General features: G+C 70.2%; 101 protein-coding genes and 2 pseudogenes (2 of these 103 running past the window's edge). 50 read left to right on the top strand and 53 right to left on the bottom strand.

Annotation, left to right across the window (positions count from 1 at the left end; all coding sequences use genetic code 11):
• The 4 genes from ACQP0P_RS31125 to ACQP0P_RS31110 all read right to left on the bottom strand — a co-directional run.
• A protein-coding gene (locus tag ACQP0P_RS31125; RefSeq protein ID WP_433361337.1) for a macrolide family glycosyltransferase crosses the window boundary here: on the bottom strand, nucleotides 1–672 show its 5' portion. It extends 504 nt beyond the left edge of the window; the window shows 672 of its 1176 coding nt (coding positions 1–672); its start codon is at nucleotides 670–672; the stop codon falls past the left edge of the window.
• 276 nt (nucleotides 673–948) lie between these two features.
• Nucleotides 949–1170 carry a hypothetical protein gene (locus ACQP0P_RS31120; RefSeq protein WP_433361334.1) on the bottom strand — a complete coding sequence of 74 codons (222 nt, stop codon included), beginning with the start codon at nucleotides 1168–1170 and terminating at the stop codon, nucleotides 949–951.
• A gap of 76 nt (nucleotides 1171–1246) precedes the next feature.
• The gene (locus tag ACQP0P_RS31115; protein WP_433361331.1) at nucleotides 1247–1804 is read right to left on the bottom strand and encodes a Panacea domain-containing protein; all 558 of its coding nucleotides are present in this window, start codon (nucleotides 1802–1804) and stop codon (nucleotides 1247–1249) included.
• A gap of 104 nt (nucleotides 1805–1908) precedes the next feature.
• The gene (locus tag ACQP0P_RS31110) at nucleotides 1909–3159 is read right to left on the bottom strand and encodes a helix-turn-helix domain-containing protein (RefSeq protein WP_433361328.1); all 1251 of its coding nucleotides are present in this window, start codon (nucleotides 3157–3159) and stop codon (nucleotides 1909–1911) included.
• 112 nt (nucleotides 3160–3271) lie between these two features.
• Between ACQP0P_RS31110 and ACQP0P_RS31105 the strand changes: the two genes are divergently transcribed.
• From ACQP0P_RS31105 to ACQP0P_RS31085, 5 genes and pseudogenes are all read left to right on the top strand, one after another.
• Nucleotides 3272–3823, top strand: a complete 552-nt coding sequence (locus tag ACQP0P_RS31105; RefSeq protein ID WP_433361325.1) for a flavoprotein — start codon at nucleotides 3272–3274, stop codon at nucleotides 3821–3823.
• 178 nt (nucleotides 3824–4001) lie between these two features.
• Entirely contained in the window at nucleotides 4002–5237 is a 1236-nt protein-coding gene (locus ACQP0P_RS31100) for an AAA family ATPase (protein WP_433361323.1), read from the top strand.
• A complete protein-coding gene (locus tag ACQP0P_RS31095) occupies nucleotides 5237–5905 on the top strand; it encodes an RloB family protein (protein ID WP_433361320.1) in 669 nt (222 codons plus the stop codon). The genes ACQP0P_RS31100 and ACQP0P_RS31095 overlap by 1 nt, the downstream gene beginning before the upstream one ends.
• A 121-nt stretch (nucleotides 5906–6026) precedes the next feature.
• Nucleotides 6027–7061 (top strand): annotated as a pseudogene (locus ACQP0P_RS31090) (IS1634 family transposase); the annotation flags it as partial.
• A 326-nt stretch (nucleotides 7062–7387) separates the two neighbouring features.
• Nucleotides 7388–8707 (top strand): IS256 family transposase, encoded by a 1320-nt coding sequence (locus ACQP0P_RS31085; protein WP_433381647.1) that lies wholly within the window; start codon nucleotides 7388–7390, stop codon nucleotides 8705–8707.
• Here ACQP0P_RS31085 and ACQP0P_RS31080 read toward each other — a convergent pair.
• Together ACQP0P_RS31080 and ACQP0P_RS31075 are read right to left on the bottom strand one after the other, a co-directional pair.
• Entirely contained in the window at nucleotides 8700–9002 is a 303-nt protein-coding gene (locus ACQP0P_RS31080) for an SDR family NAD(P)-dependent oxidoreductase (protein WP_433361317.1), read from the bottom strand. The genes ACQP0P_RS31085 and ACQP0P_RS31080 overlap by 8 nt on opposite strands.
• A gap of 52 nt (nucleotides 9003–9054) precedes the next feature.
• Entirely contained in the window at nucleotides 9055–10104 is a 1050-nt protein-coding gene (locus ACQP0P_RS31075) for an aldo/keto reductase (RefSeq protein WP_433361314.1), read from the bottom strand.
• 95 nt (nucleotides 10105–10199) lie between these two features.
• Here ACQP0P_RS31075 and ACQP0P_RS31070 point away from each other — a divergent pair, with 95 nt between their 5' ends.
• From ACQP0P_RS31070 to ACQP0P_RS31050, 5 genes are all read left to right on the top strand, one after another.
• Nucleotides 10200–10637 (top strand): MerR family transcriptional regulator, encoded by a 438-nt coding sequence (locus tag ACQP0P_RS31070; RefSeq protein WP_433361311.1) that lies wholly within the window; start codon nucleotides 10200–10202, stop codon nucleotides 10635–10637.
• Nucleotides 10638–10759: 122 nt separating this feature from the next.
• Nucleotides 10760–11134 (top strand): ADP-ribosylation/crystallin J1, encoded by a 375-nt coding sequence (locus ACQP0P_RS31065; protein WP_433361308.1) that lies wholly within the window; start codon nucleotides 10760–10762, stop codon nucleotides 11132–11134.
• Nucleotides 11135–11181: 47 nt separating this feature from the next.
• Nucleotides 11182–11364 (top strand): hypothetical protein, encoded by a 183-nt coding sequence (locus ACQP0P_RS31060; RefSeq protein WP_433361305.1) that lies wholly within the window; start codon nucleotides 11182–11184, stop codon nucleotides 11362–11364.
• Nucleotides 11365–11637: 273 nt separating this feature from the next.
• Nucleotides 11638–11922, top strand: a complete 285-nt coding sequence (locus ACQP0P_RS31055) for a hypothetical protein (protein ID WP_355556750.1) — start codon at nucleotides 11638–11640, stop codon at nucleotides 11920–11922.
• 82 nt (nucleotides 11923–12004) lie between these two features.
• Nucleotides 12005–12193, top strand: a complete 189-nt coding sequence (locus ACQP0P_RS31050) for a hypothetical protein (RefSeq protein ID WP_433361301.1) — start codon at nucleotides 12005–12007, stop codon at nucleotides 12191–12193.
• Nucleotides 12194–12378: 185 nt separating this feature from the next.
• On the opposite strand, the gene ACQP0P_RS31045 is transcribed toward ACQP0P_RS31050, so the two are convergent.
• The 4 genes from ACQP0P_RS31045 to ACQP0P_RS31030 form a co-directional block, all read right to left on the bottom strand.
• Nucleotides 12379–13260: a class I SAM-dependent methyltransferase gene (locus ACQP0P_RS31045; protein WP_433361298.1), complete on the bottom strand. Its 882-nt coding sequence runs from the start codon at nucleotides 13258–13260 to the stop codon at nucleotides 12379–12381.
• On the bottom strand, nucleotides 13230–13853 hold the full coding sequence (locus tag ACQP0P_RS31040) for a cysteine hydrolase family protein (protein ID WP_433361295.1): 624 nt from the start codon (nucleotides 13851–13853) through the stop codon (nucleotides 13230–13232). The genes ACQP0P_RS31045 and ACQP0P_RS31040 overlap by 31 nt, the downstream gene beginning before the upstream one ends.
• Before the next feature lie 103 nt (nucleotides 13854–13956).
• Nucleotides 13957–15042 (bottom strand): isocitrate/isopropylmalate family dehydrogenase, encoded by a 1086-nt coding sequence (locus ACQP0P_RS31035; protein ID WP_433361292.1) that lies wholly within the window; start codon nucleotides 15040–15042, stop codon nucleotides 13957–13959.
• Between the two features lie 50 nt (nucleotides 15043–15092).
• Complete coding sequence (locus tag ACQP0P_RS31030; protein WP_433361289.1) at nucleotides 15093–15623, bottom strand: EF-hand domain-containing protein; 531 nt, start codon at nucleotides 15621–15623, stop codon at nucleotides 15093–15095.
• A 343-nt stretch (nucleotides 15624–15966) separates the two neighbouring features.
• Here ACQP0P_RS31030 and ACQP0P_RS31025 point away from each other — a divergent pair, with 343 nt between their 5' ends.
• The gene (locus ACQP0P_RS31025; RefSeq protein WP_433361286.1) at nucleotides 15967–18417 is read left to right on the top strand and encodes an AAA family ATPase; all 2451 of its coding nucleotides are present in this window, start codon (nucleotides 15967–15969) and stop codon (nucleotides 18415–18417) included.
• Nucleotides 18418–18490: 73 nt separating this feature from the next.
• Nucleotides 18491–19105 (top strand): DUF6461 domain-containing protein, encoded by a 615-nt coding sequence (locus tag ACQP0P_RS31020; RefSeq protein ID WP_433361283.1) that lies wholly within the window; start codon nucleotides 18491–18493, stop codon nucleotides 19103–19105.
• Between the two features lie 216 nt (nucleotides 19106–19321).
• Here ACQP0P_RS31020 and ACQP0P_RS31015 read toward each other — a convergent pair whose 3' ends face one another.
• Complete coding sequence (locus tag ACQP0P_RS31015; RefSeq protein WP_433361280.1) at nucleotides 19322–19807, bottom strand: GNAT family N-acetyltransferase; 486 nt, start codon at nucleotides 19805–19807, stop codon at nucleotides 19322–19324.
• On the bottom strand, nucleotides 19804–21138 hold the full coding sequence (locus ACQP0P_RS31010; RefSeq protein ID WP_433361278.1) for a hypothetical protein: 1335 nt from the start codon (nucleotides 21136–21138) through the stop codon (nucleotides 19804–19806). Before ACQP0P_RS31010 ends, ACQP0P_RS31015 begins: the two co-directional genes overlap by 4 nt.
• A gap of 219 nt (nucleotides 21139–21357) precedes the next feature.
• Between ACQP0P_RS31010 and ACQP0P_RS31005 the strand changes: the two genes are divergently transcribed.
• A complete protein-coding gene (locus tag ACQP0P_RS31005) occupies nucleotides 21358–21933 on the top strand; it encodes an ATP-binding protein (protein WP_433361275.1) in 576 nt (191 codons plus the stop codon).
• A 30-nt stretch (nucleotides 21934–21963) separates the two neighbouring features.
• Here ACQP0P_RS31005 and ACQP0P_RS31000 read toward each other — a convergent pair whose 3' ends face one another.
• The 9 genes from ACQP0P_RS31000 to ACQP0P_RS30960 form a co-directional block, all read right to left on the bottom strand.
• Nucleotides 21964–23958 (bottom strand): prolyl oligopeptidase family serine peptidase, encoded by a 1995-nt coding sequence (locus ACQP0P_RS31000; RefSeq protein WP_433361272.1) that lies wholly within the window; start codon nucleotides 23956–23958, stop codon nucleotides 21964–21966.
• A 47-nt stretch (nucleotides 23959–24005) separates the two neighbouring features.
• On the bottom strand, nucleotides 24006–25697 hold the full coding sequence (locus ACQP0P_RS30995) for an ATP-binding cassette domain-containing protein (RefSeq protein WP_433361269.1): 1692 nt from the start codon (nucleotides 25695–25697) through the stop codon (nucleotides 24006–24008).
• 26 nt (nucleotides 25698–25723) lie between these two features.
• On the bottom strand, nucleotides 25724–27472 hold the full coding sequence (locus tag ACQP0P_RS30990) for an ABC transporter ATP-binding protein (RefSeq protein WP_433361266.1): 1749 nt from the start codon (nucleotides 27470–27472) through the stop codon (nucleotides 25724–25726).
• Between the two features lie 71 nt (nucleotides 27473–27543).
• Entirely contained in the window at nucleotides 27544–27681 is a 138-nt protein-coding gene (locus ACQP0P_RS30985) for a SapB/AmfS family lanthipeptide (protein ID WP_433361263.1), read from the bottom strand.
• Between the two features lie 49 nt (nucleotides 27682–27730).
• Complete coding sequence (locus tag ACQP0P_RS30980) at nucleotides 27731–27868, bottom strand: SapB/AmfS family lanthipeptide (protein ID WP_433361260.1); 138 nt, start codon at nucleotides 27866–27868, stop codon at nucleotides 27731–27733.
• 43 nt (nucleotides 27869–27911) lie between these two features.
• A complete protein-coding gene (locus ACQP0P_RS30975; protein WP_350916758.1) occupies nucleotides 27912–28043 on the bottom strand; it encodes a SapB/AmfS family lanthipeptide in 132 nt (43 codons plus the stop codon).
• A gap of 4 nt (nucleotides 28044–28047) precedes the next feature.
• Nucleotides 28048–30684: a class III lanthionine synthetase LanKC gene (gene lanKC, locus ACQP0P_RS30970; protein WP_433361256.1), complete on the bottom strand. Its 2637-nt coding sequence runs from the start codon at nucleotides 30682–30684 to the stop codon at nucleotides 28048–28050.
• A gap of 148 nt (nucleotides 30685–30832) precedes the next feature.
• The gene (locus ACQP0P_RS30965) at nucleotides 30833–31546 is read right to left on the bottom strand and encodes a sensor histidine kinase (RefSeq protein ID WP_433361253.1); all 714 of its coding nucleotides are present in this window, start codon (nucleotides 31544–31546) and stop codon (nucleotides 30833–30835) included.
• Nucleotides 31547–31798: 252 nt separating this feature from the next.
• Entirely contained in the window at nucleotides 31799–32515 is a 717-nt protein-coding gene (locus ACQP0P_RS30960) for a M50 family metallopeptidase (protein ID WP_433361250.1), read from the bottom strand.
• Nucleotides 32516–32598: 83 nt separating this feature from the next.
• Here ACQP0P_RS30960 and ACQP0P_RS30955 point away from each other — a divergent pair, with 83 nt between their 5' ends.
• The 3 genes from ACQP0P_RS30955 to ACQP0P_RS30945 are packed head-to-tail and all read left to right on the top strand — an operon-like array spanning nucleotide 32599 to nucleotide 35165.
• Complete coding sequence (locus ACQP0P_RS30955) at nucleotides 32599–33516, top strand: amidohydrolase family protein (protein ID WP_433382201.1); 918 nt, start codon at nucleotides 32599–32601, stop codon at nucleotides 33514–33516.
• A gap of 16 nt (nucleotides 33517–33532) precedes the next feature.
• Nucleotides 33533–34009 (top strand): nuclear transport factor 2 family protein, encoded by a 477-nt coding sequence (locus ACQP0P_RS30950; protein WP_433361248.1) that lies wholly within the window; start codon nucleotides 33533–33535, stop codon nucleotides 34007–34009.
• A 10-nt stretch (nucleotides 34010–34019) separates the two neighbouring features.
• A complete protein-coding gene (locus ACQP0P_RS30945) occupies nucleotides 34020–35165 on the top strand; it encodes a magnesium and cobalt transport protein CorA (protein WP_433361245.1) in 1146 nt (381 codons plus the stop codon).
• A 44-nt stretch (nucleotides 35166–35209) separates the two neighbouring features.
• On the opposite strand, the gene ACQP0P_RS30940 is transcribed toward ACQP0P_RS30945, so the two are convergent.
• Together ACQP0P_RS30940 and ACQP0P_RS30935 are read right to left on the bottom strand one after the other, a co-directional pair.
• On the bottom strand, nucleotides 35210–35464 hold the full coding sequence (locus tag ACQP0P_RS30940) for a hypothetical protein (protein ID WP_433361242.1): 255 nt from the start codon (nucleotides 35462–35464) through the stop codon (nucleotides 35210–35212).
• A gap of 131 nt (nucleotides 35465–35595) precedes the next feature.
• Nucleotides 35596–37812 (bottom strand): thiamine pyrophosphate-dependent enzyme, encoded by a 2217-nt coding sequence (locus ACQP0P_RS30935; protein WP_433361239.1) that lies wholly within the window; start codon nucleotides 37810–37812, stop codon nucleotides 35596–35598.
• A 255-nt stretch (nucleotides 37813–38067) separates the two neighbouring features.
• On the opposite strand from ACQP0P_RS30935, the gene ACQP0P_RS30930 reads away from it, so the two are divergent.
• The gene (locus tag ACQP0P_RS30930; RefSeq protein WP_433361236.1) at nucleotides 38068–38937 is read left to right on the top strand and encodes a universal stress protein; all 870 of its coding nucleotides are present in this window, start codon (nucleotides 38068–38070) and stop codon (nucleotides 38935–38937) included.
• A gap of 6 nt (nucleotides 38938–38943) precedes the next feature.
• Here ACQP0P_RS30930 and ACQP0P_RS30925 read toward each other — a convergent pair whose 3' ends face one another.
• Nucleotides 38944–39543: an SACE_7040 family transcriptional regulator gene (locus ACQP0P_RS30925; RefSeq protein WP_433361233.1), complete on the bottom strand. Its 600-nt coding sequence runs from the start codon at nucleotides 39541–39543 to the stop codon at nucleotides 38944–38946.
• 90 nt (nucleotides 39544–39633) lie between these two features.
• Here ACQP0P_RS30925 and ACQP0P_RS30920 point away from each other — a divergent pair, with 90 nt between their 5' ends.
• From ACQP0P_RS30920 to ACQP0P_RS30905, 4 genes are read left to right on the top strand one after another with little or no spacing between them, the layout of a single operon-like run.
• Entirely contained in the window at nucleotides 39634–41202 is a 1569-nt protein-coding gene (locus ACQP0P_RS30920; RefSeq protein WP_433361230.1) for a carboxyl transferase domain-containing protein, read from the top strand.
• Between the two features lie 35 nt (nucleotides 41203–41237).
• A complete protein-coding gene (locus tag ACQP0P_RS30915) occupies nucleotides 41238–43205 on the top strand; it encodes a biotin carboxylase N-terminal domain-containing protein (protein WP_433361227.1) in 1968 nt (655 codons plus the stop codon).
• 37 nt (nucleotides 43206–43242) lie between these two features.
• Complete coding sequence (locus tag ACQP0P_RS30910; protein ID WP_433361225.1) at nucleotides 43243–44190, top strand: hydroxymethylglutaryl-CoA lyase; 948 nt, start codon at nucleotides 43243–43245, stop codon at nucleotides 44188–44190.
• Nucleotides 44191–44192: 2 nt separating this feature from the next.
• The gene (locus ACQP0P_RS30905; protein WP_433361222.1) at nucleotides 44193–45350 is read left to right on the top strand and encodes an acyl-CoA dehydrogenase family protein; all 1158 of its coding nucleotides are present in this window, start codon (nucleotides 44193–44195) and stop codon (nucleotides 45348–45350) included.
• Nucleotides 45351–45425: 75 nt separating this feature from the next.
• On the opposite strand, the gene ACQP0P_RS30900 is transcribed toward ACQP0P_RS30905, so the two are convergent.
• From ACQP0P_RS30900 to ACQP0P_RS30885, 4 genes are all read right to left on the bottom strand, one after another.
• The gene (locus ACQP0P_RS30900) at nucleotides 45426–47090 is read right to left on the bottom strand and encodes an alpha/beta hydrolase (protein ID WP_433361219.1); all 1665 of its coding nucleotides are present in this window, start codon (nucleotides 47088–47090) and stop codon (nucleotides 45426–45428) included.
• Between the two features lie 27 nt (nucleotides 47091–47117).
• Nucleotides 47118–47330, bottom strand: a complete 213-nt coding sequence (locus ACQP0P_RS30895) for a hypothetical protein (protein ID WP_433361216.1) — start codon at nucleotides 47328–47330, stop codon at nucleotides 47118–47120.
• Nucleotides 47331–47455: 125 nt separating this feature from the next.
• On the bottom strand, nucleotides 47456–48121 hold the full coding sequence (locus tag ACQP0P_RS30890) for a response regulator (protein ID WP_433361213.1): 666 nt from the start codon (nucleotides 48119–48121) through the stop codon (nucleotides 47456–47458).
• Nucleotides 48122–48166: 45 nt separating this feature from the next.
• Nucleotides 48167–48814, bottom strand: a complete 648-nt coding sequence (locus ACQP0P_RS30885; RefSeq protein ID WP_433361211.1) for a sensor histidine kinase — start codon at nucleotides 48812–48814, stop codon at nucleotides 48167–48169.
• On the opposite strand from ACQP0P_RS30885, the gene ACQP0P_RS30880 reads away from it, so the two are divergent.
• Together ACQP0P_RS30880 and ACQP0P_RS30875 are read left to right on the top strand one after the other, a co-directional pair.
• Nucleotides 48768–49955: an MFS transporter gene (locus tag ACQP0P_RS30880; protein ID WP_433361208.1), complete on the top strand. Its 1188-nt coding sequence runs from the start codon at nucleotides 48768–48770 to the stop codon at nucleotides 49953–49955. The genes ACQP0P_RS30885 and ACQP0P_RS30880 overlap by 47 nt on opposite strands.
• Before the next feature lie 152 nt (nucleotides 49956–50107).
• Nucleotides 50108–51442 carry a glycoside hydrolase family 6 protein gene (locus ACQP0P_RS30875; RefSeq protein WP_433361205.1) on the top strand — a complete coding sequence of 445 codons (1335 nt, stop codon included), beginning with the start codon at nucleotides 50108–50110 and terminating at the stop codon, nucleotides 51440–51442.
• A 133-nt stretch (nucleotides 51443–51575) separates the two neighbouring features.
• Here ACQP0P_RS30875 and ACQP0P_RS30870 read toward each other — a convergent pair whose 3' ends face one another.
• Entirely contained in the window at nucleotides 51576–51791 is a 216-nt protein-coding gene (locus ACQP0P_RS30870; protein WP_433361202.1) for a hypothetical protein, read from the bottom strand.
• A gap of 36 nt (nucleotides 51792–51827) precedes the next feature.
• Between ACQP0P_RS30870 and ACQP0P_RS30865 the strand changes: the two genes are divergently transcribed.
• Nucleotides 51828–52643: a hypothetical protein gene (locus ACQP0P_RS30865; protein ID WP_433361199.1), complete on the top strand. Its 816-nt coding sequence runs from the start codon at nucleotides 51828–51830 to the stop codon at nucleotides 52641–52643.
• On the opposite strand, the gene ACQP0P_RS30860 is transcribed toward ACQP0P_RS30865, so the two are convergent.
• The 3 genes from ACQP0P_RS30860 to fxsA form a co-directional block, all read right to left on the bottom strand.
• Nucleotides 52579–54564 carry a tetratricopeptide repeat protein gene (locus tag ACQP0P_RS30860; RefSeq protein ID WP_433361196.1) on the bottom strand — a complete coding sequence of 662 codons (1986 nt, stop codon included), beginning with the start codon at nucleotides 54562–54564 and terminating at the stop codon, nucleotides 52579–52581. The two genes, ACQP0P_RS30865 and ACQP0P_RS30860, sit on opposite strands and share 65 nt — an antisense overlap.
• Nucleotides 54561–55439: an SIR2 family NAD-dependent protein deacylase gene (locus ACQP0P_RS30855; RefSeq protein ID WP_433361193.1), complete on the bottom strand. Its 879-nt coding sequence runs from the start codon at nucleotides 55437–55439 to the stop codon at nucleotides 54561–54563. The genes ACQP0P_RS30860 and ACQP0P_RS30855 overlap by 4 nt, the downstream gene beginning before the upstream one ends.
• Nucleotides 55440–55517: 78 nt before the next feature.
• Nucleotides 55518–55694, bottom strand: coding sequence for an FxSxx-COOH cyclophane-containing RiPP peptide (fxsA, locus tag ACQP0P_RS30850; RefSeq protein WP_433361190.1), 177 nt, complete (start codon nucleotides 55692–55694; stop codon nucleotides 55518–55520).
• Between the two features lie 279 nt (nucleotides 55695–55973).
• Here fxsA and fxsT (ACQP0P_RS30845) point away from each other — a divergent pair, with 279 nt between their 5' ends.
• Nucleotides 55974–58511 (top strand): FxSxx-COOH system tetratricopeptide repeat protein, encoded by a 2538-nt coding sequence (gene fxsT / locus ACQP0P_RS30845; protein WP_433361187.1) that lies wholly within the window; start codon nucleotides 55974–55976, stop codon nucleotides 58509–58511.
• A 95-nt stretch (nucleotides 58512–58606) separates the two neighbouring features.
• Here fxsT (ACQP0P_RS30845) and ACQP0P_RS30840 read toward each other — a convergent pair whose 3' ends face one another.
• Entirely contained in the window at nucleotides 58607–60994 is a 2388-nt protein-coding gene (locus tag ACQP0P_RS30840) for an FxsB family cyclophane-forming radical SAM/SPASM peptide maturase (protein WP_433382198.1), read from the bottom strand.
• A gap of 367 nt (nucleotides 60995–61361) precedes the next feature.
• On the opposite strand from ACQP0P_RS30840, the gene ACQP0P_RS30835 reads away from it, so the two are divergent.
• On the top strand, nucleotides 61362–62558 hold the full coding sequence (locus ACQP0P_RS30835) for an FxsB family cyclophane-forming radical SAM/SPASM peptide maturase (protein ID WP_433361184.1): 1197 nt from the start codon (nucleotides 61362–61364) through the stop codon (nucleotides 62556–62558).
• Entirely contained in the window at nucleotides 62555–63859 is a 1305-nt protein-coding gene (locus ACQP0P_RS30830) for an HEXXH motif domain-containing protein (RefSeq protein ID WP_433361181.1), read from the top strand. Before ACQP0P_RS30835 ends, ACQP0P_RS30830 begins: the two co-directional genes overlap by 4 nt.
• Nucleotides 63860–63870: 11 nt before the next feature.
• Here ACQP0P_RS30830 and fxsT (ACQP0P_RS30825) read toward each other — a convergent pair whose 3' ends face one another.
• The gene (fxsT, locus tag ACQP0P_RS30825; protein ID WP_433361178.1) at nucleotides 63871–66402 is read right to left on the bottom strand and encodes an FxSxx-COOH system tetratricopeptide repeat protein; all 2532 of its coding nucleotides are present in this window, start codon (nucleotides 66400–66402) and stop codon (nucleotides 63871–63873) included.
• A 202-nt stretch (nucleotides 66403–66604) separates the two neighbouring features.
• On the opposite strand from fxsT (ACQP0P_RS30825), the gene ACQP0P_RS30820 reads away from it, so the two are divergent.
• From ACQP0P_RS30820 to ACQP0P_RS30810, 3 genes and pseudogenes are all read left to right on the top strand, one after another.
• Entirely contained in the window at nucleotides 66605–66763 is a 159-nt protein-coding gene (locus ACQP0P_RS30820; RefSeq protein ID WP_433361175.1) for a hypothetical protein, read from the top strand.
• A gap of 210 nt (nucleotides 66764–66973) precedes the next feature.
• Nucleotides 66974–67864: an SIR2 family NAD-dependent protein deacylase gene (locus ACQP0P_RS30815; RefSeq protein WP_245651495.1), complete on the top strand. Its 891-nt coding sequence runs from the start codon at nucleotides 66974–66976 to the stop codon at nucleotides 67862–67864.
• Nucleotides 67861–68982: pseudogene (locus ACQP0P_RS30810) on the top strand (hypothetical protein); the annotation flags it as partial. The gene ACQP0P_RS30815 and the pseudogene ACQP0P_RS30810, both read left to right, overlap by 4 nt.
• A gap of 715 nt (nucleotides 68983–69697) precedes the next feature.
• Here the strand turns inward: ACQP0P_RS30810 and ACQP0P_RS30805 are convergent.
• From ACQP0P_RS30805 to ACQP0P_RS30785, 5 genes are all read right to left on the bottom strand, one after another.
• Nucleotides 69698–71158 (bottom strand): MFS transporter, encoded by a 1461-nt coding sequence (locus ACQP0P_RS30805; protein WP_433361172.1) that lies wholly within the window; start codon nucleotides 71156–71158, stop codon nucleotides 69698–69700.
• A gap of 452 nt (nucleotides 71159–71610) precedes the next feature.
• Nucleotides 71611–73269 (bottom strand): hypothetical protein, encoded by a 1659-nt coding sequence (locus ACQP0P_RS30800; protein ID WP_433361169.1) that lies wholly within the window; start codon nucleotides 73267–73269, stop codon nucleotides 71611–71613.
• 64 nt (nucleotides 73270–73333) lie between these two features.
• The gene (locus ACQP0P_RS30795; protein ID WP_433361166.1) at nucleotides 73334–74284 is read right to left on the bottom strand and encodes a carbohydrate kinase family protein; all 951 of its coding nucleotides are present in this window, start codon (nucleotides 74282–74284) and stop codon (nucleotides 73334–73336) included.
• A gap of 7 nt (nucleotides 74285–74291) precedes the next feature.
• Nucleotides 74292–75230, bottom strand: a complete 939-nt coding sequence (locus tag ACQP0P_RS30790; RefSeq protein ID WP_433361163.1) for a pseudouridine-5'-phosphate glycosidase — start codon at nucleotides 75228–75230, stop codon at nucleotides 74292–74294.
• 123 nt (nucleotides 75231–75353) lie between these two features.
• Nucleotides 75354–76400 (bottom strand): YeiH family protein, encoded by a 1047-nt coding sequence (locus ACQP0P_RS30785; protein ID WP_433361160.1) that lies wholly within the window; start codon nucleotides 76398–76400, stop codon nucleotides 75354–75356.
• A gap of 124 nt (nucleotides 76401–76524) precedes the next feature.
• Between ACQP0P_RS30785 and ACQP0P_RS30780 the strand changes: the two genes are divergently transcribed.
• The 5 genes from ACQP0P_RS30780 to ACQP0P_RS30760 all read left to right on the top strand — a co-directional run bounded on the left by ACQP0P_RS30780 (nucleotide 76525) and on the right by ACQP0P_RS30760 (nucleotide 81964).
• Entirely contained in the window at nucleotides 76525–77484 is a 960-nt protein-coding gene (locus ACQP0P_RS30780) for a LysR family transcriptional regulator (protein ID WP_433361157.1), read from the top strand.
• On the top strand, nucleotides 77465–78979 hold the full coding sequence (locus tag ACQP0P_RS30775) for a phytoene desaturase family protein (protein WP_433361154.1): 1515 nt from the start codon (nucleotides 77465–77467) through the stop codon (nucleotides 78977–78979). The genes ACQP0P_RS30780 and ACQP0P_RS30775 overlap by 20 nt, the downstream gene beginning before the upstream one ends.
• A 73-nt stretch (nucleotides 78980–79052) precedes the next feature.
• Nucleotides 79053–79760 (top strand): response regulator transcription factor, encoded by a 708-nt coding sequence (locus ACQP0P_RS30770; RefSeq protein WP_433361151.1) that lies wholly within the window; start codon nucleotides 79053–79055, stop codon nucleotides 79758–79760.
• On the top strand, nucleotides 79757–81160 hold the full coding sequence (locus ACQP0P_RS30765) for a sensor histidine kinase (protein ID WP_433361148.1): 1404 nt from the start codon (nucleotides 79757–79759) through the stop codon (nucleotides 81158–81160). The genes ACQP0P_RS30770 and ACQP0P_RS30765 overlap by 4 nt, the downstream gene beginning before the upstream one ends.
• A 150-nt stretch (nucleotides 81161–81310) precedes the next feature.
• Nucleotides 81311–81964: a TetR/AcrR family transcriptional regulator gene (locus ACQP0P_RS30760; protein WP_433361145.1), complete on the top strand. Its 654-nt coding sequence runs from the start codon at nucleotides 81311–81313 to the stop codon at nucleotides 81962–81964.
• An 84-nt stretch (nucleotides 81965–82048) separates the two neighbouring features.
• On the opposite strand, the gene ACQP0P_RS30755 is transcribed toward ACQP0P_RS30760, so the two are convergent.
• From ACQP0P_RS30755 to ACQP0P_RS30705, 11 genes are all read right to left on the bottom strand, one after another.
• A complete protein-coding gene (locus tag ACQP0P_RS30755; protein WP_433361142.1) occupies nucleotides 82049–82318 on the bottom strand; it encodes a hypothetical protein in 270 nt (89 codons plus the stop codon).
• A 67-nt stretch (nucleotides 82319–82385) separates the two neighbouring features.
• Nucleotides 82386–83285 carry a helix-turn-helix domain-containing protein gene (locus tag ACQP0P_RS30750; protein ID WP_433361139.1) on the bottom strand — a complete coding sequence of 300 codons (900 nt, stop codon included), beginning with the start codon at nucleotides 83283–83285 and terminating at the stop codon, nucleotides 82386–82388.
• Between the two features lie 64 nt (nucleotides 83286–83349).
• The gene (locus tag ACQP0P_RS30745; protein ID WP_433361136.1) at nucleotides 83350–83574 is read right to left on the bottom strand and encodes a hypothetical protein; all 225 of its coding nucleotides are present in this window, start codon (nucleotides 83572–83574) and stop codon (nucleotides 83350–83352) included.
• A gap of 249 nt (nucleotides 83575–83823) precedes the next feature.
• Entirely contained in the window at nucleotides 83824–85587 is a 1764-nt protein-coding gene (locus ACQP0P_RS30740; RefSeq protein ID WP_433361133.1) for an acyclic terpene utilization AtuA family protein, read from the bottom strand.
• 34 nt (nucleotides 85588–85621) lie between these two features.
• A complete protein-coding gene (locus ACQP0P_RS30735) occupies nucleotides 85622–86434 on the bottom strand; it encodes an enoyl-CoA hydratase-related protein (protein ID WP_433361130.1) in 813 nt (270 codons plus the stop codon).
• 58 nt (nucleotides 86435–86492) lie between these two features.
• Nucleotides 86493–88544, bottom strand: coding sequence for an acetyl/propionyl/methylcrotonyl-CoA carboxylase subunit alpha (locus ACQP0P_RS30730; protein ID WP_433361128.1), 2052 nt, complete (start codon nucleotides 88542–88544; stop codon nucleotides 86493–86495).
• 2 nt (nucleotides 88545–88546) lie between these two features.
• Nucleotides 88547–90079 (bottom strand): acyl-CoA carboxylase subunit beta, encoded by a 1533-nt coding sequence (locus tag ACQP0P_RS30725; protein WP_433382194.1) that lies wholly within the window; start codon nucleotides 90077–90079, stop codon nucleotides 88547–88549.
• Between the two features lie 47 nt (nucleotides 90080–90126).
• On the bottom strand, nucleotides 90127–90786 hold the full coding sequence (locus tag ACQP0P_RS30720) for a TetR/AcrR family transcriptional regulator (RefSeq protein ID WP_433361125.1): 660 nt from the start codon (nucleotides 90784–90786) through the stop codon (nucleotides 90127–90129).
• 153 nt (nucleotides 90787–90939) lie between these two features.
• Nucleotides 90940–91950: a nitronate monooxygenase gene (locus tag ACQP0P_RS30715; protein WP_433361122.1), complete on the bottom strand. Its 1011-nt coding sequence runs from the start codon at nucleotides 91948–91950 to the stop codon at nucleotides 90940–90942.
• Between the two features lie 327 nt (nucleotides 91951–92277).
• Nucleotides 92278–94131: a protein kinase domain-containing protein gene (locus ACQP0P_RS30710; RefSeq protein ID WP_433361119.1), complete on the bottom strand. Its 1854-nt coding sequence runs from the start codon at nucleotides 94129–94131 to the stop codon at nucleotides 92278–92280.
• A 199-nt stretch (nucleotides 94132–94330) separates the two neighbouring features.
• Entirely contained in the window at nucleotides 94331–95692 is a 1362-nt protein-coding gene (locus ACQP0P_RS30705; protein ID WP_433361116.1) for an FAD-binding oxidoreductase, read from the bottom strand.
• 379 nt (nucleotides 95693–96071) lie between these two features.
• Here ACQP0P_RS30705 and ACQP0P_RS30700 point away from each other — a divergent pair, with 379 nt between their 5' ends.
• Nucleotides 96072–98765 (top strand): immune inhibitor A domain-containing protein, encoded by a 2694-nt coding sequence (locus ACQP0P_RS30700; protein WP_433361113.1) that lies wholly within the window; start codon nucleotides 96072–96074, stop codon nucleotides 98763–98765.
• Nucleotides 98766–98849: 84 nt separating this feature from the next.
• Nucleotides 98850–99788 (top strand): diacylglycerol/lipid kinase family protein, encoded by a 939-nt coding sequence (locus ACQP0P_RS30695; RefSeq protein ID WP_433361110.1) that lies wholly within the window; start codon nucleotides 98850–98852, stop codon nucleotides 99786–99788.
• Between the two features lie 7 nt (nucleotides 99789–99795).
• Here ACQP0P_RS30695 and ACQP0P_RS30690 read toward each other — a convergent pair whose 3' ends face one another.
• Genes ACQP0P_RS30690 through mads6 form a run of 3 tightly spaced genes read right to left on the bottom strand, consistent with a single transcriptional unit; the run spans nucleotide 99796 to nucleotide 103205 of the window.
• A complete protein-coding gene (locus ACQP0P_RS30690) occupies nucleotides 99796–100971 on the bottom strand; it encodes a CU044_5270 family protein (protein ID WP_433361107.1) in 1176 nt (391 codons plus the stop codon).
• The gene (locus tag ACQP0P_RS30685; protein WP_433361104.1) at nucleotides 100964–101560 is read right to left on the bottom strand and encodes an RNA polymerase sigma factor; all 597 of its coding nucleotides are present in this window, start codon (nucleotides 101558–101560) and stop codon (nucleotides 100964–100966) included. The genes ACQP0P_RS30690 and ACQP0P_RS30685 overlap by 8 nt, the downstream gene beginning before the upstream one ends.
• A 58-nt stretch (nucleotides 101561–101618) precedes the next feature.
• Complete coding sequence (gene mads6, locus ACQP0P_RS30680) at nucleotides 101619–103205, bottom strand: methylation-associated defense system protein kinase MAD6 (RefSeq protein ID WP_433361102.1); 1587 nt, start codon at nucleotides 103203–103205, stop codon at nucleotides 101619–101621.
• 336 nt (nucleotides 103206–103541) lie between these two features.
• Between mads6 and ACQP0P_RS30675 the strand changes: the two genes are divergently transcribed.
• The 13 genes from ACQP0P_RS30675 to ACQP0P_RS30615 all read left to right on the top strand — a co-directional run.
• Nucleotides 103542–103940, top strand: coding sequence for a phage holin family protein (locus tag ACQP0P_RS30675; protein WP_433361099.1), 399 nt, complete (start codon nucleotides 103542–103544; stop codon nucleotides 103938–103940).
• Nucleotides 103937–104587 carry a DUF3618 domain-containing protein gene (locus tag ACQP0P_RS30670; RefSeq protein ID WP_433361096.1) on the top strand — a complete coding sequence of 217 codons (651 nt, stop codon included), beginning with the start codon at nucleotides 103937–103939 and terminating at the stop codon, nucleotides 104585–104587. The genes ACQP0P_RS30675 and ACQP0P_RS30670 overlap by 4 nt, the downstream gene beginning before the upstream one ends.
• A gap of 442 nt (nucleotides 104588–105029) precedes the next feature.
• Complete coding sequence (locus ACQP0P_RS30665; protein ID WP_433361093.1) at nucleotides 105030–105590, top strand: hypothetical protein; 561 nt, start codon at nucleotides 105030–105032, stop codon at nucleotides 105588–105590.
• Nucleotides 105591–105599: 9 nt separating this feature from the next.
• The gene (locus tag ACQP0P_RS30660) at nucleotides 105600–106070 is read left to right on the top strand and encodes a VOC family protein (protein ID WP_433361090.1); all 471 of its coding nucleotides are present in this window, start codon (nucleotides 105600–105602) and stop codon (nucleotides 106068–106070) included.
• A gap of 212 nt (nucleotides 106071–106282) precedes the next feature.
• On the top strand, nucleotides 106283–107443 hold the full coding sequence (locus tag ACQP0P_RS30655) for an acyl-CoA dehydrogenase family protein (protein WP_433361087.1): 1161 nt from the start codon (nucleotides 106283–106285) through the stop codon (nucleotides 107441–107443).
• Nucleotides 107443–108270: an HpcH/HpaI aldolase/citrate lyase family protein gene (locus ACQP0P_RS30650; protein ID WP_433361084.1), complete on the top strand. Its 828-nt coding sequence runs from the start codon at nucleotides 107443–107445 to the stop codon at nucleotides 108268–108270. The genes ACQP0P_RS30655 and ACQP0P_RS30650 overlap by 1 nt, the downstream gene beginning before the upstream one ends.
• 4 nt (nucleotides 108271–108274) lie before the next feature.
• Nucleotides 108275–108700, top strand: coding sequence for an HIT family protein (locus ACQP0P_RS30645; RefSeq protein ID WP_433361082.1), 426 nt, complete (start codon nucleotides 108275–108277; stop codon nucleotides 108698–108700).
• Nucleotides 108701–109177: 477 nt separating this feature from the next.
• Nucleotides 109178–110377 (top strand): sensor histidine kinase, encoded by a 1200-nt coding sequence (locus tag ACQP0P_RS30640; protein ID WP_433361079.1) that lies wholly within the window; start codon nucleotides 109178–109180, stop codon nucleotides 110375–110377.
• 250 nt (nucleotides 110378–110627) lie between these two features.
• A complete protein-coding gene (locus tag ACQP0P_RS30635) occupies nucleotides 110628–111389 on the top strand; it encodes a LytR/AlgR family response regulator transcription factor (protein ID WP_211263913.1) in 762 nt (253 codons plus the stop codon).
• Nucleotides 111386–111892, top strand: a complete 507-nt coding sequence (locus ACQP0P_RS30630; protein ID WP_433361075.1) for a hypothetical protein — start codon at nucleotides 111386–111388, stop codon at nucleotides 111890–111892. The genes ACQP0P_RS30635 and ACQP0P_RS30630 overlap by 4 nt, the downstream gene beginning before the upstream one ends.
• 49 nt (nucleotides 111893–111941) lie before the next feature.
• Nucleotides 111942–113441 (top strand): cation acetate symporter, encoded by a 1500-nt coding sequence (locus tag ACQP0P_RS30625; protein ID WP_350955866.1) that lies wholly within the window; start codon nucleotides 111942–111944, stop codon nucleotides 113439–113441.
• A gap of 162 nt (nucleotides 113442–113603) precedes the next feature.
• A complete protein-coding gene (locus tag ACQP0P_RS30620; protein ID WP_433361072.1) occupies nucleotides 113604–113969 on the top strand; it encodes a DUF485 domain-containing protein in 366 nt (121 codons plus the stop codon).
• On the top strand, nucleotides 113966–114295 hold the 5' end (the start) of the coding sequence (locus ACQP0P_RS30615; RefSeq protein ID WP_433361069.1) for a solute symporter family protein. 1344 nt of this gene lie beyond the right edge of the window; 330 of the gene's 1674 nt are visible here — the first part of the coding sequence; its start codon is at nucleotides 113966–113968; its stop codon lies beyond the right edge, outside the window. The genes ACQP0P_RS30620 and ACQP0P_RS30615 overlap by 4 nt, the downstream gene beginning before the upstream one ends.

Raw genomic sequence — 114295 nt, 5'->3', positions numbered from 1 at the left:
GTCATCGCCGGGCGGCGTCCAACCGGTCTCTGCCAGCCGCTGGGGAGAAAGGCACGGCCCCACGAACCGGACATTCGACGGCACCCGGTCGGCGTTGGGCTGCATCGCGCGCGGGATCAGGGAGAGGGCGTGGTCAGGGTGTGACTGCCAGTCCCAGGCGTCCCGCTCGATGCCGTTGTCGCGGAGCCAGGCGGTGAGCGCCGTGTAGTAGCGCTCGCCCGACTCCGACATCCGCATCGCGTCGAGGTGTTCGGCCAGATCCTGCTCGTAGCCGTCCCACGCGACGAGCGTGGGGGAAAGCTGCACGGCGGGGATGCCGTACCGTGCGGCCAGCACGGGTGCGGGCAGCCCGCCGATGTCATAGAGCAGGAGGTCGGGCCGGTCGTCGTCGTAGCGGTCGATGAGGTGCGGCAGCACCGCGATCGCCTCGTCGAGGAAGACGTGCATGGCCGAAGCCGGATCGTCCGGCCAGTCGGCCTCGCTGGTCGGGAGCAGCGAGGGATGGGCGACGATTTCGGCGCCGGTGGGTTCCACCAGCCCGGTCAGGGCCTCACCGACCGCGTAGCTCACCCGGTATCCACGGGATACGAGTTCGGTGATGACGGCCAGCGAGGGATAGATGTGACTCGGCGCAGTACAGCCGATCATGGCGATGTGTTCGCGCGTACGCATGATGTCCTGTCGGTTCTCGAACGAGGTGTTCCGACGGCGCGCAGGAGAAGACCCGAAGGACAGGGTCGCTCAAAAGGGGCCGCCCGATGGCGGGCAGGCCCGGCGGTCGCGCCGTGTCAGGCTGAACGCAGGTGAATAAAATAGATCACGCGCGAGAGGCTAACCTACCCGCCCACCTCGCCCAACCGAATTATTGCCGCGGCTTGTGCCTACGACGACGGTGGAGTACGTCGAGTGGGTGCCCGAACTGGTCGAGCGGATCATTGAGGTCAGTCGCTAAACCGGTGTACTCAGTGTCGCGAAGAGGTTGCACCGCACCGTGTGAGTCCGCTCCTCGATCCAGTAGGAGCAGCAGATGACCTGCCCATCGTGGAGAGTGTCGGGGATGTGGCCGAACCAGAGGTTGTCGCACTCGGAATCGCGCCGAACACCCTGGTAGGGATCAGCGTGCCGACTCATGATCCACTTGAGTACGGTCCAGCGCAGGTGATCAAGCACCGCCGATCCTGGCTCGTTCTTCTCTCATAGCTCCAGCCGCTCCATGAAACCAACCAGTGTCCAACTGGCTCTGCCGTTACTCATGGGCCGCTAACTTCGCGCGGATCGCGTCCAGGTCGTCAACCTGCAGCGGATCGGCCAGGCGTTCGCGGGCATCGCTAAGCCACCGGGTGACCTCGGCGGAGTCGAGCACGACGCCTTCCTCTGCGGAGTCGTCCGCCCCTGGACCGGCGAAGTACTCCTCGATCCATTCGGTCTCGATGCGGGCGCTTTCGCGTGGCCGGCGCATGGCGTCGGCCCGCTGCCAGGGCGTTTCGCTGTGGGTGAGGTGTTCAAGGTCCTGACCGCTGAGGGCACCGTAGCGGCTGACCACGTAGCCGATCGTGTTCAGTTGGGCCTCGCTCAGCGGGGGAGGGCTTCCTTCGACGGGGATGTCGTTCCTCTCGTCGTGCCACAGGGTGCCGACGACGGGCCCTCTGTCCCAGGCGGAGATGGTGTCGCCGAAGAGGGGAACGCCGAAAATGGCGAGGTGGTGGCCTTGGCTGTAGTAGAGGAGCTTGTGAAGCTTCTGGATGGCCAACCCTGGCAGTCGCTCGCGGAGTGCTGCGGCGATGGCGTGAGCTGATGCGGGCACGGCGTCAGGATACGGTTCATGCCCGGTGTGGTGAGGGTGTTTTTTCATGCCGCTGACCGTACGGCGGCCCTTGGACGGAGAACCCAACCAGCGGTTGGGGGTCGCTACCCGATGAGGCGGGCTCGGACGGCGAGATCGAGGAGGGGGCGTGCGGGGCGGCGTTGCTTCTCGATCATCTGTGTGATGGTCTGCCGGGCGACCGGACTGAAGGCGATCGTTTCCGTGGAGTGCCGTTCGGACAGCAGCAGGCACGTCAACGCCTGGTCGGGGTCGCGGTGGTGGAGTTGGCCGCGTGCCAGGTCGATGAGGTGCTGTGCGCGGCGGTTTGACGAGGGGATGGTGGAGATCGAGATCGCCTTCGCGCGGTCGACCGCTGCGGCTGAGCAGCCGACCTCCACCTCGATGGCGACGGCGTAGATGGCCACGTTCGTCTCCCCGAACATCGTCAGCGGGTTGTGGTGGGCGGATCCCAGCGTGGCTGCCGCGCGGTGTGCGAGATCCCAGTGCCGCCAGGCGTTCGCGGTCTGCCGATTTTTCGCGTACGCGATCGCGGTGAACAGCTGAAGGGAGCCCCACGCGGACAGCGCATTGCCGGACGTGCCAAGAGCGGGCCGCAGATGGTCGGCCGCCGTCGTGGCGATCTCGCATGCCTCGTCGATCTGGTTACGGCCCAGGGCCGCCATGGTCGAGGTCCAGGCCGAGGTCGCGATCAGGACCCGGTCGTCGGTTTCCTCGGCGGCGACCATCGCGCGATCAGCGGCACGGGCCGCGAGTTCCGGCTCACCGACGCAGTAGAGGAACCGCTGGGCCAACTGGAACACCTCGGCCAGGATCGCCCAGGTCTGAGGACGTTCGGATTGCTGCGCCGACCGGTGAAGACCGAGGGTGTCTCGCAGCAGTCCGGGAGCCACGATGCCCAGCGCCGTGTACGGCCGGGCGGACCGGTGCCAGGCCGACCAGGCCATCGCCAGCCGGCGCTGTACCCTGCCGATCTCGATCGTGAGGTCGGTGACCGGCTGGGCGGGGAAGGTCGGAGTGGAAAGCACGTGCCGGATGGCAGGCACCGCCTCGTGCTGGAGTCTGCCGCCCTCGCTGCGGTTACAGGTCAGCCCGTCCAGGCGGTTCTCCACGATGAGGGCGAGGTCGCGGACTCCGAGTACGTGGGCCAGGCCGACCAGTGTGGAGAGCTTGTCCAGGCGTTGTTCACCGCGTTCGACCTGGCGGAGCCACTCTTCGGTGCGTCCGCAGAGTTCCGCGCAGGCCCGCAGTCCGAGCCCTCGGCGTAGCCGGAGCGCGCGGACGCGTTGACCGATGAGCCGGTCCACCTCACCGGGATCTTTGTGTTGCGTCGCCATGGCAGGACCTCGGCCCTCGGACGTAGTGTTCGCCTGGGCTCACAGTAGCCCTGTCGCTACGTCATCGGGTGACAGCGTTAAGTGATTTCTGCAGTGAGGAGAGCGGCGGAACATGACGAGCGGCAAGCCGGTTCTGTATGTGATCGCGTGTGGAGGACGACCGGCCGCGGAGCTTCCCAGTCTCGTGGGTCATGCCCAGGCGCAGGGCTGGACCGTCTGCGTGGTCACAACGCCGTCGGGAACGAAGTTCGTCGACACGACGCGGCTTGCGCAGCTCACCGGGTACCCGGTGCGAAGCGACTACAAGCGCCCCGAGGAACCCGACGTCCTCCCCCCGGCTGATGCGATGGCCGTGGTGCCCGCCACCTTCAACACGATGAACAAATGGGCTCAGGGCATCAGCGACACCCTCGCCCTGGGACTGCTCAACGAGGCACTCGGGCTTGGACTGCCGCTCGTGGCCGTGCCCTGGCCCAACATCGCGCTCGCCCGCCACCCGGCCTTCGCCAACAGCCTGGCCCTGCTGCGCGAGTGGGGCGTGCGGGTCATCTTCGACGTGGAACGGCTCCCCGCCCCCAACTCGGGCGAGCCCGGAGCAGCCACCTTCCCCTGGGACGAGCTTTGCGAAGAGCTTCAGGAAGTGCGCTTGGTCTGCAAAGCCTGACCATCCGCATGCCATCTCCCTGGACGTGAACCCCACCACCACATGCCGGTGGTGTGGACATCTGCGGTGCGCATTGCCGAAGCTACGGTCACACATGTCCACGTGCCGACAGCAAGTGTCGAGGTAGGGCATGGAAGATCCTGCTCGCGGCTACGCTGTGCCTTGTGAGGTGGGCGACATGCTGCTGAGGTTCCGGACCGCGAATGTGCGTTCCCTGCGGGATGAGCAGGAGCTGACGTTTGTCGCACCGCCCGAGGCGGTCACCGCCCGCGAGGTGGAGCTGGCTGATGGGACGATACGGGTCTACCCGCTGGTCGGTGTCTTCGGTGCGAACGCGTCGGGCAAGTCCAATGTCCTCGCGGCCCTGTGCGACATGCGTGACGCCGTGCTCGACTCCTACGCGCGCTGGGCCTCGTTCCGAGGTATCCCACGTCAGATGTTTGCCCTGGACCTCGCGTGTGCGGATGAACCGTCCTTCTTCGAGGTCGATGTCGTTCTCGACGGGGTGCGTTGGACGTACGGCTTCGAGTTGGGTGCGGAGCGGGTCGAGTCCGAGTGGGTGCACAGCTATCCCCGGGGGCGCCGCCAAGAGTGGCTGGACCGAGACGCCTCCCGCCCCGAGCCCTACCGCTGGCCAGGAAACCGGGTCCGCGACCGTGGCCAGCTCGCTCGCCGTACGCGTTCCGACGCGCTGTTGCTCTCCACAGCCGGTACGGACAACCATCCGCAGCTTTCCGCGCTCTTCCACTGGTTTCGGCGCAACCTGTGGTCTATCGGCCCGGAGGGAGAGCGGCAGGATCGGGAGAGTTTCACCGCCTCCCAGTTGGAGGGTGAGCATGGCCCGCGGATCCGGGAATTGTTGCGGGTCGCCGACCTGGGCATTACCGGGGCGGAGGTTGAGCGAGGGGAGGCGGGACGGTCACATGCGGTCCGGCTGTTGCATCGGTCGGCCGGTGGCGGAGAGGTCGCCTTCGACTGGCAGCATGAGTCTTTTGGGACTCGTTCCTGGTTCGCGTTGCTCGGCCCCATACTGCTGGCCTTGGACGAGGGCGCGGTGTTGCTGATCGATGAGCTGGACGCCAGCCTGCATTCTCGGATGGCTGCCGAGGTCATTCGCGTCTTCGCAGACCCGGATGCCAATCCGGCCGGTGCACAGCTCATCTTCACCTCGCATGATGCGACCGTGCTGAGCAGTCCGAGCGGTGAGCGTCTGTTGGCGCCGGGGCAGGTCTGGCTGACGGAGAAGGACAAGGGCGGGGCCACCCGGTTGTACGCCCTGACGGAGGCGGAGCCGGGTGAGGAGGAGAACCTGACGGTGTCATATCTCGAAGGAGCGTTCGGCGCGGTCCCGGATCTGCTGGAGGGACAGCTCGCCCGGCGAGTAACGGCTGCCCGGGAGGCGGGGCGGCGTTGATGGCGAATAGAACGAAAGGCAAGGACGTTCTTCTCCCCGCACCGAGAGGAAACCGCCGCAAGCGCGCCGTATTCGTCTACACCGAGGGCACGGTCACCGAGCCGAAGTACATCGAAGCAGTCAAGGCGTTGGTGGAGGTGCCGGCCAATGTCCGCATCGCGAACGACCGGAAGTCGGGCTCCGACCGGATGCCGGCCGACCTCGTCAGCCAAGCCATCGCGTTGCTGGAGGAGAAGAAGCGGGAGGACAGCAAGGCCAGGCTGCCGGAGTCACTTCGGACGCAGGTTTGGTGCATCTTCGACCACGACGGCAGGGACCTGAACGGACTGACCGGCCTGCTCAAGCGGGCGAGCCAGCACGGGGTGGAGATCGCCTTCTCTCATCCGTGCTTCGAGGTCTGGCGACTGCTGCATCTGAAGTCGGCCGGCGGTACCTTCAGCGGCGTCTGCGGCCAGGCAGAGGGCAGGCTTCCGCAGAGTTTCCACCAAGTGCCGGGTGGCATCAAACATGTTGTTCCCGAGCAGATCGAGGGCCTGTTCGAGGCAGCCAAAAAGCGCGCGCTGGTGATGAACAGCCAACACCCCGAGCACGTGGCGCTGCCCAGCAGAGATCCTTATACCGACGTCTACCGGTTCGTGGAGCAGGGCATGGGCATCTCGATGTACTGACTCCGCTTCTGCTACCCGCTTCGTACGTTTGCCCTCACAGCTTCCGATGTCTCCGCGATGGCCCTAGGGTTCCTGTGCGCCCGGATGCACATCCCCGCGTTCCGCAGCTAATTACGGCGACGGCGACGAGCCACTGATGAAGGGCTATCGCGCCCGCGGCAAGTCCAAAGACCACCGCGACGACCTGCCACAGATCGTCATCGGGATGGCCGTCACCCGCGACGGCATCCCCGTCCGCATCTGGTCCTGGCCCGGCAACACCACCGACACCACCCTGATCCGCCAGGTCAAGGACGACATGCGGGACTGGACCCTGTCCAAGATCGTGTGGGTCGGTGATCGCGGCTTCGCCTCCGCCGACAACCGCCGCTACCTGCGCCAAGGCGACCACCACTACATCATCGGCGAACGACTGCGCTCGGGCTCGGCCGAGGCCAAGGCCGCCCTGTCCCGCCAGGGCCGCTACCAGGACGTGGCCGACAACCTGAAGGTCAAAGAGGTGCGCATCGGCGAGGCCGACCGGTTCGTGATCTGCTTCAACCCCGACGGCGCGATACGCGACGCTGCCATCCGCCGGCGCCTGATCACCCAACTGGGGGAAGTGATCGTCGGCACCGACCAGCTATCTGTCACCAAACGCGCCGAGCTGCGCGGCGTGATCTCCACCAAGCCCGGCCTGAACCGCTACCTGCGCACCACCCCGAACGGACTGCTGCGCATCGACGCCGCGAAGGTCAAGACCGAGGCGAACCTGGACGGCAAGTACCTGCTGCGCTGCTCCGACCCCAAGCTGTCGGCCGAGGACATCGCCATCGGCTACAAGCAACTCCTGGAGGTCGAGCGGGGCTGGCGGGACATGAAGCAGGTCATCGACCTGCGCCCGGTCTATCACCGGCTGGAGGAACGCATCCGCGCGCACGTCATCTTGTGCTGGCTGGCGCTGCTGCTGATCCGCATCATCGAGACCACCACCGGCGTCACCTGGAACCGCATCCGCGACGAGTTCGGCCTCCTCACCGTGGCCACCTTCACCGGCCCGACGGGCACCTTCCGCCAGCGCGCCGAGCTGATCAAGCCCCAGCGCGACATCCTGGCCAAACTCGACATTCCGATCCCGAAGAAGATCGTCGATGCAGCCCCCGCCGCAGACGCCTGACCAGGCACAACACCTGCGCCTAGTGACACGCCGCATCAGCATGCCCGCAGACGTTTCCACAGCTCAACACCCAGATTCATGTGTTTTTCTCGCTACACATCTGCGGAACGGGGGTTATCACTCTAAGTGTGGAAGTGATCACTATGGGTAGATGGTCAAGGTAGATCATCTTAACGCTTCGGGGGGAGCGTCAATCATGACGAACACACGGGGAACATCGGCTCTGACCACCACATTCGACCACGAGCAGACGGGAGGCCCGGCACGGGCTGCTCGTCACGGCGGGGAAAAAACCCCTGCTCGAAGGCGAGGTGCCACTGCGGGAGCTGCTCGGCGATCAGGTGCTGGACCTGCTGCTGACGCGCTCGCGTGACGGAGCGGGCGGGCTGCGGCTGACCGGCGAGGGCTCGATGCTGGGCGAGCTGGTCAAGGCGGTGCTGGAACGCGCGCTGGAGGCCGAGCTGTCGACGCATCTGGGCTATGGCAAGCACGATCCGGCCGGCAACGGGACGGGTAACTCCCGCAACGGCAGGATCGGCAAGACCGTGCAAACCGGCGTCGGCCCGGTGCGGCTGGCCGTGCCGCGGGACCGGGCCGGCACCTTCGAGCCGGTGCTGGTGCCCAAGCGGGCCGGGCGTGTCTCCGGCGGCCTGGACGACATGATCATCAGCCTGTACGCGCACGGCATGAGCGTGCGCGACATCCAGCACCACCTGCGCCAGATCTATGAGGTCGAACTATCGCATGAGGCGATCTCCAACATCACCGACGCCGTGCTGGAGGAGGTCCGCACCTGGCAGGCCCGGCCCTTGGAGGCGGTCTATCCGGTGGTGTTCCTGGACGCCATCGTGGTCAAAGTGCGCGACAACCACACGGTGCAGGCTAAACCCGCCTACCTCGCGGTCGGCATCGACACCGACGGCGACAAACACGTGCTGGGCATCTGGCTCGCCAAGACCCCGCTCGACCACGCCACCGCCGGCGAGTCCGCCCGGTTCTGGAGCGCGGTCATGACCGACCTGCGCAACCGCGGCGTGCGCGACATCCTCATCGCCTGCACCGACGGCCTGAACGGCTTCGAAGACGCCATCCACGCCGCCTTCCCTTACACCATCGTGCAGACCTGCGTCGTGCACTTGATCAGAAACGCACTGCGGCCGGTGGCCCGCCGCGACCGGGCCGCCGTGGCCGCCGAGCTGAAGAAGATCTACACCGCGCCCAGCGCGGAGGCGGCCTTCGAGGCCCTGGCCGACTTCATCGCCTCCATCTGGGGCGAGAGGTACCCGCAGGCGGGCCGCGTGTTCGAAGCCGCCTGGGACCGCTTCACCCCGTTCTTCGCCTTCACCCCCGGAGTGCGCCGACTGCTCTACACCACCAACGGCATCGAGTCCCTGAACTATCAACTGCGCAAGGTCACCAAGGCCCGGGGACACTTCCCCGGCGACGACGCCGTGGTCAAACTCCTCTGGCTGGCCATCATCAACATCGAGGACAAACGCGCCCGCGAACGCGCAGCCCACAAGGAGAAAACCGGCAAGATCAAGAACTCGCCCAGCACCGCACGTCTCATCGAAGGTCAACGCACCATCGGCTGGCGTGAAGCACTCATCGAACTCGACATCGCCTATCCGGGAAGGATCAAGTAAAACAGGTAAAGAAGGCTCTCCATCTACCAAGAAGGGCCTTTACACACTTCAGGTGACAAGCTCGCGGAACGCAGGGGATACTGCCGTCGCTGCCGCCGCCGAGAATGTTGAAGACCTGGCCGCCGCCTTGGGCGAGCATGCCGCGGACGGCGACCTGGGTGTCGTACACGGTGCCGAGCATGTTCGTGGTGACCATCGCGCGGACGTCGTCAGGTGTGGTCTCGATGATGGGGAGGGTGGTGTGGGCGACGTCGGCGTTGTTGATCCACAGGTCGACCCCGCCGAGCGCGTCCACCGCGGCGCTTCACAGCGCCTCGACGTCCTCGCACCGGGTGCGAGGAGTCGGTCTAGGCCGCGGAACGGTTCGTGAGCGGGCGGCGGCGGCGGGCGGTGTCGGCCAGCACCGGCGGGCGCCAGGCACCGTCCGGCTGGTAGGCGTTGGTCCCGGGCGGCACGATTTCGTCGATCCGGTCAAGGGTCGCGTCGTCGAGGGTGAGTGAGGCGCCCTTCAGCAGCGTCTCCAGCTGGTTCATCGTTCGCGGCCCTACGATCACCGAGGTGACGCCGGGATGTGCCACGCTGAAGGCCACGGCCAGTTCGGGCAGCGAGCAGCCGATGCCGTCCGCGACCTCCACGAGCTGTTCGACGATGTCCAGCTTGGTGGCGTTCGCCGGAAGCGAGGGATCGAAGCGCGCCGGTGTCAGTGCCGCACGACCGGTGGTGAGATCGATGGGCCGGCCTTTGCGGTACTTGCCGGTCAGAAAGCCCGAGGCCAGCGGGCTCCAGGTCAGCACCCCCATCCCCAACCGCTGGCAGACCGGCAGTACGGAGGTCTCGATGCCCCTGGCCAGCAGCGAGTACGGCGGCTGCTCGGTCCTGAAGCGCAGCAGGCCGCGGCGCTCGGCGACGTGATGCGCCTCGACGATCTCCTCGGCCGGGAATGTGGAGCAGCCGAAGGCGCGGATCTTGCCCTGGTGCACGAGGTCGCTCAGCGTGCTGAGCGTCTCCTCGATGTCGGTCGTGTGGTCGGGGCGATGAATCTGGTAGAGGTCGATCCAGTCGGTGCGCAGGCGCCTGAGGCTCTCCTCGACCTCCTTGATGATCCAGCGCCGGGAGTTACCGCTGCGATTCGGGCCCTCGCCCATCTGGAAGTGCACCTTGGTGGCGAGCACGACGTCGTCACGACGGCCGCGCAACGCCTTTCCCACGATCTCCTCCGACTCGCCCGCCGAGTACATGTCCGCGGTGTCGACGAAGTTGATCCCCTGATCGAGGGCTGTGTGGATGATGCGGGCACACTCGTCGTGGTCGGGGTTGCCGACAGCGCCGAACATCATGGTTCCGAGGCAGTGGGCACTCACTTCGATGCCGGTACCACCGAGAACGCGGTAGTGCATGGTCAAACTCCCTTAGTGGTCGCGGACCGGGGTGATCATGCGGCGTACTCTAGGTTCTAGAGTCGGCTCTAGGGCAAGCCCCTACTGTGAAGGGCATGCCGAAAGCCGAACAGGATCTGAGCATCGGACAGGTCGCCGAACGCACCGGTTTGAGTGTGCATACGCTGCGCTTCTACGAGCGTGAAGGCGTCCTGGCCAATCCCGTAGGCCGTGGACCCGGCAGACGTCGTCTCTACAGCGAGGACGACGTGGAGTGGCTGCGGCTCTGCGTCATTCTCCGTGCCTCCGGCATGCCCCTCCCCGAGATCCGCCAGTACACCGACCTCGTCAGGCAGGGTTCCGGCACCGAGGAAGAACGGCTCGCGCTGCTGCGCCGGCACCGGGAGCACGTGCTCGCCCAGATGGACAAGCTGACCCGGTGCCTGGACCTGATCACGTTTAAGGTCGGGGTGTACGAAGACCACCTCGAACATGGCCCCGCCAGGCAGGGATGCGACGCGTCGTCACTGTCCGAGCAGCAAGAGCAGGATTAGCGCGGTGTGTCACCTCCGCGAGTTGAGGGTGGGAGTACGGATCAGGAGCACACCTCCGCTAAGGAAACGGTTCGCTTCCGTTGGGTTCGTCTGACGAGAATGGCCGCCAGAGGGAGGGGATCATGTCGATGCGGCCGGTGGGGTTCACCACGCTCTGGAGGCCGACCGGGCCGGAGGAGTTGGACTTGGTGCGCCGGTCGGGGTGGCGCAGGTGGCCGCCGCGGCTGCCGGAGCAGCCGATCTTCTATCCGGTGCTCAACGAGGCGTACGCGGTGAAGATCGCCCGAGACTGGAACGTCCCGCACTCCGGGGTCGGTTACGTCACCCGGTTCCAGGTCGACAGTGACTTCGTCGCTCGCTATCCGGTCCGGCAGGCGGGCGGCATGGACATCCTGGAGTTGTGGGTGCCCGCCGAGGAGTTGGCGGAGTTCAACGACCACATCGTGGGTGTGATCGAGGTCGTCCACGAGTTCGGGCGGGCTGCGGCAGGATCGTGACACTTCTTCCGGTTCTCGCACCTGCTCGGTGTGGGAGTGAGAACGGCATGCCGGTGTCGTTTCTGGACGATCCGGTTGGCGAGCGGGGATTCGGTGAGTGTGGGCCGTACCAGCTGTTGAGCGAGGCAGAGCTGGTTCTGCCGATGGCTCGCGCTGACCTTTCCGAGCTCATGGCGAATGAGCTGGAACCCGCAACGGTTGGCGAGGCGATGTTCAACTTCTGGGACTGATCACGGACTCCCGAGATGGCGGAGGCATTGACGTGAGGAGCCGAGAGAATCCCGGATGTCATCTTTCACGAGGACATCGGTCAGGTTCGCACCAGGCAATCCCTTTATGTCAGCTCTTCGACCTTGAGAGAGGAGCCGGTTCTGTTGAGGCGTCAATCAGATGCGGCCGGCGCGGGATCTTCTTCAGACGCCAACCTGGCATCCACTCGCTGGTTCTCTGGTGATTGTTCACCTTGAGGTACCTGGGTACCATGGAAGCGAAAGGGGGAAGCCATGACGATGCCTCACCCGGCCAAGCGGCAATCACCGCTGAAAGTCGACCCGGCAACCGACGAGCTGATCTCCCAGGGAGCCCACTTCCTCGGGATGACCAAGAAAGACCTGGTCGCCGCCGCCGTCCGCGTCTACCTGGACCAGCAGCGCGAACAGATCCGCCGCGGGATGATCGAGTCGATGAAGGTCCTGGACGGCTCCCTGTCCTCCAATGTGTCCCTGCTCACCGGCCTGTCGCCCGAACGCATCAACGAACTCGGTGGCACCGGCGACTGGGAGGAATGACATCTCCATGCATCGTGTCCGCCCCACACTGCGTGTCCTCCGCAACGACCTGAAGCTGCCCGTACCATCCGGGCAGACTCCCTTGGACACGATCAGCCATCCGCTGCTGGACAAGGCTTCCGAGCAGTTCGCCGATCCCGGCAGCGTGCACGAGCGCATCCGTGCTATCGATGACGTGTACGGCGATCCCTTGGGAAGCACGTCAGCGCCATACCCCGTCACCTTCGACGTGCGGACTTCCCGCGTGACCTGGGGCACCGGTCTTCCCTGATCGCCGCCTGCCTTCCTGACCTCGGGGCCGGTGGCTATGACCGGGGCTCACGCCGCAGGTCCCGGCTCCACGGCCGTTCCCAAGCTCGGTACGGAGGCGTTCCTCACCTCGAATCAAAAGAGAGTCGCCCCTCCGTAGCCCGGACACCAGCGTGTGACATCAGGCGGTTACCGCCGAGAAGCCGATCAGCGGTACATGCCGGGTTTGTTGGCGAATATCCAGCGGTTGCCTGCCAGGGCGTCGTTCGGCTCAGGCAGTGGCCCGCGACCGTGGTGGCGGGTGAAGTCGAAGGGGGTGTGGGTCTCGGTGGACCAGCCCAACTCCCGCAGGTGGCCGGCGGAGTCGGGGCGCGGCTCCCCGTCGAACAGGGCGAGCAGGTCGACGCCGATCTGCTGTCTGGTCGCGACGTAGACGGGGTTGGCGCGAATCTCCGGAGACTCCACCCCGAGCTTGACCTCGAAGGCCAGGGTGCTTCCCTCGGCGCTCAGGTGGTCCACGGTGTCGATGAGACGCCGCTCGGCGGTTGACGGGAGATAGAGCAGCAGGCCCTCGGCCAGCCAGGCGGTCGGTACGGCCGGGTCGAAGCCCGTGCTCAGCAGCGACCGGGCCCAGTCCTCGCGCAGGTCGGTCGCGATCGGGCGGCGGGTGGCCGTCGGGATGGCGGCGAGACCGTCGAGCACCTGGTGTTTGAACGCCAGGACGCCGTCGCGGTCGATCTCGTAGACGACCCGCTCCGCCGGCCAGCCGAGCCGGAAGGCCCGGGTGTCGAGGCCCGCGCCGAGCAGCACGACCTGCCGGGCGCCCGCGTGGACCGAGCGGGTGAGGAAGTCGTCGAGGACTCGGGTGCGCAGACCGAAATAGCGCCCCAGCCTGCCCCACAGGGGGTTGGCGTCCCCGTCCGGCACCTCCGCCGGGCGGACCGGCCAGGCCGCGGACGCTTTGGCGGCGCGCACGAAGTGCTCGGCGTAGGCGTCGGCGGCCAGGGCGTCGGGCCGGTGGGTCTCGATCGCCCGCGCGGCGGCGACCATGAGGGCGGTCAGGCCGACGCCGCCTTCGACACCTGGCACGCGTCCTCCTCTCCGGCTGGGGGCGCCCACGGGCGGTCACCGGTGGTGAGGTGAGCGCCGTAGAGAACGGCCATGAAGCGCAGGATGTCCGCGTCCGGCAGGTGTCGGCTGACGGTGCAGTCGGTCAGCACCGTGATGTGGAGGCCCTTCTGGAACGCGGTCCGGGCGGTGGAGTCCACGCAGACGTCGGTGTACAGGCCCGCGAACACGAGCCGCCCGATGCCGCGACGGACGAGGTGCTGCTCGAACCCGGCGCTGAGGAAGGCGTCGAAGCACGCTTGCTTGGTGAAGACGCGCTCCTCCGGCAGGGGTGACACCCGATGGAACTCCGCACCCCACGAGCCTTCCAGGCACTTGAGCGGTTTGTTCTGTACGCGGTCCCGGCGCCGCCAGCTCGGACCCTGGTGTTCGGCGTCGCCGACGAACCGGACGAAGACCACCTCCATGCCGCGGGCCCGCGCCCGGTCGACGGCCAGCGAGGTGTTCGTCGCGACGGCCTCCAGGGTCGCGGGGGCGCCGGAGTACCGGGCGCGGGCGGTCGGCCCGACACAGAAGTCGTTCTGCAGGTCCACGACGACCAGTGCGGTGGTCATGTGAATTCAGGAAGCACCCCGGAGCCGATCTGCCGGAGTGTGTTCAACATAGCCATCTGGTTCGCACCTCCACATCGCGATGGCTGGGGCTGGTCAATGCGGATCAAGCTCCAGCCTTCAGACCGGGGGCGTTGACGGCAGGCTGTCCGGCGGGCTCCAGCACGTCGAGCAGCGCATCCACCATGGCGGTGGTCGAGTGCCGTCCGCCCAGATCCGGGGTGCCGATGCCCTGGTGGCCGAGTGATTCGAGGCCGCGCTCCACCATCCGCACCGCCCCGGCGCAGCCCGCGTGCCGCTCGGCGATCATCGCCGCGGCGCGTACGGTCGCCACCGGGTTGACCGTGTCCGTTCCCGCCAGGTCGTCGGCGGAGCCGTGCACGGTCTGGTACTCGACCAGTCCGGCCACGTCGGGATGTAGATAGACGTTCTCGGTGCAGCGGTTCTCCTGGCGTTCGGAACCGAAGCGGTCCAGCAGGACCACGTGCATGATGTCGGCCCACTCGTTGCCCGCAATGATCACCGTGCGAGGGTGCGGGCCATGCTCGATCAGGTTGCGGTTCACCGTGTCAGGCTGGAACAGGTGGATCTCGACGCCGTGCCGCGCGGCGCTCTCGGCCACCCACTCGTCGAGGGCCCCGTCGAGCAGGTGGAACTTGTACGCCATGACGATCTGGTCGGCTCCGCCGTCCGGCCACTCCCGCCGCGCACGTCGTACGGCGAAGGCGATGATCTTCTCGGTGAGTTCCCGGCTGAACGTCATGGTGCGGATGAGCGCGCCCGGGACGTGGGTGTTCTCCCCGGTGTAGAAGCCCTGAGCCTGATCCCGGACCAGCAGCAGTGACGCGTCCGGGGTGGCGATGACGTCGACCTTCACCGCCTGCAGGCGCTGGCGGACCAGGTAGAGCGACTGGGCGTTGATCGCGGTACGGAAGACGGCGGGGACGTCGAGAGCGGCCCGGGTGCGGCAGAACTCCGCGTAGTGGTCGGCGTCCTCCCGGGTGAGTTCGCGAATCCGCTCGATCCTGGGGTCGGCCTTCAACGAGAAATAGGAGTGGTAAATCCGTTTCGACCGGGTAACAGTGATTCCGGCCGAATACCCGTCGGTGATTCCGGTCAGCACCCGCTCGAAGACCGTCGCGAGTTCGGGGCCCGTTCCCCGGCCGACGGCAAGTCCGATGACTGGTTCCACGCGTACTCCTTACGTCGAAGGCCGGATATGTCAGGCTGCCGTGATTCCGCTCAGATCGGCCTGCCGACCAGGTGATCGCCGGGAATTCCGGTCTTCTCCGGGCTGTAGTAGTCCTTGATGCCGGTGGCCCAGACCGAGACCATGATCTGGTCGGCGTCCGATGGCCCGAACGCGTCGAAGAGGGCGTCGATGTTCGCGCGCTCGAAGCCGATGGCCGTCATGAGCGCCACGAAGACACGCCGCTCGATGAGACCGTCGCCGTCCGGGTCGCCCAGCGCGGCCAGCGCCTCGGCGAAGTCGGTGATCGCCCCGTCGAAACGCTCCGGGGAGAGGACGCAGGCGGTGTACTCCTCGAAGCTGATGCGGTTGTCGTCGTTGGCGTCCAGTTCCGCGGCGAGAGTCATCCAATAACGGCGGAAGGCGGCGAGCATGGCGGTTTTGGCCGCGTCGTCGGAGTCAGGGGCCGCCGCGACGACACGCGCAGCCATGAGTTCGAAGTCCTCGGATTCGAGGTAGCCGGTGCCGTCCGCGTCGAGCAGGACGAAAATAAGCTTTACCCGATCGATGGCCGCTTTCTGCATATTCCATTACCTTTCTTTGGTCGCCACTCGAAATGAGTGATGAAATCGTGGCCCCGACTGTACACGATTATGTCGAGTCATGACTCGCGCATCTGCGGCGTGATTTGCCGTCAAAGAGGCTAAATGCGATTAATGGAATAAATGCGACCAAGCATTAAATAGCCTAATTACTCAAGCCATTTGTTTGACCGTCCCGACTGGTCGTCCATGCGTGGTCGCGGGAAAGGGGCGCCGCTCGGCGGCGAGCGCGGGAGAGGTTGGACGGGCGCGCTGACGAGAGCTACGCTACTGATCGTCCATGATGCAGAAAATACACATCTGTCGGTTAATTATATCACGAGGAGTGCTGTTGTCAAGCGAGGCGCTGCGTGCGGAGCAGGAGTACGTGTCGATGCTCTACGGCCGGCTCGACGAACTCCGCGAACACGTCACCGAACGGCTGACGCGGGTGCTCGCGACGCACGGCGGCAACGCGCAGGCACGTGTCGAGAGGGACGCCGCGCACGCCGCCTACACCGAACGCCTCGCCCAGCTCAACGCGGCCGAACACGGCCTGTGCTTCGGGCGGCTCGACATGCTCGACGGCGAACGCCGTCACATCGGCAGGATGGGCATGCTCGACGACGCCGGGGACGACGAGGAGACGGCCCCGCTGCTCATCGACTGGCGGGCACCGGCCGCCCGCCCGTTCTACCTCGCCACCGCGGTCACCTCGGAGGGCGTCCGGCTGCGCCGGCACATCAAGGGCCGCGATCGCACGGTGATCGAGATCCATGACGAGTTGCTCGACCTCGAATCCGCGGCGGGGGCCAGGCACGAGGGGCTGGCGGGCGAGGCCGCCCTGCTGGCCGCCCTGAACGCCGGCCGGACCGGCCGGATGACCGACATCGTCCAGACGATCCAGGCCGAGCAGGACCGCGTCATCCGGTCCGAGTACACCGGAGTGCTCGTCGTGCAGGGGGGACCGGGGACGGGAAAGACCGCGGTGGCGCTGCACCGCGCGGCCTACCTGCTCTACACCCGCCGGCAGCAGCTGGCACGGCGGGTGGTGCTGGTCATCGGACCGAACGCCACGTTCCTGCGCTACGTCGGGAACGTGCTTCCCGCGCTGGGCGAGACGAGCGTGCTCCTGTCGACCATCGGCGGGCTGTATCCCGGGGTGACCGCGGAACGCGAGGAGACGCCCGAGATCGCCGAGGTGAAGGGCCGGTCGGCGATGGCCGAGGTGGTCGCCGCCGCCGTACGCGACCGCGAGTGGGTGCCGGAGGACCACCTGGAGGTGGAGTACGAGAGACAGACGCTGCGCCTGGACCGGCGGACCTGCGAGCGGGCGCGCGACCTGGCGCGAGGTTCGCTGTCCCCGCACAACCCGGCCAGGCCGCTCGTGGTCCGGGAGATCAGCGGAGCTCTCGCCGAGCAGTACGCCGAACGCGTCGGCACCGATCCGTTCGACGGTGAGCTCCTGCTGGACGACGACCAGGTGGAGAGCATCCGCCGGGAGATGCTCACCGACGAGGCGGTCCTGGCCGCACTCGACGAGTTGTGGCCCGGCCTGACGCCGCAGCGACTGCTCACGGATCTGTTCGGCTCCCCGGACCGCATCGCCTCGGCGGCGCCGGGGTTCACCTCCGAGGATCGGGCGCTGCTGCTGCGGGAACCCGGCGGCGGCTGGTCGCCCGCCGATGTGCCGCTGCTGGACGAGGCGGCCGAACTGCTCGGCGAGGACAGCTGGGCGGAGCGGATCCGGCAGGAGTACGAACGGCGCGAGCGGGTCTCCTACGCCCAGGGCGTGCTGGACGTCGCGATGGGGTCGCGGGCCACCGACCTGGAGGAGGACCAGGAGGCCGAGATACTCACGGTCAACGACCTGGTCGACGCGGACACGCTCGCCGAGCGGCACCAGGAGGCGGACCACCGCACCTCGGCCGAGCGCGCGGCGGCCGACCGGACCTGGACGTTCGGCCACGTGATCGTTGACGAGGCGCAGGAGTTGTCGGAGATGGCCTGGCGGTTGCTGATGCGCAGATGCCCGGCCAGGTCGATGACCGTCGTCGGCGACCCGGCGCAGAGCGGCGATCCGGCAGGCACCCTGTCGTGGGGGCGGGTGCTCGACCCCTACGTCAAGGGGCGCTGGCGGCTTGAGAACCTCACCCGGAACTACCGGGTGCCGGCTGAGATCATGGCCGTCGCCGCCGATGTGCTGGCAAAGATCGACGCCGGCCTTGAGGCGCCCGTCTCGGTACGGGAGAGCGGCGTCGAGCCCTGGGGGCTCCGCGTGCCGCCGGAGGAGCTCGTCGACCGGCTGATCGAGGCCGTCGCGATCGAGGCCGCCGGGCTGACCGATCGGCGGCTGGCGGTCATCACGCCGGACTCGCTGCTGGAACCGCTCGGCCTCGCGATCGCGGCGGAGGTGCCGGAAGCGTCCGTCGGTGAGGACCCCGGTGCGCCCAGCCCCGTCGTCGTGCTGAACGTCAGGCAGGCCAAGGGCCTGGAGTTCGACGAGGTGCTGGTGGTCGAGCCGGGCCTGATCGTGGCCGAGTCGCCACGCGGGCTCAACAACCTGTACGTCGCCCTGACCCGCGCCACCCAGCGGCTGGGCGTGCTGCACAGCATGGAGCCTTCGCCGCCGTCGGCCATGCCGCGTGCGCTGGACGCGTGGCTGTTCGTGGAAGAGCGTGGGCCACATGTGCTGGCCATTCCCGGCACCGGCGATCCCGACCACCTGACCGACAACGTGGCCGCCGGCGCCCTGCGGCTCTCACCGGACGAGATGACCCGCCTCGACTCTCTTTAGAGGAGTAGGCATCGAGTGCGAGCGGCACGACTTCGGCCACTACGATTTGCCGATGTCGGCGGAAAGAGAACTCGTGAGCTCTGATACGCGGTTGTACGACCTGCTTCTCGCGCACGTCGAGCAATACGACGACGAGACCAGCCCATTCGAGCAGTTCGCCGTCCTCTGGTGCGAGGGCCGGGATCCGCGGTCGATCGCCGCCCTGCTCGGTGCCGACCTCGGCTCTGCCCGTATGTGCACCCTCGCCGGGGTCTGCGACGACCTGGACATTCAGTACGGTGACGGCGTGATCCTGGCCGGGCAAGCCGGTGCATGGGCTCTGATCCTCCAGGTGGCGGGTTGTGACGTCATACTCGACGAAAACCTCATGCGACTCTCCGAGGACGGCCGCCGGGCCCTGAGCGTGAGCTGGGACATCGGCGGTAACGAGGAAATCCACTACGCGGTGAACGGCACTGTGGCGGTGAGGCTCTCCTTCATCCTCCCCGAACACCGCACCGGGACGGATATGACCGCGCTGGATCCCTTCATGAACGGACTGAGGTTCGAGCTGGACGAGTACGGCGAGTCGATCGAGGAGAGCATCTCGTCGGCGTTTGTCCTGGCGGGCCGGGTGACCGGTGAGGAGATCCACGAGGCCTGGCTGGATTCCCCGCACGAGCGCTTCGTTATCCCGCGCACGCGTTGACGGCTGCTCGTGGTGATCGAAGTAGCCCGGTGGGATACGGCCGGTAGCTCGCATGGATGATGCCTGGGTGCCGACGGACGGCTCCGATTCCGAGGTGCGACGTCGTGCGGGCATGGATTTTCTTGTGGCAGTCCATCGGATTCGAAGCTCACCCAGGGTGTGTGGCTCGCACATGATCCGTGCGGGGTCGCTCTGTCCAGCGGGAAGTCGAGCTGTTCAGGGAGTGGAACAGGTGAGTCTCTTGGTGAACGCCCGGTTGATGGCGGGGTCGCGGCCGTTGACGTAGCGGGCGGTGGGTTGGTAGCCGATACCGGTGTAGAGGGCGAGGGCCGCGGTATTGCGTACGCCGGTCTCCAGGATGGAACGCTGGGCGCCAGTCTGTGTGGCGCGGTGTTCGAGCGCGGTCAGGATGCGTTCGCCCAGGCCGAGGCCGCGTAGGCGTGGGACGGTGTACATCTTCTTGATCTCGATGGTGTGGGTGGGTTCGTCGAAGGTGCGATAGCCGCCGCAGGTCACCGGGACGGTATTGAGGTAGCCGATGAGGAACAGGCCGTGGGGTGGGGTGTAGGAGGCGGGGTCGGCTTCGAAGGGGTAGGCGTAGCCGTAGCGCTGTTGCTGGTCGTCGAAGAGGGCGCGGACCAGGCGGGTGGCGTCCGGGTGGTCGTAGGGGCGGGGCCGGATGAGGAAGCGGGTGGCGATCATGTCTGGGCCAGGGCGGTGTCAAGGTGGGGGAGGAAGGCCGCGACCGCCGGGGAGCGGCTGCGGCGGGCGAAGGCGGGGCGTAGGCGGCGCAGGTAGGCGAGCGCGCGGACTGACTGGACCTCATCCAGCCGGGTGAGTGCGGCCCGGCCCGCGTCGACCGCCGCTTCGGCATCGCCGCGCAGTAGGTGGGCGTGGGTGAGGAAGGTGGCGTGCAGGAGGGCGGAGCGTGGGTAGTCGGGGCGGGCGCCGACTGTGGAGATCGGGGTGAGGAGGTTGATGGCCTCGTTGAGCAGGGGTTTGCGGTAGACGGTCATCTGCTCGCCCAGGACGACGAGGGCCTGCCCGGTCTCGGCGGTGAGTTGGTCGGGCTCCAGGTAGTAGAGGTAGGTCGGGGCGACCTCGGCTGAGTCCAGCAGTTGCCGGGCCTTCTCTGAGGCCTGGCGGAATGTGGAGAGGTCTCCGGCGGCGGCTGCGGCGGTGGCGACGCGGCCGGTGATCCGGGCTCGCGTGACGGGGTCGGCTGGGCAGTGGTGTTCGGCTGCCGAGGCGATGTGGACGGCTTCCTGGCCGTGGCCGGCGAAGGCGGAGATGTAGGCGAGCATGCCGATGGCGTTGGCGGCCCGGCCCAGCTCGCCCAGTCCTCGGGCGATGCGTTCGCTGAGGAGAAGGTAGCGTTCGGCGGCGCCGGGGCGTTGGGCGTCGAAGTGGACCCAGCCGACGAGTTGGGCGAGGTCGGCGACGATGGTCAGGAGCTGGTGTCCGATGGTGGGTTCGTAGTCGGCGCATTGGACCAGGTCGAGAACGTTGCGTAGTTCGCTGGTGATGTAGCGCAGGCTGAGTGTGCCGCCGCCGTGCTGGTCGTCGAGTTTGCGCAGTGCTTCGACGTGCGCGCCGATCAGTCGTACCTGGGGTGGCAGGACGCGGTCGCGGCCCGTGTGCCGGTGGGGTTGTGACACGGTGGCGTGCAGGCTGTCGAGTACGGCGGCGGCCAGGTCGGGTCCGGAGGCGGCGGCGACGTCGGCGTGTTTTCCGGTGCTGAGGCTCGTCAGGTCGCTGAGCGACTGGAGCATGTCCTCGACGTTCGCCGATGGGCCGAGAGTGGCGACGGCGGGCAGAGGTGAGGGCTGCCGGGACGGCCAGAGCTGTTCGGCCCGGATCATGCAGCCGAGGTGTTCGGAGAGCACGATGGCCGCCACCGAGGGGATGGGGTCGTAGGGCTTGTAGCCGTGCCGGACCCAGGCGTAGGGGGCGGTGGGGTCGATGCGCCGGGTGCCGAGGCCGCGTCCTTCCAGCCAGGAGTTGATCGCGGCGGCGAGCTGGCGCGGGTTCAACCGGGCCTCCCTGTCTCCAGCGAACGGTAGCTCGATGACTACAGCATGTGAATGGTCTTGGCAGTCAGGGCTGTTGACCTTCACGACCTTCACGGGGTGGTCGGGAGGTTCACGACCTTCACAGCGAAAAGTTCATCACTCTGCGTCGCGTCACTGGTCCATTGGGTGACGGACGGCGGGGCGGTATACGGCTCGCCGATAAGACCCGGGAGGTACGGCGTGGCCCCCTCGATCAGGCTCCACGACTACCGCGTACTGGTGAAGACCCTGCAGCCCGGCTCCGCCGCTCATCGGGCTCGGGCCGTCGTCAGGCAGGTGCTCCAGAACGCGGGCTTCGACGGTGAGGAACTCAGCGACGCCGAGAGCGCCGTTGCCGAGTTGGCCGCCAACGCCGAGGAGCACGGCTGGCAGCCCTTCGAGTTGCGCGTCGTCTTCGTGGACGGTGAGCCGTCCTGGTGCGAGGTCATCGACGCAGACCGGGACCTCGACGGTATCCCCGCCATCCTCGATCGGCTGCGCGCCTGCGGTGACGAACCCGATCTGAGCCTGTTCGCCGAACGCGGGCGCGGGCTGCTGCTGGTGCACGCACTGTCCAAGGGCCGCTGCCGGGCGTATGTGACCCGGATGTGCGCGACCGGGACCTCAGGTAAGGCCGTCGGGTTCGCGCTGCCCACCAAGACCGGTCCGTGTCCGAGTGCCCCCGTGCCGGATGACGGACCGCCCCAGAAGGCCGGTGCCCACCTTCCCACGCAACCGTGGGCACCGGCCTTCCTCGACCACTGCCCGCCTTCTTGACCTCAGGGCCGGTGGCGGTGACCAGGGGCTTTACGGATGGAGATCCAGGCCGGTGTGGGCCGCGAGGAAGGTGAGCATGTCGGCGGCCAGGGCGACCGCGCGGCCGGTCGCGCGGGAGCCGTGGCCGACGTCCCCCTCGTGGCGGAGCAGGATCGGCCGTGAGCCCGAGGTCGCCCACTGCAGGGCCGCGCACATCTTGCGCGCGTGCAGCGGATCGACGCGGGAGTCGCCGCCGAAGGTGGTCAGCAGCGTCGCCGGGTAGTCGACGCCCTCGGCGACGCGGTGGTAGGGGGAGTAGCCCAGCAGCCGGCCCAGCTGCTCGGGGTCGTCGGCCGAGCCGTACTCCGAACGCCAGGCCGGGCCGAGCCCCGAGCGTTCGTAGCGGACCATGTCGAGCAGCGGTGCCGAGCAGACCGCGGCGGCGAACAGGTCGGGGCGCTGGGTCAGCGCGGCGCCGACCAGTAGCCCGCCGTTGGACTCGCCGCAGGCGCCCAGCTGCGCGGGAGTGGTCCAGCCGCCGGAGACGAGCGCCTCGGCCGCCGCCGCGAAGTCGTCGAAGACGTTCTGCTTGCGCTCCAGCATGCCGTCGCGGTGCCAGGCGGCGCCCTCCTCGCCGCCGCCGCGCAGCTGGGCGAGGGCGAACACCCCGCCGGCCTCGACCCAGGGCAGGATGTAGCCGGAGTACGAGGGGGTGAGCGAGAGCCCGAAGCCGCCGTAGCCGTACAGGATCGTGGGCCGGGGTCCCGAGCCGGGCCGGGCCAGCACGACCATCCGCACCGGGGTGCCGTCCGCCGAGGCGAAGACCACCTGCCGGGCCTCCAGCTGCGGCACCTGCACCGCGCCGGGCGCGGCGCTCCACAGCGAGGTCCGCCCGGTACGGGTGTCGTAGCGGTGCACGCTCGGCGGAGTGACGCTGTCGGTGTAGGTGAACCAGACCTCGTGGCCGCCCTCGGGACGGGTGGACATCGCGCCGGCCGAGCCGAGCCCCGGCAGCGGCACCAGGCCGCGCCGCTCCCCGGTCGCCAGGTCGTGGACGCTGATCTCGCCGACCGCGTGCCGGGTCCAGCCGACGAGCAGCGTCTGCCCGGCGATCGCGAACTCGCCGATCACCGCCTCCGGGTCCTCGCCGACCAGCTCGATCCAGTGCTCGGTGCCAGGCCGCGCGGGGTCGGCCACGCAGAGCCGTCCCCGTGGCGCGTCCAGGGTGGTGAGCAGGTACAGGCGCCCGTCGCGGCCGACCGCGGGCACCGTCACCGCGCCCGCCGCCCGCTGGACGACCCGCAGGTCAGGGCGCTCGGGGGAGGAGGTGGACAGGTCGGCCAGCCAGAGGTCGTTGCCGTCGTCCGCCGTCGCCGAGACGGTCAGCCAGCGCCCGTTGTAGCTGATCCCCAGCCCGTAGGAGCGGTCCTCGCCCATGATCACGGCATCGTCCTCGGCCGGGGTGCCGAGCCGGTGCAGGCGGACCTGGCGGGCGCGGACGTAGAAGAACGCCTTACCGTCGGGCAGCCACGCCACCGGCGCGTACCGGCAGCGATCGATCGGGCCGTCGACCACCCGCCGGGTGGCGACGTCCATCACCCGCAGCTCCGAGCGCTCGTCGCCGTGCGTGGAGAGCTGGTAGGCCATCAGCCGGCCGTCCGAGTCGGGCTGCCAGTGGTCGAGCGTGGTCAGCCCGCTCGGGTCCAGCTCCATCGGGTCGATCAGCGCCTCCTCGACCCCGTCGGGGCCGGTGCGATAGAGGACCGCGTGCTCCTGGTCGGCCGTACGGCGCAGCAGGAACCGGCTCCCACCGCGCCACATCGGCACGCCGACCATCCCGGCGCCGGTCAGCGCGGCCACCCGCGCGTGCCACAGCTCGCGCCCGGGCAGCGCGGCGGCGTGGCCGCGCCACAGCTCCTCCTGGGCCGACATCCAGCCCCGCGTCTCCGGGCTGTCCGCGTCTTCCAGCCAGCGGTACGGGTCGGGCACCATGTGGCCGTGCAGGTGGTCGACGACCGGTTGCCGCTCGGCGGGAGGATAGATCATCGAATCTCCTTCGGCGTGGACACCCAGGGCTCTGGCTTCGGGGAGAGTCAAGGCACCAGCTCCTGTCTGCTCGACGGATTCCACTGTCCGGCCAGGTCGGCGTAGAGCGGGGAGGCGGCGAGCATCTCCTCGTGTGTGCCCAGCCGGACGCTGGTGCCGTCCATCACGAGGATCCGCCGCGCACGCAGGGCGGAGGTCAGCCGGTGGGCGATGACGAGGAGCGTGCCGCCCCGGCGGGCGAACGCCTCCTCCGCACGGGCCTCGGCCGCCGGGTCCAGATGGCAGGTCGCCTCGTCGAGGATCGCCAGCCGGGCCGGGGCCAGGTAGGCGCGGGCCAGGGCGACCAGCTGCTGCTCGGCGGGTGAGAGCAGGCCGGAGTCGATCTCGGCGGAGTAGCCGCCCAGCCGCGCCACCAGGTTCGTCAGGCCGACCGCGGCCACGGCCTCGTCCACCGCCTCCTTCGGGGCGTCGGACAGGTAGGTCAGGTTCTCCAGCAGGGAGGCGCGAAAGACGTACGCCTGCTGGGGGATGAGCACCCGGTCGGCGGGGTCGAGGCGGTCGGCGGGCACGCCGCCCACCATGATCTGGCCGGAGTCCGGCGGCAGTACGCCGGTCAGCAGTGCGGCGAGGGTGGACTTGCCGATGCCGCTCGGCCCGACCACGGCGATGTGGTCCCCCTCGGGGACCGACAGGTCGAGGCGGTCGATCACCGGTTCGGCGTGCGGGCCGTAGGCGAACGTCACGCCGCGCAGCTCGGCACCTCCGCTCTCGGCCGCGAGCCGCCCGCGTGCCCGTACGGGCGGGTCGCCGTCGCGCAGCAGCCGGTCGAGTGCCACCCGGAGCCGGACGCCGTTGATCCCCAGCCCCTCCACGAGGTTGCCGAGCGCGGGCGCCAGCGACTGGGTGACGTAGGCCAGCGCGCCCAGGATCACCCCGGCGCCCGCGCCCTCGCGGAGCAGCCAGGGGGTCCCGGCCAGCACCAGCAGTACCGGCAGCCAGCCGCCCACCGCCAGTGACGCGGTGCGCAGCGCGGTCACCCGCGCCAGCGACCTGGCCGCGCGGGCCTGCTCGGTCACCCGGAGGCCGACGTCACCCGCGACCCGTTCCTCGGCCCGGCAGGCGGCGATGTCGCGCAGCCCGCCCACCATGCCGGCCAGTGCCCCGGCGGTACGCTCGTCGGCCAGGATGAAGTCCCGCTGCCGCCTGGCCAGGGCGCGCAGCGACAGTGAGAAGAGGACGAGGCCCGCGCAGAACGGCGGCAGCACCAGCGCGAGCACCCCGGGGACGAGGGTCGCCAGCCCGAGCACCACGCTCACCACGGTGAACGCGAACGACCTGACCACGGTGATGACCGAGGCGAAGGCGTCGCGGGCCAGCTCGACCTGGAGGTTGGCGCGGGCCACCGCTCCCGCCCCCGGCCCCTGCCCGGAGGCGGCCGAGTGGCGCAGCGCGTCGTCGACGACATGCGCGAGCAGTTCCTCGCGGAACGGCTCCACGATCGCGGCGACGGCCAGCACCACCTGACGCGCGCCGACGGCGGCCAGCAGCCAGGCACCGCCGAGCAGGGCCAGCCAGGCGAACCCGGTCGTGGGGCGTCCCGCGCCGAAGCCGTCGTCGATCGCCCGCGCGATGGCCAGGCCGATGACCAGCGCGGGCGCGGTCTCCGCCACGGACCAGCCCGCGAGCCTGACCAGCTGGTACGGGTCCCTGCCGAGCGCCCGCCGGATGGGCCGGTTCACCGGGCGCCCACCCGGGTCTGAGGTGATCATGAGGCACCCGCCTGGAAGACGGCGCGGTAGGCCGGGTCGGCCCAGAGGGCATGGTGGCTGCCGCAGGCGCGTACCCGGCCGTCGTCCAGCCAGATCACCCGGTCGGCGGCCGCGGCGGTCGCCACCCGGTGGGTCACGATCAGACGGGTGCGGTCGCGCAGCTCCCCGGACAGTGCCCGGGCGACCTGGCGCTCGGTGACGGTGTCCAGGCTTGAGGTGGCGTCGTCCAGGATGAGCAGGCGCCGCCCCTGTGCGAAGGCGCGGGCCAGGCCGAGCCTTTGCCGCTCACCGCCGGACATGGGCGCCTCCGGTAGTGGTGTGTCGTATCCGAGCGGGAGGCGCCGGACGAAGGCGTCGGCGCGGGCCGCCCGCGCGGCGGCCCGCACGACCTCCCTGTTCGCGCCTGGCTGTTCGACCCGGCCGTTCCCGGTGCGGCGGCTGTGGCGGCCGGTGCCGGGGCCGGGGGGGCGGGCGGGGGTGTCGGTGCCCAGGGCGATGGCGGCGGCGACGGTGTCGCCGAGCAGGACCGGGCGCTCGAAGGCGTACCCGACGGCTCGGCGGAGCGCCTCGCGGGAGAGTTCCGGCAGCGGGACGCCGTCGAGGTGGACCGTGCCGTGGCGCGGGTCCACCAGCCGTCCGGCGACCGCGGCGAGCAGCGACTTGCCGGCGCCCGAGCGGCCGACCACGGCCACCGCCTGCCCGCCGGGGATGATGAGGTCCAGCTCGCGCAGGCCGCCCGCGTCCACGCCGCGGAGCTCCAGCGTGCCGGGACCCGGCGGCAGCGGTCGCGTCCCGTAGGCCCGGGGGCTCTCGGCGACCAGCTCCTCCACCCTGGCGGCGGCGGCCCGCGCCCTGGCCAGGCGGCCGACGTAGCCAAGCGCCGAGCCGAGGCCGGCGCCGAGCACGACGTAGCGGGCGGCGGCGTACAGCTCGCCGGCCGTGAGGTCTCCGGCGGCCAGTCGCAGCCCGCCCACCCCGAGCACGGCGACCTCCAGCAGCGGGACCACGGCACCGGCCTGCACGCCGGCCCGCGCGTTGGCCCGCCACATGGCCATGGCATGCCTGCGCAGCAGGGGCAGCGCGGTCAGCACCCGCGCCCGCTCCCGGTCGGCGGTATCGGCCGCGGCGATCGTACGGGCCCCGGCGAGCGCGTCGACGAGCCGGGCGGCGATGTCGCCCTGCGCCGCCTGGTAGTCGCTCGCGATCGCGGTGCTCACGGTGAGGAAGGCCCGCAGGACGAGCGCGATGAGGACGAGCCCGACGACCAGCGTCGCGGTCAGCAGGGGGTCGATGAGGGTGAGGGCCACGATGCCGCCCGCGGTGGGGATGACCAGCGCCGCCCCGGTGACGAGCGACTCGGGGACGTGCCCGATCTCCTCGGTGTTCAGGCCCATCCGGGTGACCAGGTCCCCCTCGGGGAACCGGCGGGTGATCGCCGGCCCGATGCCGAGGACGCCGCGCACCACCCGTTCCCTGAGCCAGGCCGAGGAACGCGCGCCGCTCGATCCCGAGGCCCAGACGCCGAGGGTGTCGCAGGCCACGGTCAGGATCACCACGCCCGCGCAGGCACCGAGCCAGGTCGTCGCGCCCGTGCCGTCGGCCACGAGCGCGTCGACGGTCCTGCCCAGTACCAGTGGGAGCGCGAGCTGGGCGAACGCGCCCAGCACGGAGGTGACCGCGAGGACGGCCAGCCAGGGTCCGCCACGCCGTACGGTCTCGGCCACCAGCCGGTCGGCTGCCCGCACGGTCCCTCCTTCCTGGAACGGGTGTGCCCGGGGCGGCCGCCGTCGCTGGCCGTCCCGGGCACGGGGTATCACTAGTGGCAGAGCAGCAGGCTCAGGTTGCTGGGCCGGCCGGACTCGCAGCCCAGGACGGTGAGGGTGCTGCCGCCACCGCCGCCGCCGCCGTGGCCGCCGCCGGGGGTCTCCAGGGACTGCAGGTCGAGAAGGATCATGGGAATGGCTCCGTTTCTAGGTTCTCTGGGTTTTCGTGGAACGGGAGGGCTAGTGGCAGAGCAGCAGGCTCAGGTTGCTGGGCCGGCCGGACTGGCAGCCGAGGACGGTGAGGGTGCTGCCGCCACCGCCGCCGCCGCCGTGGCCGCCGCCGGGGGTCTCCAGGGACTGCAGGTCGAGAAGAACCATGGGATTGCCTCACTTCTGGTGGTGGGAACCGATATGGAAAGGGCTAGTGGCAGAGCAGCAGGCTCAGGTTGCTGGGCCGGCCGGACTGGCAGCCGAGGACGGTGAGGGTGCTGCCACCGCCGCCGCCGGAGCCGCCACCGGGGGTTTCCAGGGACTGCAGGTCGAGAAGAACCATGTCGTTACACCTCCTTCGGTGAGTCGCAGGAGCCAAACCGCCCGGCGGATCCGTGCGCGGACGCCCAGGCAGGGGCGTTCGTGCCGCCGGGCGGCTCGATGAAGGGGAGGAACGCCGGCCGGTCGTGCAGCACGGCGCTCATCGCGAACAGGACTCCGGCCGTGCCGGTCGCGAAGTCCATGGAGAGCCTGAGCAGCTGGTCGCCGGGGAAGGCCAGCCCGCCGCCGTGGGGCAGCGCGTGCCAGCCGAGCCCGCGCAGCTGCGCGGCCAGGTCTGTGTGGTCGGTGCGGGGGGTCTCGGGTCCCAGGCCCCAGCCGAGGGCGGCGAGCACGCCGCTCCTGCCGGTGAACAGGCCGGACTGCACGAAGTACCGTCCCCGGGTGACGAGCCGGCAGCCGTCGAGCGCGGTACGGAGGTCCGCGTCGTGGCGATGGGCCAGGTAGCGGGCGAGCACCATGCCGATGCCCACGGACCCCTCGTCCAGGTAGGGCAGCGTGCGCCAGCCCTGGTCGACCTGGAGGGTTCCGTCCTCGCCGGTGACGCAGCGCCGCAGGTCCTGCCGGAGCGCCACGGCCGCCCGGTCGAGCAGCGACGTGTCGCCGGTGCGCTCGTAGGCGTGCAGGAAGAGAAGGGCGGGCCCGGAGGAGCCGTACATCAGCCCGGCGCGGGGATGGCTGCCGCCGCTGATCTTCGGCACGTCGTCGGGCCCGCCCAGCCTGTCGGAGCAGATGTCGACGATCCGCAGGGCAAGGTCGGCGAAGGTCCGTTCGCCGGTGGTGAGGCCCAGATGGAGAAGGTTCAGGCCCATGCCCGCCAGGCCGCCGAACAGCCCCAGCTCCAGCGCCTCCCACTTCTCGCGCAGGCACAGGTCGACGGTGTCGATCGCGTCCTGGCGGTGCCCGAGCAGGTCGAGGACGTAGGCGACGCCGTGCAGCCCGTCGTAGAAACCGACACCGGTCCCCGGAGCGGGGGCCAGCGCCCTGCGGCGCAGCCAGTCCTCGTGGGCCGGGAGGCGCTCGGCCCCGGTCACCGCCAGCGCGTAGAGCACGCCCGCGGCGCCGTACGCGAGGTTGACGCCCCCGCCAGGCTGGAACTGGGCGACGTCGCCTGGGAAGAGCCGGTCGTCGCGGTCGGGAGTGGCGCTCGCCAGGATGGCCCGGGTCATCGCCTCCTTGAGTTTGGGCCAGCCGTCGTGGCCCGGCCTCGGGAACGGTGTGACCGCCGCCGGGGTAGGGCCCGCGACGGTCAGGACCGCCTCGTCGATCACCTCGGGCGGCACCGGAAAGGTCTCGGTGATGAGCCTGGCCAGGTCGACCACCTTGGCGCGGTCGAGCGGCAGCATGATCGTGAGCTGGGGGGCGAACAGGCCGAGGCAGAGGCAGGCGAGGGCGTAGCGGTCGACGTCCGTGCCCTGCCGGTCGGCTGGCGCGCCGAACGCCGGATGGGCGAGCGCCGCGCGGCCGCGATCGGTGCTGAGGGTCGCCACCTCGTAGTCGATCAGTACCAGGCGGCCGCCCTCGGTCACCAGGATGTTGTTCGGGTGCAGGTCGCCGAAGACCACCCCGCGTCCGTGCAGGGACTCGATCGCCCGTCGCACCTTGGGAAGCGTGTCGAGCACCCAGGCGGTGTACTCGGCGAGGGCCGCCCCGTCGCAGGTGGCCCTGGTCAGCGGGTATCTCTGGACGAGCTGCCGCTGGAGCGGGTTGCCGTCGACGAACTCCTCGACCAGGAAGTGGTGGTCTCCCAGGGTGAAGTAGTCGATCAGCGCGGGCACCGCGTCCAGCCCGGACAGGTGCTCCAGCATGTCGCGCTCGTGTGCCAGCCGAGCCACGGCGTCCCGGCCGGCGGCGTCGAGACCGGCGTGCGGGCGGGCCTCCTTCAGCACGACCCGCTCCCCGGTGCGCAGGTCCTCGCCGAGGTAGACGCCGCCGCCGTTGGAGAACTGCATGACGCCCTCGACCCGATACGGCAGGTTCTCGGTGGTGACCGCGTTGCGGGCGGCCAGGTGGGGTTCGAGGAAGCCGGGCAGCGTCACCCAGGACGGCACGCCGAAGGAGGGCTCGCGCACGTCGGGGACCAGCCGCCCCTCGCCGTCCTCCATGGCCGGCACCAGCTCGCCGTTGCCGGCCAGGCAGCGCCGCCCGGCGAACCCGCCGTACCGCACGAAGAGCGGGCCCTCGCCGTAGCGGAGGTCGCTGAGGATGTAGGGCCCCTCGACGCCCGCGAGCAGCTCGTCGAGCTCCTTCAGGGTGAGCTCCAGCTGTGCCTCGTCCACCGGGTAGATCGTCACGAGCTTGCCGCTGGCACCGCGGGGGGCGGCCTTGGAGTTCAGCATGGTCATGACCGGCAGGCTGCGCAGGAACTTGAACGCGATGCCGCGGGGGACGCAGTAGTCCCAGACCGTCTCCATGGCGCGCTCGGCATCCTCGGTACGGGCCGAGACATGGACCTTCCAGCCCTGGGCGGGGATGCGGCCCGCGAGCGGCGCGTAGTGCATCCAGGTGTCGGTCGCCTGGTGCTGCCAGCCGTCCGGGACCTCCCGGGCCGCGAGCGCGAAGTCGGGGTGGTCGCTCCGCCGGCCGTCAAGCGTGTCGTAAAAAAGCGGGTCCGCCAGGCAATAAAGCTCATACTGGTCATCCACGGCATTCTCCCCTGCTGTCTTCCAGAAGAGAGAATTACGGATAACCCGAGAAACCACTAGTTACAAACTAAACCACTCGTATATGCGAAACGCACAGTGTCGGCCGTGAAGGCGGGTGCTACCTGTGCTTTTGTGAGAGACATGAAGGTTATTCGGAATAATTGCCGGGAACCTCGGCTATCAGGGTGAACCACCCGTCCGCACCGCCCGCCACCTGTACCGTGCCGCCCAGCTCGCCCAGGCGGTGGCGGAGGTTGCCCACCCCGCTGCCGATGTCGCCGCCGGTGGAGGGCGCCTCCCGCCGGGGTGCCCCGTCGTTGACGACGGTCAGGCGTAGCAGGCCGCCGTGCTCGACCAGTTCGATCGCGCACCGCTTCACCCGGCTGTGCCGCAGCATGTTCGTCACGCCCTCGCGCACCACGGCGCCCAGCGCCGTGCTCACGGGCTCGGGCAGCTCGCCGGTGTCCACCCGGACCGAGCAGTAGGCTCCGAACCCCTCCATCAGTGCTCTGGCGCGGGCGGTCTCGCCGGGGAACGAAAGCCGGTGGCGGGCCGCGGACACGTTCCGTACGGCGTGCGCGGCCTGCCGTACCGCCTGGAGCACCTCTTCCAGATCCTCGCGCAGGCGCGCGTCGCCGGCGGCCCGCCGGTGGGCCAGCTCTCCCTTGATGGACGCCAGCCAGAGCCAGTGCCCCACGATGTCGTGCATGTCGCGGGCGAACCCCTCGTAGGCCCTGGCGAGGGCGCGCTCCCGCTCGACGCGCAGGCGCCTGATCCGCAGGGTGAGGGCGAGCGTGACGCCCAGAGAGATCAGCAGGATGCCCGCCCCGGCCGTTCCGACGAGGTAGGCGGGGTGCGGCATGAAGCGCCTCTCGCAGCGGAAACGATATTCCTTCTAATAAACTCAAAAAAGTTGTTAATGTCAACCGGGAAGAGTGGCTTGCGACTTTCTTCGGATAAGAGAAATAATGGCGATGAATAAGCCGGGAATGTGATAATATAAAGTGGATGACGGGGAGCCGGCCGCTGGTCGGAGCTCTCCTGGCGAGCGCCGTGCATCACGGCGAAATCATCCGGGCCGACCTGGAGAAGGGGGCGGCAGCCGGGGACGCGCCTACCAGGGGAGTTTGAACGCCGGAGGCAGCAGCAAATAGGTCCCGGCCACCAGGCAGGCACCCGCGACCGCCAGGAAGAGGAACACCCAGAACCCGCCGGGCAGGAAGGTCAGCCGGGCGAGCTGATCGGCGTCGGAGTCGGGTGCCCGGCCGTAACGCCGCTTGCGTTGCAGCTCCACGATCGGCCGCACACCCCCCAGCAGCAGGAACCACACGGCCAGATAGGCGAGGGCGGCGTCCATGTCGGGCTCGGCGTACCAGGTGAAGGCGAAGATCGCGCCCCCGGTCGCCAGCAGGCTCACCACGCCGAACAGGTTGCGGATCAGCAGCAGCATGCAGAACAGCAGCACGATCACTATCGCGATCAGCACCTCCACGTAGCCGGAGGAGGTCAGCCACGCCCCGCCCAGCCCCAGCAGGGACGGGGCGACGTATCCGGCGGCGGCGGTCAGGATCATGCCGGGCCCGCGGGGCCTGCCCCTGGTCAGGGTCACGCCGGAGGTGTCGGAGTGCAGGCGGATGCCCTCCAGCTTGCGCCGGGTGAGCAGTGCCATCAGTGCGTGCCCGCCCTCGTGGGCGATGGTGATCAGACCTCGCGACAACTGCCACGAGGTGGACCACGACACCACGCCCAGTGCGGCCAGCGCGGACAGCAGCACGACCCAGAGGGGCGGCCCGGAACGGGCCGTGGTCAGGGTCACCCAGAGGTCGGACAACGCTCACTTCTCCTTCGCGGCATGAGAGCAAAGCGTCCCACGACTGCCGGTGTGCTGGCGATAAAGTCGAAGTTGTGCAGAACATGATTCCGGAACTCGTGGACGCCGACGTCCCCGCCTGGTGGCGTGGGCTTGGCTTGCCAGGCCTGGCGGACGTGCATGTCCACTTCCTGCCCGAGCGCATGGAGCGCCGGGTCTGGCACCACTTCGAGCACGGCGGTCCGCTGATGGGGAAAGGGTGGCGGATCCACTACCGGCTGCCCGTCGAGGAGCGGGTCGATCGGCTGCGGGCGCTCGGGGTGCGGGCCTTCTCCGCCCTCGCCTACGCGCACCGGCCGGGCATGGCCGAGAGCCTCAACGAATGGACGCTCGACTTCGCCCGCCGTACGGCGGAATGTCTGCCCTCGGCCACCTTCTACCCCGAACCTGGAGTCCTTGGCTATGTCCGGGACGCGCTCGGCCGTGGGGCGCGGATCTTCAAGGTCCACCTCCAGGTCGGCGACTTCGACCCCAGGTGTGAGGAGATCGACGACGTGTGGGGGCTGCTGGCCGAGCGGGGCGTTCCCGTCGTCGTCCACGCCAGCTCGATCCCGCTGCCCGGCCGCTGCACGGGGCCGGTGCCGGTCGGCGGGGTACTGGAGCGCCATCCCACCCTGCCGCTGGTCGTGGCGCACCTCGGCATGCCGGAGTACGACGAGTTCTTCGAGCTGGCCGAGACCTTCCCGAACGTGCGGCTCGACACCACGATGACCTTCACCGACTTCGCCGAGCGTGGTACGCCGTTCCCCGCGCGCCTCCGGCCGCGCCTGCGTGACCTCGGGCTGGCCGGCAAGGTCCTGCTCGGCAGTGACTTCCCCAACATCCCCCACCCCTACGCCCACCAGCTCCACGCGCTGGACAGGCTCGACCTGGGCGACGACTGGCTCCGCGCGGTGTGTTGGAACAATGCGGACAATCTCCTTGACCTTTCGGCGCACTACACTCGGTCAGCAGGACATTGATGATCGGGAGAGACTCGTGAACGACCGAAACGCCGAGCTCATCAAGACGTTCTATGACGCCTTCGCACGTCGTGACGCCGACGAGATGGAGCGCTGTTACCACCCCGACGTCACGTTCGGAGACCCCGTCTTCCAGGATCTCGAAGGACGCGACAAGGTCATGGGGATGTGGCGGATGCTGCTCGGCCGCAGTACCGATCTCGGGGTGGAGGTCCGTGACATCGCCGTCCGCCGGTACGAGGGCACCGCGCACTGGACCGCCAGTTACACCTTCGGCAAGACGGGCAGGAGGGTCGTCAATGAAATCGACGCTCTCTTCCGTTTCGAGGACGGACTTATCGTTCGCCACCACGACGATTTCGACCTGCGGCGCTGGTCCAAGATGGCCATGGGCCTGCCGACCGGGATCATCCTCGGCTGGACCCCGATGCTCAGGGCCAAGATCCGCAACACCGCGATGCGGTCGCTGCAAGAGTTCATGACCACCCGATGAGGAGACACGTGTGACCGACCGGCGAGTGCGGGGCCTGCGAAGCCTGATGCGTGGGCGTCCCGGCGCCGGTCGGGAGTCCCCCGAGCGTTCGATGGACCCCAGATCCGCCGGTGACGGGCTGCCGGTCCCACCCCGCTCGCGCGTCATCGACAACGCGATCTACGTCAACGGGTACCGCTCCGCCACCCCCGAGTCTCTTCCCGACGCCTTCGAGTGCCTGAGGAACACCCCGGACAGCATGGCCTGGATCGGCTTCTACCGGCCGGAGGACAGCGTCATCCTCGACGTCGCCGAGAAGTTCGACCTGCACGAGCTGGCGGTCGAGGACGCCATCGTCGCTCACCAGCGGCCCAAGGCCGACCGCTACGGCGACACCCTGTTCGTGGTGCTCCGCCCCGCCAGGTATCTCGACGAGGCCGAGGAGGTCGACTTCGGCGAACTGCACGTCTTCGTCGGCCAGAACTTCGTGATCACCGTACGGCACAGCGAGGCCCCCGACCTGTCACAGGTCCGCCGCAGGATGCAGCACGACCCCGACCTGCTCGGCCAGGGCCCGCAGGCGGTGCTCTACGCCATCCTCGACGCGGTGGTGGACGGCTACGCCCCCGTGGTCGCCGGTCTGCAGAACGACATCGACGAGATCGAGGTGCAGGTCTTCGGCAACGAGCCCGGGGTCTCCCGCCGCATCTACGAGCTGTCGCGCGAGGTGATCGAGTTCCAGCGGGCCACCCAGCCGCTACTGGGCATGATCGAGGGTTTCATCGCGGGGGCCGCCAAGTACGGGGTGGACGAGGAACTGCAGAGATACCTGCGGGACGTGGCCGACCACGTGATCACCGTCGCGGAGCGGGTCAGCGGCTTCCGCCAGATGCTTCACGACATCCTCGTGGTCAACTCGACCATGGTCGCCCAAGCCCAGAACGAGCACATGACCAGGCTCACCGAGGCGAGCAACGCGCAGAACGAGGAGGTCAAGAAGATCTCCGCCTGGGCCGCCATCCTGTTCGCCCCCACCCTCGTCGGCACCATCTACGGAATGAACTTCGACGTGATGCCCGAGATCCACTGGACGTGGGGCTACCCCTTCGCGATCCTTCTTATGGCGGGCGTCTGTCTCACCCTGTACCTGGTGTTCAAACGCCGGGACTGGCTCTGAGCCCGGCACCTCCCGACAGGAGGCGCCTGGCCACATCAGCGCCGTCAGTTGAGCTTGGCCAGGATCAGATCCAGCTTGCCCTCCATGGAGTCCATGCGGGCCCTCAGCTCTGTTTCAAGGTCGGCGACCTCGGTGGAGGGCTCCTTGGCGGCCATCTCGTTCGTGACCTCCCTGCGAATGATCGTTGGGAGATCGCTCAAGGTCTCCTTGATGTCCGCCAGGTCGCAGTCGGTTCTGAAGGCCCAGGCCTCCAGAACCGTTATGCGCTGACCAGTGCTTTTGATCGCCGCGTCGGGCACGCTACCTCCTGCTCGGGGGAATTGGGGCTGCCTGTCCATGGACCGGAGTCGCAGACCGTAACAGTACGTGGCTGATTCAACACGTTACGGCAGGAGGTGGAGGCGGGTTCCGGGATTTCGGTCCGGGGGAATCAGCTGAGCAGTTTGCGGGCGGCGGCCTCGATCTCGGCCTCCGACAGCAGCACGTGCCTGGACGCCTCGCCCAGCGGGATGAAGCTGTCAAAGGAGGTCACCCGGGCGATCCTGCCGGTGAAACCCGCGTCGATCAGCTCGGCGACGATGCTCTCCGAGACCCCTCCGGTACGGCGGGTCTCGTCGGCGATCAGCACCCTTCCGGTCAGCTCGGCGGCACGCATCAGATCCTCCACCGGCAGGGGGGAGAGCCAGCGCAGGTCGAGCACCCGGCAGCTGTGCCCCTCGGCGGTGAGCCTGACCGCGGCGCGCAGGCTCATCCGCAGGCCGTTGCCGAAGGTCACGATCGTCAGGTCGCGGCCGTCGCCGTAGCTGCGGGCGCGCCCGATCGGGATGTGCGTCTCCGCCCAGCGGGCCGGGGGCGCGTACGGGGAGAGCCAGCCGTTGTCGCCCTCCTCGAACATGTCGCGGGTGTTGTACAGCGCGATGGGCTCAAGGAAGACGCAGACGCTGCCGTCGGTGCGGGCGGCGGCCAGGCAGGTGCGCAGCATCGAGGCGGCGTCATCGGGACGCGCGGGGGAGGCCACGACCAGGCCGGGGATGTCGCGCAGCGCGGCGACGGAGTTGTCGTTGTGGAAGTGGCCGCCGAAGCCCTTCTGGTATGCGTAGGAGGCGACGCGCAGCACCATCGGGTTGCGGAAGGCGCCCTGGGAGAAGAACTGGAGCGTCGCGGCCTCGCCGCGGATCTGGTCCAGGGCGTTGTGCAGGTAGGCCAGGTACTGGATCTCGGGCACCGGCAGCAGGCCGGAGACCCCCGAGCCGAGTGCCAGGCCGAGCACCGCCTGCTCGTCGAGGTGGGTGTCGAAGACCCGGCCGAGACCGAAGCGTTTCTGCAGGCCGCGGGTGACGCCGTAGACGCCGCCCTTGCGCGCCACGTCCTCGCCGAAGACCAGCACGTCGGGGTGGGCGGCCAGGGAGTCGGTGAGGGTGCGGTTGATGGCCTGGGAGAGGGTCAGTGGGCCCTCCTGCTCGGGGAGCCTGCCGCCGAAGGCCCTCGCCCTGGCCTCGGGGGCCGCGACCTTCCTGCCGGCCGCGGCGACGGCGGCGGGGGTGCGCGGGGCCAGCGGTTCGACGATGTCGAGGGCGGAGACCAGCCGGGGCCGCCGTGAGCTCTCCATGGCCATCTTGAACAGGTGCTCGCGCGTCGTCTCATACCGGAGCAGCAGCTCGTCGGGGGTGATCAGACCGGCCTCGACGAGCAGCCTGGCGGTCGCGACGAGCGGATCGCGCGCGCGGTCGGCGTCGATCTCCCGTTTGGTCCGGTAGGAAAGCTCCACGTCCGAGCCCGCGTGGCCCATCAGCCGGACGGTGCCGACATGCAGCAGGGCCGGGGCGCGATTCGAGCGGACGTGGTCGGCGGCGGCCAGTGCCACGTCGTGGACGTCGGCCAGGTCGCAGCCGTCGGCCTCGAAGTACCTCAACAGTGGGTGGTGGGCGGCCTTGACCCAGCCGTCGGGGGTGCGCACGCTGATGCCCAGGCCGTTGTCCTCGCAGACGAACAGGATCGGCAGCGCCAGCTTCTGGTAGGAGCCGTAGGCGGCGGTGTTGAGTCCCGACAGGGCGCTGGCGTGGTTCGTCGAGGCGTCGCCGAAGCTGCACATCGCGATCGCGTCGGCCGGCCACGGCCCCGGCAGGCCGAGCTGGCGGGTGCGTTCGATGGCGAAGGCCACGCCCACCGCGCGCGGCAGGTGGCTTGCGATCGTGGAGGTCTGCGGGATCACCGCCAGGTCGGGATGACCGAAGACCTTGTGCCGCCCGCCGGCCATCGGTTCCTCGGCCGAGGCGGTCAGGCCGAGCAGCACGTCGCGTATCCCCTCCTCGGGCAGCCGTCCCGCCATCGCCGACCGGGTCAGGTAGAAGGCGCCGGATCGGTAGTGCGGGAGGACGGGGTCGGTGACGCGCAGCGCGGCGGCGATCGCGGCGTTGCCCTCGTGTCCGGCCGAGCCGATGGTGTAGAAGCCCTGACCCTGCTCGCGAAGCCAGCGGGCGGTGACGTCCAGCAGCCTGCTGCCCAGCTGGAACTCGAACAACTCGCGGCAGCGGGCTCCGGTCAGGGTCGTGCCCTCCCGTACGGGAAGGCCGGGATCGCGCGGCGCCCCGGGAGAGAGGGCGGCCACGGCCTCGGTGAAGTGGGTCTCAACAGTGTCGCGCGCCACAGCCCGATTATGTCCTCATCGACGGACGCCGTCCTCAACCTTGACATCTTTGGTGCGGCCGGGTCGCGGATCGGCCTCGTTCAACATTCTTCCATGACAGGTTGTCAGAATTTACCGCTGATTATCGGAAACAGTGGTCAAGGGAGTGCCTTTGCCGGTACGAGCCGGAAAACGAGGAAAGACTTGTGAATGGCCGTCTTACGGAGCGTGAGGATCAGTGAAGTATGGAAGTGGGTGACGCGGGAGGGGGCCGCAATGCTGGTACAGGACGATGGGCGGCCGGTGGTCGTCGGATACGACGACTCCGTGGAGAGCCGGCGGGCACTGCGCTGGGCTCTTGAGGAGGCCCGCCTCAGATTCCTCCCGTTGCTGATCTGTCACGCCTGGCAGTGGCCCTACCCGATGCTCTCCGTCACCCACGAGACCACCGCGGTCATCCGGCGTATGGGCTCGCACATCCTGGAGAGGGGGGTGGCCCTGGCGCACGATCTGGCCCCCCGGGCGCAGGTGCGCGGCCAGCTGGTGGAGGGGTCGCCGGCGGCGGCCCTGGTGAGCGTGTCGGGTGTGGCCGAGCTGGTCGCGATCGGCCCGCGCGGCTCCGGTGGTTTCGACGAGCTGAAGATCGGCTCGACGACGGTCCAGGTCGCCTCGCACGCCCGCTGCCCGGTGGCCGTCGTCAGGCAGGCGGGCCACCTCCGCACCGACCGCGTCGCGATCGCCGTGGAGGACGCGCACCTGGAGTCGGCGGAGCTCGGTCTGGCCTTCGAGGAGGCGAGTCTGCGCAGGGCGACGCTGCTGGTGATCTGCCTTTGCCCCGAGGGCGCCGACGACACCCGGCGGGTGGCGGTCCGTTTCAACACCAACGTCGCGCTGTGGGAGGAGAGGTATCCGCAGCTGGAGGTGGAGACCATGATCGAGACGAGGTCTCACGTCGAGGTGCTCCGTTACGCGGCCGACCGCTCGGACCTGATGGTGGTGGCCGACAGGGAGCACGACGACCCGCCGGGCCTCGCCATCGGCCCGGCCTGCCAGATGCTGCTGCGCGAGGCGCCGTGCACGGTCATGGTGAACCCCTCGCAGGCGTGGCTCACGTCCCCCCGCAAGGGCGCCCATATCATGAGTTAGTGATTATTAACCTTGGGATGTGGCCAGCGCCGCGCGGGCCATGCCGCGCAGCAGTTCGGCCATCACCGCGGGCGGTAGTTCGCCGGCGCTGTGCGGTGTGGAGTTGAGCAGCCCGAAGACGGCGTGGGTCGCGGCGCGCAGTTCGGCCTGGGAACGGCCCGGGTAGAGCTCGCTCAGCACGGTGACCCACTCCTCGACGTACAGCCTCTGTAGCCTGCGGATCCGTCGCCGGGCGGGCTCGGGTACGTTGTCCAGTTCCCTGTCGTGCACCGTGATCAGCGCCGGATGGCTCAGGGCGAACTCGATCTGGCAGCTGAGCAGGGCGTTCAGGGCCTGCTCGGCGCCGGCTGCCTCGGTCACGCGGCGGGTGCCCGAGGCGTGCAGGCGCTCGCTGACGTCCAGCAGCATCTCGGAGAGCAGGGCCTCCTTGCCACTGAAATGCCGGTAGAGGGCCGGACCCGAGGTGCCGACCGCGCCGCCGATGTCCTCGATCGAGACACCGTGGAAGCCGCGCGCCGCGAACAGTCTCGCCGCGGCGTCCAGGATCTCGGCGCGCCGCGAGCCGCGATTGCGGGTAGCGGGCTGGGCAGTCGTCACCTTCCGCATGGTAGACGGTAACGTTAATAATGACTAACATCTGTGGTGAAGTTAGTGATCGTTAACCCAGCGGCGACGGAGCCGGACAGGAGGGCCCGCATGAGTGGCTGGCCGGTGCTGCGAAGCACCTGCGACCCAGGCGGCGAGGGTTTCAGGCACAACGCCGAGGTCAACGAGCGGCTGGTCGCCGACCTCGGGGAACGCGTCGCGGCCGCGAGGCTGGGAGGCCCGGAGAAGTCGCGCGCCAGGCACGTCTCCCGGGGCAAACTGCTGCCCCGCGACCGCGTCGACTCCCTCCTCGACCCCGGCTCGCGATTCCTGGAACTCTCCCAGCTGGCCGCGGGAGGGATGTACGGGGACGAGGCGCCCGCCGCCGGGATCATCACCGGGGTGGGCCGCGTCTCCGGCCGCGAGTGCGTGATCGTCGCCAACGACGCCACCGTCAAGGGCGGCACCTACTACCCGATCACCGTCAAGAAGCACCTGCGGGCCCAGGAGGTCGCCCTCCACAACAACCTGCCCTGCGTCTACCTCGTCGACTCCGGAGGCGCGTTCCTGCCCAGGCAGGACGAGGTCTTCCCGGATCGGGAGCACTTCGGCCGGATCTTCTACAACCAGGCCACCATGTCGGCGCGCGGCATCCCGCAGATCGCCGCGGTGCTCGGCTCCTGCACGGCGGGCGGCGCCTACGTCCCGGCGATGAGCGACGAGGCGGTGATCGTCCGCAACCAGGGCACGATCTTCCTCGGTGGCCCGCCGCTGGTGAAGGCGGCCACCGGCGAGGAGGTCAGCGCCGAGGATCTGGGCGGCGGCGACCTGCACGCGCGGGTCAGCGGCGTCACCGACCACCTCGCAGACGACGACCGCCACGCGCTGAGGATCGTCCGGGACATCGTCTCCACCCTCGCGCCGCGCACGCCCTCCCCCTGGGAGCGCCTGCCGTCGGAGGAGCCGGCCTGCGACCCCCGCGACCTGTACGGCATCGTCCCCGCCGACACCCGCACCCCGTACGACGTCCGTGAGATCATCGCCCGCATCGTCGACGGCAGCAGGTTCGGCGAGTTCAAGGCCGAGTACGGCAGCACGCTCGTCACCGGGTTCGCCCGCATCCACGGTCACCCCGTCGGGATCATCGCCAACAACGGCATCCTGTTCGGCGAGTCGGCGCTCAAGGGCGCCCATTTCATCGAACTGTGCGACCGGCGCAACACCCCGCTGGTCTTCCTGCAGAACATCAGCGGGTTCATGGTCGGCCGGGCCTACGAGGCGGGCGGCATCGCCAAGCACGGCGCGAAGATGGTCACCGCCGTCGCCTGCGCCCGGGTGCCCAAGTTCACCGTGGTCGTCGGCGGCTCGTTCGGGGCCGGCAACTACGCGATGGCCGGGCGCGCCTACTCGCCCCGGTTCCTGTGGATGTGGCCCGGAGCCCGGATCTCGGTGATGGGCGGCGAGCAGGCCGCCAACGTCCTGTCCACGGTCGGCAACGCCGACCCCGACGCCATCCGCGGGCAGTACGAGGAGCAGGGCAACCCCTACTACTCCACGGCCCGCCTCTGGGACGACGGGGTCATCGACCCCCTCGACACCCGAACCGTCCTGGGCCTGGCCCTGTCAGCCTCGGCCAATGCCCCCCTCGACCCTGTCGGCTACGGCGTCTTCCGGATGTGACCGCACCCATGACCCACCCATCAGCACCCCGCCGGATGTTCGACACCGTCCTCGTCGCCAACCGCGGCGAGATCGCCCTGCGGATCACCCGCACGCTCAGCAGACTGGGCATCCGTTCCGTGGCAGTGCACAGCGACGCCGACGCCGGGGCGCGGCACGTCCGCGAGGCCGATGTCGCGGTACGGCTCGCCGGCGGCTACCTCGACGTCGACGGCATCCTCGCCGCCGCGGCGGCGACCGGAGCCCAGGCCGTGCACCCCGGCTACGGCTTCCTCGCGGAGAACGCCGCCTTCGCCCGGCGCTGCGCCGAGGCCGGCCTCGTCTTCGTCGGCCCGCCGCCGGAGGCCGTCGAGGCCATGGGCGACAAGATCCGCGCCAAGGCCACCGTCTCCGCGGCCGGCGTCCCCGTCGTTCCCGGCGGAGCCGAGCCGGACAACGATCTGGCCGAGGCCGCCGAGCGGATCGGCTTCCCCGCGCTGATCAAGCCCTCGGCGGGCGGCGGGGGCAAGGGCATGGTGCTCGTGCGCTCCGCGGCGGAACTGCCGGAGGCGCTGGCGTCCGCCCGCCGCACGGCCGCCGCCGCGTTCGGTGACGCGACCCTGCTGATCGAGCGGTTCGTGGAGAACCCCCGGCACATCGAGATCCAGGTGATGGCCGACGCCCACGGCGGCGTCATCCACCTGGGCGAGCGCGAGTGCAGCCTCCAGCGCCGCCACCAGAAGATCGTCGAGGAGGCACCCTCCCCGCTTCTCGACGCCGCGACCAGGGCCGCGATGGGCGCCGCGGCGGTCGAGGCCGCCAGGTCCGTCGGCTACACCGGCGCCGGCACCGTGGAGTTCATCGTCCAGGGCTCCACCGGCGACTACTACTTCATGGAGATGAACACCCGCCTGCAGGTCGAGCACCCCGTCACCGAGCTGGTCACCGGCCTGGACCTGGTCGAGCTCCAGCTCAGGGTCGCCGCCGGCGAGCCCCTCCCGCTCACCCAGGAGCAGGTGCGGCTCGACGGTCACGCCGTCGAGGCCCGGGTCTACGCGGAAGACCCCTTCCGGGGTTTCCTGCCGACCGGGGGCCGGGTCCTCGCGCTGCGCGAGCCGCCCGGCGTGCGGGTCGACTCCGGCCTGCTGGCCGGGGGCGTGGTCGGCAGCGACTACGACCCGATGCTGTCGAAGGTCATCGCCTGGGGGCCGGACCGGGCGAGCGCCTTGCGGCGGCTCGACGGGGCGCTCGCGGCCACGGCCGTGCTCGGAGTGCCCACCAACATCTCCTTCCTGCGCGCCCTGATCGGCCATCCCGCGGTGGTCGCGGGAGATCTCGACACCGGCCTCGTCGAGCGCCACCTCGACGAGCTGGTCTCCCGTGCGGGCGTCCCCGACGACGTGCCGGCCGCCGCGGCCCTGGTCCTGCACCGCGAGCACGTCCCCGCGGGGCACGCCGACCCGTGGGACGTCCCCGACGGCTGGCGGCTGGGCGAGGCGGCGTGGACCGTCTACCGGCTGGAGAGCCGCGACGGGGTCCACGAGCTCAGGGTGCGCGGCCTGCCCGCCTCCGGCGCCGAGGTCCTGCTCTCCGGTGATCTTTCCGGCGCCGGGACGGTACGGGCGCTGCTGGCCGACGAGGGCGACGACCTGCTCGTCACCCTCGGTGAGACCGTGAGGCGCTACGCCGTCGCCAGGGACGGCGACACGGTGTGGCTCGGCCGCGACGGCGACGCCTGGGCGTTCACCCACCGCCACCTGGGCGACCCCGGCGACCGGGCGGGCGCGGGCGGTCCAGGGGACGGCCTGGTCCGCAGCCCGATGCCGGGCACCGTTCTGGTGGTGAAGGTGGCCCCCGGCGACCGGGTCACCGAGGGGCAGCCGCTACTCATCGTGGAGGCGATGAAGATGGAGCACACCGTGACCGCGCCGACCGACGGGGTCGTCGCCGAGCTGCGGGTCCGGACGGGCCAGGCGGTCGGCATGGACGCCGTGCTGGCCGTGGTCGACGGACAGGAGCGGTGATGCGCGCCGTACCGGAACGTCAGAGGGGCGGGAGGGCATGATGCGCGAGCCGCAGCGGATCGGGGCGGAGGGACTGCCCGAGCGGGTCACGATCTACGAGGTCGGGCCGCGCGACGGGCTGCAGAACGAGGCGGCGGTGGTCCCGGTCGAGGTCAAGGCCGAGTTCATCGCCCGGCTGGCCGCCGCGGGACACCGGGTGATCGAGGCCACCAGCTTCGTGCACCCCAAGTGGGTGCCCCAGCTCGCCGACGCCGCGGAGCTGCTGACGACCATGGAGCGGGTCCCGGGGGTGTGCTACCCGGTGCTCGTGCCCAACGAGCGTGGCCTGGACCGCGCGCTCGAACACGGCGTCCAGGAGATCGCGGTCTTCGCGAGCGCCACCGAGACGTTCGCGGGCCGGAACCTCAACCGGACGCTGGAGTCGCAGTTCGACATGTTCGAGCCGGTGGTCGCACGGGCCCTGGCGCACGGCCTGAAGGTCAGGGCGTACGTGTCGATGTGCTTCGGCGACCCTTGGGAGGGCCCGACGCCGATCGCCCAGGTCGTCTCCGTCGGGCGCAGGCTGCTCGACCTGGGCTGCTTCGAGCTGTCCCTCGGCGACACCATCGGCGTCGGCACCGCCGGCCACGTCGCCGCGCTGATCGAGGCCTTCGGCGACCCCTCCCGGCTCGCGGTCCACTTCCACGACACCTACGGCCAGGCCCTGGCCAACACCCTCACCGCGCTGCGGGAGGGTGTGAGGGTGGTCGACGCCTCCACCGGAGGCATCGGCGGCTGCCCGTACGCCGAGAGCGCCACCGGCAACCTCGCCACCGAGGACCTGGTCTGGATGCTGCACGGTCTCGGCGTCGAGACCGGCCTTGATCTTCCGTTGCTGGTGGAGACCAGCACCTGGCTGGCCGGCAGGCTCGGCCGCCCCAGCCCGTCGCGGGTCGTCCAGGCCCTCGCCGGGAGCCCGTCCCGCACCCCCGTGGAGAAGGAGTGACCATGCCCAAGCTGACCGGCGAGTACGAGGAGCTGCGCAAGACCGTCGAGGCGTTCGCCCGCGACGTGGTGGCCCCGGTGATCGGCGACCTCTACGAGCGCGAGGAGTTCCCCTACGACATCGTGCGGCAGATGGGCGCGATGGGCCTGTTCGGGCTGCCGATCTCCGAGGAGTACGGCGGCATGGGCGGCGACTACTTCGCGCTCTGCCTGGCCCTGGAGGAACTGGCCAGGGTCGACTCCAGCGTGTCGATCACCGTCGAGGCCGCGGTGTCGCTGGGCGCCATGCCGATCTACCGGTTCGGCACGGCCGAGCAGCGCGCCGAGTGGCTGCCCCGGCTGACGTCGGGCGAGATGCTGGGCGCCTTCGGTCTCACCGAGCCGGGCGGCGGCTCCGACGTGCCGGGCGGCATGCGCACCACGGCGGTGCTGGACGGCGACGAGTGGGTGATCAACGGCACGAAGGCGTTCATCACCAACTCCGGCACCGACATCACCGGCGTCATCGGGGTGGCCGCGATCACCGGCGAGCGGGCCGACGGCAAGAAGGAGATCTCCACGATCCTGGTGCCGGCGGGCACCCCGGGCCTCACCGTGGCCAAGAAGTACTCCAAGGTGGGCTGGAACTGCTCCGACACCCGCGGGCTCTCCTTCGACGACTGCAGGGTCCCGGCGCGGAACCTGCTCGGCGAGCGCGGGCGCGGCTACGCGCAGTTCCTGCAGACCCTCGACGAGGGCCGCATCGCCATCGCCGCGCTCTCCACCGGGCTGGCCCAGGGCTGCGTGGACGAGTCGCTGCGCTACGTCCGCGAGCGCCGGGCGTTCGGCCACCCCATCGGCCACTACCAGGCCATCCAGTTCAAGATCGCCGATATGGAGGTGCGCACCCACACCGCCCGCCTGGCCTACTACCACGCCGCGGAGAAGATGCTCGCGGGGGAGCCGTTCAAGAAGGAGGCGGCCATCGCCAAGCTCGTCGCCGGCGACGCCGCCATGGACAACGCCCGCGACGCCACCCAGATCTTCGGCGGCTACGGGTTCATGAACGAATACCCGGTCGGCCGCTTCTACCGCGACGCCAAGATCCTGGAGATCGGCGAGGGCACCAGCGAGGTCCAGCGCATGCTGATCGCCCGTGAGCTGGGGCTCGGCGACCTCTGAGCCATCGAGAGGGCGGCGGTCCCGGCTGGGTGAAGCAGGCACAGGACCGCCGCCTGGGGCGGTGAGTTCGGGGCGTCAGTGTGCGGGGATCGTCGCGATGAAGCCGTGCCCCGCGAAGGTTCCGGAGACGGTGGTGTCATCCTTGGGGTGGAAGGCCTTCCACGAGAGCCTCACCGGGTGGGACTCGCCGTCGCCGTCGATGACGGTCAGCCGGGCCATCGCGTCATCGCCCAGGCGGATCTCGCCGTTCACCGTGAGGTCGCCGACGAAGCGGACGTCTCGCAGCCGGACGGTGGCCGCCTTGTCGTCGAACGTCAGCAGGCCGCCGCGCAGGCCCGCCTCCGTGGCCGGCTGCCAGTACGGGGACCTGAGGGGATTGCGCCTGGCCGTCGCGTCGGCGACGGTGGCGAAGGCGGCCGCGAGGACCTGCCGCTCTCCGGCGGCCAGGCGGGTGCCGCGTGCCGGAGGCACCTGCGCCACGGTCTCGGGGAAGGAACCGAGGGCGCGGTAGTTCGCCTCGTCGCAGCGGGGTTTGTCGTCGAAGGCACCCGGGTCGGTGAGGAAGGCGCGCATCGCATCGCGGACGCATCCGTTCACCTGGGGGCCCGTGGTGAGGTTGTGGGAGGCGAAGCGAACCCGGGAAAAGGTGGAACCGGGGAAGCGCCGGGTCACCGCGGCCGCCTCCGCCGGGGTGGTCGAGTCGAAGTCCCCGCCCAGGGCCAGGACCGGCACCCGGGGGTGTTCCGCGCCCGGCGGTACGGGCGGGCTGTCGCGAGGAGTCGGCCAGCCGACGCAGATGTCCTGCATGCCGAGGACCGGTCTTCCCGGGAGGGATCCGCCCAGGTCCGTGACGGTGAAAGGCCTGAAGGGGTGCTTCTCGTCGTAGTAGCGGTCCAGCCGGCGCCGCCGCTCGTCCGCCGGAGCGGCGCGCTCGAAGGGGAAGGCGGCGTCACCGCACATGTAGGAGAGCAGGCCCGCCAGTTCCGCCCCGCGCAGCGGCGCGGCCGGGGCCGCGTCGATCACTCGCACCAGCCGGCGCAGCGGGAGCGGATCGCCGTCCAGATAGGCGGCGACGGCCGCGCTCTCCTCGCGGCCGACCAACGGCAGATAGAGGTTGTTCGTCAGGTGCGCGAGCGACGAAAGCCGCAGTTCCGGATCGGGGTGGGTGCGCAGGTGCCGTACCAGCTTGGCGAGGGCGTCGGCGGGATCGCCCGGCAACCGCCGGCAGGCGCGAGAGGGGGCGCAGGCCACGTCGAGCAGGTCGGCGCGGGTCCGGATCGGCCCGGTCAGGTAACCGTCCTGACCGGTGGCCACAATGCTGTCGAGCAGCACCCCGGAGACGCTGCCCGGGTGGCGGGTGGCGTACGCCTGGGCGAACAAGGTGCCGTACGAGATGCCGTAGAACATCACTTTCGGTACGCCCAGGGCATCGCGTACGGCGTTCATGTCGGTGACGGCCTGGTCGGCGGTGAAGAACCGGCCGCGAGGACCCAGTTGGGTGGCACAGGCGGTGACGGTCTCCTGGCGTTCCAGGTCGAGCCCCGGACAGAGCACGGGGCTGGACTTTCCCAGACCGCGCGGCTCGACCACCAGCAGGTTGTGCCGGTCGAGCACCGGTCCCAGTGCCTCGGTCAGGGACGGCACCGCGGGGAGCGCCGGCGACGGCCCGCCCGGATTGGCCAGTACGGTCCCGGCTGCCGGGTGGGAGGCGTCCTTCCTGGGTAGCCAGGCGAACGCCACCGTGATCCGCTCCGAAGCGGGGTCGTTTCAGTCGAGCGGCACCCGTATCTCCCCGTCGCAGCGGGTCTTCGCCGAAGCGCACGGATGCCGGAACCCGCCCGCGTTCGGGCGGGGCGTGTCGTGGTCGCGGGCGGTGGCGTTCGGAGCGGTGAGGACCGAGGCGAGAAGCGTGCCGCAGGTGCCCGCCGTGACGAGCGCCGCCGTGGCCCGGCGCGTGATGGATCGCTGGTCTGCGTTCATGCCTTCCAGGCTTGTCCACGATCGGGACCGGCTCCTCGTAGCCGGGAATGGTTTCCCCCTGGGAGCCGAGCCCCGGCCGCCTCCCCGTATGGGAGCACGGTCCCATGGAACCGGAAGGGGAAAGATCAGCCGGCGGTGCCCGGGGTGACGAAACCCGCCTCGTAGGCGACGACCACCGCTTGGGCCCGGTCGCGGACGCCGAGTTTGGCGAACAGGCTGGTCACGTGGTTCTTCACGGTGGAAACCGCCACGTCCAACGTCCCGGCGATCTCCAGGTTCGACTGCCCTCGTGCGATGAGGACCAGCACCTCACGCTCCCGGTCGGTCAGTCCGGCAAGCTCCGGCGGCATCGTCGCGGGCCGGGGCCGTACGGCCCGGACGAACGTGCCGATCAGCCGGGTCAGCAGCCGCGGTGCGACGACCGAGTCGCCGCGGTGCACCACCCGCACGCCCTCCAGTAACTCCTCGGGCGAGACGTCCTTGGGCAGGAAGCCCGAGGCTCCGGCCCGCAGCGCCTCGATGACGTACTCGTCCAGGTCGAAGGTGCTCAGCGCGAGCACGCGCACGCCGGGCAGCTCGGCGGTGATCCGCCCGGTGGCGGTGACACCGTCGGCCTCCGGCATGTGCAGGTCCATCAGCACCACGTCGGGGAGCAGGTCGCGGGCGAGGATGAGCGCCTCGTCACCGTCGCCCGCCTCACCCACCACGGAGAGGTCGTCCTGGGCGTTCAGGATCATCCGGAAGCCGAAGCGCACCACCGCGTGGTCGTCGACGACCAGTATCTTGATCACTTCTTCCCCTCCCGCCCGATCGGACCAGGCTCGGCCGGTTGGCTCTCAGCTTGTCCCCAGAACCGGGAGGGGCAGCCGGGCATGGACCCGGAAGCCCCCGTCCCGCAGGTGCCCCGTCTCCAGCCACCCACCGCAGAGTGCCACACGCTCGGCCATTCCGCCCAGCCCGAGACCGCCCCCGAAGTGGCCTTCGTGCCTCCGGCCGCCAGAGGGCGTACCGGGCCCGTCGTCGACCACCTCCACCTCGACCGCGGCGGGTTCGTAAGCGATCCTGACCCTCACCGGGGCGTTTCCGGCGTGCTTGCGCGCGTTGGTCAACGATTCCTGGACGATCCGGTAGACCGCGTGGTCGACCGCGGCGGGCAGCCGGCCGGGCTCGCCGGTCACCTCCAGGAGCGCGGGCTGTCCCGCCTCGCGAGCCCGGCCGACCAGCGCGGGCAGGGCGGCGGCGGCCCCGCGGGCGGGCGAGCCCGTCCCGGTACGGGTGGGGGAGTCGCCCGCCACGGGGGCGATCTCCGGGCCGGCCGGCTCGTTCACCCGGTCGGCGCGCAGCACGTGCAGCAACTGCCGCATCTCCGCCATGGCCTCCCGCCCGGCGAGCTCGGCGTTGAGCAGGGCGGCCTCGGCCCCGGCGGGATCGCGGGCCATGCTGTGGACCAGCCAGCTCTTCTCCGAACTGGGCGGCGAGATCACCTTCGTCTCCTTCCCGCTGCTGATCCTGGCCATGTCGGGCTCGCCGCTGGAGATGGGCCTCGCGTCGTCGGTGCTCGCGGTGGCGCACATGGTGGCGAACGTGCCCGCCGGGGTGGTCGCCGACCGGTGGGACCGCAAGAAGGTCATGCTGCTGTGCCACGGTGCCCGTGCCCTGGCGATGGGCAGCGTGGTCGTGGCGTTGCTCCTGGGCACGTACGCCTTCCCGCACATCCTGCTGGCCGCCGCGGTCGAGGGCTTCTTCAGCTCGGTCTTCCAACCGGCGGAGCACGCCGCGCTTCCCCAGGTGGTGCCCGAGTCGCAGCTGTCGCAGGCGGTCGCCCGCAATACCGCGCGCCCCTTCATCGCCACCCTGCTCGGTCCCGCGCTGGCGGGTTTCCTGTTCACCCTGCACCACACGGCACCCTTCGGCGCCGACGCGATCATGCTCGGCCTCTCCTTCGTCACGCTGCTCTTCCTGCGCCTGCCACGGCGGGCGGCCCCCGCCGCGGTCCCGAGGGGAGGTCCGGCCGTGGGCGGCGTCGCCGAGGGGATCCGCTGGGTGGCGGGACACCGGGTCATCAGGACGACGCTGGTGTGGATGGTCTCCGCCAACCTCGTCTTCAGCGCGCTCGTCATCATCGTCCTGGCGATGTCGGGGGAGGGGGTGAGCGCCGGCGAGGTGGGCCTGACGATGGCGTGCATCGGTGCGGGGGGCCTGCTGGGCGCACTGGCCGCGGCTCGCCTGCACGCCGCCCTCCCGCCGGCCCTGACCATTGCCGGCTTCCCGCTCATCGCCGCGGTGATGACCGCGGCGATGGCGCTCGTCCCGAGCGGCATCCTCCTCGGGGTGCTTCTCGGCGGTGCCGCGTTCCTCGCACCGGTCGCGAACACCACGGTCCTGACCTACCGGCTCACGGTCACCCCCGACCACCTGCGCGGCCGCCTGTCCGGCATCGCGGGGCTCTTCTCCGGCGGGGCCGCCGCCCTGGGGCCGATGGCCGGCGGCTTCCTCATGACGGCAGGTGACGGCCCGGCCGCCGTGCTGGTCTGCGCGGCCGGCCTGGCACTTGTCGCGCTGGGTACGCTGCTCAGCCCGACACTGCGCCGGTTCCCCGTGCTGTCACCCACCGATCGGGGGTGAGCCGCGACATTGAAACTTTCATCCGCTGTGACGGGCGTTCGCACAGGTCAGCGCGTCCTGGTGTGAGGGGGCAGGGGTGCCTGCTGTATCCGGGGGTGGCTGGCCGCTTATGGTGGGAGCGCTCCCATACATCCCCCCGAAGGAGTCGATCCATGCCAAGAAGGTCAGTTCTGGCCATGCTCTGCGCGGCTCTGGTGATCGGGTCAGGTGCCGCGGTCACCGTCGCCTCCGGCGCGTCCGCGGCCGACTCCCCGTTCTACGTCGATCCGGAGACCGGCGCCGCCAAATGGGTCGCGGCCAACGCCGGAGACTACCGGGCGCCGGTCATCCGCGACCGGATCGCCGCCGTGCCGCAGGCCCGCTGGTACACCACCACCAACACCTCCACCATCCGCGGCCAGGTGTCGTCGTTCGTCGGGGCGGCGGCCGGCGCGGGCAAGATCCCGATACTCGTCGTCTACAACATCCCCAACCGCGACTGCAGCGGCGCCAGCACCGGCGGGGCGCCCAACCACACGGCCTACCGGCAGTGGATCGACGAGCTGGCCGCCGGTCTCCAGGGACGCCCGGCGTCGATCATCCTGGAGCCCGACGTGCTCCCGATCATGACCAACTGCATGAGCTCCTCCCAGCAGCAGGAGACCAACGCCTCCATGGCGTACGCCGGCAAGAAGCTGAAGGCCGCCTCCTCCTCGGCCAAGGTCTACTACGACATCGGGCACTCGGGATGGCTGTCGGCCTCCGACGCCGCGGCCCGGCTGAACGCCGCGGACGTCGGAGGCAGCGCGGACGGCATCTCCGTCAACGTCTCCAACTACCGGTGGAGCTCCACCGAGGTGGCCTATGCCAAGAACGTCATCTCCGCCACCGGTGTCTCCCGGCTCCGCGCGGTGATCGACACCAGCCGCAACGGCAACGGCCCGCAGGGCAGCGAGTGGTGCGACCCGGGCGGCCGGGCGATCGGCACGCCGAGTACCAACGCCACCGGCGACTCGGCGATCGACGCGTTCCTCTGGATCAAGCTGCCGGGCGAGGCGGACGGCTGCATCGCCGGGGCGGGGCAGTTCGTGCCGCAGCGGGCCTACGACCTGGCCATGGCGGCTCCGCAGCCCACCGCGACCCCCACCCCGACCGTCACTCCCACTCCCACTCCGACCCCGACCGTCACGCCGACCGGCGGCAAGGCCTGCACGGCCTCCTACAAGCTGGTCAGCTCCTGGCAGGGCGGTTTCCAGGCCGAGGTGACCGTGAAGAGCAGCGGAGCCCAGGCGATCACGGGCTGGACGGCGAGCTGGTCGTTCCCCGGTAACCAGAGCATCACCCAGCTCTGGAACGGGCAGCACACCCAGAGCGGCGCCGGTGTCTCGGTGCGGAACGTGTCCCACAACGGCAACCTCTCCTCGGGCGCCTCGACGTCCTTCGGGTTCACCGGCAGTTGGTCCGGGACCAACGGCGTGCCCTCCTCGGTCAGCTGCACCGCCGCCTGACCCGGTGGTGCGACCCTGAATCCGGTACGGCTCGCACGGTATGCCCCCCGTGCGAGCCGTACCGGATTCTCGCGTCTTCCCCGCGGTTTCGTGGCCGAAAGCGAGAACCGGGGTCCTGGGCCCGGCCCGCGCGCTAACCTGAGCTTTTGCCCGGCGGAGGGCTGCGGAGCAGACCGGCCGGTTTGTCCTCACCCTTGCCGCCGGCACCCTGGCCATCGCCTTCGGCGGTGGCGGCGCCCTCGCCGTCGACGGTCTCGGCCAGGGGCGTCGCCGGCCGGTCACGGTCTGGGTCCCGTCCGCCGGGCGGAACATCGCGCGCCACGAGGTCCGGACCGCCGACAATGGGCATAGCTGTTTCGACGGTGCCGAATGGCTGGGGGTCGATGTGCGGTGGCTGCGAAGAATCGGAAGTGATTTCAAGGCTCGGCAGCACATCGACGCGTACGCCCTCACGATCGTCGTCTTCGGTTTCGCGTTCCTGTCAATCGTCAGCGACGCGCTGGACGACAACCTCAGATGGGCGGTCCTGCTCTCGGGAGTGGGACTGCTGCTCTACCGGATCACCCTTCCCGCGGAACTCGCCGAATCTCCCGACGGGCTGCTGAACGACCGGTCGGTGTACGACAGCGCGCCGCTGTCGTCGCTGCTCGCCCACGCGCGTGACGTCCGGGTGTTCGCCCCCTCCGCGGTCAACCTGCTCTCCGCGCAGACCTGCGAGATCATGCGCAACACGGTGCTCGCGCGGGAGAGGGGGCGCGTCCGGATCGTCATTCTCGACCCCCTGGAGAAGGGGGCGGTCCAGCAGGCCGCGAAGCAACTGGACGACTCGATCGAGTTTCCCGTCCAGCGGCTTCCCGCCGCGCTGGAGAGCACCATGGAGCGCCTCCGCCTGATGAACGGCTGGAAGACCGTGGGCGAGTTCGAGTACCGCCTCCTTTCCTACAGCCCGGGATTCAGCCTTGTGCTTCTCGACCCGGAGACCCCGCGGGGCCGGGTGATCGTGGAGATTCACGGCTTTCACAATCCCTCGACCTCGTCGCGCATGCATCTGGAGCTGACCCGCGGCCGCGACGAGCGCTGGTACACCTACTGGGTGGAGCAGTTCAACCACATATGGGAGGCGGCGAGAACCGATGTCACGCCGTTTTCCGGAGAAAATCCTCAGCCTGCTTCCGGAGATGCGGTGGAAGCCCGGGAGTGACCGCGCCGAGCGCCCGCGAGGCGAAATCCTCGGCGGTCGCGTGCTGACCCAGCAGGGCATGGACGCGTGCGGCCCGCAGCAGGACCGGCCCGCTGTCCGACCCGTCGGCGGTCGCGTCGAGGATCTCCTGCCCGGCGGCGTCGAACCGTCCGGCCAGGGCGAGGGCCAGCGCCCTGGCCGCGATCGTGGTGGGCCGCTGGTGCCGTCTCACGCGATCCAGGTCGCGCAGGGCCTCGCCGGGCCTTCCAAGATCGGCGAGGATCTCCCCACGCAGCGCCAGCGTCTCGACGGGGGGTTCGCTGGCGAGCGCCACGGCGCCGTTGAGAAGGGCGAGCGCGGCACGTGGCTGTCCCAGGTGCCACAGGGCCTCCCCGAGCGCCAGTTGTGCGGGCAGGTCGTTGGGAACCCAGGAGAGCGCGGCGCGCAACTGCTCCACCGCCTTGGCGTACTCGCCCTGGGCCAGCCAGAGCCGTCCCTCCGCGGTCAGCGCCGAGGCCACCCCGTTGAACCGCTGGAGCGTCGCGAACACGTCGGCCGCCTCCTCGAACCGGCGGTGCGCCCCCTGCACCTCGCCTCCCGCCGCCGCGACCTCCCCCAGCACGACCAGGGCCTCGGCCCGCACCCAGGACTCGCCGGGCCCCGAGGCGCGGACCGCCTCCTCCGCGAGGTCGCGGGCCGTCTCCCAGTTCCGTCTGGCCATTGCCGCCCGCGCGTCACCGAGGTAGGTCGCCGGGTGCTGCGACTGGCGTACCGAGCCGATCAGGCGGTCGTGCTGTAGCTCGTACCAGCGGATCCCCAGCCGATGCTCGCCCCGCAGCAGGTGACGGTCCTCCAGCGCCTCGGCGATGGCGTTCGGCATGCCCGCCGTCTCACGGAGGCCCTCGTAGACGGTGTTGCGCGTCCCGTGCTCGGTGACGAAGGTCCTGCGCAGCCAGGAGCGGATCTCGCTCGACGTGACCCCCGACTCGGCCGCGACCTGCGCCAGCATCCGCTCGCAGAAACCGGTCAGGAAGTGGTCGACGTTCACGTGCAGGTTCACGTGCTCGGCGGTGATCTCGTGCAGGCCCGGCGGCAGCGAGTCCCACAGCGCGGAGCAGACGACCTGCAGCTGGACGGGCTCGACGGTGCTGAGCGTCACCGTGGTCGTCTGTCCCTCGTCGTTGAGGAAGGGGACGGTACGCAGGTCGTCGACGAGTCGTTCGGCGGCCCCCGGGGCGAAGGACCGGCCGGTGCGCTCAAGGGGTCTCGTGGTGGCGTCGAGCGCCGCCGCGCGCGAGAGCGGCAGCAGCTGGAACCGCGCCCGCGAGCCCCGGCCCAGCGGGCGCTCGTACGGCAGTACGGAGGCCAGGTACTCCTCGCGCAGCGAGAGCAGCAGGTGGAGCCCGTCGTGCTCCTCGACAGCCCTCGCGAGCTGGCGCAGCAGCGCGTGGCGCTCCTCCTCCCGGTCGGGCGGACCACCGAACAGCTCCTCCGCCTGGTCGACGGCGACCAGGGTGGGCACCGGGTCACCGTACCGGTCGACGCGTTCCGGGCGTCCGGCCAGGAAGTCCGAGACCGTCAGCCCGGCCAGCACGGACAGCGGCTCCTCCGGCGCCCAGGCCGACAGCAGCGCCAGCACGTACGGGTTGCCGGTGACCCTCGGGCGCAGCGAGGTGATCCCGCGGGGCGACACGCGGGCCACGGGCAGCACGTCGGCGCGTTCGGGCTCGATGCGCGGCAGGACACCCGCGTGCAGCAGGGACGTCTTGCCGACCCCCGAGGCGCCGAACAGCACGGTGAGACCGGTGGCCTGCCAGATGGTGGAGATGTCGCGCCCCTCGCGCTCCCGCCCGAAGAACAGCGCGTGCTCGTCGCGGTCATAGGGGCGTAGCCCCACGTACGGGTGGACGGTCCCGTCGTTCCGGTGAGTCGCGTCTGTCATGGTGTCCGTCCCATTCTCCGCCGGAGCTCCGCGCAGAACTCCGAGGCGGTCCCCAGGAAGATCGAGATGTTCCAGCCGTCGAGATAGTGGGCGATGTAGCGCCTGGCCTTGCGCTCCGCGTCGCTCGCCGATCCGTTGATCTCGGGCATCAGCTGCACGCTCACGTGCCGCCGCTTGTTGCTGCGCGGCGTGCCGCGCATCAGGCCGTGGAACAGCACCCGAAACGTCCAGTCCTGCAGGCTGTAGCCGATGAAGAGCAGTGGCCGGGCGGTCATCGCCCGCAGGATCGGGGTCGGCAGCGGGTGCCTCCCGCCGGTCGCGACGACGTCCACCATGTTGACGAGGTAGGTCAGGTAGTCGGCCTCGGTCAGTACCAGTGACGCCGGTTCGGACCAGCTTCCGTGCAGATGGTAGACGAGGGGACGGTCCACCGTCGGCTCCGGCAGGGCGGGCGCGGCGGCGGGATCGGCCTCCCACCAGGGGGAGACGGCGACGTGGGGCTCCTTGCCCTCGGCCCGCAGCGCCTCGGCCAGGAAGTCGTCGTAGTTCGTGGTGAGGAACGTCGTCACGGGGAAGCCGGCCAGCAGCCGGTGCGGCTCTTCCGGATCGCCGGGAGCGGGCCCCCCGTGAGAGCGGAGAAGCCTGCAGACCCCCTCCTTGAGATCCACCGGATCCCGCACCACCGCCGCGCCGTACTGCATCACGCGGGCGAGATTGCCCGGGTCGGAGAACGGATAGCCGTAGTGGAGGGCGTACCGGTTACTCAGAGCGGCACCGGTGGGGAGCGTCCCGGCGCAGGCGCCCGCCCCGAGGAAAGGGGTGCAGTCACCCCTGTGGAGCTGGTCGATCAACCGTTGCCAGTCGACATCGTCCACGGTCCCACCATTGTTGTCGACAGAAAGTGCCAGTCTCGCACTCCAATGTCGCACATTGGTGGGTTATCACCAAGGTTTCTATATGGAGGAGTCGAATCCGGCCACCGGCCCCGCGTCCCCGTCGGCGGCTATTCGCCGGCGGACCAGGTCCAGGATGGAATCGCCGATTTTGTCAAGATCGGCCAAGTTCAGGTCCGTCAGGTCGATCAGACCTTTGCCGGAATCGATGTTAGCGGTGGCGGCTTCCTCGCTCATGCGGACTCCCTTGCGCCCACGGCGAGACGCACGCGTCCCCGGATCTCCGAGCGTCCTCGCCTACGCCTTGATGATTACATCCTTTCGGTGTTCAGGCGAGTACTCGGGAAGATAATTTGGCGGGTGAGACTATATAGTTGACCGGAAAATAGGCATTTTAGGGTGTGACAGAGATCCGCCGTTGAGGTGCGGCAATGAGACTCTGACCCCTTCGCTTATGCGCTCGCGGAGGCCCGGAGCCATAAGCTGATTCCCAATCGGGCGAGTGGAGGCCGTCGCGTGCCCATTTCACAGTCTTCGGGGACTTCCCGCCTGCCGGGACGCCAGCCCCAGATCTGGGGCAGGATCCCCCAGCAGAACAAGAACTTCACAGGTCGTGAAGGCCTCCTCGACAAGCTGCACACCGGCGTCACGTCCGAGGTCACCGCCGTGGTGCCGCACGCCCTCCACGGGTTCGGCGGTGTCGGCAAGACCCACGTCGCGATCGAGTACGCCTACCGCTTCCGGCACGAGTACGACCTGGTCTGGTGGATACCCGCGGACCAGCCGATGCTGGTGCGCTCCTCGCTGGCCGCGCTCGCCCCGCACCTGGGCGTGCCCTCCTCCGCCGCGATGGGGGTGGAGGACGCGTCCGCCGCCGTGCTGGACGCCCTGCGCCGCGGTGACCCGTACTCCCGGTGGCTGCTCATCTTCGACAACGCCGAGCAGCCGGAGGACATCAACGACATCATCCCGCGGGGCCCGGGGCATGTCCTGATCACCTCACGCAACTACGCCTGGCAGAGCGTGGTCGACACCGTGCCCGTCGACGTCTTCAGCCGGGCGGAGAGCATCGAGTTCCTCACCAGGCGGGTCCCCGGCTCGACCAGCCACGAGGACATGAACCGGCTGGCCGAGCAGCTCGGCGACCTCCCGCTCGCGCTGGAGCAGGCCGGAGCCCTGCAGACGGAGACCGGGATGTCCGTCGAGCAGTATCTCCGGCTGCTCGACGAGCAGACGGCCCAGCTGCTCGACGCCAACAAGGCGTCGGACTATCCGCTGTCCATGACGGCGGCGTGGTCGCTGTCGGTGTCACAGCTCAAGGCGAAGCTGCCCGAGGCCGTGGAGCTCCTGCGCTGCTGCGCCTTCTTCGGACCCGACCCCATCCCCCGTGACGTGTTCGGGGCACTTCCCGACGACCTCGCGGCCGGGTCGCGTCTTGGCCCGCTTCTCGACAATCCGATCCTGCTGAGCCGGGCCATCAGGGAGCTGGGCCGATACGCCCTGGCGCGGATCGACTCGGAGAACCGGACCATCCAGGTCCACCGGCTGGTTCAGGCACTGCTCCGTGCCGAGCTGGGCTGGGAGGAGCACGTGTCCTTCCGCCACGAGGTGCACCTCATGCTCGCCGCGGCGGCGCCGGGCCTTCCGGACGACACCGTCCTGTGGCCGCGCTACGCCGAGCTGCTCAGCCACATGACACCCGCGATGGTGGAGGCCGGTGAGGATCCCCGCATCCGTCGCTTCGCCCTCGACGTCGTGCGCTACCTCTACTCGTCCGGGGGCTACCAGTCGGCAAGCGACCTGGTCAAGGGCTTCATCGCCAGATGGCGGGACGACAGCGGGGACGAGGACCAGCATGTGCTCTCCGCGCAGCGGCATCTCGGCATCGTCCTTCGCGAGCTCGGCGACTACCGGGCCTCCTTCGAACTCAACCGCGAGACCCTGACGCGGATGAGGAGGGTTCTGGGACCCGACCACGAGGAGACGCTCCTGCTCACCAACAGTCATGGCGGAGACCTGCGGATGAGAGGTGACTTCACGGCGGCTCTGGCGCACGACAGGGAGTCGCTGCGGCGGCACCAGAGCGTGTTCGGCCCCCAGCATCACCGGACGCTGCGCGCCATGAACAACCTCGCCATCGACTATCTGCTGCTCGGCGACTACGAGAAGGCGTTCGAGCTGCAGGAGACCACCTACCGGCTGCACCGCCGTCCCGACTCGGGATCCAGCAAACAGAACATCCTCACCTCGGGCAACGGTCTCTCACGTATCGTGCGGCTCAGAGGTGACTATGCCGAAGCCTGTGACCTCGGCGAGGACGCGTACGAATTCGGGGTGCAGGAACTCGGCCCGGACCATCCCTGGACCCTGCGCACGGCGAAGGATCTGTCCATCGCCAAACGGCGGGTGGGGCAGATCGACGAGGCGTTCGACCTCGCGCAGGCGACGTACGAGCGAGAGGAGCGCATCTTCGGGCGCGACCACCACGACACGCTCGCGGCGGCACTGTGCCTGGCCAACGTGCAACGCACCAGAGGTGAGATCACCGAGGCGCTGGAGCTGCTGCGGGATGTGACGGCTCGCTATCCCCGCATGTACGGCGACGAGCACCCCTTCACCTTCGGCTGTGACATGAACCTGGCGCTGCTGCTGCGGGTCAACGGGCAGATCGAGGAGGCGAGCCGGCTCGATCTGAGCTCCCTGGAGGGTTTCGACCGCACGCTCGGCCGCGAGCACCACTACTCCCTCACCTGTGCGATCAACCTCGCCAGCGACTTCGCGGCACAGGGGGATGCCCCCAGTGCCAGGCGGCTGGGGCAGGAGACGCTGGCCCAGCTGCGCGAGCTGCTGGGGGTGGACCACCCGCTCACTCTCGCCTGCGCGAACAACCTCGTCATCGACCTGCGGGCGGAGGGTGCCTTCGAGGAGGCCCAGGCGCTGGAGGCCGACACCTTCGAGCGCTACCAGCGGGTGCTGGGCAACGAGCATCCGGACACCAGGGTCGCCATGCGCGGTGAACGGCTCGACTTCGACTTCGACCCGCCTGCCCTCTAGGCCCGGTCGCCTGGACCTTCTGCCCGCCACGGCCGGTCGGGCGGCGCCTCGCCGCCCGACCGGCACTCGCCACGGCACGATCCGGCGGGCAGGGGCTAACCGTTGCGTTCGAGCCAGCGCGCGTAGTGGTCGTCGGCGCGTGCGCGGCCCAGGGCCCGGGCGCGGGCCGGCACGCTCTCCTGTGCCCAGCGGTCCAGGCGCAGGGCCATTCCGGTCGCGAAGTTCTCGCCGGCCGGGGTCAGCCGCCCACTGCCGAGCAGGGTGCCGGTCACCAGGTGAGCCGCCTCGCGCCAGCGGAAGAACTCCGAACTCGCGCGCAGGGCCGCCTCCCCGGTCTCCAGGTGGCGCTGGCGCATCCAGAAGCCGGCCACGCCCAGGAAGGCGTAGGCCCCCTGGAGCAGGCCGGGCACGGGACGGGGATCCTCGCGCCAGGGAGCGTAGTAGCGCCTGCCGTCGTCGGGAAGGGTCAGGGGGACCAGGTCGAGCAGGGCCGAGAGTTTCGCGTGCTGCGTCTCGTGGGTCAGGGTGACCGCGAACGTGGAGGCGTCCGGCGGCGTCGACAGGGCCACGCAGCCGTACGTCTCGCCGGACGTCGAGCTCGACTGGCCCCGGGCCGGGGCGACCAGCGGGGTGAGGACCGTGATCGCCGTGACGACCTCATCGGCCACGGCGCGGTGGTGGCGCACCAGCAGATGCCACGCTCCCTCCAGCGTCGACTGCCAGCGCTCGGTCTCGGCCTCGGTCAGACGCCCGCCGATGTTCGTGGTCTCCGGCATCCGGTACGGGTCGAGGTCGTCGATGACCAGGTGCAGCGGCACGCCGTCCACCTCGGTGGAGAGCGATCGCAGGCCTCTCCACCCGGGAGCGTCCCGGCCGGGGTCGCGCGGGACGGTGACGATGACCCCGTCCGCGGTGACCTCGGCACCGCCCTCGGCACACTCCACCGTGGCCCATGAGACGGTCGGCGACAGGATTGCCTGGCCCAGAGAGGGCAGCGTGACGACCCCCTCCACCGCGGGCACGTCGATGTCGCAGGCCGTGCCCGAACGGATCGCCGCCGCGGCGGCGAGCGCGGCGAGCTGCCCCGGTGCCGCGTCCTCGGCGTGAGCGTCGAGCATCTTGACCGTCCGCCGTGCCCAGGCGCCCACCGAGGGGTGGCGCAGAACGGTGTCGACGGCGCCGGGATGACGGCGCTGTACCGTGGCGAGCAGGTCGTAGGCACGGCGGGTGACGGCGGCGTCCGGGTGGCCGTTCGCGCGCGCGGCCTCCAGCACTCCCCGTACCAGAAGCACGTGCTTGCTGTGCTGCGCCGCGGAGAGCTTGGCGACCGCGGCGGCGCCGCCACCGCCGGCGGCGAGCTTGGAGAACACCCCGGCCGTGATCCGGTGCTCACGCAGGTTCATCGTGTCCCTTCCCCGTCGTTTCGATCGAGCCGCCAGATCGGCCTCGACAGTGCTCTTGACGTGCTCGATGAGTCGGAGCAGGTCGGGGGAGTAGACGGAGGGGTTGGCGAAACCGTGGCCGGAGCGGTAGCGGTGGGCGTACAACCCTCCTCCGCAGATCCGTGACACCGGGCAGGCCCGGCAGGTGGGGCACAGGGCCAGTTCGCCGATCTGGCGGGCGGCGATCGAGGGAAGGAGCAGGGCGTCGTCGAAGGAGTCACGTGTCACGTGCAGCCCGGTCTCGGGGGCTCCCTGGTAGGCCGACTTCAGCACGTCCGACTGCTCGATGCCGCCGTCGGTCTCCACCACCACCATCCCCGCGGGGGACAGGCCTATCTGCTCGCTCGACGACGAACCGCCGAGCAGCACGTGGATGATCTCGCCGAACATCCGGACCCGGGTGGGCCTGCGCGCCGCGCCGTACCACCGGTCGAAGATCGGGATGAGCCAGTCCGCGTACGGTGTCGTCTCCTCGTGGGGGAGCCGGCCGGCCGGGGGCGCCGACCAGTTGCCGTGCGGGAGCAGGAAGTCGACGGCCGGTGGGTCGAAGGCGAGGAGCGCCTCGTAGACCCCGATCGGGTCGTTTCTGAGGTCGACGGTGCACAGCAGGCCGCTGAAGAGGTGCCTGAAGGTGGGCGAGGTCAGCAGCCGCAGGGCTCGGGACACCTCGGCATGGCTGCCGCGGCCGCCTGCGCGTCTGCGGCTGCGGTCGTGCATCGTCTCGTCACCGTCGAGGCTCACCCCGACCCGGATGTCCAGTTCGTCGAGGAGCCGCAGATAGCTCTCGTCCAGGCGTAGCCCGTTGGTCTGCAGGCTGGCCCTGACCCGGGTGCCGGCGGCCGCCGAACGGATCCGGGTGACGGTCTCGCGGATCGCCTCGGGGCCGGCGAGCAGTGGCTCGCCCCCGTGCAGGATGATCTCGATGTCGCGCAGGCCGTGCCGGTGGGCGTGCTCGGCGATTCTCGCGGCGGTGGCGGCGACGGTCTCCCGTGACATTTGTTTCGGGCGTGTCCGCCACGACGAATCGGCCATTTCGTACATATAGCAATATTTGCAGGCGAGATCGCATCTGCTGTGGATCTTCAGGATGAACTGCCGGAACGGCGTCGGTCTCCAGCCGTCGGCCGTCAGCCTGCCGATGTCGAGAGTCGACGGCCACTCGCGCACCGCTGATCAGCCCCCTGGTGAGACCACGTTATGTGATGCCCGAAAGATGCTTCCACGATAGATGATGGCCGGGCGCCGTTCCAGAGAGGGATGAAACCCTTCGGTCATGTCGTGGAGACCACTATTTGTAAGCCTGGAACTTGACTATTTGGGCAAAATCATGCCAGATAGGAAATGGCGCAAGAGAGGTGTGCCGCGTTTGCCTGAGAAACTTGACCCAATAATCCCGTCACCCAGAAGCGTGTTCCCGGCGACGCTCGATGTCAGGGGATTGCTGGAATCAGGGTGGCGACCGGCGGCTTTCCGGCAGTTCATCCTGAAGATCCACAGCAGGTGCGACCTCGCCTGTCGCCACTGCTACATCTACGAGATGGCGGACCAGTCCTGGAGGGCACAGCCGAGGCGCATGTCGGAGGCGATCGTCGACCGCACGGCGAAGCGCATAGCCGAGCACGCGCTCACCCACGAGCTGGCCGAGGTGGAGGTCGTCCTGCACGGCGGTGAGCCCCTTCTGGCCGGGCCGGATCTCATCTCCTACGCCGTGCGCACCATCAGGGGGGCCGCAGCCGACGTCGGGACCCGCGTCCACGTCGGTGTGCAGACCAACGGGCTGCGCCTGGACGAGAGCTACCTGCGGCTCTTCGACAGCCTGGAGATCCGGGTCGGGGTGAGCCTGGACGGCTACGAGGAGGGTCACGACCGGCACCGGCGCCATGCGGACGGCAGGGGAAGTCACGCGAAGGTGGCGGCCTCGCTCCGCAGGCTGACCGGCGGTCCCTTCCACCACCTGTTCAGCGGCCTGCTGTGCACCGTCGACGTCCGCAACGATCCACTGGCGACCTATGAGGCGCTTCTGGAGTTCGATCCCCCGGCCGTCGACTTCCTGCTCCCGCACGGCAACTGGTCCACCCCGCCGCCCTTCCGCGTTCCGGAGGCGGGGGTGACGCCGTACGCCGACTGGCTCATCCCGATCTTCGACCGCTGGTACGGATCGGTCGCCGACCAGACGGAGGTCCGGCTGTTCCGCGAGATCATGCGCCTGCTGACGGGAGGCGCCTCGCGCAGCGAGACCGTGGGACTCTCACCCGCCCGGATGGCCGTCGTGGAGACCGACGGCAGCATCGAGCAGTCGGACATCCTGAAGTCCAGTTACCACGGGGCGGCCGCGACCCGCCTGCACCTGCTCCGCGACTCGTTCGACGCCGCGCTCACCCACCCGTCCATGGCCGCCAGGCAGATCGGCGAGCTCGCGCTGGCACCCGCCTGCCTGGCCTGTGACATCCACTCGGTCTGCGGCGGCGGGCTGTACGCGCACAGATACAGCGAGGCCGCCGGCTTTCTGGGGCCCTCGGTCTACTGCCCCGACCTGTACCGGCTGATCACCCATATCCGCACCCGGCTCGCGCGGGATGTCGCCAGGCTGAAGGGAAGCCGATGAGGCACGGTTCGCGGCAGGTGTCCGACAAGACGTTTCTCACGCTGGCGGCCGGTGAGGGCGGAGCCGACGCCGTGGCCGAGCTACGGGCCGCGCAGCGCGCCAGGAACAGGGTGCTGGTGCGAGGTGTCGTCGGTGAGGCACGGTCGGCCGGGCACCCCGGCGCCGCCCTGGCGATGCGCGCCTATGGCCTGCTGGCCGATCTGGAGGGGCAGGCGGACGAGGAGGTCGAGCGCCTGCTGAGGTATCCGGCGGTGGGGGCGTGGGCGTGGCGGACCTGCCGGTCCCTGCGCAGCGGGGGCGACAGCCGCGACGATCCCGCGCAGCTGGGCGCGCTGGCCGTGGTGGTCGCGGTGAGGGCCCGGATCCGGTGCCGGGTCCGGTTGCCAGCCCGCGACGGCACGATCATGCTGCCGTCCCTGGGGCGCCTCACCCTACCCGCCGGTGCGCCGGCCACGGTCGATGTCGAGGTGCGACCGGACGGGGACGGCGCCGAACTCGACGCCGGCGGCCTGACGGTCCGCGTCGACCCCTCGGGAGACCGGCCCGGCTGGCAGGCGCTGCACGGCTGGTCGGTGACCCCGGGGTTCGACCTGGTCGTCGACGACCTCGACCCGTACCGGTGGCCGGTGGCAGAGGTCACCGAGCCGCGGCTCGGCCGCGAGCGGCTCCGCGCGTGGCGGGCGCACCTGGACGACGCGTGGCGTGTGCTGACCGCCCACCACCGGCACGTGGCGGAGGAGGTGAGCTGCACGGTGTCGGTGCTCACCCCCGTCAAGGCGCCGGACAGGGGGCAGAACAGCGCTTCCACCCGCGAGGCGTTCGGGACCGTCGCCATGTCCGACCCGTGGCACGGCCTGGGGCTCGCCGCCACGCTCGCGCACGAGATCCAGCACGCGAAGCTCACGGCGCTGACCGAGGTGATCCCGCTGACCCTGCCGGACGACGGCAGACGCTACTACGCGCCCTGGCGGGATGACCCGCGCCCCGCCTACGGGCTGTTGCAGGGTTCGTACGCCTATCTCGGGGTGGCGGAGTTCTGGCGGAGGCAGCACCGGTTCGAGCGGGACGCCGAGGCGTTCCGGGCACGCGTGGAACTCGCCCGGTGGAGGCGGGGCGCCTACCAGGTCACCGGCACGCTGCTGGCCAGCGGGAGCCTGAACGAGCGCGGAGAGGAGTTCGTGGCCTGCATGAGGAGAACTCTCGAAGAGTGCGCCGCCGAACCGGTGGACGACCTCGCGGAGGCACAGGCCCTCCGCGAGGCGGCGCGGCACCTCGACGCCTGGCGGAGGCGCAACACCTGACCCTGGCGTGATCAGATCGGCGGGGGGTCGAAGTCGCAGTCGATGCGCCGGCCCTCGCTCGCGAGGATGGCGTCGGGGTGACCGGCCTCCAGCGGGCGCTCATAGTGCCGCATCGTGTCGTGATACAGCAGCTCGGCCTCCTCCTTCGCGCCGGCGGCTCTCAGGTCGAGGACGAGGTTGCCGGCGCAGGCCAGGCTCAGGAAGTGGTTCTCGTCGAAGAGCTTCCGCAGCCTGTTCAGCGTCTCCCTGCCGAGCTCGCACGCCTGGGTGAACTCTCCCAGGAGCGAGAGGTCCGTCTGGAGGCTGATGGCGCACGTCAGCGGGTAGTGGTGGTCCCTGCCGACCTTGGTGATCAGGCCGCGCACCACCTGCTCGTTCAGGTGGCGGGCGGTCTCGACCTCGCCTCGCAGGCGGTGCAGGATCGCCAGGTTGCCGCCGCAGGCGAAGCCGTAGGGATGCTCATCACCGAACACCCGGGGATACAGCGCGACCGTCCTGTTCGCTATCGCGAACGCCTCGTCGAGGTCGCCGGTCACCCGCAGGGAGTTGGACAGGTTGATCGCGGCCGCCATCGTGTCGGCGTGCTCGTCTCCGAAGAGCCGCTGGAGCCGGGTGTGCGTGTCACGCGCGAGGTCCAGCGCCTCGGAGACCTCTCCGGCCCGGCGCTTGGCGATGGACAGGTCCTTGGCCGTCAGCAGGGTGAAGTGGTGGTCGAGTGTCAGCTCCTGGACGCCGTAGGCGTAGGCCTCCTCGCCCAGGTCGCAGGCCTCGGTGTAGTCGCCGCAGAGCCGCACCGCCCTGGCCAGGCCGTTCCAGGACAGCAGCAGGGTGCTCTTGCCGATGCCTGCCATCGCGTCGCTCATCTCCAGGTATGTCTCCTGGTGCAGCCGTCGTGCCGCCTTGTAGTCACTGGTCAGCGCGTAGTCGAGGGCCAGGCTGTTGAGCACGCGCAACGTGGCGGGGTCGCTGGGGCCCCGGTTGGCGATGTGGGCGTCCCGGGACTCACCGTCCAGCTTGCGGGCGGCGGCGAAGTCGCCACGGGCCCGCAGGGAGGCCCCGTACCCGTTGGTCGTCAGGAGCGTCTCGCGGTGGTCGGGGCCGAGGACGGCGCGCATGTCGTCGAGGGTCTGGTGGTCGACCTCGTACGCCGCGGCGTACTGGCCGAGCGCCCGCAGGACGTTGCCCAGGTGCCGGTGCGCGACGAGCACGTCCAGGTGCTGCGGCCCGCTGACCTCGGTCCATCTCCTGATGAAGCCGGTGAGGAAGGAGTGGGCCGACTGGTAGTTGCCCGACGTGTACAGGTAGCGGACCACGTTGAGGGCGAACTGCCTGGCCGCGGGGTCCGTGCACTCCTCCAGACCGGAGGGGGAGACGTGCGCGACCAGTTCCTCGAAGCTGCGCCACCTGTCGGTCTCGTCGGGGTCGTTCGGGGCGCTGCCGGCCAGCAGCACGTGCACCTCGTGTCGGATGTCCGTCTGATCCTCTTCCGGCAGGTCGTCACGGAGCAGTGCCTGGATCAGCCGGTGAACCTGGATCGTGCGGGTGGTGGGCTCGATCCTGGCCAGGGCGAAGCGTCTCAGCTCGCTCAGCGCCGTGGCGAGCAGGATCGGATCGGAAAGGATCTTGCTGAGCCGGGGAACGACGGCCTTGTTGCCCCTGCGGAAGACGTCGCGCGGAATGGGCTCGGGGCCGAAGAAGGCACAGCATCGCAGGAGCGTGATGGCCTCGGGGAGGCGGTCCTGCAGGAGCGACACCGACACCTTCCATGCCGCCGTCATCGACAGCGGATAGCCCGGTGCCCTGTTGACGCCCAGCAGCCTGCTCGCCTGCTCGCCGAGCTGCTCCAGGTACTCGTCGACGGACATGCCGGTCTCGTACTGCAGCGCGCCGGCCTGCTCCAGAGCCAGCGGGAGGTCGCCGAGCTGCTCGGCCAGCCGCGAGGCGTCGTCGTCGGGAACCTCCCGGCGCAGGCGTTTCTTCAGGAACGCCACGCTCTCCTCGCGGGTGAAGACGTCGACCTGGAGGGTCTCGAAGTGGTCCTCCCACTTGGGGTTGCGCGAGGTGATCAGGACGTGACCCGGCCCGCGCGGGATGAACTCCTCGACCTGTCCCGGATCCTCGGCGTTGTCGAAGATCAGCAGCCAGCGGCGGTAGGGGTTGCCGTTCTGCAGCGTCCTGCGCACGGACTCGGCGGCCTCCTCCACACCGGTGGCGGAGGCGGGAGGCAGCCCCAGGTGGGGTGCCATCGCCGCCAGCGCGGAGGGCACCAGCACGCGCTGGTCGGCGGGGATCCACCAGACGAGGTCGTAGTGCGACCGGTAGCGGTGGGCGTACTCGATGGCCAGGTGTGTTTTGCCGACACCGCCCCACCCCTGCAACGCCTGGGGCTGGGGCACGACGGCGGTGACGGTGCTGATGCCCTGGCGGAGCCTGACAAGCAGGTCGTCCCGCCCGGTGAAGTTCCTGTTGCGGGGCGGCACCTTCTCCCAGACCTCGGGCTGCCGTTCCGGCACCGTGTTCGCCGCGTGTGAAAGCTCCACCACCTCGGGCCTCCGTTTTTTTAGCCAAAGGGATCGTACGGTCATCCTAAAGGTTGATTCGGCGAGTGGGGTATTACAGAATCGCATAGTAGGAAGAAAGCGGCCTGGAGACTTTCGAAAGGGACGTCGTTTCACCCTTTTTTAGGACGTCCCAAACCCGAGTAGTGGTCGAAGCCGGATCTGGAGCGATGTAAGGGGAGCACGTATGCGCGATGGCGGCTCAAGATCAAACATTCTCGTCGACCTCGGAGGTCTCTCCCTGGAGATGCTCGGTGAGATCGAGGACCACTCCCTGCGGAGGGCGCTGGAGCCGTTGTTTCTGGAGACGGCGGAGCCGACGGCCGGATTCACCAGCTCGATCTGAACGGTCACCCTGCCGTTTCACGCGGGTCACGGCAGAAAGGTGATCGTGAATCATTCGCCTGCTCCGGGCGTGCCGTCGGGACAAGCGTCGGCGAGACAAGAGGTGCCTTCCCTCGCCGGAGGGATTGACCATGCCAATAGAGTCGTACGGCATCGAGTCCATGATCCGATTGGACCTCTTGCCCGTGAGGTGGTGCCCTGCGTGCATGACATGGGGGAGGCCGAGTGGGAACGCCTGCTCGACCAGCTGAACAGCGGGGACTGCACGCCGTTCCTGGGGTCCGGGGCGTGCGTGGGCACTCTGCCGACCGGGACGGCGCTGAGCCGCGACATGGCGCGCCGATGGGACTATCCGTTCGACGACGACCATGATCTCCCACGGGTGACGCAGTTCGCGGTGATGCGATATGGGGATTCGGTATATGTGAAGAGGCGGATCTGCGACGAGCTCGACGCCGGGGGCGCGCCCGACTTCCTCGACCCTCTCGAACCGCACGGTCTGCTCGCGAGCTTCCCGCTTCCGGTATATCTGACGACAAACTACGACGACTTCATCCTGCGCTCACTCGAAGCCGTGGGAAAAAGACCGAATGTGGCCGTCTGTCCATGGAACAAAGGGCTGGCCTACGCCGAGGATCTGTTCAGCAGCGAGGCGGGCTGGAATCCCAGGCCCGAGGCCCCGCTCATCTATCACCTGCACGGCAGCCTGCAGGATCCGGCGTCGATAGTGCTGGCGGAGGACGACTATCTGGAGTTTCTCACCAACCTCGCCGTGGACGGTGTCGCGGGCGGCCAGCGGATGCTGCCCACCTCCATTCTTGCGGCGCTGACCAGGAGACCCCTGCTGTTCATCGGATACAGCCTGCAGGACTGGACATTTCGCGTGCTTTTCCATGGGTTGTTGAAAGCCGTTCCCGGAATCAACCGCCGCAGGCACGTGAGCGTCCAGCTCGCCCCCTCGCTCGCCAGCACGAAGGCGGACGTGCTGGAAGTCCAGCGTCAGCTGGCCAGATACTACGAAGACTGGCGGATCTCCATCTTCTGGGGGACGGCGGAGGAGTTCTGCCGTGAGCTGCGCCGGCGGATGGGACCGGTGCCGTGACCTCTGACGTGACCTCCGACCTTGTCCGGCCAGACGCGGCCGGTCAGCCGTACGTCGGCCTGCGGGCCTTCCGCCGCGAGGACCGAGCCAAGTTCTTCGGCCGCGACAGGGAGGCCTACGAGGTCTCCGACCTGTGGCAGGCCGGGCGCCTGACCGTGCTGTACGGGCCGTCGGGCGTGGGCAAGACCTCGCTGATCCAGGCGGGCGTGCTCCCGCTGCTGGACACCGGCAGGACCGACGTCCTGCCGATAGGCAGGGTGTCGCACGGCTCGCCCTTCCCCTCGGCCGCGCTCTCCCGGCACAACCCGCACGTGTTCGCGCTGCTGTCGTCGTGGTCTCCCACCGAGACGCCCACCCGGCTGGCGGGGCTGACGATCCGTGAGTTCCTCAGCAGGCGCCCGCCGCGCCAGGACCCCTATGGCGACCCGGTCCTCACCCTGGCCGCGATCGACCAGGCCGAGGAGCTCTTCGGGGACTTCGCCCACCGCCAGCCGTATCGGGAATGGTTCATCGGCCAGCTCGTCGAGGCGCTTGACGACGACCCGAACCTGCGCCTTCTCATCTCGATCCGCGAGGACTACCTCGCCGCGATCCTTCCCCACGAGCCGAAGCTGGCGGGCATGGCCAGGAGCCGTTTCTCCCTGACCGCCCTTGACACGGCCGCCGCGGTCCGGGCGACCGAGGGCCCGCTGGAGGGAACGGGACGCTCGTTCGCCCCGGGCGCGGCGCGTGGCCTGGTGGACGACCTCCGCATGATCAGGGTCGGCAGGGCGCTGGGCGAGGAGGTCGTCGCCGACGCCAAGGCGGTCGAGCCCGTCCAGTTGCAGGTCGTGTGCTCGGCCATGTGGCATTCCCTGCCCGAGGACGTGCGGGTCATCTCCTCGGACCACGTCCGCAGGTTCGCCAACGCCGATCGTTCCCTCACCGACTTCTCCGAGCGGATGATCTCCGAGGTGGCCCACGACCACTTCGGCGACGACGTCGCCGAGCTCAGGAGCTGGCTGCGCCGCTGCTTCATCACCGAACTCGGCACCCGCGAGGTCGTCTACCAGGGGGAGACCGTCACCGCCGGCATGCCGAACGTGGTGGTCCGGGCGCTGGTGGACCGACACATCCTGCGTGAGGACATCAAGGCGGGCACGCGCTGGTGCGAGCTGTCGCACGAGCGTCTCATTCAGCCGATCCTGCAGAACGACCGCCTCGTCGTGCAGGCCGAGAGCCGGTCTCTTCCCGACGACTACCTGCGGGCCGCCGAGCTCTCGTTCCGCGACGGGGAGTTCGCGCTGGCCGCCAAACAGGCCGAGGAGGCTCTGGAGCGGTGTGGCGACAACACCAGGATCCGCGCGGAGATCGAGTCCTTTCTCGGCAACGTGGCGCACCGGCGGGAGGACTTCGAGAAGGCCGTGTCGCACTACCGCACCGCCGCGGTCCTCTTCGAGACGCTGGGGGCGACCTCGGCCGTCGGCGGCCTTCTCGCCGGGATCGGCCGGCTGCGGCTGGCCCAGGGGCGTCCCTCGGTCGCGGTGCGGGAGCTGTACTCGGCGATACGCCGCGTCCCCAACGACATGAGCATCCAGACCGAGCTCGCCTGGGCGCTCTGGTACGACGGCCATCCCGATGCGGCGCGTGACGTTCTCAACGACGTGCTGGGAAGGGAGGGAAACCTCACCGAGGCGTTGCGGGCGCGGGGCGAGATCCTCGCCGGGCTCGGCCAGGCGGAGGCGGCGTTGCGCGACCTCGACCGGGTCAGGCCGCTGCAGTGGCCCTCCACCCGGGCCGCCCACGCCCTCGCGCTGGCCCTGCTGGGGCGCTTCCCCGAGGCGAGGCGGGAGATCAGGGCTGTGCTGGCCGAGGTGGGAGATCACGGTCCGGTGCTGCTGTATGCCGCCCGGATCGATGCTCTGGCCGGCGATACCTCGGCGGCGGCCGATCTGGCCCGGAGGGCGGGGACGGCGAGGGCGCCCACCCTCCCTGCCCATCTCGCGGCCGAAGCGGCTCGGTTGGTCGCCGCGTCGTGAGCACCCGCGTGGCCCCGGTCGCCCGGATCTCCCTGGCCGTCCCGGAGAGGCCGAGCCGCGTATAGAGGTTCAGCAGTGCCGCGAGCGTCACCACCAGGGCGACGCAGAACATCAGGCCGGCCAGGATGACGGCCGCCATCCGGACGCCCGCCATGGCGACCAGGGTCCCGCCGAGGGGGGCCGCGACGCACACGGCGCTGTACGTGACGAGCCGGTGCACGCTCATCACCCGCCCGAGCTTGCCCTTGTCGACGGTGTCGACCTCGAAGGTCCTGATGGCCACGTTGCTGAGCGCCCCGGTGCACCCGGTCAGCAGTATCGCGAGCCCGAAGAAGACCGGCCCGGCACCGTACGCCGCGATGAGGAGCGCCAGCACCCAGATCCACAGCTGGGCGAAGAGTGTGGAGTTCCTCGGCTTGAGCTTGAGGTAGGGAGCCAGGCTCGATCCCGCCACCCCGCCCATCCCCCCGGCGGCCAGTACCAGGCCGACCTCGTAGGAGGGCAGGTTCGCCGACCCGGCGATGAAGATCATGATGAGCGCGTTGACCATCAGATTGGTGACCATGGTCAGGGCCATGGCCTTGCGCAGGAACGGGTGTCTCGCCAGTTCGTTGAAGCCGTCGGCGATCTCCCGCAGCAGGTGCCGTCCCGCCAGGCTTCTGAGCCCGTCGACGAGCCCGCCGGCGATCTCGCGGATCGCGTGCGACCGAGGCCGGTGCTCTCTCCCTCCGCCCGCCATGCTCAGCGGGGACAGCAGCGCCAGGAAGAACAGCGCGGAGTTCACCGCGAAGGACGCCACCTGCATGATCCCGAAAAGCCATCCGCCCAGTGGCCTGCCCGCCAGCACCGCGACGTGCGAGATCGTCTCGCTCCTGGCCATCGCGACGGAGACCTGGTCCCTCGGGACGAGGGACGAGATCAAGGCCGTCTCCGCCAGCGAGTAGACGACCCACAGCGTGCCCTCCAGAAAGGCCGCCACCAGTAGGTGCGGGAGCGACGGCCAGTCGAGGGCGAGTGCGAGGAACACGCTGAAGACGGCCAGCCCCCGCAGGGTCTCGGTGAGGAGCATGAGCGAGCGCGGGTTCACCCGGTCGGCCAGGACGCCCGCCGGAATGTAGAAGATCAGGACCGGAAACGTCAGGGCGAAGCTGGTCCAGCCCGCCTGCACCGGAGATCCGGTCAAGGCCAGTGCGAGGAGGGGATAGGCGACGCTCACGGCTCGTGATCCCACGGTGGAGAACGTCAGTCCCAGCCAGACACGGGCGAATTTTCTCATCGGCTAGTTCGAAGTCGCTCTCTAATCCCTGGCCTTATCACGACTTAGCCGCCCGCCGTCCCCGTCCGCGTCCCTGGGGACACTTCACAAGGCGACGGAGGATAGAGCTATCCCGACTCCCACCAGATGGCGTTTCCTTACGAAAAGTCGCAGGATTCAACAACAACGAGAGCCCGTTTCGGTGAAACGGGCCCCAGCGGTGTCGCTAAGTCACTTGAGTCCCAAAAGCATAGCGCCGAAAAAGAGCAGCCGGGAAAGGTCGGCCATTCCCATGTCGGGAAAGGGGACGTTTCGGAATCCTTGGTGGAAATTACAGGTCGTCGATGGCACTCGGTGGCCGAATCGACGCGACCGGTGAGCGGCCCCCGGGGGTGGGGGCCGCCTATGCCGGTTTCGGTCGCCGCGGACGGCCGGTTCTCGGGGGCGGAAATCACTCCGAGGGGGCCGAAGGTTCAGGCGGGCAGCTGGGCGTCCAGGCGGTAGCCGTCCACGGTGACGTAGACCTGGTCGCCCGGCCGGGCGTTCAGGCGCATCAGGACGGGTTGCAGGGAGTCGAAGACAGGGTGGTCCCGCCAGACCAGGACCACCGCGTTGTCACCGGGGCCGGTGACCGAGAGCAGCGTGCCGGGACGCATGCCCAGCCGGGTGGCGTACCCTTCGGGCACGGCCACGGGACCGCCCCGCAGGTGGTCGCTGGTCACCTCGATGCGCTGCCAGCGGCTCGGGTCGGCCGACGGGCTCGCGGGCGGGTGGAGCGGAGCCCGCTGGCTGGTGATCAGGTGCGGCCGGGTGTTGCCGCCGGACAGCGCCGACAGCGTGGCCAGGGCGGCGCGGGGATCGATGCTGCCGGTGTTCACCTGAGGTATCGGCTGGCCGCCGCGGTGGTGGTGGCCGTTGGCCCCCGGAGTGCGGCGCGGCAGCTGCCTGGTCGCCTCGGAGGCGGCCTCCTGGGCAGGTGTCTCCTGCCCGCTCGCGGCCAGGGCGTCCAGCCAGGCCTGGGCCGAGTGGGCCCGGATGCCGAGCTGGTGCTCCATGAGCGCGACCGCGTCGGTGTCGATCGGCTTGTTCGCCAGGAGCTGGCGGGTCCTGTCGCGCAGGCCGCCCAGATCACCCACGACGAGCCAGTCGTCCTGGAGCCGCCGATCGGGCATGAGCGTGACCAGCACCCGCCAGAGCGGGGTCTGGAGGGTGGGGACCTCGATCGGATGCGCGGGGTCCGCGCCGACGAGCTGGTCCTTGGTGGCGGCGGCGCCCAGCCACTCGGTCAGCCCGAACATGTGCCCGGTCAGCGGTGCGGACTCCGAGGAGCGCAGCCAGAGCAGGATGCGTTCCTCGGCGGTGCGCTGGGCCGCGGAGAGCGCGTCGCGGTCGGCGGTCAGCTTGTGCGCGAGCGCGCGCAGGCTGATCGGGTCGACCGCGAAGAGCCGTTCCACGGCGACCGCGCGCTCCAGCGCGCTCCAGTCGCGGAACATGTTGTCCACCAGGCGCACCAGCGGATAGTCGCTGAGGCGTACCGGGGGTTTGGCGGTGGGGGGTTCGGGGGCGGGGGCGACCGGCTCCGGGGCCGGCGCCTGGTGCTGCTCCTGCGGCGCGGGCGGCTGGGCCGGAATCGGTGGCGCGGGCACCTGCGCGGGGGCCTGTTCCTGTGCCTGTTCCTGGGCGGCCGGCACGGCCTGCTCGGCGAGCCCCGGGGTACGGCTGAGCACCTCGCGGAACATGGCGGTGACCAGGACCTCGGGAGAGGCCGGCATCGCGGGCCCGCTCAGGTCTCCCGCGGTCAGGCGGCGCAGGCGGCTCCAGCCGCCCAGCCCGGTGATGGCCAGGCGCGCGGGCTCCGGCCAGCCTGGCAGGGTGGGGTCGACCGTGTGCACGTGCAGGGCGGGCAGCACGTCGCTCAGCGGAAGGTGGTCCCAGCGCGACAGCGAGAGCCGGGCCAGCCTGTCGCAGACCCAGTCGAGCCCGGCGGAGCCGAGGGCCTTGGGCAGGGTGACCGAGGACCACCAGCCGGCGGGCAGCCGGGGGTCGGCCAGGGCTTCGGCGACTTGCTGGGGACGGCTCCAGCGCAGGGCTGGGACCAGATCACTCAGGCAGATCGATGACTCGGCATCCATCGGCGGACCGCAACCTCCCCAAAGTGACGCGTGTGGCTAATGGTGCAGCTTACGCCGCAAGCTATCAATTGGTGTTAAGAGGGTAAAGCTCGTTCGTACCCAACTCCGACGGAAGGATACGTGGACGGCCCCCCAGGACCGTCACGGCCTCCGCTCCGGCACGGCGTCCGGCGTCCAGCGCGGCCTCGTCGTCGGCCCCGCTCAGCAGGGCCGTGAGCAACCCCGCGGCGAACGCGTCCCCCGCTCCAATGGAGTCAATCACCTCGGTGGTGAGCGCGGGAACCCGAGCGGCCAACTTTCCCTTCCTGGCCATCAGTGCGCCGCGGGAGCCGAGTTTCACCGCCGCCGCGCCGTAGCGCAGGCTCAGGATCTCCGCCGCGCCCTCGGCCGAGGTCTCGCGGGTGAGCAGCAGCGCCTCGTCCAGATTGGGGATGATCAGCTGGGCGGTCAGCGTCTCCTGGATGAACCGCTCGGCGCCGAACGAGCGCAGGAATCCGGTCGAGGCGGGGTCCACGCTGATCGAGACGCCGCGCCGGGACGCCTCGGCCATGGCCAGCCGGGAAAGCTGGAGCCCCGGCTCGGCGAACAGTGTGTATCCGGACAGGTGGAGGTGGCCCACCCCCTCCAGCAGGCTCTCGTCCCAGTCGCCCGTGCCGATGTGCCCGCCCGCGCCCCGGTTGGTGAGCATGGAACGCTCTCCGGTCACGTCGACCATGGCGATCACCACGGCCGTCGGCCGGTCGGGGTCGACCCGCAGGTGCGGCCGTACCCCGAAGCGCCGCAGCTCGGCGGCGTGCCAGTCGGCGGTGTCGAAGCCGACCCGGGTCAGGATGCGGGTGTCGGCGCCCAGCCGGGCGGCCCAGGAGGCCGTGTTGGCCCCCGAGCCGCCGGGACGCAGCACGATGTCGGCGGCGGTGTCCGTGCCGACGGCCAGGCCGCTTCTGGCCGACCCGCCGTGCAGCGCGACGATGTCGGTCACCACGTCACCGATGACCAGTAGACCCGTTCCGGTCATGGTTTCCTCAGTTTCCCCGGCTCCAGGAGGTCGCGATCTGCCCGGCGAGGCGGACGTTGCCCCGCACCGCGGCCAGGTTCGCCTCGAGTGAGGCGCCGTCGGTGCCGCGTACCAGGTAACCCAGGAGGAACGGGGTGATGGCCTGGCCGGTGATCTTCTGTTCTTCGGCCGCCGCGAGAGCCTCGGCGAGCACCCGGTCGTGCAGTTCGGGGTCGAGCTGCTCCGACAGCGGCACCGGGTTGGCGACGATCAGCGCGCTCTCCGGGCCGCCCAGCGCGTCCTGGGCCCGCATGATGTCCGCGGCCTCGGCCGGGGTCTCGATCCGCCAGTCGATCGGCTCGCCCGAGGTGTGCAGGTAGAAGCCGGGGAACTCGTCGGTACGGAACCCCGCGACCGTGACGCCGCGGGTCTCCAGCCGCTGCAGGGTGGCCCCGACGTCCAGGATCGACTTCACGCCCGCGCAGACCACGGTGATGCGGGTCCGGCTCAGCATGTCGAGGTCGGCCGACTCGTCCTGGCTGTCGGTCCATCCGCGGTGCACACCGCCCAGACCGCCGGTGGCGAAGATCCGGATGCCCGCCCTGGCGGCCAGGAACGAGGTGGCGGAGACCGTGGTCGCCCCGCTCGCCCCGAGTGCGGCGGCGACGGGCAGGTCACGGAAGCCCAGCTTGCGAAGCCCGGGCTCGCCGGCGACGCGTTCCAGCTGGCTCTTGTCGAGACCGATGTGCGCCACACCGTCCAGTACCGCGATCGTCGCCGGTACTGCCCCGGCCTCGCGGACGAGCTGCTCCAGCTCCACCGCTACCTCAAGGTTGCGGGGCTGGGGCAGGCCGTGCGAGATGATCGTGGATTCCAGGGCCACGATCGGGGCGCCCTGCTCCAGCGCCTCGGCCACCTCGCTCGAGGGGCTCAGCATGCCGGTGAGGGACTGTCGGGTGGTACGCATGAGCTGGTTCTGTCTCCTTGTCCGAGGTCGTAATCATTGCTTGCTTTTGGAACGGTGTAAACGACACCGTCTTCCCCAAAAAGAGCACGTTACGGCGGTTGCCGGGAGACGTCCACTTAAAGATCAGCTAATGAGTAGGACTCCGATCAGTGAGATCCCGCCGATGATGGCCGTGGAGATCCCGCCCAGGAGCAGTGACCGCCCGCCCCGCACGAGCTTTCGGAGATCGACACCGGTGCCCAGGGCGAAGAGCGCCGCGGCGAGCAGCGTCGCTGTCAGCCCGGGGACGGCCCGGACGACCTCGGGCGGCACCGCGCCCAGACTCCGCGCCGCCACGGCCACGACGAACCCGGCGACGAACAGCGGTAGCACCGGCGGCCGGCGCACCGCCCGCCCGGTCCCGGGAGGTTCCGTCGAGGTACGGCGTAGGGCCGCGGAGGTGAGGCCGACGATCGGGGCCAGCAGCACCACTCGGGCCAGCTTGACGGCCACCGCGCTCACCAGAACCCCCGCTCCGGCCGCCGCGCCGATGGCCGCGACCTGCGCGACCTCGTGAACCGAGGCGCCGGCCCAGATGCCCAGCTGGTGCGGTGTCAGGCCCAGCGATCCAGCGAGCAGCGGCAGCGCGACGATCGAGGCGCTGCCGTACAGGACGACCACGCCGACCGCGGCCGCCACGTCGTCGTCGTCGCTTCCCGCGACCTCGTGCATGGCGGCCACGGCCGCCGCCCCGCAGACGGACACGCCGGTCGCGATCAGCAAGGACCTGCGCGGGCTCACCCCGACCCGGCCTCCGATCCACCGCGTCGCCGCGAACGTGACACCGGTCCCCGCCGCGACCACCGCCAGCACCCGCCAGCCGAGCGCCAGCAGCTCCGGCAGCGCGATCTGCAGCCCGAGCAGCACGATCGCCAGGCGGAGCACCCGGCGGGAGACGAACCTCAGCCCGGGGGCCAGCGAACGGTGCAGGCCGCCGAGGTTGGTGAGCGCGACCCCGAGCGCCACCGCGACCACGGCGGCGCTCACCTCGGGAACGATCCGGGTGATGGCCGTGGCCAGCACCACCGCCACGGCCACCGCCCCGAGCCCCGGCGCGAGCGTCCCGAGCCCCGATACCGCCGCCGATGTCGCCGATGATGTCGCCGGTGTCCGCCCCGTCTCAGCGGGCACCGGGCGGGAGTGCCGGGCAGGTCCTGGTGAGCGGGCGGGAGGGGAGGAGGACATCATCCGAGTGTCGGCGTGGCCCGGCGGGGCCGGTACCCGTCGTCTTGCTGGTAGGTCATAGCCTGGGGCTATGAGTGAGCTGCCCGACATCGAATCCCTGCGCCTGCTCGTCGATGTGGAACGCCTGGGCAGCCTCGGCCAGGCGGCCAGGGCGGCGGGCGTCGCGCAGCCGTCGGTGAGCAAGCGCATCTCGCTGCTGGAACGACGTCTCGGGCTGGAACTGCTGGAACGCACCCCGCGCGGCTCCGTCCTCACCCCGCAGGGCGCGATGGTCTCCGCCTGGGCCGCGCAGGTGCTGGCGGCGGCCGAGGAGCTCATGAGGGGGGTGGAGGCGGTACGGCACGGCCGGGCCGCCCACCTGCACATCGCCGCCAGCATGACCGTGGCCGAGTATCTGCTGCCGCGCTGGCTGGGAGAGCTCCAGAACCGTGAGCCCCAGGTACAGGTCGGCCTGGACGTGCAGAACTCGGCGGAGGTGGCGAAGCTGATCGGCGGTGAGATCGAGCTCGGCTTCGTGGAGGGGCCCTCGGTGCCGTCGGGGCTGGTGTCGCGGGTGGTGGCCACGGACCGGCTCGTGGTGGTGGTCGCGCCGGGCCATCCGTGGGCGCGCCGCCGTACCCCGCTGCGCGCCGCCGAGCTGGCCGCCACCCCGCTGGTCGTGCGGGAGCGGGGGTCGGGCACCCGCGAGACGCTGGACGTCGCGCTGACCGGCTACGCTGTCGCCTCCCCGAAGCTGGAGCTCGGTTCCAACGCGGCGGTCAAGGGGGCCGCCCGCGAGGGTGCGGCCCCCGCCGTGCTCAGTGGCTACGCCGTGGAGGCCGAGCTGGCCACCGGCCGCCTGATCGAGGTGCCCACCAAGGACATCGACCTCGCGCGCCGCCTGCGGGCGGTCTGGCGCCGCGGCCGCACCCCCAGCGGCCCCGCCGCCACCCTGCTGAGAATCACCCTCTCCGCCGCCGGGCGGCCGGAGCCCCCGGCTCCACCGTCCCCTCACCCCACAGGGAAGTCTCGTGCTCCGCTCTCGCTATGAAGCAGTGATCGTCGGAGGCGGCCACAACGGCCTGGTCGCCGCCGCCTACCTCGCCCGCGCGGGCCGGCGCGTCCTCGTCCTGGAGCGCCTCGGCCACGTCGGTGGTCTCGCCGTCTCGGCGCGGGCGTTCCCCGGCGTCGACGCGCGGCTCTCGCGCTACTCGTACCTGGTCAGCCTGCTGCCCGCCAAGGTCGTGGCCGACCTGGGGCTCAACGTCACGCTGCGCCGGCGCCGTTACGCCTCGTACACGCCGCTGGGGGAGAGCGGGCTGCTGGTCGACAACGGCGACGCCGCGCGGACCGCCGCCTCCTTCGCCCGGGTCACCGGGGGCACCGGTGAGCTGGACGCGTGGCGGCGCTTCTACGGGATGACCGCCGACGTGGCCGGCAGGGTCGCGCCGACACTGCTGGAGCCTCTCGCCGACCGTGCGGCGATGCGGCGCCTGGTCGGCGACGAGGCGTGGCGTGACCTGTTCGAGCGGCCGATCGGTGAGGTGGTGGACGAGCGGTTCGCCGACGACACCGTACGCGGGGTGGTTCTCACCGACGCCCTCATCGGCACCTTCGCCGACCCCTCGGACCCGGGCCTGCTGGCCAACCGGTGCCTGCTCTACCACGTGATCGGCGACGGGACCGGCGACTGGAACGTCCCCGTCGGCGGCATGGGCGCGATCTCCGGCGCGCTCGCCGACGCCGCCCGCGCCGCGGGGGCGGAGATCCTGACCGGTGCCGAGGTCCTCGCGGTCGACGCCTCGGGCGAGGTCGTCTTCCGCGACACGGGTGGGGAGCACACGGTGGTGGGCGAGCGGGTGCTGGCCAACGTGCCGCCCGCCGTGCTCGCCCGGCTCCTCGGCGGCGCCGAGCCCGCCCCCGAGGGTGCCCAGCTCAAGGTCAACATGGTGCTGTCGCGGCTGCCCCGGCTGAAGGACCCCGCGGTGGACCCCGAGGCCGCGTTCAGCGGCACGTTCCACATCAACGAGGGCCGCGACCAGCTCGCCCGCGCGTTCGCGGAGGCGTCGGCAGGGCGGATCCCCACGCTGCCCCCGGCCGAGGTCTACTGTCACTCGCTGACCGACCCCTCCATCCTCGGCCAGGGGTTGCGGGAGGCCGGAGCCCACACGATGACGTTGTTCGGCCTGCACATGCCGGCCAGGCTGTTCCGCGACGACCCGGCCGGGGCGCGCGAGGCCGCGCTGCGCGCCACGCTCGCCTCGATGAACCGGGTGCTCGCGGAGCCCCTTGAGGACTGCCTGCTGCGCGCCCCGGACGGCGGCCTCTGCCTGGAGGCCAAGACCCCGGTCGACCTGGAGACCGAGGCGGGACTGCCGGGCGGCCACATCTTCCACCGCGACCTGTCCTGGCCGTACGGGGAGCCGGGGCGCTGGGGCGTGGAGACCGACCTCGAGCGCGTCCTGCTCTGCGGCGCGGGTGCCCGGCGCGGCGGCGGCGTCAGCGGCATCCCCGGCCACAACGCCGCCATGGCGCTGCTCGGCTGAGCCCGTCCGGCCTGGGCGAAGGTGGCCCGAGGTGTTCATCGGGTTCTCATGATGAGCGTCTACCGTGAGGGTCATGGGCGACGGTGAGGCGGCGCGGGTGCTGGTCGTGGACGACGAGCCCGCGCTCAGGGAGGCGCTGCAGAGCAGCCTGGAGTTCGAGGGCTACCGGGTCGGGGTGGCCTCGGACGGCCAGGAGGCGCTGGAGACGCTGGAGCGGGAGTCGTACGAGCTGGTCCTGCTGGATGTGATGATGCCCCGGCTGGACGGGCTGACCGCCTGCCGCAGGCTCAGGGCGGCGGGCAACCACCTGCCGGTGCTCATGCTCACCGCCCGCGACGCCGTGGGCGACCGGGTCTCCGGCCTGGACTCGGGGGCCGACGACTACCTGGTCAAGCCGTTCGAGCTGGACGAGTTGCTGGCACGGGTCAGGGCGCTGCTGCGGCGCGGTGCGCTGAGCGCGCCCGCGGCCGAGGACGACGCGGGCCTGGTCTTCGGCGACCTGCGGATGGACACCGCCAGCCGCGAGGTCACCAGGGCGGGCGAGCGGCTGGAGCTGACCCGTACCGAGTACCTGCTGCTGGAGCTGCTCATGATCCATCCCCGCCAGGTGCTCACCCGTGAGCAGATCCTCAGCGAGGTGTGGGGCTTCGACTTCGAGCCCTCCTCCAACTCCCTCGACGTCTACGTCATGTACCTGCGCCGCAAGACCGAGACCGGCGGGCGTCCCCGGCTGATCCACACGGTCCGGGGGGTCGGCTACGTGCTGCGGAACTCCGCGTGAACGGTCGCCGTTCGCTGCGCTCGCGGCTGACCCTGCTGGTGGCGACGGCCGTGGCGCTGGCGATCGCGGTCTGCGCGGTGCTGTGCTGGTTCGTCGTCAGGGCCGAGCTGCTGCGGCAGGTGGAGCGCTCCCTGGAGGGGCCGAAGGGGCTGCAGGGCGTCGAGTGGATCGAGTCGTACTGCGCGGGAGGTCCGGCGAGGCCGAGGGAGAGCACCGCGCACGGGCCGCCGTTCCGTATCCCGCCGTTCCGTATCCCGCCGGTCCAGCTGATCTACGCCGGTGGCGGCAGGTGCGTCATAGGCGCCACGCCCGTCAAGGTCACCCCCGCCGACCTGGCCCTGACCCAGGCCCCGCCCGGCACGAGAAGGCTCAGGGACGGGGTGACCGACGGCGGCGAGGAGGTCCGGGTGATGACGAGGAACGTCGGGCCCGGTATCGCGATCATGGAGTCCCGGCCGCTGGAGGAGGTTCAGGCCACCCTCGCGGCCCTGGCCTGGATCCTCGCCGGGGTCACCGCGCTCGGCGTGTTCGGCGCGGCCTCGGCGGGGCTGCTGGTCTCCCGCACCGCGCTGCGCCCGGTCGGCCGGCTGACCGAGGCCGTCGAGTACGTCGCCAGGACCGAGGACCTCGACACCAGGATCCCCGCCGAGGGCACCGACGAGATCGCCAGGCTCGGCGTCTCCTTCAACGCGATGACCACCGCGCTGGCCGGGTCCCGCGAGCGCCAGCGGCGGCTGATCGCCGACGCGGGGCACGAGCTGCGCACCCCGCTCACCAGCCTGCGCGCCAACATCGACCTGCTGCTGCGCAGCGAGAACACCGGGCGCCCGCTCGACCCCGCCCCCAAGCACAGGCTGCTGACCAACCTCAAGGCCCAGTTCGAGGAGATGTCCACGCTCGTCGGGGACCTGCTCCAGCTCTCGCGCGCCGAGGACGAGCACGAGCCGTACGTCGAGGTCGCCTTCCACGAGGTCGTCGAGGAGGCTGTGCGCCGGGCGCGGCTGCGCGCCCCCGACACCCCGATCGAGGTGGAGCTGCTCCCCTGGTACCTGCGAGGTGATCAGGCCGCCCTGGAGCGGGCCGTGGTGAACCTGCTGGACAACGCGGTGAAGTTCTCGCACGGGCGACAGGGTCCGGTGCGGGTGAGGCTCCGGGGCGGCGAGCTGACGGTCAGGGACCACGGCCCCGGCATCCCCCCGGGGGAGCTGCCGTACGTGTTCGACAGGTTCTGGCGGTCGTCCTCGGCCCGCAGCATGCCCGGGTCGGGGCTGGGGCTGGCCATCGTGGCCAAGGCGGTGCGCGACGCCGGGGGAGAGGTGGAACTGGAGAACGCCGAGGGGGGCGGCACCCTCGCGCGCGTCCGCCTGACCGGCTCTCCCGCCCGGCCCCCGGGGGCGTGAGCCGACCACGGCACCCCATGGCTCCTCCCCGCCTCCCCTGCGCCGTGCCGCTCCCGCTCTCCTCGCCCGTACGACAGGGGCGAAATCATTGACTGATTGACCAATCAGTAGTATGGAGGCGGCGTGCCCGCGCTGCTGTAGTCTTGCGCCGTGCACAGCGGAGGAGGGGCGCGCAGCAGCCGCGCCGACCAGGCCGACCAGCGCCGAGCGGAGCTCCTTGAAGCCGCCAGGCGAGTCGTGCTCGAGCGCGGGCTGGCCAGCACCCGTGTCGCCGACATCGCCAAGGCGACGAACGTGAGCGGTGGCCTGATCCACTACCACTTCGCCACCAAGAACGACCTCATCACCGCGATGCTCCGCAGCACCAGCGACTCGGAGGTCCAGCGGCTGAAGGAGATCGTCGCGGGCCCCGGCACCGCCGTCCAACTCCTCGACCGTGTCCTGCGCTTCTACATCCCGGCCTCCCGCTCCGACCAGAGCTGGATCCTCTGGGTCGACGCCTGGGCCGTGGGAGTGCGCGAGGAGCACGTCCGCACCATCCTGCTGGAGCTTGAGGGCGCCTGGATCGAGATCCTCAGCCAGGTGATCTCCGCTGGCGTGGCCTCGGGTGAGTTCACCTGCGACGACCCCCTGGGCTCGGCCGAGCGGATCGACGGCATGCTCGACGGCCTCGTGGTCCGGTACACCCTGCACACCGGCAACATGTCGCGGAGCCGGATGCTCCATCATGCCAGGGTCGCCGCCGCCAGGGAGGTCGGCCTGCACCTCTCGGACTTTCCCGACGAGCCGGCCGAGGCTTCTTGACCTCCTCCCCGGCCTGAAGCCCGGAGCACTAGCCCCCATTCCGGTAGCGGCGGGCCGGGCGGGGGAGACCCCGTGGCTGCTGGGTCAGACCTGGGGGGTGGGCAGGGCTGCGAGGAGGAAGGCCAGCCGCGCCGCGGCACCGTCGATGTTCTCGCTGGTGCCGAGCCGGTAACCCCACGAGGTGATGAAACGGCCGTCCTGGGAGCAGGTCACGGTCTCGGCCAGGGTGCTGCTGAAACGGTTGCGGACGTACACGTACGCGGGATCACCGAATGAGATCCGCTGTACGGAAAGGTCGGCGTGCAGCCGTATCGCAGCAGCGAACCTCTCCAGACAAGACAGTGTGTCCAGCATCGTGCGTCACCTCCGTCTCGACAGAGAATTGCACGATCTTGGGATGCTAATCAAGCAATTGCGGTGTTTACTCCCTCGGCTGCCCGGAGAAATCGTTGAGTACCCGGACGATCACCGATCTGGCATCCTCCCCGAAGGCCGCGACCTCGCAGAGTTCCTCGAAGGTCCGCGCGTAGAAGGCGACGTCGTCCGGGTCACGGAGAAGCAGGTCCCTCGTCCTGGTCGGCACCGCGACATGGTCGTCGTCGTACATCCAGAAACCGTTGAGCGGTGCCGAGGGCAGGGGCGCCTCGAAGGGGATCACGCCGAACTCCACGTTCGGCAGCGCGGTCACCGCCAGTAACCGGTCGAGCTGCCCGCGCATCACGTCCAGCGGGGCCAGCCGGTAGCGCAGCACCGCCTCCGGCAGGACGAACCTGAACCGCCTGCTCTGGTCGTAGAGGATGTCCTGGCGCCGCATGCGGACCCGGATGGCCGCGTCGATCTCGTCGGGGGACCGGTAGAGGCGCTTGATCCGAGTGAAGATGCTCCGGGCGTACTCGGTGGTCTGCAGCAGGCCGATGACCACGCCGGGCTCGAACACCCGCAGCAGCGTGGTCCGCGCCTCCATGTCGCGGACGTCCTCCTGGAGGGCGGCCAGTCCGCTGCGGTGCCGCTGCCGCCAGGAGTCCTGGCGATCCAGCAGCCCCAGTGCCCGCTCCACCAGCTCCTCGACCACCTCGGGGGAGGCGTCTGTGGCCTGCGCCCACTGGACGATGTCGTCCTCGGTGACGGCCTGGCGGGCGTTCTCGATCCGGGAGACCTTGGAGGCCTGCCACCTCAGCCGTTCGGCCAGTTCCTTGCCCGACAGGTGGGCGGTCTCCCGCAGGTGCCGCAACCGCGCGCCGAGTTCGGTTCTGGCCTGGTGGAACCCGCTCACACGATCTCCCTGGCCGCTCTCGCCCGCCTGCTCCTCCAGCGGGTTCACGTCATCCCCCGCGTGGTGCGCACGACGTTAGACCCGAGCATGTGGATCAAGCCAGAGAGCACTCCTAATCGTGACCAATATTTACAGAAAGTACTCGGCGCGCGATGTCCACGAGCAACTCGCGGGGCACCTCGACGGCGGTTTCCCCCTCCAGGACGTGGCGCAGGTCGGCCAGCGCCTCCGCGTCGGTCACCCGAAGGCCCTGCACCACGATGGTCCCGCGGTCGGTCTGGTAGAGGGAGGGGCAGGCGCCCGCTTCGGAGGTTGAACCAAGGAACCGGAGGCGCATGACTGAATCCTTCCCCGAACCACACTCATGGAGCAATTGCGAGCAATCCTAGAGTTTGGAGGGTTGCATGAAGGTTTCAAGCACCAGATAACGCACATTCCACTTATTTAGCCTTATGTCACATGAACGTGCGGGCGCGGGCGAACAGGTTCAGCGTGCGCGGCCGTCATGCACCCTCCTCGACCGAGCTATATTCTAGTCAGGGTGAATCTATGATCCCCGCCCGCGACGGCCGTTCCGATCGGGGGATCACAGCAGGCGCCGCGGGATGTCGGCGAGTACGGCGCGGAGTTCCTCGCCGAGGGCCTTGGCCTGGGCGTCGAGGCGAGGACTGGCGGCCACGCCCCGGCCGAGGAGGCCGTGGACGACGAAGTTGAGGGCGAGCAGGTTGGGCAGCTCGAAGCGCTCGACGTTCAGCTCCGCGGTGCAGGGCAGGAGCCGGGCCAGGCGCTCGACCGTCAGGTAGTCCTCCAGCCACCCGAACCGCTCGGCGGTGCGGACCCAGACCCCCAGGTTGGCGTTGCCCCCCTTGTCCCCGGACCGGGCACCCACGATCGAGCCCAGCGCGACCCGCACCGTCCCGCCGTCGCCGTCGCCGTCGCCGTCGCCGTCGCCGTCCGCGCCCCGTGGGCCGCCCGGCGCGCCCCCCTCCGGCGCTCCGGGGCGCCTGACCGGGGGAGGGGGCGCCTGCTGCCCGGACCGCTCCCGGTCGCCGTCCCCCGACGCGTCCGGCACCGTGGGAAGCTCGCGGCCGTCGAGCCAGACGCGGGCCCGCACCGCCTCCGCCGGGACGAGCGTGGGCCAGTAGACCCCGTACGGCGAGGCGTCACCGGGAGGGGTCAGCCCGTAGAAACCGGGGTAGCTCGCCAGGCCGGTCTCGACCACGGCCGAGGAGAAGGCGCGTCCGGCCCTGCGCCGGTCGGTGTCCATCACGGTGACGCGCAGCAGGGCGGTTCCCGCCAGCGGGGTGAGCTCGACGTGGACCTCGTCGAACGACTCCTTCGGCACCCGGGCCCAGATGGCCTCCTGGGCGAGCCTGGCCTTGGCCTCGATGTCCAGGCCGGTCAGGACGAGCGTCATGGTGTTGCGGTAGCCCGCCAGGTAGTTGACGGCGACCTTGAGCGTGGCGGGCGGGGTCTCACCGCGCACCCCCGAGACGCGGACCCGGTCGGGGCCCTGCTGCTCCAGCCGGATCGTGTCGAAGCGCGCGACCACGTCGGGGCCGGGATAGCGGGGTGAGGCGATCTCGTACAGCAGTTGCGCGGTGACCGTGCCGACCGAGACCAGCCCCCCGGTCCCGGGATGCTTGGTGACCACGCTGGAGCCGTCCGCCTCCAGCTCCACCAGCGGGAACCCGCAGTGCGCCAGGTCGGGCACCTCGCCGAAGAACGCGTAGTTACCGCCGGTCGCCTGGCAGCCGCACTCGATGACGTGCCCGGCGACCACGGAGCCGGCCAGCGCGTCGAGATCGCCGGGCCCCCACCCGTACCGCCAGATTCCCGGCCCGGTGACCAGGGCGGCGTCCGTGACGCGGCCGGTCACCACCACGTCCGCCCCGGCGGACAGGGCGGCGGCGATCGGGCGGCCCCCCAGGTAGGCGTTGGCGGTCAGGGCGGGCGCGGGCAGCGGCTCGCCGGTGTCGGCGTTCGGCGCGCCGCCCAGGTCGTGGCCGGTGAGGTCGTCACCGGTGACGTGGGCGACCCGCACCGGCAACCCGAGGCGTGCCGCCAGCTCGGCCACCGCCCCGGCGCACCCGGCGGGATCCAGCCCGCCCGCGTTGGAGACGATCTTGATGCCGCGTTCCAGGCAGGTCCCGAGGACCTCCTCCAGTTGCCTGAGGAAGGTCGGCGCGTAGCCGGGGCGGCCCTTGAGCCGGTTCCCGGCCAGGATCAGCATGGTCAGCTCGGCGAGCCAGTCGCCGGTGAGCACGTCGATCGGGCCGCCCTCCACCATCTCCCTGGCGGCTGACAGCCGGTCGCCGTAGAAGCCGGAACAGTTGGCGACACGCAACATCGGATCTCCTCGGACGCGTATCCGGCAGGCGGTGTCAGTCCACCTCGGGGGCGGGGATCCAGGACGCGGGCCGCTTCTCCATGAAGGCGGCGATCCCCTCCTGTCCCTCGGCGGAGGTGAAGCGCCGGGCGGACAGCTCGGCCATCTGGCGCATGCCCTCCTCGACACTCAGCTCGGGCACGGTCCGCACGAGCTGCTTGGTGAGAGCGAGCGACTCGGGGCCGCCGCGCAGCAGCATGCCGGTGTAGTGGGCGACCGTCGCGTCCAGCTCCTCCTCAGGCACGGCGCGGGTGAGCAGCCCGATCTCCCTGGCGCGGGCGGCGTCGAACGTCTCCCCGGTGAGCAGGTACTCGGCGGCGGCGCGCGGGTCGAGCCGCCGCAGCACGGTCACCGAGATCATCGCGGGCACCACGCCGAGCCGCACCTCGCTGAAGGCGAACGACGCCGAGTCGGGGGCGATCGCGAAGTCGCAGGCCGCCACCAGACCGATCCCCCCGGCCCTCGCGGTGCCGTTCAGCCTGCACACGACCGGCTTCGGGCTCTCCCAGATCAGGCTCATGATCTCCGGAAACGACGCGGTCACCGGCGCCTCGTGCGCGCCGCGGGGGGTCACCCGCTGCTCCTTCAGATCGGCGCCCGCGCAGAACACCGGCCCGGTCCCGGTGAGCACGATCACCCGGACGCTCTCCTCGGCCAGTGCCCAGTTGAGCCGGTCCTCCAGATCGCCCAGCAACCGCACCGACAGGGCGTTGCGGTTGCGGGGGGAGTCGAGGGTGATCGTCGCCACCCCTCCGGACACCTCCCCGTGCACCAGGCGCTCCACCGGCCAACCCCCATCGGTTCTCATCTGAATCCTTCCAGCCGCAAGACCCCGTGCTCCGGCTCCGAAGAGCCCGGGGAGGGGATCAAGTCTGCTCCTCGATCACGACCAGCACGAACCCGGCCTCGACCTGGCGGCCCGGTGCCACGTTCACCGCCGCCACCGTGCCCGGTGCGGGGGCGGTGATCCGGTGCTCCATCTTCATGGCTTCGAGCACCACGACCACCTGCCCCGCACCGACTCTCTCGCCGGGCTTGACGTCGATCCGCAGCACGGTACCGGGCATGGGTGCCAGCAGGGAGCCGGGTAGTACCTGCTCCACCGGCGCAGGCAGGCGCTCCAGCGGGGTGAGCCGTACGGAACCGAGCGGGGAGTCCACGTGCGTCACGTCGTCGTAGCGGGCCACGGCGAACCTGTGCCGCACGCCCGAGGTCTCCAGTACGACGAGCGAGGGCGTCGCGCCGACCAGAACGGTATCGGGGAACCCCTCGGCACGCAGACCGGCCCTGGTGATCCGGTAGGAGATCTCTGCCTCCGCGAACGCGGTGCGCTGCGGCTGCGACACCACGTTGCGCCATCCGCTCGGCAGTCCCGCCTGCACCGTCGCCGCCGCGCGGTTGGCCGACGCCCGCGCGAGCGCGGCGGCGAGGGCGGACAGGCGTACGGCCCCCGGCCCGGCTCCGGCACTCCGCGGTCCGGGCGCCGACCCGGTGAGGCCGTGCTCGGCCAGGAACCCCGTATGGGTCTCCCCGGCGAGGAACGCCGGATGGCGCAGGATCTCGACCAGCAGGTCCCGGTTGGTGACGGGGCCGTGGATCCGCGCACCCGCCAGCGCGAAGGCCAGCCTCCGCACGGCGTCGGAGCGACTCACGCCGTAGGAGACGACCTTGGCGAGCATCGGGTCGTAGTGCACCCCGATCACCGAGCCGTCCTCGACACCGGAGTCCAGCCGCAGTCCGTGCCGCCCGCCGGACGCGGGCGCGAAGCGGGAGTCCACGCCGGGGATCTCGAGGCGGTGCAGGGTGCCGCTCTGCGGGAGCCAGTCGCGGGCCGGATCCTCGGCGTACAGGCGCGCCTCGACGGCGTGCCCGGACGGCTCGGGCGGTGCCGCGGGCAGCCGGGCGCCCTCGGCGATCCGCAGTTGCAGCTCGACGAGGTCGACGCCGTAGACGCACTCGGTCACCGGGTGCTCCACCTGCAGGCGGGTGTTCATCTCCAGGAAGGCGACGGTATCGCCCCTGACGAGGAACTCGACGGTTCCGGCGCCGACGTAGGCGATGGCCCGCGCGGCCGTGACCGCCGCGTCGCGCAGCCGCGCCCGCGTCGCCGGGGAGATCGCCGGGGAGGGGGTCTCCTCGATCACCTTCTGGTGCCGCCGCTGGATCGAGCACTCCCGCTCGCCCAGCGTCCACACCGTCCCGTGCCCGTCGGCCAGGATCTGCACCTCGATGTGCCGGGCGCCCTCCAGCAGGGGCTCGACGAACACCGTGCCGTCCCCGAACGCCGACGCGGCCTCGGCGCGCGCCGACTCGACCGCCTCCGGCAGGTCGCCGGTCAGCCGTACGACGCGCATCCCGCGCCCGCCGCCCCCGGCCGACGCCTTCACCAGCAGGGGGAGGGGCCCGCCCATCGGGGTGAACACGGCGTCCAGGTCCCGTTCCAGGTCGTCCGTCGAGTGGCCGGGACCCGTGGTGAATCCCGGCAGCACCGGGACCCCCGCGGCCGCCATCAGCTCCTTGGCCTCGATCTTGGAGCCCATCGCGGCGACGGCCTCGGCCGGTGGACCGACCCAGGTCAGGCCGGCGTCCCGGACGGCCCGCGCGAAGGCGGCGTTCTCCGACAGGAAGCCGTAGCCGGGATGGACCGCGTCCGCCCCCGATCTGCGGGCCGCGTCGATGATCTTCTCCACCGACAGGTAGGTGTCGGCGGGTCTGAGGCCGCCGAGCCGCACCGCGTGGTCCGCCTCGGCCGCGTGCGGGGCGTCGGCGTCGGCGTCGGAGAAGACCGCGACGGTCTCGATGCCGAGGTCGCGGCAGGTACGGAAGACACGGCGGGCGATCTCACCCCGGTTCGCGACGAGCAGGCGGCGGATCGGCGAGGCGGTCGCGGGCATGTTCGCGGGCATGTTCGCGGGCATGGTCACATCCGGAAGACGCCGAAGCCCGCGGGCTCCGGGGCGGGGGCGTTGTGTACGGCGGACAGGCACAGGCCCAGGACCGTCCGGGTGTCGCGGGGGTCGATCACCCCGTCGTCGTAGAGGCGGCCGGAGAGGAAGAACGGCAGCGACTCGGCCTCGATCTGCGCCTCGACCATCCGGCGCATCGCCGCGTCGCCCTCCTCGTCGTAGACCTGCCCCCGGGCCTGGGCCGCGGCCCTGCCGACGATGGACAGCACTCCGGCGAGCTGGGCGGGCCCCATGACCGCCGACTTCGCGCTGGGCCAGGAGAACAGGAAACGAGGGTCGTAGGCCCGGCCGCACATGCCGTAGTTGCCCGCTCCGTAGGAGGCGCCCATGACGATCGTGAGGTGCGGGACCGTCGAGTTGGACACCGCGTTGATCATCATGGCGCCGTGCTTGATGATGCCGCCCTGCTCGTAGTCCTTGCCGACCATGTAGCCGGTGGTGTTCTGCAGGAAGACCAGCGGTGTGCGGGCCTGGCCGGCGAGCTGGATGAACTGTGCGGCCTTCTGCGCCTCCTCGCTGAACAGCACCCCCCGGGCGTTGGCCAGTATCCCGATCGGGTAGCCGTGCAGGCGGGCCCACCCGGTCACCAGGCTCCCGCCGTACAGGGGTTTGAACTCGTCGAACTCGCTGCCGTCCACGATCCGCGCGATCACCTCGCGCGGGTCGAACGGGATCTTCAGGTCCTCGGGCACGATGCCCAGCAGCTCGTCCTCGTCGTACAGCGGGTCACGCACGGCCCCGGCGGAGGCGCCGAGCCTTCTCCGGTTCAGGCCCCTGACGATCTGCCGCCCGATCCGCAGCGCGTCGTGCTCGTCGGCGGCCAGGTAGTCGGCCAGCCCGCTGAGGCGGGCGTGCATCTCGGCACCGCCCAGCGACTCGTCGTCGGCCTCCTCCCCGGTGGCCATCCTGACCAGCGGCGGCCCGCCGAGGAAGACCTTCGCGCCCTTCTTGACCATGACCACGTGGTCGCTCATCCCCGGTACGTACGCCCCGCCGGCGGTGGAGTTGCCGAAGACCAGGGCGATCGTGGGGATCCCGGCCGCCGACAGGCGGGTCAGGTCGCGGAAGATCCGGCCGCCGGGGATGAAGATCTCCTTCTGGGTCGGCAGGTCGGCCCCGCCGGACTCCACCAGATTGATCAGCGGCAGCCGGTTCTCGAAGGCGATGTCGGCCGCCCTGAGCGTCTTGCGCAGCGTCCACGGGTTGGACGAGCCGCCCCGCACCGTCGGGTCGTTGGCGACGAGTACGCACTCGACGCCCTCGACCACCCCGATCCCGGTGACCACGCTCGCCCCCACGGGGAAGTCGCTGCCCCAGCCCGCCAGCGGTGAGAGCTCCAGGAACGCCGAGTCCGGATCGACGAGCAGCTCGATCCGCTCCCTGGCCAGCAGCCTGCCCCGCGCGCGATGCCGGTCGACGTACTTCTCGCCGCCGCCGGCCACCGCTCTGGCCTGCTCGGCGTCGAGCTCGGCCAGCTTGGCGAGCATCGCCTCGCGCCGAGCCAGATAGTCGTCACCGGAGGTGTCCAGCCGGCTCACGAACCCGCCTCCTTGATTGACGTTGGCGTCATGTTGTTGCCCTGGCTCGCGGGCGTCAGGCCGATGGCCCGGGCCCAGAGCGTGGAGAGCATGGTTACGGCGGTCCGCTCGTCGGCGTGCTCGCCGAGGTCGAGCCAGACGTGGGCGAAGTGCTCGACCATCCCGCCCAGCATCACGGCGGTCAGCCGGGGGTCCAGCGACGGATCGGCCAGGCCCTGCTCCTGCAGGCGCCGCAGCCCCTCCGCGCCGCGCCGCACGAAGACCTCGCGCAACTCGAGCAGAAGGCCGCGGAACCCCTCGTCGGCGATCGCGACCTGCTCCAGCATCCTTACCAACCGGGAGTTGGAGGCCCAGGCGCGCAGGTAGAGCAGGTTGGCGGCCTCGATGCGGGCGTACGGGTCGTCGGGAGCGCTGGGCCCGACCACGCTGGCGGTGAACATCTCGCCCACCACGGTGGCCGCCACCTCACGGAACAGCTCCTCGCGCGAGCCGAAGTAGGTGTAGAAGGTGCCGTGTGAGACACCGGCGCGCGCGCAGACGTCGTCGACACGCACGGCGTCGTAGCCTCGCTCCTCGAACATCTCCCGTCCGGCCTGGACGAGCGCCGCTCGCGTGCGCCGGCCCCGGGTGCTGAGCGTCTCAGACTTGACGATCACGTCAGTTACGGTAACCCAGAACCCATTCGCCTGCCAGAGGCCGGCATGGATTCGATGTCGCCCTCACCCCGGCGAGGCCACGGCTGCCGGCTCCGACAGCGCCGGGGACGTCCCGCCCGTCGACACCGCGGATCGAGCCCGGCTCTGACCGATTCAGATCGCGGCCAGGTCCACGGTGACCCGCGCCGCCGGCGCGGGTCGCGCCTGGTTCCAGGAGGTTCCGGCCCACAGGTGCAGCGCCTCGGCGTCCCCCTGTGCCGCGGCGGCGCGCCGCAGCGGCGCCGTCAGGTGATGGACCTGCGGATAGGCCGCGGGCGCCCGGCCGGAGTACTCCGTCATGAACCGGTTGACCAGGCCGCGCGCCGGACGTCCGGTGAAGGCCCTGGTCATGGCGGTCCGGGTGAAGCGCGGATCGGTCAGCGCCGCGCGGTGGACCGCGCCGGTGCCGCTCTCGGGACAGAGGAGGAAGGCGGTGCCCGCCGCGGCCGCGATCGCTCCCGCGGACAGGACCCGGGAGACGTCGGCGGCCGAGGCGATACCGCCGGCCGCGATGAGGGGAAGCCGTGACACCTCACGTATCCGGGGCAGCAAGCGGTCCAGGCCCATTCCTTCGACGTCCGTGTTGGCGAACGACCCCCGATGCCCGCCCGCTTCCTCTCCCTGGACGCACAACGCGTCGGCCGAGGCCAGCCGGGCCTCGGCCACCGACGTCACGGTGACCACCACCGCGGTCCCCTGGCGGCGGAACGCCCGGACGAGCTCGTCCTCGGGACAGCCGAACGTGAATCCCACCACCGCGGGCGGATCCGCGAGCAGATCCTCGATCTTGGCCGTGAAGTCGTCGTCGCCGCCGCGCGGGATCCCGAGCTCGGTGCCAAGCCGCCGTGCCTCCCCCTCGATGGCTCGCGCATAGGCGCCGAGTTCGGCCTGCTCGGCTTCGTCGGCCGTAGGCATGAACACGTTCACACCGAACGGACGAGAGGTGAGTTCACGCGTCCGCTCGATCTCCTGCCGCATCTGCGCGGCCGTCTTGTAGCCGGCCGCGAGAAATCCCAGACCTCCGGCGCCGGACACGGAGGCGGCCAACTCGGGCGTGGACGCCCCGCCGGCCATCGGAGCCTGGACGATCGGCAGCCTGGACGGCCACGGCATCAGGTCAGGCATCGGTTTCCCCTCTCAGCACTCCATTCTGGAAAACCCACGCCGCCGATCAGCACATCCCACTCGCGAGTTCACGGTAAATCCAGATCAAGTACCTGGAGCGCCGTGTACCCGGCAAGCGTCACCGCGCACAGGTCAGGACGACCGTAATCCATGGCTTCGAAGACAGGCCCCGGCGCTCTCCGAGCGGAGCCGCCTGGAGATCTCCGGCCGGCTCCGGGCGGCCGGATGCCGCGGTCGTCCTGGTCGTGGGCGGGACGCTCACCCGGTGGACGGGGTGCGGCGGCGACATCACGCGGCTCACCGAGGAGTATGCGACGATCCTCGTGCTCAACCGCAGTGGCTCCAGCCGCTCCTCCACGACAGCGACCCGTGCGAGCCTCCCCAGATGACGCACTTCTTGACCGCGGACAGGCGTACCGGGCCCGCGTAGACGGTGAACTTGCCGGGGTTGCTCCCGCTGGAGCCGCCCTTCACCTGGAGTATCGCGTTCATCGAGATCTTGGCGGGGATCACGTACCTGGACATGGTGACGACGCAGTTCTTACCCGCGGCGGAGTTGTAGAGCAGGTAGATCGTCGCGACACTGCCCAGGGCCTTGGAGTTGACGACCTTGTAACCGCTGCCGCAGACGCCGGCGGCCGTATAGGGGTTGGGTTTCTGAGGAGTGGGACTCGGCTTGGCGGTGGTGGGCTTGGCCGTGGTCGGCTTCACCGTCGAGGTCGGTCGCGAGGTGGCGGTGGGCTTGGCCGTCGGCTCGGGAGCCGATGAGGGCTCGACGATGCCGCTCGGCTCCGCCGACGGGGTGGGCTTGGCGGTGGTGGCCGCCGGGCTGGAGGTCCGGGAGGGGGGCCTGCTCGGCTTTCTCGTCGGCGCTCCCGCAGTGCGGCTCGGGTTCTCGGCCGGCCTGGACGACGGCCGCGTGATCCGCCGGGACGGGTGGGGCGTGATCGTGAGGAGCTCCTCGTTCTCCGGAGGCAGGGAAGTCTCCTCCCCGGCCGTGGGCGGATCGCCGGGAACGGTCGTCGAGTCGGGGCCCGGGGTCTCCGCCGCGATGGACGCCGCTCCGGCTCGCGCGATCGTGGCCTTCTCGTCGTTCTGCAGGACCACCACGGTCCCGGCGGTCACGCCGAGCGCGGCCACGACCGCCACCCCGGTGAGCAGGAGCCCCACAGGCCCGCGCGGCTTCCTCCCACCGGGCCCCCCGGCCCGCCCGGGTCCGTCCTGTCCCGGTCCACCGTGTCCCGGCGCGGTGCCTCCCGGTCCGCCCGTCGGCGGCCCGTCCTGACGTTGCCCGCTCTGTCGGGTGGCCGCCGCGGACACGTGACCGGGACCGGGCACAGGGCCGGGGAGGGGGGCCGGACGCCGGACCGGGGTGGTGGGGGCGGTGCCCATCAGACGGTTGACAAGTTGCTCGGCGGTGGGGCGCAGTGCCGGATCCTTCGACAGGCAGGCCATGACCAGCTCGCGCAGCTCTCCCTCCAGCGCGCCCAGTTCCGGCTCCGTGTTCAGGATCCGGTTGATCACGACGGGGATGGAGTCCTGGCCGAACGCGGGCCTGCCGGTCGCGGCGAAGACCATCGTGACGCCCCAGGCGAACACGTCGGCCGCGGGTGTCACCTCGCCCGCCCCGAGCTGCTCGGGCGCGAGATAGGAAGGGGTGCCCATCGCGACCCCGGTCGCGGTCATCCCCGGAGAGTCCAGAGCCCTGGCGATGCCGAAGTCGATCACCACCGGGCCCTCGGGACCCATCAGCACGTTGGCGGGCTTGAAATCACGGTGCAGGATGCCCGCGCGGTGGATCGCCGACAGCGCGGTGGCGGTACTGACGGCGAGACGTTCCAGGGAGGCGCCGCGCCGCGGTCCCTGGCTGTCGACCAGCTGGCGCAGGGAGGGGCCGGGGACGTACTCGCTCACGATGTAGGGGCGGCTGCCGGCGAGGTCGGCGTGGAGCACGGAGGCGGTGCAGAACCGGGCCACCCGTTGCGCGACCGACACCTCGCGCAGGAAGCGTGCCCTGGCCTCGGGGTCGCCGACCAGTCCGTGGTGGAGAAGCTTGACGGCGACCTGCTCGCCCTCAGGCCCCCGCCCGAGGTAGACGATCCCCTGCCCGCCCTCTCCGAGCCGTCCGGTCAGCTCGAACGATCCCAGGCGTGGGGGATCCTCCGTTGTTAGTGGCTCCACCAGATGCCCCCCGATAAAACCCAAAAAATGGTTTATGTGGGGCAGAACGCTACCAGCGCGAGAGGGGAGCGAATGGCCATGGAGATCCGGGTAACCGCGGAATCCCGTGCTCGCTCTGCCGGGAATCCGCGGAGATCCCATCTCTCGCCCTGGTGGGGCGGGATCCGCGGGGTTCCCGCCCGATGTGGCGGGAACCCGCTCAGATGGCCTTGCCGGGGTTGAGGATGCCGAGCGGGTCGAAGACCTGTTTGATCCCGCGGTGGATCTCCTCGGTGACCGGCCCGGTCTCCATGGACAGCCAGCGCTGTTTCAGCAGCCCGACGCCGTGCTCGCCGGTGAGCGTGCCCCCCATCTTCAGGGTCTCCCTGAAGAGCTCGTCGGCCGCCGCCCACACCTCGGGCGGCGGCTCACTCAGGGTCCTGTCGAAGACGAAGACGGGGTGCAGGTTGCCGTCGCCCGCGTGGGCGACCGTGGTGATCAGCACGCCGTGCTTGGCCGCGATCGCCTCGATCTTCTCGATCATGTCAGGCAGCAGGGAGCGCGGTACGCACACGTCCTCCACCAGGCACTTGCCCAGCCGCTCCTTGGCCTCGTACGCCATCCGGCGGACCTCGATCAACTGCTCGGCCTCCTGCGCCGACGACGACACCGCCACGAAGGCCGCGCCGTTGGCGGTGCAGAGTTCGGCCATGCGCTCGGAGACGGCCGGGCCGTCCACCGCGTCCGACTGCGCGATCAGCATCGCCCGGGTCGACTCCTCCAGCCCGATGTTCCGCCAGTCGTCGATGGCCTTGAGCGTGTTCCGGTCGAGCAGCTCCAGCAGGGACGGCTGGCACCCGGCCGCGATGATCGCGGAGACGGCGGCGGCGGCCTCCCTGAGGGAGGCGAACTCGGCCGCGATCGTCGCCGGGTAGGCCGACGGCGCTCTGCGCAGCCGTACCGTCGCCGCGGTGATGACCCCGAGCGTCCCCTCGGAGCCGACGAACAGGCCGGTCAGGTCGTACCCCGTGACGCCCTTCACGGTGCGCCGGCCGGTGTTGATCACCCGCCCGTCCGCGAGCACGACCTCCAGGCCGAGCGCCGAGTCGCGGGTCACGCCGTACTTCACGCACCGCAGGCCGCCCGCGTTGGTCGCCAGGTTGCCGCCGATGGTGGAGATCTCGTAGGAGGAGGGGTCGGGGGCGTACATCAGTCCGTGCTCGCGGGCGGCCCGGTCCAGGTCGGCGGTGATGACCCCCGGCTCGACCACGGCTATCTCGTCGTCGGGGGACAGCTCCCTGATGGCTGCCATCCTGTGCAGCGCCAGCACGACGCACCCCTCGACGGCGGTCGCCCCGCCGGCCAGGCCGGTCCCGGCCCCCCGGGGCACCACGGGGACCCGGTACCGGGTGGCCCATCTCATCACGGCGACCACATCGTCCCTGGTGTGCGCGAGCACCACGGCCAGCGGTTTGCCGGGCTCAAGAAAGGTTCGGTCCCGGGCGTAGGAGTCGGTCACGTCGGAGTCCGTCAGCACCTTCTCCGGTGCGAGCGCGGCGACAAGTTCGGAGATAGCGGTCACAAGTGGACTGTACGGCCTGGCCCCGAGCGGGTGTTCGGCGGTACGCCGAACCTCCCATACACCAATTCCGCACCTCAAGGGGCCTTCGGAGGCGGTTTCAGGCGGCGCCGAGCCGGAGCGTAGTGAAAATCACCACCATTACCAGTAAAAGACACTTTATTGCATTTTTGCAACATCATTTGGCGTCTTGACTCTGGCTTTACCTTCTCGTCTACCCTCCCGGTTCGGTGCGCTCATTCGGCGCGCCGGAAATGTCCGCGTCCGGTAAACCCGGGCGCAGGGAGGGGACACGTTGTCCGGCAGAGTCAGCAGAGGAGGCGCTCCCAGACGCCTTCTCGCGATAGTTCCCGTGCTCGGCCTGGCCGTCACGGGACTGGCTGTGAGCGGTGCGTCGGCCGAGAGCGACTCCTCGGTCGCACGGTACCAGCCGACCGCGGCCGACTACTACATCAACTACGCGCCGCCCAGGGACGAGCCGGAGGTCGGCGACCCGGCCGTGCCGTCGGCCAAGGCGCGCAAGGCCGGTCCGTCCAGGAAGATCGACCAGAAGTACTCCGAGGGCAACCCCGTCGCCGCGCGAGTGCTGGCCGCCCGCGAGGCCGAGGCGATCAGGACGGGGCTCAACCCCGCGGATCTCCTCTTCAAGAAGGCGAAGACCCCCAAGACGGCCAAGCTCCTCACCCTGCTGGTGGAGTTCAACGACCAGGCGAACGACGACTTCTCCGGATTCTCCCGCCCGGCGAGCGTGACCAGCGAGGACCCGGCCGAGTGCGTCACCGAGCCGCCGGGCACGCGGCTCAACGGCCCGCTGCACAACAAGATCCCCAACCCGGCGACGCTGTCCCACAAGGACAACAACAGCTTCTGGGTGCCCGACTTCAGCCCCGACCACTTCAACAAGATGCTGTACAGCACCGGCGGCATCACCCAGCGCGTCCGCACCGACCTGACCGACCCGCGGGACGGCCGCAAGGGCATCGACATCTCCAAGCACACCCTGAAGAACATGTACGAGGAGATGTCCAAGGGCGCCTACACGGTCACCGGGCAGGCGAGCCCGTGGATCAAGGTCCCGCACTCCGAGGCGTACTACGGCGCGCGCGCCTGCGGCCAGCCGGTGCAGGACATGAGCGGCCACCCGGACAACCCGCGCGGGGCCGGCCAGCTCGCCATCGACGCGGTGAACGTCCTGGCCGCCGCCGACCCGAACTTCCCGTGGGCCGACTACGACCTCGAGGACGTCGGTGACGCCGACGGCGACGGGAACTTCGCCGAGCCCGACGGCGTGATCGACCACCTGGTCCTGGTCCACGCGGGCAAGGACAAGTCCTCCGACGGCGGCGCCGAGGGCACCTACGCGATCTGGGCGCACTCCAGCGCGGTGGCCGGCGGCTACCAGGTGCCCGGCAAGAACGTGAAGATCTCCAACTACATCGTGCAGCCCGAGGACTCCGGCGTCGGCGTCTTCGCCCACGAGTACGGCCACGACCTGGGCCTTCCGGACCTCTACGACACCAGCGGCCAGGCGTCCTCCGCGGTGGACTTCTGGGACCTGATGTCCAGCGGATCGCACAGCGGCCCGATCTTCCAGTCGATGCCCACCCACATGAGCATCTGGAGCAAGTGGGTGCTCGGCTGGGCCAACCCCAAGGTCTTCAACCCCGGTGACCGCGCCCGCGCGGTGACGGTCGGCCAGGCCTCGCGCACGCCCAAGCTCACCGAGGACGGCGTCCGGGTGAACCTGACCAGCTCGCCGGTCACGATGATCGAGCCGCACAGCGGCACCAAGACGCTCTGGTCCAACTTCGACCAGGAGTGGGCCAACGTCAAGATCGCCCGCGACGTTCAGGTGCCCGCGGGGACCGACCTGAAGTTCTGGCTCTGGAACAACTACGAGATCGAGGACGACTGGGACTTCGGCTTCATCGAGACCTCCGTTGACGGCGGCGCCACCTGGAGCCAGCAGAAGGTCTACACCGACGGCGGAGCCCTGGTCTCCACCGACGACGACTACACAGACCCCAACGGGAACCTCGCCGCGTTCGGTGACAAGAAGTACGGCCTCACCGGCAACACCGACGGCTGGCGGCACGACTACGTCGACCTCACGCCGTTCGCGGGCACGACCGTCAAGCTGCGCCTGACCTACAACACCGACGCGGCCTACACCCCGCGCGGCTGGCACGCCGACGACTTCGCGCTCACCAACGGCACCCAGACCGTCTGGAGCGACGACCTGGAGGGCGGCCTCAACGGCTGGACGGCCACCGGCGGCAGCTTCAACGGCACCACCGGCCAGGGCTGGGCCCTCAACGACGGCACGCGGGAGGTCTCCCGCTTCTACCTGGCCGAGTGGCGCAACCTCGACGGGTTCGACAAGGGCCTGCAGTACACCTACACCACCAACTACTCGCGGGACAACGCGTGGAAGGTGGAGAAGGTCAAGTACAACGCCCCCGGCATGCTCGTCTGGTACCGCGACTCGAACTACACCAACAACTCGGTGGCCAACAACCTCGAACTGGCGCCGAGCATCGGTTCCAAGGGCAGCCTGATCCTGGTCGACTCCCACTTCGACCCGCTGCGGCGGACCGGCGTGGCGGCCACGAAGGATCCCACCACGCTCAAGAACATGTCGGGACGCGTGCAGAGCTCGAACGCCGCCTTCTCCTTCGCCAAGACCTACCCCTTCACCGATTGCATCGAGGGGCCGGATGAGCCCTTCAGCGCGTACTGCACCAAGGTGGACGGGCTGAAGGGGGTCTCGGAGTTCACCGACGCCAAGACCTGGTACCCCGGCTTCGAGGCGCGCGGCACCAGCCTGTACTACCGCGACTTCGACGCCTCGACGGTCGTACCGTCGGCGGGCGACCAGCCGTACAGCACCCGGGTCGTCAACGCCGACGGCACCCCCGCCAACGACTGGTACGGGATCGACATGGGCGGCGGCCACGTCCTCGGCTCCGGAAACCCCGGTGACGAGGGCAAGGCGCTGGGCGTGAAGCTCAAGCTCGTCACCCCGCTGCCGGGTAACCTCGGCGCGATCGTTCAGGTCACCCCGCCCAAGAAGTAAACCCCGCAGGAGTATGGCCCCGCCGTCACCGACGGCGGGGCCATACCATTTGAACGGGCAGGCACCCGATCGGATAGGGGCAGCGTGGGAGAGCTTCGAAGCAAGGCCGAGCACACCGAGGCCATCAGGACCGAGGGCCGGGTCTGCGTGGTCGTCAACACGCGCTCACGCCGAGGCCGGCACCACTACCCGGAGGTGGTCCGCGCGCTGCGGGCCGAGAGGTTCGGATCGATCCGCTTCTTCCCCGTGGAAGATCCCAAGCGTCTGCGCGCCATCATCGAGGAGGCCCTGGCCGCGGGGCCCGACCTGCTCGTCGTGGGCGGTGGCGACGGCACGCTCAGCTCCGCCGTCAAGCACGTCGCCCATCGCGACGTGGCCCTCGGCGTGCTGCCCCTGGGCACCACCAACAACTTCGTCCGCAGCCTCGGCGTCCCCCTCGACCTCGCCGGAGCCATCGAGGTGCTGCGCACCGGCAAGGTCGCGGACATCGACCTGGGCATCGCCGGAGACCGCGAGTTCGCCAACCTGGCCAGCTTCGGGGTGTCGGTGGAGGTGGCGGGCAAGGTCAGGCACGGGGTGAAACGCCTCCTCGGCCGCGCGGCCTACCCGCTCACGGCACTGACGATCCTGCCGGGCCACCGGCCGTTCCGGGCCTTCCTCACCGTGGACGGCCGCCGCCACGAGCTGCTCACCCACCAGCTCAACATCGCCAACGGCCGCTTCCACGGCGGCTGGCAGGTCGCCAAGGACATCAGCATCGACAACGGCCGCCTGGTCGCCTACCAGCTCGGCTCGGGCAAGCGGCTGCGCCTGCTGGTGGAGACCATGATCCGGGCCGGCAGCGGCCGTTGGCGCAGCCTCGCGGGAGGTCCCTTCGTGGTGGGGCGCGAGATGCACCTGGAGACCGACCCGCCGCTGGCCGCCGACATCGACGGCGAGGTCCGCCTGATGACCCCCATCACGATCCGCACCGTCCCCAACGGGCTGCGGGTGATGGTCCCCGACGACTTCGTCGACTCCTGAGCCGCGTTCAGTCGTGCCGGGCGGGCAGGTCGGGCAGGTCGTCGGTCCAGCCGATCCGTTCGTACGCGGTGAACGAGGTGACCTTGTAGGTCCGCCCGTCCCTGAGCCGGTCGAGGCCGTCCCGCTCCCGCGACAGCGGCAGCCCGCTCGACACGTCGATCACCAGCCGGTTGGTTCCGTAGACCTTGCTCTCGCCCTGTGGCGTGGTGGTGCTGACCGGGTAGGAGATCGCCTGGCCGATTCGGCCGAGCCCGTCGACGACCTTCCCCTCCGACGTCATCCCCGGCAGGGAGGCCAGCAGCCGATAGGCCGCCGCGCGGGTCCCGGGGGTGACCGGGAGCGAGGTGAGCAACTGCACGCAGTCCTCCAGCAGCCACGGCTCCACCTGCTTCTCGGCCCCCGGCCACTTGGCGGTGAACTCCTTGCCGCGCCCGTTCAGGTAGATCCTCAACTTCTCCGGGGTGTCCGGTATCGCGCGCACCTCGGCCCAGGTGAGCAGTCCCTTGGTCAGGTGGCCGGCCGACCCCTTCCACTTGCCGCGCAGGCGGAACGCCTCCCGCTCCCCCGGTTCGGACTCGATCCTTTCCTCGGCGGAGACGTAGCCACCCGTCAGCGCGCCGTCCGCGAACAGCCAGCGGTCGGGGGAGCCGTCCTTCCGCCAGGCCGCCTCGTCCTTGGGAGTCGCCGGTTTCGCACCGAGGTACTGGCTGATCCTCCAGCTCTGCCCGTCGCGTGCGCGTGACAGCCACATCTCCTCGGCGTGACTCCGCAGGATGAGATAGCCGGCATTCGGCGCGACGCGCTGGTTCCCCTGGACGGTGCGGGTGACCCAGTAGGCACCCTCCGCCGGTGCCCTGGCCGCCGCGGTGGCCGCGGCCAGCAGGACCTGTCTCGCCTCGGCCACGGTGTTCTGCGTGCCGGGGGCGGGCAGGCGGGTGAGCGGCGGCGTCGGCGGGGCGGCGGTCGACGAGGTGATCACCAGGGTCGCGGCCGCGGCCGTCCCGACCACCCCCATCCCCAGGGCCGTCCACCAGGCCGCCCTGCGGCCCCGCCGTGCCTGCTCTCGGGGCGGCCCCTGAGGCGACGGCATGGCGGCCAGGAGCCGGTCCCGGCCCGCCGCGATCACTTCGTGGGACGGTTCCGGCTCCGCGAGCAGGTCCCGGACCGCGGTCAGGTCATCCATCGGAGCCTCCGATCATGGGATTGACGCCGCCCAGTGCCGCGCGCAGCTTCCTGCGCACCCGGTTGAGCCGGGAGCCGACGGTGCCGAAAGGGATGTGGAGGATCTGTGAGACCTCCTCGTAGCTGAGATCGGCGAGCGCGACCAGCAGCAGCACGTCGCGGTCGCCGTCGGAAAGGCCGCTCAACGCCGACGCGAGCGGCCCCCGCACGCCCGCGGCGGCGAGGCGGGTGGCCACCCGCTCCTCGTATCCCTCGTCGGCCTCACCGTCGACGGGTGCCCGCTGGAACGCCTCCAGCCTGCGTGTCTCGTTCCTGCGGTGCTGGGCGACCAGGTTGGTGGCGATGCCGTACAGCCAGGGCCGCACCGTCCCCCTGGCGGGGTCGAACGTCTCCCGTCTACGGAACGCCACCAGGAAGGTCTCGGCGGCGACGTCGTCGGCGATCTGCGAGCCGAGCCGTCCGGCGGCGTAGCGGTGGATCTCGACGAAGTAGCGGTCGTAGAGCATCGCGAACAGGTCGGGACGGTGCCGTGACCGTGCTATCAGCGCGGCATCGTCGACTCTTGTCGGCGTATCAGGGGGAGCGGCCATGTGCCGGGTGTCCCTTCTATGGGTTACACCCCTACTCCGTCGCGGGCCCGGTTCGCCTTCACGGCTGTTTTCCGGTGATACGCCGGAACCTCATCCTGAGCCTGTCGAGCAGCGGCTCCTGTCCCGGCCCGCTCCTGTCACGCGCCTCCCCGTTTCGCGCGGGCGCGTGGGCGTCTCGCCGGTGGTGTTCCGGCTCGGGCCCCTCCGGGCGTCCGGGAGCCGCCACGCCGGTGTTCGCCGTACCAGGGATCTGGGAGAGGGGGGCCGGCGCGCCGGAATCGGGCGCGGTGAGGGCCGCAGGGCGGGGGCGCCGCGCCCGTCGCAGGTCGGACAGGGCCTCGGCGGCGTCCGGGCGCTTGTGCGTCGCGTGGTCGCGCATGCGCCGGAGCAGGTCCATGACCTCGGCGGACGCCTCGCTGGAAGCGGGTTCGGCGTCGGGATTGGCCGGTGGGAGCTCCCCGGTCAGCAGTTGGAAGGCGATCACCCCGGCCGCGTACACGTCGGAGGCGGCGGTCATCCGCTCGGGCATGGCCTGGCACTCGGGGGCCGCGTAGTGGGTGTCGAGCACGTTGGGCAGCTCGTTGGCGACGGTGTGCGCGCGGGGGCCGGGCTTGGCGTAGTCGAACCCGGTGAGCATCGCCCGGCCGTCCTCCGTCACCAGCACGCACGCGGGACTGAGCGCCCGGTGGATCACGTTGTTGGCGTGCACGTGGGCCAGGCCCAGCAGCATGTCCTCCACCACGTCCAGCCGGGCGGCGGTGGAGAGCGTACGGGGGGAGGCGGTGAGGTGCAGGTGCAGCGCCTGACCGTGTACGTCGTCGAGGACCAGCACGAACCGGCTCTCGTCGTCGATGGCGAAGAAGTCACGGGCGCGCACCACGCACGGGTGCGCCGGGATCCTGGTGAGAGCCTGGTAGGCGTTGGTGATCAGCCGCCGTTCGGCCGCCCTCGGCTCCTCCTCCGCCAGCGGGTCGGCCCGGTAGACGCGCAGCAGAACCGTCTCGCTGCCGGGAACCGTCGCGTTGATCGCGCGATACTCGGTGACCCGGTTGTCGCCGCCCAGCTGCTCCTCCACCTCCCAGCTGCCGAACCGCGGCGGCGCCGTGGAGCGTCGCACGCTCCCGTTGAGCGCCTCGATGATCGCGGTGCCGTACGGCGCGGTGTCCGTGGTGTGGCCGCGTCTGACGCGGGAGGAGTCACTCAGCGTGCCGACAAGCCCGGCCAGGTCGGTGACGTGGCGTGAGTCGCGGCCGGCCGGGTCGACCAGCTCCGCGTCGGCCCCGGTGAGCACCACCAGGCTGTCGACGTAGACCCGGTCCAGCTCGCGCCGCTCCTGGGTGAGCAGCCCCTTGAGCGCGCGCCCGTTGCCGCGCAGCTTGGCGACAGGGGAGCCGAACGCCTCCCGACGCAGCGGGAACCAGCGGTTCCCCGCGACCTCGATCCTGCCCCGGGTGCCCTTGACGTCGATGACGCAGAGCGAGTGGCCGGTCAGGACGATCACGTCCACCTCGAAGGTGTCGTCGCCGCGGGGCACCTCGATGTTGTGCAGCAGCAGCCAGTCTGGCGGGGCGCTGTCTCGCAGGTGTGCGATGACCCGTCGCTCGGCGTCGTTGACCGGGCTTCCGCCGCCGACGATCTGTGCCATCTCTAGCGTGCCGCCTTCCTGATCGTGCTCATCGTGCCACGCAGTATCTCAAGAGGCTCATCTTCGCCCGTACCTTTACTTTTCCACCACTCGGACACGCGGGCCTCCCTATGATCATGGCCTAGTCCTGGCCGGGAGACGTGATCGACGTGTCCGGCACGTCAGGGGTGCGGGCGGCGCCGCCGCTCCGTCGGGCCTCGGGTGGCAGGCGGGGCACCGCCTGCGGCGACTTCCGCGGGTGTTACCCCTGGGGCTCCCGTGAACACCGCCGCCGGACGGATGTTTGCCGCGGTGGGACAGGGTAGGCGTCCTTTCCTGTAGGGGAGGAGGCAGTCCATGGTCAACACCAAGGAGTCACTGCCGACGTCCGAGCTGATCCGGCAGATGTCGGAGCAGGTCTCGCGGCTGGTCAGGGACGAACTCCGTCTGGCCAAGGCGGAACTGACGGAAAAGGGCAAGCACGCCGGAATCGGCGCGGGGCTGTTCGGCGGGGCGGGAGTCGTGGCCCTGTTCGGGACAGGCTCCCTGGTCGCCGCGGTGATCCTGCTCCTCGCGTACGTGATGCCCGCCTGGGTGGCCGCGGCGGTCGTGGGCGTGGTGCTGCTGGCCCTGGCCGGTGTGCTCGGGTTCTCCGGCAGGCACCAGGTCGCCGAGGCGTCCCCGCCGACTCCCGCGCGGACCATCGAGAGCGTCAGGGACGACATCTACGCGGTAAGGGAGAGGGTCCACCGATGACTGAGACAGACCCGGGCGGCCCCGACCGGTCCCGGGGCGAGGCGGGGATCACCGGATCCCGGAGGAAAAGGGTCGGTGCCCCGATAACGCCGGACGAGAGGGAGTCACTGAACATCCCGCCGAAGCAGCCGTACGGCACGCCTGGCGAGGATCTCGGCGTTCCGGAGTCCGAGCGCGCCGGCACGCCCCGGCTCGCGGAGAGCGCGGCCGCCGACGTCGCACCCTGCGTCGACACCGGCGTCGGCGAGACGAAGACCGGCAAGATCATCACAAAAGACGAGAACGACGTGGAAACCGTGCGGCGGGACATCGAGGACGCTCGCCGTGAACTTGGCGACACTGTGGAGGCACTGGTGCACAAGACCGATGTGAAGGGCCGTTTTCAGGAGACCGCCGCCCATGTGGGGGAGGACCTGCGCAGGGCGAGAGCGGCGACCGCCACCACCGCCACCGAGATGGTCGAGCGGGTGAAGGAGGCGACTCCCGAGGTCGTCGGCCGGGTCAAGGAGATGACCCCCGCCGAGGTCAAGGACGCGGCGGAGAAGGTCGCGGCCGAGGCGGGCAAGCGCCCCGTTCTGACGATCGCGGCGGTGGCCGCGTTCGCCCTGGTCGTCTTCCGGGTCCTGCGGAGAGGCAGGAGGAGATAGTCGTCCGGCGACACCGGCAGGGGCCGTCCCCGGCGATTCACGGGGGGCGGCCCGAAGCCCTCGGAACCGCCCTGGGGCCGGCCGGCGGAGGGCTCCGAGCGGCCCTCGGCACCGTCGGGAACGACGCGAGCCGCCGGATCTTCGGAGATCCGGCCAATACCCGTGCGCCCAGGCGAGCCAAACTCATGTCTGCCGGGGTAATCTGACCGTTTCCGGGTGGGCGGCGGACCCCCTCCTCTCCGCCTGCCCGGACCTTCCCGCCACTCTGATGTCCCGTGGAACCGACTTCGCTCCGCCCGGACCTTCACGTCGGCCTGCCCCGGCCAGGCCGCGTTTTCATAGTGAAAGACGAAGTGTCCGGACTTAAGCACATGCGTGTCCGAGCGCATGTAGCGTTCTCGGGCAGGACACGTTCTCGGGGCAGGACAACACGGGAGGTCTCATGCGCCACGCTCTCGGGATCGCCGCAGGCCTCGCTCTCATCGCGGCGGCCCTCTCCCCGCTGCCCCACGCCCAGGCCAGTTGTGTCAGCGTGACCAGGAAATGCCAGGCCAAACCACTGATCGATATCAAGGTGGCGGCCAGGGCCAAGCCCGCCGCGGCCCCGGGCGGGCAGGTCTCCTACACCCTTGACTACTCCATGACCCTGACCCCGTCCTTCGCCCCCTACTGGGGCACCTTCTGGGTGGGGGGCCGCTTTCCCGAGGGGCGGGGCCCCACCAGGGCGGTGCTGCTCGACGCCGCCGGCAAGCGGGTCGCCGTCCTGCGCTGCCGCGAGCACTCCGACGGTGTCTGGTGCGCCGCGGGCAGCCACATCCCGCACCGGGGAAGGGTCGTCCTCACCGCCCGCACCGGGGGCAAGGGCGTGACCAGACTCGGTTTCGACAGTTTCGAAGGGCTCGACCGCAAGGAGTCCGAGCGGCGCTTCAGCCGGCGGGAGGCGCGCGAGAGATTCTGCAACCACCGTTTCACCACGACCGTCACCACGACGCCGGACTCCTGAGGAGATGAGTTGAACGCCGCACTGACCGGTGTGCACCATCTCAAGATCTGGGTGAGTGACCTGGAGCGGAGCCGCTCCTGGTACGAACGCGTCCTGAGGCTGGAGCACCACACCAGCTTCGAGGACGAGGGCGGCGTGATCAGGGGCATGAGCTTCAAGGTCCCCGGCGCCGCCTTCCAGATCGCGCTGCGCCAGAACCCGGACCTGGCCAGGGCGCTCTTCGACGCCGACCCCTTCGCGCTCCAGGTCCCCCTCTCCGGGCTCGACGCCTGGGTCGCCCACCTCGACGACCTCGGCGTCCCGCACAGCCCGATCATCGGGGCCTCCTCCGGCCACGCGCTGGGTTTCGTCGACCCCGACGGCGTCCAGATCCGGCTGTACGCTCCGGACGGGGAGGTCCACGCCGCCCAGGTGGGCCCGGGAGGCGTCTACCGATCAGGTCCGGCCCCTGGCTTCGCCCCCGGGCGGGACGGGGCCTGAGACGCCCGCCTGCCGGAGCGGCGGCAGGCCCGGCGCGGCCGTGCCGAGCGGGATCCTTCCCGTGATCGCCGGGAGGTTCCGGCGGAGGCCCGTGGCCCCGGCCGGGGCGGTGCGAGATCATGTCCTTGCGCCACCAGGTGAAGTATCTCCCGCAGGCCAGGACCGGCCCGCTCCCCCCTCCGCGGGACCGCTTTTCCCGAAAGGACCTCGTGATGGACTTCGAGCTCAACGAGGAACAGCAGCTGTTCCGCCGGACCCTGCGGGAGTACGTCGACAAGGAGATCGTGCCGGTCGCCCCGGAGTGGGAGCGGACCGGCCGCTACCCCACGGAGATCGTCGAGGGCTTCAAACGGATGGGGCTGTTCGGGATCACGATCCCCGAGGAGTACGGCGGGCTGGCCCTGGACCGGGTGTCGTTCGCCCTGGTCTTCGAGGAGATCGCCCGTGGCTGGATGGGCGTGGCCGGGGTGCTCGGCTCGCACTCCCTGGCCGCCTGGATGATCGCCGCCTACGGCACGGAGGAGCAGAGAAGCGGCTACCTCCCGGACCTGGCCACCGGCGTCCGCCGCACCGGCATCGCGCTGACCGAGCCGGCGGCCGGCACCGACCTGCAGGGCATCCAGACGCGGGCCGTCCGCGACGGCGACCACTACGTGATCAACGGCACCAAGACGTGGATCACCAACGCCCGGCACGCCGACCCGATGCCCGTGCTGGTCAAGACCTCGCTCACCGACCCCGCGCACCGAGGCATGTCCCTCATCCTGGTCGAGGCGGGAACTCCCGGCTACACGGTCAGCCGCGACCTGCCCAAGCTCGGCTACAAGGGCACCGAGACCTGCGAGATCGTGCTGCAGGACGTGCGCGTCCCGGCCTCGGCGCTGCTCGGCGGGGTCGAGGGGCGGGGCATGCAGCAGGCGCTGTCCGCCCTGGAACTCGGCCGGGTCAACATAGCGGCCCGCGCCGTCGGTGTCTCCCAGTGCGCCTACGACGCCGCGCTGAGCTACTCGCGCGAGCGCCACGCCTTCGGCCGGCCCATCGCCGACTTCCAGGCCATCCAGCTCAAGCTCGCGGACATGGCCACCGACATCCAGGCGGCCCGGCTGCTGACCTACTGGGCGGCGGTCCGCTCCGAGAACGGCGCGGTGAACTCCGAGGCCGCGATGGCCAAGTACTTCGCGTCCGAGGTGGCGCTGCGCACCACCATGGAGGCGATGCGGATCCACGGCGGTTACGGCTACTCCCAGGAGTTCGTCCTCGAACGCCTCTACCGCGACGCGCCCCTGATGGCCATCGGCGAGGGCACCAACGACATCCAGCGGATGGTCATCGCGAGATCCCTCATCTCGGGTACCGCTAAGGTCGGATGGTGATGAGATCTGCCCTTTATGTACCAGGTGACCAGCCCGAAAAACTCGCCAAGGCGCTCGGCAGGGGAGCCGACAGCCTGATCGTGGACCTTGAGGACGCGGTCCTGCCCGTGCACAAGGAGGCGGCCCGCGCGGCCGTCGCCACGTGGCTGCGCGGCCTCGGCCCCGACGGCCCCGAGATCTACGTACGGGTCAACCCGGGGGAGGCCGGTCACGACGACCTCCGTGCGGTCGCCCTGCCCGGGGTGCACGGAGTCTGCGTGGCGAAGACCGAGTCGGCCGCCGAGTTGGAGGCGGTCGCCGCGGTGCTCTCCGTCGCCGAGGCGGCCGAGGGACTGCCGGACGGCTCCATCGCGGTGTGCCCGCTGCTGGAGAGCGCCGGTGCGATCCTGGCGGCCTCCGAGATCGCCAGGGCGCCTCGCGTCGCGCGCCTGCAGATCGGTGAGGCCGACCTCCGGGCCGACCTCGGCGTCGAGAGCGGTCCCGACGAGCGCGAGCTGCTGTGGGCCCGCTCCCAGGTCGTCCTGGCCTCGGCGGCGGCCCGACTCGCCCCGCCCCTCGCTCCGGTCAGCACCGACTTTCGCGATCTCGACGCCCTGCGCGTCTCCACCTTCGCCCTGAAACGCCTCGGCTTCCGCGGCAGAGCCTGCATCCACCCGGCCCAGGTGGCCGTCGTCAACGAGGTGTTCACCCCCTCGGAGGAAGAGCTCGACCGGGCTCGTGACCTGATCGCCCGCTTCGAGGCGTCCGGATCAGGTGTCGTCACCGACGCCAGGGGCCAGATGGTCGACGAGGCGGTGGTAAGGGCCGCCCGCCGCCTCCTATCCTGACGTGGTGCCAGGTGAACGGTGTCTGTTCTGCGCCATCGCGGCAGGGGAGCGCCCGGCCCACGTCGTCGTCTCCGACGGCGTGGCCGTGGCATTCCTGGACACGCGTCCGGTCTTCAAGGGCCACGTCCTGGTGGCCCCGCTGACCCACGTCGAGACGCTGGCGGACCTGCCGGCGCCGCTGGTCGGCCCGTTCTTCGAACGCGTCCAGGCCGTCGCCGTCGCCGTCGAGCGGGGCCTGGCGGCGGCCGGCACGTTCGTCGCGACGAACAACCGCGTCAGCCAGAGCGTCCCGCACCTGCACGTCCACGTGGTCCCCCGTAACCACAAGGACGGCCTGCGCGGCTTCTTCTGGCCCCGTACGAGATACGACGACCTCGCCGAGGCCGAGACCTACGCCCGCCGCGTCCGCGAAGCCCTGCCGGCCTCCTGAAACACCTGGCCGCGTCTGGCCTCGGGGATGGCGGCGAGAAGACCCGCGCGGCCGTGCTGGTCGGGTGGGGAGCATCACCGCCATGCCCTCGGAGGCGGGCCGAGCGGGCATCGGAGGACCATCGCCGAGGCTGACTGAGCCGCACGATCTCATATCGTCCGGGAGGGCGCACAGGCCGTACCGGAGGAACGCCGAGACGGAAGGCGGCACGGATTCTCCGGGCCCGAGGACATGGTCCCGATCCCCGGCGTGAGGAGCCGCGACGCGCCCTGACGCGGGTGCGGCCGCGCGCCGTGCAACTGGAGAGGGCGTTGAATTTGATCTACAACGTAAAGTGCTCGGGATCGTCGCCGGCCTCGCACCGGGGGCACCAGGCCCCGCCGGGTGGATCCTGACCCTGTGCTGACCGGATACGGAAGGTCGGTGTGATCCGTATGGGCCGGGCGCGGGTGGGGCTGGGCGTATAAGGTCCGGAGCGTGGAACCCGTCATCACCGTGTTGCTGGTCGTCGCCCTGATCGGGGTACCCGCCCTGGTGCTGTGGCGGGTGTTGCGAGGGCGCAGGGAACTGGGCAGCAGCCCGGCCGAGCGGGCCACGTTCGAGACCCTGCACACCGCCTCCCTCGCCGCGCCACCGCTGCGGGCCGGGCTGACCGAGGCGGGGGCGCAGAAGGCGTCCCGGCACCTGCGGGAACTGCTGGGCTCCCCGGCACTGGCGGTCACCGACGAGGAGAGGCTGCTGGTCTACGACGGCGAGGGCGACGACCATCACGCCCGTGAGGCGTTCACCCACGCCGCCAAGACGCTCGCCGGGGGCCGGACCCGGGTTCTCGGCCCCGAGGTCGTCTGGTGCGACCTTCCCGAGTGTCCGATCAGGTTCGCCGTGGTGGTGCCGCTGACCACCGACGGGCGGGTGGTCGGTTCCCTGGCCGCGTACGGCGGGCACGCCTCGGCGGGGCTGGTCAGGGCCGCCCACGAGGTCGCGAACTGGGTCGACTCGCAGCTGGAGCTGGCCGAACTCGACAGGTCTCGGACCCGCCTGATGGAGGCCGAGGTCCGGGCGCTGCGCGCGCAGATCTCCCCGCACTTCATCTACAACTCGCTGACGACCATCGCCAGCTTCGTCCGTTCCGACCCCGACCGCTCCCGTGAGCTGCTACTGGAGTTCGCCGACTTCACCCGCTACTCCTTCCGGCGGCACGGGGAGTTCACCACGCTGGCCGAGGAACTGCGTTCCATCGACCGCTACCTCACCCTGGAACGTGCCCGCTTCGGCGACCAGCTTCAGGTGACGCTGCGTATCGCCCCGGAGGTGCTCGCGGTCGCGGTGCCGTTCCTGTGCCTGCAGCCGCTGGTGGAGAACGCGGTTCAGCACGGGCTGGAGAGCAAGCCCGGGATAGGGCGCATCTCGATCGTCGCCGAGGACGCCGGGGCGGAATGCCGGATCAGCGTGGAGGACGACGGCGTGGGCATGGAACCGGATCGGCTGCGCCGCATCCTGGCCGGTGACGCCGACGAGCGCTCGGGGGCGGGAGGAGTGGGACTGGTCAATGTGGACGAGCGGTTGCGCCAGGTCTACGGGGACGAGTACGGCCTGGTGGCGGAGACGGCCAAGGGGGCGGGGACGAAGGTCAGCGTCCGCCTGCCGAAGTACCACCCGGGTGTCTCCGTCCGTTGAACCGTGCCCGATCAGCCTCCCCGCTCGCGGTCGGGCTCCTTCCGCGCTCTGCTCGTCCGCCCGCCGTGCCGTTCACCGGCCGCCCGCCGGGATCACCCCCGCCGGTCCGTCCGCCCGGCCACCGGGATCTCCGGTCTGACCGGGTGCCCAGGCCGGATTGGGTCTTCTCCCGAATATGAAGAAGTTGACAGGCGATGTCTAATTCATCACCCTCTAGAAATTCCCACGTGAACGACCTGGAGGAGTGACCGTGACCGGCCTGCGTGTCCTTGCGGTGGACGACGAGCTTCCCGCGCTGGAGGACCTGGCCTACCTGCTCCGGGACGACCCCCGCATCGGAGAGGTCTCCCTGGCCAGGGACGGGGCCGCCGCGCTGCGTGTGCTGGACCGGGCGATCGCCGACGGGCGGCCGATCGACGCGGTCTTCCTCGACATCCGGATGCGCGGTCTGGACGGGGTGGTGCTCGGCCGTCTGCTCTCGCAGTTCGCCAACCCGCCCCGGGTGGTCTTCGTGACAGCCTACGAGGAGCACGCGGTGGACGCCTTCGAGATCAAGGCGGAGGACTACCTGCTCAAGCCGGTGCGGCCGGAGCGGCTGGCTGAGGCCATCCGGCGGGTGTTCGTCTCGGCGGAGCTGCCGGAGAGCGAGGGCGCGGGCCGTACCGACCCCGATACCATCCCGGTCGAACTCGGCGGTGTCACCAGGTTCGTGGCCAGCACCGAGGTCCGCTACGTCGAGGCACAGGGTGACTACGCCCGCCTGCACACCGCGGGTGGCAGTCACCTTGTGCGCATCTCGCTGGCCACGTTGGAGGAGCGCTGGTCGCTGGCGGGTTTCGTCCGGGTGCACCGCAGCCACCTGGTCGCGGTCAAGCACATCGACGAGTTGCACATCGACTCGGGCCGGTGCGTGGTCCGCATCGGTGAGACCGAGATCCCGGTCAGCCGCCGTCACACCCGCGAGCTGCGCGACCTCCTGGTCCGCCGGGCGCGCAAGGGCAGGCCGGAGTGAGCCGCGACCCGGGGGCCAGGGAGGAGGCCGAGCCGCGCCGGTGGATCACCGACCGGTCGCGTAAGGATTCCGAGCGGTCGCGTAGGGATTCCGAGCGGTCGCGTAAGGAGCCCGACCGCTTGCGCAGGGAGTCCGAGCGGCCACGGCGCGAGGTGGTGACCAGTCCTCGCACCATGGCCCCCCGTCACCCCCGCTACCCGGTCACCCGAGAGATCGACGAGCAGACCCGGCTGGGCGAGATCTACATGCACTCGCTGGTCCGCACCCAGTTCCGGCTGGCCCTGTTCGTCTGCACGGTGCTGGGGTGTGTGGTGGTGGGGCTGCCGCTGCTGTTCCTGCTGGTGCCCGAGCTGCACGCGGTCCGCCTGTTGGGGATCCCGTTGCCCTGGGCGGTGCTGGCCGGTCTGATCTACCCGGCGTTCGTGATCGGTGCCTGGCTCTATGTCCGGCAGGCGGAGCGGAACGAGCGCCACTTCGCCGAGTTGGTGGACAGGGCCCGTTGACCCCCGTTCAGGGCCAGGAGCCCGAGGTCTCCACGCCGGGAGGCATCAGATGAGCACCGCGTACGGCGTGACGGCGGTCGTGCTGGTGGTGCTGGCCGCGGTGCTGATCGGTGCCTTCGGGATCCGGCTGTCGCGGACCACCTCCGACTTCTACGTCGCCTCCCGCACGGTCTCCCCGCTGTGGAACGCCTCGGCCATCGGCGGGGAGTACCTGTCGGCCGCGAGCTTCCTGGGCGTCGCCGGGCTGATTCTCACCTACGGCGCGGACATGCTCTGGCTGCCGGTCGGCTGGACGGGCGGTTATCTGGTGCTGCTCGTGCTGGTCTCGGCTCCGCTGCGCCGCTCGGGCGCCTACACGCTGCCCGACTTCGCCGAGGCGCGGCTGGAGTCGATGGCGGTGCGGCGGATGGCCGGGGTGCTGGTCGTGCTGATCGGCTGGCTGTACCTGATGCCGCAGTTCCAGAGCGCGGGCCTGGTCCTGCGGGCCATCACCGGTGCCCCGGAGTGGGCGGGGGGTCTGCTGGTGGCGGCCGTGGTCGCGGTGAACGTGATGTCGGGGGGTATGCGGTCGATCACGTTCGTGCAGGCCTTCCAGTACTGGTTGAAGCTCACGGCCCTGGCCGTGCCGCTGGTGTTCCTGTTGCTGGCGTGGCGGAGCGGGGGGGCGCCGGGGCTGAGCGAGCGGGATGTGGCCACCTGGGCGCTGCCGCTCTCCAGCGGCAGGGAGTACGGTCTCTACTCGACCTACTCGCTGATCCTGGCCACGTTCCTGGGCACCATGGGGCTGCCGCACGTGCTGGTCCGCTTCTACACCAACCCCGACGGCCGGGCCGCCCGCCGTACGACGCTGGTGGTCCTGTCGTTGCTCGGTGCCTTCTACCTGCTGCCGGCCGTCTACGGCGCGCTGGGCAGGATCTACGTCCCGGAGCTGGAGGGCAGTGACACGGTGGTGCTCACGCTGCCGGGACGGCTGATCGGCGGTGTGGCCGGCGACCTGCTGACGGCGCTGGTGACGGCCGGGGCGTTCGCGGCGTTCCTGTCGACCTCCTCCGGGCTGACGGTCTCGGTCGCCGGGGTCATCGGGCAGGACATTCTCAAGGGAGGGGTGCGGTCGTTCCGGGCGGCGGCGGTGCTCGCCGTGATCGTTCCGCTGGGCCTGGCGGCCCTGGCCCGCTCGCTACCGGTCGCCGACGTCGTCGGCCTGGCGTTCGCGGTGGCGGCCTCCTCCTTCTGCCCGTTGCTGGTGCTGGGCATCTGGTGGCGTCGGCTGACTCCCGCCGGGGCGATGGCGGGACTGCTCGCCGGCGGTGGCCTGGCCTGCGGCGCGGTTCTGATGACGATCGGAGGGGGACCTTATCCCGGTCTGGTGGGCGCCATGCTGGCCCAGCCCGCCGCGTGGACGGTGCCGATCGCCTTTCTCGTCATGGTGCTGGTCTCGCTGCTGACGCCGGGGCGCATCCCGCCGAACGTGGCCCGTACGATGGTGCGCCTGCACACCCCGGAGATCCTCAACCTGGACCGGGGTGACTGGCGGCCCCGCTCCTCCTGACGGGTTCGGCGAGCCGCCCGGCCGTGGTCCCTTCGGCGGTGACCGTTCGTCGCGCGGGACAGACCTTTCACCGCAAGCCACGTCCAGCTGAACGCGACGCGGCGGCGCCTCGGCGAAGAGTCCGCGAGCGGGTCTCCACGAAGGGCGGCCTCCCCTCCTACGGTGTCCGTGATCCAGATCACATTTGTGGGAGGTCTTGTGACCGCCAGGCAACATGACTCATCGGTCTACGAAGAGATTCAGGCCGGTGAACAGTTCCAGGAGTTGAAGAGGCGTTTTCGGGCCTGGGCGTTCCCGATGACCGCGGCGTTTCTCGGGTGGTATCTGCTTTACGTCGTCCTTTCCGGCTGGGCACGTGACTTCATGGGCACGAAGGTCCTGGGCAACATCAACGTGGCGCTGATCTTCGGTCTGCTCCAGTTCGTGTCGACGTTCGGGATCGCCTGGGCCTACTCCCGTTTCGCCGAGAAGAAGCTCGACCCGCTGGCTGACGAGATCCGTCACCAGGCCGAGGGGAAGACCGAATGAGCCACCAGACCCTGTCCACGATCCTGTTCCTGCTCTTCGTCGCGGGAACGCTGGGGATCACCTTCTGGGCCAGCCGCAACACCAAGGACGCCACCGACTTCTACGCCGGTGGCCGGTCCTTCAGCGGCGTGCAGAACGGTCTCGCCATCGGCGGCGACTACATGTCGGCCGCGAGTTTCCTGGGAATCGCCGGGATCATCGCGCTGTCGGGCTACGACGGCTTCCTGTACTCGATCGGCTTCCTGGTCGCCTGGCTGGTGGCGCTGCTGCTGGTCGCCGAGCTGATGCGCAACTCCGGCAAGTTCACCATGGCCGACGTGCTGGCC

This window comes from Streptosporangium sp. CA-115845, assembly GCF_050943795.1.
GTDB lineage: Bacteria > Actinomycetota > Actinomycetes > Streptosporangiales > Streptosporangiaceae > Streptosporangium.
The sequence above is the reverse complement of the archived record's forward strand: the minus strand, read 5'-3'. Positions and strand labels throughout refer to the sequence as shown.

Bases quoted from the DNA above. Each gene is read 5' to 3' on its own strand.
- ACQP0P_RS31110 (WP_433361328.1), bottom strand. From the start codon at position 3,159: ATGGCGACGCAACACAAAGATCCCGGTGAGGTGGACCGGCTCATCGGT.
- ACQP0P_RS31105 (WP_433361325.1), top strand. From the start codon at position 3,272: ATGACGAGCGGCAAGCCGGTTCTGTATGTGATCGCGTGTGGAGGACGA.
- ACQP0P_RS31100 (WP_433361323.1), top strand. From the start codon at position 4,002: ATGCTGCTGAGGTTCCGGACCGCGAATGTGCGTTCCCTGCGGGATGAG.
- ACQP0P_RS31095 (WP_433361320.1), top strand. From the start codon at position 5,237: ATGGCGAATAGAACGAAAGGCAAGGACGTTCTTCTCCCCGCACCGAGA.
- ACQP0P_RS31075 (WP_433361314.1), bottom strand. From the start codon at position 10,104: ATGCACTACCGCGTTCTCGGTGGTACCGGCATCGAAGTGAGTGCCCAC.
- ACQP0P_RS31070 (WP_433361311.1), top strand. From the start codon at position 10,200: ATGCCGAAAGCCGAACAGGATCTGAGCATCGGACAGGTCGCCGAACGC.
- ACQP0P_RS31065 (WP_433361308.1), top strand. From the start codon at position 10,760: ATGTCGATGCGGCCGGTGGGGTTCACCACGCTCTGGAGGCCGACCGGG.
- ACQP0P_RS31060 (WP_433361305.1), top strand. From the start codon at position 11,182: ATGCCGGTGTCGTTTCTGGACGATCCGGTTGGCGAGCGGGGATTCGGT.
- ACQP0P_RS31055 (WP_355556750.1), top strand. From the start codon at position 11,638: ATGACGATGCCTCACCCGGCCAAGCGGCAATCACCGCTGAAAGTCGAC.
- ACQP0P_RS31040 (WP_433361295.1), bottom strand. From the start codon at position 13,853: ATGACCACCGCACTGGTCGTCGTGGACCTGCAGAACGACTTCTGTGTC.
- ACQP0P_RS31030 (WP_433361289.1), bottom strand. From the start codon at position 15,623: ATGCAGAAAGCGGCCATCGATCGGGTAAAGCTTATTTTCGTCCTGCTC.
- ACQP0P_RS31015 (WP_433361280.1), bottom strand. From the start codon at position 19,807: ATGATCGCCACCCGCTTCCTCATCCGGCCCCGCCCCTACGACCACCCG.
- ACQP0P_RS31000 (WP_433361272.1), bottom strand. From the start codon at position 23,958: ATGATCTATCCTCCCGCCGAGCGGCAACCGGTCGTCGACCACCTGCAC.
- ACQP0P_RS30985 (WP_433361263.1), bottom strand. From the start codon at position 27,681: ATGATCCTTCTCGACCTGCAGTCCCTGGAGACCCCCGGCGGCGGCCAC.
- ACQP0P_RS30980 (WP_433361260.1), bottom strand. From the start codon at position 27,868: ATGGTTCTTCTCGACCTGCAGTCCCTGGAGACCCCCGGCGGCGGCCAC.
- ACQP0P_RS30975 (WP_350916758.1), bottom strand. From the start codon at position 28,043: ATGGTTCTTCTCGACCTGCAGTCCCTGGAAACCCCCGGTGGCGGCTCC.
- ACQP0P_RS30965 (WP_433361253.1), bottom strand. From the start codon at position 31,546: ATGCCGCACCCCGCCTACCTCGTCGGAACGGCCGGGGCGGGCATCCTG.
- ACQP0P_RS30955 (WP_433382201.1), top strand. From the start codon at position 32,599: ATGATTCCGGAACTCGTGGACGCCGACGTCCCCGCCTGGTGGCGTGGG.
- ACQP0P_RS30930 (WP_433361236.1), top strand. From the start codon at position 38,068: ATGCTGGTACAGGACGATGGGCGGCCGGTGGTCGTCGGATACGACGAC.
- ACQP0P_RS30925 (WP_433361233.1), bottom strand. From the start codon at position 39,543: ATGCGGAAGGTGACGACTGCCCAGCCCGCTACCCGCAATCGCGGCTCG.
- ACQP0P_RS30920 (WP_433361230.1), top strand. From the start codon at position 39,634: ATGAGTGGCTGGCCGGTGCTGCGAAGCACCTGCGACCCAGGCGGCGAG.
- ACQP0P_RS30915 (WP_433361227.1), top strand. From the start codon at position 41,238: ATGTTCGACACCGTCCTCGTCGCCAACCGCGGCGAGATCGCCCTGCGG.
- ACQP0P_RS30910 (WP_433361225.1), top strand. From the start codon at position 43,243: ATGATGCGCGAGCCGCAGCGGATCGGGGCGGAGGGACTGCCCGAGCGG.
- ACQP0P_RS30905 (WP_433361222.1), top strand. From the start codon at position 44,193: ATGCCCAAGCTGACCGGCGAGTACGAGGAGCTGCGCAAGACCGTCGAG.
- ACQP0P_RS30895 (WP_433361216.1), bottom strand. From the start codon at position 47,330: ATGAACGCAGACCAGCGATCCATCACGCGCCGGGCCACGGCGGCGCTC.
- ACQP0P_RS30880 (WP_433361208.1), top strand. From the start codon at position 48,768: ATGCTGTGGACCAGCCAGCTCTTCTCCGAACTGGGCGGCGAGATCACC.
- ACQP0P_RS30875 (WP_433361205.1), top strand. From the start codon at position 50,108: ATGCCAAGAAGGTCAGTTCTGGCCATGCTCTGCGCGGCTCTGGTGATC.
- ACQP0P_RS30870 (WP_433361202.1), bottom strand. From the start codon at position 51,791: ATGCCCATTGTCGGCGGTCCGGACCTCGTGGCGCGCGATGTTCCGCCC.
- ACQP0P_RS30860 (WP_433361196.1), bottom strand. From the start codon at position 54,564: ATGACAGACGCGACTCACCGGAACGACGGGACCGTCCACCCGTACGTG.
- fxsA (WP_433361190.1), bottom strand. From the start codon at position 55,694: ATGAGCGAGGAAGCCGCCACCGCTAACATCGATTCCGGCAAAGGTCTG.
- ACQP0P_RS30840 (WP_433382198.1), bottom strand. From the start codon at position 60,994: ATGTACGAAATGGCCGATTCGTCGTGGCGGACACGCCCGAAACAAATG.
- ACQP0P_RS30830 (WP_433361181.1), top strand. From the start codon at position 62,555: ATGAGGCACGGTTCGCGGCAGGTGTCCGACAAGACGTTTCTCACGCTG.
- ACQP0P_RS30820 (WP_433361175.1), top strand. From the start codon at position 66,605: ATGCGCGATGGCGGCTCAAGATCAAACATTCTCGTCGACCTCGGAGGT.
- ACQP0P_RS30815 (WP_245651495.1), top strand. From the start codon at position 66,974: ATGGGGGAGGCCGAGTGGGAACGCCTGCTCGACCAGCTGAACAGCGGG.
- ACQP0P_RS30805 (WP_433361172.1), bottom strand. From the start codon at position 71,158: ATGAGAAAATTCGCCCGTGTCTGGCTGGGACTGACGTTCTCCACCGTG.
- ACQP0P_RS30800 (WP_433361169.1), bottom strand. From the start codon at position 73,269: ATGGATGCCGAGTCATCGATCTGCCTGAGTGATCTGGTCCCAGCCCTG.
- ACQP0P_RS30795 (WP_433361166.1), bottom strand. From the start codon at position 74,284: ATGACCGGAACGGGTCTACTGGTCATCGGTGACGTGGTGACCGACATC.
- ACQP0P_RS30790 (WP_433361163.1), bottom strand. From the start codon at position 75,230: ATGCGTACCACCCGACAGTCCCTCACCGGCATGCTGAGCCCCTCGAGC.
- ACQP0P_RS30780 (WP_433361157.1), top strand. From the start codon at position 76,525: ATGAGTGAGCTGCCCGACATCGAATCCCTGCGCCTGCTCGTCGATGTG.
- ACQP0P_RS30770 (WP_433361151.1), top strand. From the start codon at position 79,053: ATGGGCGACGGTGAGGCGGCGCGGGTGCTGGTCGTGGACGACGAGCCC.
- ACQP0P_RS30755 (WP_433361142.1), bottom strand. From the start codon at position 82,318: ATGCTGGACACACTGTCTTGTCTGGAGAGGTTCGCTGCTGCGATACGG.
- ACQP0P_RS30745 (WP_433361136.1), bottom strand. From the start codon at position 83,574: ATGCGCCTCCGGTTCCTTGGTTCAACCTCCGAAGCGGGCGCCTGCCCC.
- ACQP0P_RS30740 (WP_433361133.1), bottom strand. From the start codon at position 85,587: ATGTTGCGTGTCGCCAACTGTTCCGGCTTCTACGGCGACCGGCTGTCA.
- ACQP0P_RS30735 (WP_433361130.1), bottom strand. From the start codon at position 86,434: ATGAGAACCGATGGGGGTTGGCCGGTGGAGCGCCTGGTGCACGGGGAG.
- ACQP0P_RS30730 (WP_433361128.1), bottom strand. From the start codon at position 88,544: ATGCCCGCGAACATGCCCGCGAACATGCCCGCGACCGCCTCGCCGATC.
- ACQP0P_RS30725 (WP_433382194.1), bottom strand. From the start codon at position 90,079: ATGCTCGCCAAGCTGGCCGAGCTCGACGCCGAGCAGGCCAGAGCGGTG.
- ACQP0P_RS30715 (WP_433361122.1), bottom strand. From the start codon at position 91,950: ATGCCTGACCTGATGCCGTGGCCGTCCAGGCTGCCGATCGTCCAGGCT.
- ACQP0P_RS30690 (WP_433361107.1), bottom strand. From the start codon at position 100,971: ATGGATGACCTGACCGCGGTCCGGGACCTGCTCGCGGAGCCGGAACCG.
- ACQP0P_RS30685 (WP_433361104.1), bottom strand. From the start codon at position 101,560: ATGGCCGCTCCCCCTGATACGCCGACAAGAGTCGACGATGCCGCGCTG.
- mads6 (WP_433361102.1), bottom strand. From the start codon at position 103,205: ATGGCACAGATCGTCGGCGGCGGAAGCCCGGTCAACGACGCCGAGCGA.
- ACQP0P_RS30675 (WP_433361099.1), top strand. From the start codon at position 103,542: ATGGTCAACACCAAGGAGTCACTGCCGACGTCCGAGCTGATCCGGCAG.
- ACQP0P_RS30670 (WP_433361096.1), top strand. From the start codon at position 103,937: ATGACTGAGACAGACCCGGGCGGCCCCGACCGGTCCCGGGGCGAGGCG.
- ACQP0P_RS30665 (WP_433361093.1), top strand. From the start codon at position 105,030: ATGCGCCACGCTCTCGGGATCGCCGCAGGCCTCGCTCTCATCGCGGCG.
- ACQP0P_RS30655 (WP_433361087.1), top strand. From the start codon at position 106,283: ATGGACTTCGAGCTCAACGAGGAACAGCAGCTGTTCCGCCGGACCCTG.
- ACQP0P_RS30650 (WP_433361084.1), top strand. From the start codon at position 107,443: ATGAGATCTGCCCTTTATGTACCAGGTGACCAGCCCGAAAAACTCGCC.
- ACQP0P_RS30625 (WP_350955866.1), top strand. From the start codon at position 111,942: ATGAGCACCGCGTACGGCGTGACGGCGGTCGTGCTGGTGGTGCTGGCC.